This window comes from Paenibacillus sepulcri (assembly GCF_042647105.1).
GTDB classification, from domain to species: Bacteria; Bacillota; Bacilli; order Paenibacillales; family Paenibacillaceae; genus Paenibacillus_Z; species Paenibacillus_Z sepulcri.
Window position 1 is genome coordinate 8032964 of record NZ_JBHRUP010000001.1, and the last position, 90611, is coordinate 8123574.

Here is a 90611-nt window from a genome sequence, read left to right on the forward strand (position 1 = left end):
ACCTTTCCCCTGCTGGTGATGACCGTTCCTTTTTTTCTGCTTGTGCTGTTGTTTTCCTATGTTCCGCTCTGGGGATGGTCCATCGCGTTCGTCGATTACATTCCCGGCAGGAAGCTGGCTGATTCCGCCTTTGCCGGATTCAAGTATTTTCACCGCCTGTTCGACGCGACGTCGGATTTCAGTCTTGTTCTGAGGAATACGCTTGTTCTGAGCTTTCTCGGACTATTGAGCTCGCCGATCCCTGTCGTGCTGGCGATCATGATTACCAATCTGCGGTCAAAATGGTTCGGGAAGTTCGTGCAAACCGTGACCTCATTCCCGAACTTCATATCCTGGATTATCATTTATTCTGTCTTCTTCTCCTTCTTCTCCATTGATGACGGCATGCTAAACAAGCTGCTCTACAGCACGCTTCATTGGATCGGCGAGCCCTCGAATATCTTGGCCGACCCGGACTGGACCTGGTGGTTCATGACCCTCGCTACGATCTGGAAAACGGCTGGCTGGACGGCGATCATCTATATTTCGGCCATAGCAGGCATCGATCAGGAGCAGTACCAGGCAGCCGAAGTGGATGGCGCGAACCGGTGGCAGCAGGCGATTCATATTACGATCCCCGGCATCATGCCGACCTTCACCATTCTGCTGCTCCTCAATATCGGCAACATGCTCAATGTCGGGTTTGACCAGTATTACGTGTTTCATAACGCTCTTATTCACGACAAGATCGAGGTTATCGATACATACACGTACCGTGTCGGTCTGCTCAATATGGACTTCTCGTATTCGACGGCAGCCGGTATTTTCAAATCCCTGGTCAGCGTTATCCTCCTGTTCACCGCCAACTTCACAACCAAGCGGATAACGGGTAAATCGATCTTGTAAGAGAGGGAGAACATCATGAACGATACTGCTGTCTATAGCAGCTGGAAACAACGTATGTGGGATGGACTCAATATTTTGCTGCTTGCCGTGTTCGCGCTACTTGCGCTTTATCCGTTTTATTATATTTTTATCTATTCCATAAGCGTCCCGGAACAGGCTCTGAAGGGCATCTACCTGCTTCCCCAAGGACTTACGCTGCAAAATTACATCCAGGTATTCCAGCAGGACAATATTCTGTGGGCGTTCTTCATCTCGGTCTCAAGGACAGTCGCAGGTACGGCCCTTACCTTGATCTGCTGCACGATTTTCTCTTACGGGATCAGCAAGAAGGAGGTGCCCTTCCGCAAGTTGATGTACAGCGCCGTCATCATCACGATGTATATCTCGCCGGGCCTGATCCCGTGGTATCTCACGATGAAAGCCTATGGACTGCAGAATAATTTTCTGCTCTATATACTGCCCGGGCTGATGGTTGCTTTCTACATCGTATTGATCAAGACGTATATGGAAGAGCTGCCGTCTGCGCTGGAGGAATCCGCGAAGGTGGATGGAGCGACGTACTATCAGATTTTGTTTAAAATTGTTCTGCCGCTGACCATTCCGGTGCTTGCAACCGTAGCCATATTTAATGCCGTTAATCAATGGAACTCCTGGGTGGATAATCTGTATCTGGCCTCGGATCTTAAGCTGCAAACGCTGCAAATGCTGCTGTACACCTATGTCAACCAGCAGACGGCGGCCATGTCCATGCTGAGCAATTCGAATTCCACACAAACGTCTGTTATTCTGACGCCGACATCGATCCAGATGACCATCACGATGATCGCCACGCTGCCCATCCTGGTCGTCTATCCGTTCCTGCAGCGTTATTTCCTCAAAGGCCTCATGCTCGGCGCTGTTAAAGGATAAATCCAGCGGCTTCGATATCCGGGCAAATGCCTTGATATATAATCTTTATAAATAATGGGGAGGGTTTACGAATGGGCGGTATATGGAAAAAAAGCTCGATGGTCATCGTCATCATGGTGCTGATCCTGTCATTGATCGGGTGCAGCTCGAATTCGAACAACGGCACGGCAGATGAAGGCAGCAAAAACAGCAATTCTGAAAGCAGCACCGGCGGAGATGCCGCAGGCGGATCGACGGAGCCTGTTACCCTCAGTATTTTTGGCGTAGTCGGCTCTACCGTGGTCAATAAACCATTTCAGGACGACCAGGTCATGGCGGAATTGGAGAAACGCACAGGCGTCAAGCTCGACTTCACCTCGGAGCTGAACGTGACGGATCGTGCGGAGAAGCTGGCCATCATGCTCGCCGGCAACGATCTGCCGGATATCGTGGTCTACAACTCGCTGACCGACAGCTCCAAGATCCAGAGTGCCAACGCTGCCATGCCGCTCGATGAGCTGGTAGAGAAGTACGGTCCGAATATCAAGAAGAATGCGGGACAAGCGATCGAGCTGATGAAACAAGCATCGCCTGACGGCAAGCTGTATTATCTGCCAGGGGGTATCGGCAATGTGCAGTTTTCCCCGCTTGTCAATGACAACTCGTGGAATATCCGCTGGGATCTGTATAAGCAATTGAATTATCCGAAGCTCGAGACGCTGGACGATCTGCTGAATGTGCTGGAGCAGATGCAGAAGCTTGAGCCGATGAACAAAGACGGCAAGAAGAACTATGGTTTGGGCTTGAACCTGTCAGAGACGTGGGGGCAGCTGATGATCGACAAGGCGATTGCCAATCTGCAGGGGTTCGTACAGGCATTGCCCAACGATGCTTATATCGATATGAACACAGGCAAGCTGGTACCGCGGATTTCCGACCCGGACAATATTTTCTGGAAATCGATGGAATTCTATAACCAAGCCTACCGGCGCGGCATTCTGGATCCCGAATCGGCTACCCTGAAGTACAACACCATTACGGAGAAGTATAAAACAGGCCGTTATTTTGCAAGCACGACACATTGGTCGCTGGGCGGAGCGGATGAGCAATTTATCACCCAGGGCACGCCAGAGAAAGGCTTCCTGCCTTTCATGATCGATTACAACAAGCAGAATATCTATGTCGGCCAGGCGACGTACAACGGTGACCAGTTCCAGATGTTCATCTCCAAAAACTGCAAAAATCCGGAAGCCGCAATGAAGCTCATCGATTATTTATACACGAACGAAGGCACCGAGCTGTTAACAAACGGGATTGAAGGCGTTCATTACGATATGGTGAACGGCGTGCCGATCGTCAAGGATGAGGAAATCAAAGCCGCACTGGCGGACCCGAACCATTTTGTGCAAACGGGCATTCATAAATACGACCATCTGAGACGATATATTCCGCAAAATAATCCGAATGGATATCCAACCGAGTTCAGGGATGTGCCGGAAACAGTGGCCAAGGTCATGACGGCGGCCCAGAAGGATTTCATGGAGCACTACGGCTACAAGACCGTGACGGAAGCCTTTACCAAAGTGCCGACGTATGTATATGACACATCCGTGCTGGGCTCAATAACGACACCCGCCGGATCGGCGCTTCAGGCAAAGGAGCAGCAGCTCGACGCCTACTTGATTGCGAACATCGCGAAAGTTATTTTCCAGAAGAACGATGCGGATTATGCCAAGGCGAAAGACAAGTTCCTGAAGGATTACGAGGCCAAAGGAGCCAAGGAAGTGTTCGATTATTATGTTGAAACGTATGACAAAGCGATGGCGCAAAGCAAAGTGCAATAAATAGCCAAAGCTGCAGGGCTGTCGGATCTCCGGCAGCTCTTTTTTATTTGGCTGTAAATGAAATGACTCAAATCGAAGACAAGAAATTCACTTTGCAGGATTTTTATGTGAATTTCAAGATGATGGAAATATGCAAAATATCAAGTTTGTCCAGTTTATTGTCGGAATGATCCATTGAGATCGCTTACATATTACGGCATAATTAGAGCAGGCAAGAGACCAGACCGGAAAGGGATGATTAATGTGCGTAAAATAAAAGCAGGTGTGATCGGTGCAGGTGTCATCAGCAATATTTATCTCAAAAACCTGACCGGCATGTTCAGCAATATCGTGGAAGTCAAAGCCGTCGCCGATCTGGTGCAGGAGCTTGCGCGCAAGCGCGCGGACGAGTACAACATTCCTCATGTTTACACGGTTGACGAGCTGTTGGCGGATTCCGAAATCGAAATCGTTCTCAATTTGACAGCTCCTGTCGCGCACGCGCCGCTTAATCTCAGAGCGTTGGAAGCCGGAAAGCATGTCTATACGGAAAAGCCTTTTGCACTGAACCGGGAGGATGCCGATCAGGTGCTGGCCCTGGCCCAGCAGAAAGGGCTGCTCGTCGGCTGCGCGCCGGATACCTTTCTTGGAGCAGGCATCCAGACCTGCATCAAGCTGATCGACGACGGTTGGATCGGCACGCCATATTCGGCCAATGGCACCATCATCATGGGGAATTCCTCAGGGGGGATGCATCCGAATTTCCAGAATTTCCTGAAGCTCGGCGGCGATCCCATCATGGATATGGGCCCTTATTATTTGACCGCACTCATTGCACTTCTGGGTCCAGTGCGCCGCGTCACAGGCTCCGCGCAGCAGCTGAACGGGGAAATAACCATCCTCAACCCGCAATCCCATGCGTTCGGCCAGACCTTTCCGCTTGAAGCGCCAACGAATGTACATGCCGTTCTCGACTTCGCAAGCGGCGCTGTGGCAAGCCTGCAGGCAGCCAAAGAAAGCTTCGGCTATTCGCCGCGGCTGGAAGTATTCGGAACCGAAGGCAATCTGATTGTGCCCGATCCCAACTTCTTCGGCGGCGCTGTGTTCATCAAGTTCCCCAGCGGCGAGACGAAGGAAATCCCGCATTCGCATGCCTACGCGGAGGAAGGCCGCGGCATGGGCGTCGCCGATATGGCTTATGCCATCCAGTCCGGCCGCGCCAACCGCGCCAGCGGACAGCTGGCGCGTCATGTTCTGGACATTTCGCTCGGTATTTTCGAGGCTTCTTCGTCAGAGAAGCATGTTCATCTTCAATCGACGGTGGACCGTCCAAAGCCGCTGCCGCTTGGCTTGAAGTACAACACACTCGACGCCTGAGGCCGATTACGGAGAAATACTGCAGATGGCCGATTCCACAGAGCAGAGCAGGGCAAGCAATCCGTAACCATTCAGCAACCATTCGCATTCCGCTGCAAAACTAGAGAGGACAGGTGAATCCCGTTATGAAGAAATTTCCGGTTGCCGTTCAACCGTACACCATTCGCGAGGCGCTGTCGCAGGACTATGCCGGCGCGCTGGAGAAAGTCGCCGAAATCGGCTTCAAGGGCATTGAGCTCGGCCGTCCGCCGGAAGGCATGACCATTGCTCAGCAGAAGGCGCTGCTGGACCGCCTGGGTCTGAAGGTCGTCGGTACCCACGCCGGGTTCGATACGCTGGAATTCGACACCGACCGGATCGCCGACTACCTGGAAGAAGTGGATGGCGGCAAATTCGTCGCGATTTCGATGAAGTTCGATTCCAGGGAAGACCTGCTGGAGAAAGCGAAGAAGATGAACCGGATTGGCGAATTGTTCAAAAAAAGAGGCATTACCTTCCTGTATCACAATCATAACTGGGAATTTGAGAAATTCGACGGCGAATACGCGCTGGATATTCTCCTGCGCGAGACCGATCCGGAGCTTGTGCAGACGGAACTGGATACATTCTGGATCAAGAAGGGCGGAGAGGATCCCGTCACCTATCTCAGCAAGCTCAAGGGCCGTGCGCCAATGCTGCATATTAAGGATGTGGAAGCGGGAGAGGAGCAATTTTTCGCGGAGATCGGCGAGGGCATTCTCGATTTTCCGGCGATTGCCCGCGTTGCCGAAGAGATCGGTGTTCAGTGGATGGTCGTAGAGCAGGACCTGAGCCGCCGCGATCCGTTCGACAGCCTTCGCATCAGCTATGCCAATCTGAAGAAGCTTGGCTTCATGGAGCAATAAGGGAAAGGCGGGGGATCCTTCATGAACCTTCCGGACGTCACTGACAGCCGGCTGCCATATGTTTGTCTGCCTTCGATCCATGTCGCCGGCGATGTTGTCAAGAAAGCCGGAACAGGACTCGGGCCGCGTGAAATTGACGATTACGAGCTGCTGTATTTTCCCGACGGGTCCAAAAGCATGTATCATATCGGGGGAGAAGCCTATATGCTGAAGGAGCCCTGCTTCATCGTCACCCGTCCGGGCGAGCATCATCGTTATGAATACGATCCTTACCAGCATTCGCGGCATATGTTCATTCATTTCGGCTTCGAACGAAATCCCGGTCTGATCCCGCCTCTGGAGATTATGCAGCCGGGCGGTCCTTCCTGCATCCCGATCGACAGCGACCTGCTGGTCGGCATGATGAAGCAGATTCTGTATATTTCCTATTCGTTTCCCGAAAAGCTTCAACAGCGGGGAAGCTCTCTGCTGCTCGCGCTGCTTGAGGAGATCAACGGCCATATCGTCGATAAGCCGCACGCTTCGCAATCAAGCCGCATTCCGCCGCAGATCGTAAAGGCGCTTGATTTCATTGAGAAGCATATGGAACAGCCGCTGTCAGTTGAGAAGATTGCCAATAAAGTGGGCTGGACGCATGAGCATTTTTCCCGTTCGTTCGTCCGCTTTATGGGCCGTACGCCGCGCGAAGCGATTATCCAGCGGCGGATCGAACGCGCCTGTCAGCTGCTGCTCTATGAGGAGCAGAGCGTCAAGCATGTTGCGTACGCGGTCGGCTTCGCCGATGAGAATTATTTCTCCCGCGTATTCAAGACGGTGAAGGGCATTACGGCGACGAAGTACAGAAAGAAATATTACAACCCCATCTATCATGATCTTGTTCCCGTCAACGAGGGCGATTCGCTGTATCCGCCGAACCGGATTCTGTATAATGCGGGAGCAAATTGAAATATGAACGATTGAATTAAGGCAGTTCCAGGCTGTCTGCGCGGTATGCGATGTGTTGGAAGCTCTGACCCCGCGGGGTGTCAGAGCTTCCGATGTTTTGATCACTAATTCAGCAGAAAATAAGGAGGCTTCCACATGTCATTTCCATTCAAAACATCGTTGAATATGTCGACGTTATTCCCATTCAAACTTGATGTCACCCGGCAGATTGACGTTGCCGCCGAAGCTGGCTATGAAGGCATCGAGCTGTGGGTCCGCGATATCGACACTTACCTTGCGGCTGGCGGATCACTGAACAATTTGCGTCAGCGCATCGAACAATCCGGCCTCACTTTCGCCAATGCCATCGCGTTCTGGAAGTGGGTGGACTCTGACGCTTCGGAGCGTGAGAAGGGCTTCGAGCATGCGAAGCGGGAGCTTGAGCTGCTCGCCGAGCTCGGCTGCGTCGCCGCAGCAGCGCCGCCTTTCGGCAATGTCGCGTCCATGACGCTGGGTGGTATCGCGGAACAGTTCGGCAAGCTTGCGGCAATCGCCCGCAGTATAGGGGTAGAGCCTTATCTGGAGTTCTGGGGCCGGGCGCAAAAGCTGTCGCGGCTAAGTGAAGCGGTATACGTCGCAATGGAGAGCGGTGTGCAGAACGCCAAAATCCTTCTTGATCCCTTCCACATGTACACGGGCGGCAGTGCAACAGGGTGGATCGGTTCCCTGAGCGGGGACAGTATCGGCATCGTTCATGTCAACGATTATCCAGTCGAGCCGTCGCGTGACCTGATTGCCGACAGCCATCGCGTATTCCCGGGGGAGGGGATTGCCCCCTCCGCCAATCTTGCGAAGCTGCTGCATGCAGCGGGATACAGCGGATTTCTGTCGCTGGAGCTTTTCATCGAAGACTTCGGCAGCCTGTCTGCGCTGGAAGTCGCGAAGCAGGGACTCGCCAAAGTGAAATCCGTCTATAGCTTGTAACGGCCAGCAACCATCTGGAAGAAGGAGATATATATGGTCACCAAAACCGTTGCCAGGCTGTCTCTGTTCACGATTACGTGGCCGATCTTCGTGGAATCGGCTCTGCAGATGCTGCTGCGGATTTCGGACACCTTTATGCTCAGCAAGGTGTCAGATGACGCTGTGGCATCGGTCGGAGTCGCCAATCAGATCATCATGTTCGCCGTCCTGATGTTCAATGTGATTGCCGTCGGCTCCGCCGTCGTCATCACGCAATATCTGGGGGCCAAACGATATTCAGAGATCGGCAGACTTGTCTCATCCTCGATCGCGATCAACTTCCTGTTCGGTCTTGTGGTCAGTGTGCTGGTTGTCGGCTTTAGCGGCATATTGCTTGATATTTTCGGTCTAACGCCGGATTTGTTCCGGCAGGCGCAGCATTTTCTCTACATTGCCGGCGGCGCTCTGGTCGTGCAAGGGGTGCTGACGGCCGTCATTGCCATCATTCAAGCGCATGGGTTCACGCGGCAGACGATGATGGTTACAATTGGCATGAACATACTCAATGTATGCGGCAACTATCTCGTCATCTACGGGCCGTTCGGCTTCCCCAAGCTGGGCGTGGCAGGCGTGGCGATGTCGACGACGATTGCACAGCTGGTCGGGCTTCTCGTCAACCTGCTTATTCTTCGCAAGGTCGTTGGCGCCCAGATTCAGTGGTCGCATCTGCTGCATTGGAAGCGGGAGCATGTGAACAAAGTGCTGCGGGTCGGTTTGCCTTCATCTGCCGTCAATTGCTCCTATTCCGCAAGCCAGTTTGTGACGACAGCATTCATCTCGTCGCTTGGCGCGACGGCGCTCACAACCCGTGTGTATACCCAGAACATCATGTTCCTTATCATGGTGCTGGCGATATCCATCGGACGGGGCGGGCAGATCATTATCGGCCATCTGATTGGTGCGGGCGAGAGCGAAACGGCTTACCGCCAGGTATTCCGCAATTTGTGGTCAAGCATGCTGATCACACTCGCCGCCGTTGCCCTGATCAGTCCGTTCCGCAAAGAGCTAATGGGGCTGTTCACACATGAAGCATCCATTATTCAGATTGGCGCATCGCTGCTGCTGCTCGGCTTTATTCTGGAGCCGGGCCGCAACTTCAACATTATCATTGAGCGGTCGCTGCAGGCAGCAGGCGATGCGCGCTTTGCTATGGTGGCGTCCATCTCGGTATCGTGGCTGTTCAGCATGCCTGTTATATATTTGCTCGGGATACATATGGGGTACGGTTTGATCGGGATCTGGTCTGCCTTCATCATCGACGAATGGATGCGGGGCATCATCCTCTACCTGCGCTGGCGAAGCAGGGCGTGGCAGAAAAAATCACTGCTGGAGTTGGATGAGAGGGAGCCTGCCGTTCGAGCGGCAGATGCTTAGCCCGTGAGCACGGGCAGCCGGGATTATTTTTTTTTGGTTAAGCAAGAAGAAGCGCCTGTCGCCGTCCTCTGGTGACACGGCAAGATTTTTTGTCTCAGAAATATAAGCACGCATGGGAATTTATACTTTCTATAGTTGAACAAAAACCGCATGGCACCAGGGGTTATTTGGGTTTTTTAAAAATTTCTTGACATATAGAAATACTTTCAATTATCATTGGCTTCAGCAAACCAAACGGATAGAGGGAGTGAGAACGGTATGCGGAACCCATACGGCATAGAACAGCATCAGAACATTCAGCCGAACGGATGCGGGCAATTTGAGCAGTCCTTCTTCCAACATATCGCGATCCCGACCTCCCTATATAAGCGGAAGTTTAACGAGGTGTAGCTGCCTCCGCTTTAACACGCCAGAGGGCTGCCAGGATCGTTCAACAGACGATCCCGGCGGCCCTTTTTATGTTCGGAGACGAACTCGAGAACATAATTATAATATTGAAAAATAAGGGTTGACAGTAAAAAATATCCTGTGATAAGATCGGTCACAAGAAAAGAATGAAGGAGGGGAACAAGCATGAATGCTTACGGGATCAAGATTCATCCGGATAACCGGAACCAGCAGTTTTCTGAGGAAAATATCAATCAGTTCGAGCATGGGTTCAGTATATCTCAATTTTACAGATTTGCCTTTTACGCTGCAATTCGTAGAAATCTTTCGTTTCATGAGGTTGTCCCGCTTCATTTCAGCCGTGGATGATACTCTCGTGACAACAAGATATCTTTAAGCGTAAAGGCTGCTCTCCAAAGTGGCCTTTCTTCATGCCCAAATGAAGAAAGGAGCGTTGAAGGTAGCTTTTTATTATACCCTTATGAACGAACAAATGTTCTTCTATCGGTATAAAGTCATGAGAAGTTTACGCGGAGAGTGAAAGCCCGGAATTAAAGCTTCCATTTTCGGATCCATCGTCCATGGAGACCATGGTGAAATGGCAACACGACGGTTTGTGGCACCGTTAAACGCGGGTTCGATTCCCGCTGGTCTCCCCAATTTTTCATACGGATGGGAAATGATCAGATAGGCTGACGCTTCAAAACGGCGGCTGACAGATTTGCGGGTCATGTCCGCTCCTATCCTCCATCGGGGCCTAGCTCAGTTTGGTAGAGCGCGTATGTTGGGAGTACGCGGCCGCAGGTTCAAGTCCTTCTGCTCCGACCATTCTTTATCCGTCACGAATCATATTGCTCCTTAGCCAAGTGGCAAGGCAACGGTCTTTGACACCGTGATCCTTGGTTCGATTCCAAGAGGGGCAGCCAACTTTCAGTTGGCAAGCGCGGGTTCGAATACTGTTCTCCCGTGCGAAGCGAAGCAGAGTGCAAGTGGACAGACAGTCACCCTGCATCATAGATGGTTAAATTCCATCCCTCTGCACCAATTACATAAACCCGCTTACCCTTGTATCTGTAAAAAAACGCATAGGTTCGGAGGCTTCGTCATACCATATGGGTGTAGCAAAGGCGGTAACGCGGCGTCTTCATCAAACCACGGAAAGGAAGATAGACCCGTTGAGGTATAGGTGATGATATGAAAAGTAACCCGAAAATACCCTGGATTCACAGCATGGAATTTATGAACACCACAGAACGGTGCATGGACTTGAATACGGTCTTCTCGCGAATTGAGTCCTTCATGAAGAAGGAGCCTCATGCCAATTACAATCTTATCATCGGTTCGGACGGCCAAGTGCATCGGGGATTTACAAAACTGATCACGGGGATCATTATCCGCCGTGAAAGCAGGGGAGCATGGGCGTGCTACCGGCAGGTCATTATACCGCGGGAGATCCGATCCGTGCGCAACAAACTTTCCACGGAGACCAGCCTGAGCGAGGAAATTGCATGCTATTTTGATAATCGCAAAAGGAGTCAACTGGAGGATATAATCCTGCCCTATGTCTATCAGGGAGCCTCTTTCGAGGTGTCGATCCATATCGATGCCGGCAGTGACAAATTCATCAGCAAAACTGCGTTCTTTGTTGCCGAAATGGTGGATCGTGTGGAATCCTTGGGCTGGTTGCCCGTCATCAAGCCTGACTCTTTCGGAGCCTCTTCTTATGCAGACCGATACTCGAAAAGCAGCAAGATACCCGCAAGTTCGATCTGATGGCATCAGTCGGATGACAAAAAAGGTTGCGTTAAAGCCCTTGCTTTTCAAGGGCTTTTTGACTGGCCATTTGCACGGCTATCCAGGAAGAAGCACAAACCGGCCTTCACTCACTATACTGAATGTTACTAAGTTTCAAACAATTCAGTCATTTCCACCTGCTTCCATGTGATTTATAATAGGACAGGCAGGGGCAAATCTTGGATGCTTAGTCTGAGCTGCAAAAAACGCATAGAAGATTGAAAGCATTTTCAAGAAACTGTTAACGCGGATTCAAGAGAGGAGAATACGGATCATGGAATATGTCAGATTAGGAAAGTCCGGACTTAAAGTTTCGAGAATCAGCCTTGGCTGCTGGAATTTCGGAAGCCCGAACCCGCCCTGGGGGAAAGCGGGCAAGGTCACTCCCGAGGATTCGATACAAATTATACATGCCGCCATCGACATGGGGATCAATCTGATCGATAACGCCAACCGGTACACGGGCGGAGAAGCCGAGGAAATTCTCGGCAAAGCGATCAAAGGAAAACGGGATGAGGTTATTGTAGCTACGAAGGTTCACGGAGAGGTCGGTCCAGGCCCTAACGATAAAGGCCAGTCCCGGGCCCATATCATGAAGGAAGTCGAAAACAGCCTGCGACGGCTCGGCACCGATTATATCGATTTGTATCAGGCTCATAACGTAGATTGGGATACGCCGCTCGAGGAGTCGCTGCGCGCCTATGATGATTTGATCCGTCAAGGGAAAGTGCGGTATATCGGCTGCTCGAATTTTCCCGCTTGGGTGCTGGCCAAGTCGCTTTGGGTCAGCGATGTGAACAAGCTGGCAAGCTTTGTTTCGGTGCAGCCCAATTACAGCCTGACCAACCGTGCGGTGGAGAAGGAGCTGCAGCCGCTGTGCGTTGACCAGGGGATCGGGATGATCTTATACAGCCCGATGGGTGGAGGCATTCTGTCAGGGAAATATGAGGGCAGCGTTCCGGAAGGTAGCAGAGGCGCTGACGAGCCTGCGGTTGCCGAGAAGGCGCAGAGATTTCAGAATGGGGTTAACCAGTTGAAGGACATAGCGGAGCAGCTGGACAAAACACCGGCGCAGGTCAGTTTGAACTGGATCATCAATCGACCTGCCGTGTCCTCGGCCATTATGGGCGTGAGCCGCCTGGAACAGCTGCAGGAGAATGTCGGTGCGGTTGACTGGAAGCTTTCCGAGGAACATATGAAGCTTCTAAGCGACGCTTTCCCTGCTTAACTACGGCGGAAGAAGACTCGAATTGGGCGCTTTATGCAGGCATTTTCATTATATTTCGGGAGGAATGACAAAATGGCAGGAACGTATAAGGTAGATTTTCGTCAATTAGGCCGTACCGGAGCCAGGGTTTCGAATCTCTGTCTGGGTGCGATGAATTTTGGTTCGCGAACGGAAGAAAAGGAATCTGTCGAGATCATTCACCGCTTTCTGGATGAGGGCTTGAATTTCATCGATACGGCTAACGTCTACTCCAAGGGAGTATCCGAAAGCTTCGTCGGCAAAGCGATCAAGGGCCGCCGCGATGAGGTTTTTCTGGCAACCAAAGTGCATGGCAGGATGGGCGAGAAGCCCAATGACCAAGGGAACAGCCGCGTCCATATTTTGAAGCAGGTGGAAGAAAGCCTGAGCAGATTGCAAACCGATTATATCGATTTGTACTGGATTCATCGTCCCGACTTGAACACGCCTATTGATGAAACGTTGAAAACGCTTGATGATCTGGTGCGTCAGGGAAAAGTCCGCTACATCGGTCTTTCCACGTTTCCGGCCTGGCAGACGATGGAATCTATTATGATCAGCAAGCAAATGAATCTGGAGCAGTTTGTGGCCGAACAGCCGCCATACAACCTGTTTGACCGCAGTGTGGAGGAGGAAGTGGTCCCGGTTTGCCAAAAATACGGACTTGGCATTATGCCATGGGGGCCATTGGCTGAAGGCTGGCTGACAGGCAGATACCGCAAGGATCAGCCTTTCCCGCAGGATACGCGCGTTTCCCGCAAAAATGTAGATTTGAATTCAGGCTACATCGTGGATCGTCTGAACGCGATCGAGGCGTTGATGCCAATTGCGCAAGAGAAGGGAATTACCTTAAGCCAGCTGGCTCTGGCCTGGCTGATTCAACAGCCTGGCGTTACTGCGCCGATTATCGGGCCAAGAACCATGGAGCAATTGGACGATAATCTGGGAGCGCTTAATGTTGAATTGAACCAAGACGATCTCGACCGTATCGATGCGGCGATTCCGCCAAAATCCCGTGTTGGCGGGAAACGTCACTGGGAGTAAGAAGCCGAGCAACGTAAATCCTGGTGCAGCCTTTTCAAAATTGCTCTCTAAGAAAGGACCGCTTCGGGAAATTGAGCAGAGTTCCACGGGTACAAGCGGTTTAAATAAAGTACGGCAGCCGGGCTCGATCGTGAGCGCCGGCTTTTTTTGTGCCCACTTTCATTTGTGGATAAATAACTAATAAAAGAAATAAAAACATAATATTACATATTATTATAGATATAAATATGTTATTTAGAAGTAGTTCCTACATTCAATTACGCTTTCTTCAACGCAGGGCATAGTCTCCTAATAATCTGAATTTCAAATGATAATTACCAAATAGAGATAGTCAATTTAAAGCGTGCGTGATACATTGAACTATAGCATCAAACACCGTTCATTATAATGAACGGCTGCCCGGGAAGGGAGTGATGACATTTAAGATGAATTTGAGACCGTGTTAACATCATACAACTCAGGTCAATGCGATTGTCGATGGCAATCGTTTTTTCAACGCCAATGAGCAGGAGCTGATTCATTGAACATCTATGGCTATTTCGTAAACCTCTATCAATCCATCTTAAATCACCACAGCCAACTCACTTTGAAAAAAAGAATTGTCTTCATTTTTGCCGCCAGTACCTTTATTCCGTTTTTCTGTACGGCAGTTATTTCCTACAATGCAATCAATTCGATTCTGACAAGCAGACTCGAATCCGGTATCGAGAGCAATCTTGATCAAATTGTGCTGTCGCTTGAAAATTCCATTGACAATATCAATCATATCTCCCAGCAGCTTGCTTATCCAGGGAGCATAGCGGTCAAACTGGAAACCTATCTGGATACCGGCAACCCCAATATACGCCGCAATTTGGTCGATCAAATTAAACAGGAAATCAATCATGCTACGTTCACCAATCCCAGTATCGGTTTAACCATGTACTATCGGGAAAATGGCCAGGTGCTTTTCGAAAATTTCCCCCTGAAAGACAGTTTTGACATCGGGAATCTCCCTGCACTGGCGAAGTATTATAAAATTACGTATTTTGGACCGCATATCAGCAATCAACGGTTCACGAATGAATACGTGCTGTCGGCTACGCGGGAGGTAGATATCCCCGGCAAAGAAAGCCTCTATATCTATATCGAATCCGGCTATAAGCTTACCCAGAACATATTGCAGGCCGACCGGAGCGTCAAGAATACCTTTAACCTGATTATGGACAACAACGGAAAAATCGGATACAGCGAGCTGGAATCGGTATTTCCGGTTAGTTCCCGTTTTCAGGGCAGCATGTCCGGGAAGCAATCCGGTATGATTGGCGATTATTATTGGTTCGGCAAAAAAAGCAACCAGGGATGGGAATTCGTGACCCTGATCCCGGTTTCCGAATACAACAAGGAAAAACAACACTGGATCACGCAAATGGTTGTTTTATCTCTTATGTTCGCCATCATCAGTCTGTTGATTGCCTGGATGTTATGGAAGATGGTATATAAGCCGCTCAACCGGTTCAGTCTGGAAATCCGCAGCATGGCTCACAGCGATTTTGATTCCAGGTATGATGAAACCAGGATTCCGGAATTCGACTTTCTGCTCATTCAATTTCAAAAAATGAAAAAACAGATCAGGGAGCTGTTCGTGGAAGTAGAGCTAAAAGAAAAGCGAAGAATGGATCTGGAAATTGAAAAGCTCCGGTATCAAATCAACCCTCATTTTCTTATGAACACATTGGATACGGCCCATTGGCTGGCTGTTATGAACGGTCAGAAAGAAATTGACCGGCTTGTGCTGTCGCTTAATAAATTGCTGCATTATAATCTTGGGAAAATGGGAGTGGTCTCCACGATTTCTCAGGAAATCGAGTCGTTAAAAAATTATTTGATACTGCAGCAAATCCGCTATGATTTTGAATTCGTTGTTAGAATCCATGTGGATGACAAAATATTGAGTGAACCTGTACCAAGATTTATTCTGCAGCCCTTGGTTGAAAACGCTCTCTATCATGGAATAAAGGATAACGGCAGCATTCTGGTGGAGGTCAGATTCGATCAGGGAATCCTGATTTCGGTATTCGACAACGGAATCGGCCTGTCACAAGAAACCATCGACAAGCTGCTGGATCGGGACTGCCCGGCAGAGGAGCAGCTCGGTATGGGAATTGGCATCAATTATGTGAAGCGCATGGTAGATTCGCATTACGAAGGCAGAGCTCGATTAGACATCAACAGCATGCCAGGAGAAGGCACAACGGTTTGTTTGAGTCTTCCGGTGCAGAAAGAGGAGGCGCGAAATGATTAATGTGCTTGTAGTAGATGATGACAAATTGGTCCGCAAGGGTTTGATTTCGTCCATGCCGTGGGACGAGTTCGACATGAAGGTGGTTGGAGAAGCCAATAATGGAGAAAAAGCGCTGGAGCTTCTGGAAACCCACAGGATTCATTTATTGCTGACGGACCTGGCTATGCCCGTTATGAACGGACTCGAGCTGATGCGGGTCGTACGGAATCGGTTTCCAGATATCCATATTGCGGTCCTTACTTTGCACCAGGATTTTGATTACATCCAGGAAGCCCTGCGGCTCGGAGCGATTGATTTTATTGTGAAGGTGCAGCTTGAAGAAGAACGTTTCGAGGAAGTGCTGGGTCGGATTCACAACCGCATTCTCCAGGAGCAAATGAAGAAAACGGTTGTTTCTTCAAGTGCAGCCGGCATGGATCCTTTTGCAACCGATACGGGTTTTGCGCTTTTACCTGTAGGTGAACCTGACGATGTGGAATGGTTATACCAACTCATCGGCATCTCCGATTGGGTACTGAACGGGATTGATCATTATATATGGCTGTGGCTTCCCGGGGATGAGCCGGATAACGGAAAATCTTTTGAGATCATCATAAATCAAGCTCTTGATCGCAGCGGATGGCTGGTCATGCGTCTGGAGGGGCTGGCCGGGAAGTCCAAAAAGGAAGTGTTGAGCCTGCTTAGGAATTACCGGATGGGGGATTTGTTTTATGATTTTGATGACAGTCGGAACGATCTGCTGCACAAAAGCATTCATGAGCTGCCGAGCAAACCAAAGTCGTTGGAGGAAGAGGAATTCACCTCGCTAAAGGCTCGCTGGCTGTCCTTTGACTGGACCCAACAGGAAAGTCTCGAAGGTCTGAAGTCAGAGCTTATCAGGCTGCGGCTGCCCTCTTCCCGGCTCAATCACTTCCTTCATGAAATTGCCATGGATTGGAATCGGGTCTACGGCGAGCTATTGGAGTCCAACATCGAGCTTCCCGCCGTTTTTAAAAGCTGGGGCGAGGCTGCAAGCTGGCTTGCGCTTGTCCGTGAGACGGCATGTTTGCTGCAGGGCACGGAATATTCCTGGGAAGTTGTCAACAGCATCATGACGGCAGTCAAGATTGTGAAAGATGAGCTGGATCAGCAGCTGTATGCCATTGATGTTGCCAAAAGGGTCAATATGAGCCGAAGTTATTTCAATCAATGCTTCAAGGACATTGTCAGTCAATCGTTCAACGAGTACTTGCGGCAGGTGCGAATGAAAAGGGCCGAAGAATATTTGCTCCAGTCAAGAAAACCGGTTCAATGGATCGCTGAGCGGACGGGGTACGTGGATGTTAAATATTTCAGCCGCATATTCCGGGAATCTACCGGCATGACGCCCAGTGAATACCGAAAAAACAAGAGCAAGGCGATGAATGTCTGAGATTGGGTAGAAAGATGACCGGCTGCAGGAGATATTCGTCCAATGTTCACCCATTTTTATGATCATGCTTCAGATATAGAGCGCTTTCAACAGTGATAGAATAATCAATATTCCTACCAGAGACAAGAAGGGAGATTGCAACGATGGCGAAAAAAGGGTTCATCATTCTTATGGTTTTTGCGATCAGTTTGTTAAGCGCTTGCACGTCGGATACGCCAAGCAGCAGCAACACTGCGGCCACGGCCACGCCAGGCAATACGGCAGATACGGGGGAGGCGACCGATCCGTTCGGCAAGTATGAAGAAACCGTCAAGGTTTCGATTGGCCAATGTACCGATCCGACGAACAACAGTCTGCCGGAAGGGGATACGCCGGAGGATAACGTATTCACCAGAAACGTGGAAGAAGTGCTCAATGTAGACATCGAGTATGCATGGAGTGTCGCTTGCGGAGCCAACTGGGATCAAAAATTGGGCATATCCATTGCAAGCGGAGATTTACCCGATGCGATGGTTGTCAATCAATTAGCGCTTCGCGCTATGGTGGAAGCCGGACAGCTTGAGGACATGACAGAGGTATATGAGAAATATGCTGCACCAGGCGTGAAGGACGTCATTGACGCAACGGAAGGCTTTGGCATTAATGCGGCGACGTTTGACGGAAAACTGATGGCGATCCCGGGCTCCAAAGGGGGCGCAGATGGCGTTCACCTGATGTATATGAGAAAAGACTGGCTTGACAAGCTGGGTCTTGAACCGCCGAAAACGATAGATGAGTTCGAAAAAGCCATTCAGGCGATGACGGAGAAGGATCCGGATGGCAACGGTCAGAACGATACGTTCGGGTTATCCGGTCCCCAAAGCGGTGACGGCAAATTGAATGCTACATTCCTTGAATCCGGCAATAATCTCTATGGATTTGATCCGATCTTCTCCGCCTTCGACTCGCATCCGGGTTATTGGCTGGAGGGTGCGGACGGCAAGCCCGTGTACGGCTCCACGCTTCCTGAAACCAAAGAAGCACTGGCCAAGCTGCGCGACTGGTACGCCAAAGGATGGATTGATAAGGAGATGGGCATAAGGAAAGATTCAGCCGAGCCCATTGTTTCGGGCAAAGCAGGCATGTTCTCCGCCCCTTGGTGGATGGGTTACGGTCCAATCGTGGATATGGTTAAAACCAATCCGGATGCCAATATGCTGGCCTATACCCTGCCGCTTGATAAAGACGGGGAGTACAATCCGCATATCAACGCGCCGACAACGGAATTCCTGGTTGTCCGCAAAGGGTTCGGGCATCCTGAAGCGATCGCGAAAATTAATAATGTGGTTTTCCGGGACAGCGACAAATTGGAAAGCGATACGGGTCTGGATCCGGGACTTTCCCCGCTGCGCCTGGTTATGTCCAGATACGATAAATTCGAAGGAAGCGTAAAGCTCCTGCAGGAAGTGCTTGCCGGCGAGAAGCCGAAGGAGGTTTTGGCGGATCAGCCCTATGATCCGAATCTGCCGAACGAGTATGATGCGATTCTGAAAGTCAAGCTGGAACCATATGACAACCCCAGCATCGAATATTGGAATCCCGAGGCTGATTGGGGCGCTTTCGCCCGCGCCTACTGCCGATTGATCGGCGTAGCCCCGCTGATCGACAAGCCGATGAATAAAGTAGGCAGCCTGATTTATTCTCAAACCAAATCAATGGAAAGCAAATGGGCCAATCTGGAGAAGCTCGAATCCGAAACGTTCATGAATATCATTATGGGTTTCACACCTCTTGATTCCTTCGATCAATTCGTTGCGGATTGGAAAAAACAAGGCGGCGACCAAATTACCGCAGAAGTAGAAGAATTCATTAAGGAATAGCAAGCGGACTCCAGGCAGCGGCGCGGGATTGACCTAGCGCCTCTGCCGCACAAGTCCAGGGAAAGGAGAGGGACAGATGAGCACCAAATCATTTATCAAGCACTATTATTTCATGCTGCTTCCCGGATACCTGTGGGTTATCGTCTTCAGCATCATTCCGATGTTCGGAATCGTCATTGCGTTTCAGGATTTCACTCCGGGCAAGGGCATGCTGGGGTCCGAATGGATCGGACTGGATACGTTCCGTTATATGTTTACGCTTAATGATACCAAGACCATTTTTTTTAATACCATCTTTATCGCTGTCCTGAAAATCATCGGCAATTTGGTGGTGCCGCTCATTTTTGCACTAATGCTGAATGAACTGCGTATCGCCGTTATGAAGCGATGGATCCAGACGGTCGTTTATTTACCCCACTTTTTATCCTGGGTCATCCTTGGCGGTATTTTTCTGGACATTTTTTCGTTTCAAGGACCCGTCAATCAGATCTTCGCTGTTTTCGGCGTGGATCCGGTGCTGTTTTTTGCCAGAGCGGATCTGTTTCCTTACCTGGTTGTCGGCAGTGACGTGTGGAAGGATTTCGGCTTTAACACCATTATTTATTTGGCAGCCTTGACCGGTATCAATCCGTCCCAATATGAGGCAGCGGCCATAGACGGGGCGAGCAGGGCGAGACGGCTTTGGCATGTGACCTTGCCTGGCATACGCACAACCACTGTGCTTCTGGCAGTATTGAGTCTCGGAAACGTCATGAACGCCGGATTCGACCAGATTTTCAACCTGTATAATCCTCTTGTTTATACATCCGGGGATATTATCGACACCTGGGTGTACCGAACAGGTTTGTTGAATCTTCAGTATGGCCTGGCTACAGCTGTCGGCTTGCTGAAATCGGTCGCCGGATTCCTTTTGATCTCCGTCTCTTATATTTTGGCTTACCGATTTACGAATTACCGCATTTTCTGAACAGATTGGATGGTGGAGGGATATGGTCAAAGATACGACGGTCAGCTCCAAAGTGTTTGATGTGCTGCTGATTCTGATTTTACTTGCAATTACGATCACATGTATACTGCCGATCTGGTATACATTGGCCCTTTCGCTGAGTTCCAAGACCGCGGCTGCCGCCGGTCAGGTTTGGCTATGGCCCGTTGAATTCAATTTCAATTCCTACAATGAGATTCTGAAAGATAACCAATTTTTTCATTCTTTCTGGATCTCCATACAACGCGTGGCATTGGGCGCGGTATTGAATTTTTTTGTGGTTGCGCTGCTTGCTTATCCCTTGTCGAAGAGCAGCCGGGATTTTGGTCAGCGGAATGTGCTTATGTGGGTGCTGGTTTTCACCATGCTGTTCAACGGCGGATTGATTCCCTTATATTTGACCGTCAAGCAATTGGGCTTGATCAACAGCATTTGGGCGCTTGTGCTGGTGGCAGGTGCGCAGGGGCTCGTGTTCAATGTGATATTGGTGGTGAACTTCTTTCGCAACCTGCCGAAGGAGCTGGAAGAGGCGGGGCTGGTGGATGGGGCGGGTCCGTGGACCTTACTGTTTAAAGTATTTATTCCCTTATCCGTTCCGGTTCTTGCAACGGTGACGCTCTTCAGCATTGTCATGCACTGGAATGAGTTTCTATACGGCCTGGTATTCATGACGCGGGAGCAGTTCTATCCGCTGCAAACCTATATTCAACAGATGGTCGTCATGCTGGATCCGTCCACGATGACGGAGGATCAATACAGAAGGCTTAGTCAAATCTCCAATCGCACCCTGAATGCTTCAAAAATCTTTATCGCCATGATTCCCGTCCTGATCGTCTATCCGTTTTTGCAGCGCTACTTCATTCACGGGATTACACTTGGCTCCGTCAAAGAATAGAAGTGGAAGGAGGGCTCGTCCCATTGACCTGGTGGAAGAACAATAACTTGCGGATGATTCAAAACAACCTGCGGGAATCCGATGCCAACTTGAATGTCGACCGATTAATGGATGATCTGAACCGCTTATCGGCAAATGTGCTCATGCTGAATGCAGGCGGTATCGTGGCTTTCTATCCGACTCAGCTCGAGTATCATTATCGCGCGGCCTGCCAAAACAAGGATTTGCTCCGGGAAGCCATCGAGAAGACCCATGCCAACGGCATGAAATTCATCGCGCGTTTCGATTTCAGCAAAGCACATGAAACGATTTACGAGAAACAGCCGGACTGGTTTTACCGAACGCGGGCAGGCGAGGCCGTGAATTATCACGGTATCGTCCATACCTGTGTGAACGGCTGCTACCAGAGGGAATATTCGCTCAAGATTCTTGACGAGGTTCTTTCCAATTACGAGGTGGACGGCATCTTCTTCAACATGTTCGGCTATCAGACATGGGATTACAGCGGCACGCAGTATGGGGCCTGCTATTGTGACAATTGCCGATCGCGGTTCAAGGATCTATACGGATTGGAGCTGTCAGCACCGGATGATCCGGGAAATCTGAAATATCGGGAATTTCAGGAAATGACGACAAAGTCGATGCTCGACAGCATCTACGATCTGGTCCAAAGCAAGAACAGGGATATTGCCATATCTACCTATCATGAGCATAAGGTCGATATTGTCCGCAAGGAATCGAATACCGAAATTGGCCGACCTTATCCACTGTGGCCGTATTCCGCTTCCGAGAACGTCAAATCTCTCGAGGATTCCTGGGATGACAAGCTGGTCAGCAACTGCTGTATCAATGCTGTCGGGCTGGTGCACAGATTTACGGGCGTATCCGCGCATGAGGTCAATATTCGTCTGAAAGAGAGTCTCGCCAGCGGATCAGGATTGGACTTCTGCATTATCGGCGCGTTCGAGGATTACCCGGACCGCCATAATCTGAATACGGTCGCGGAGATCTTCAAGTATCACCGGGACAACGAGCAGTATTACGGGCGGTTCTTGTCCGTCGCCGATGTTGCTTTGATTAAGCCGGGGAAGCATTCCCCGGAAAACGGAAATGAGTATTTGGGATTATTCAAAATGCTGAAGGAACGCCACATCCTGTTCGATGTGGTCCATCAGCATGCATTAGCGGAAAGAGGAGAGGAGCTGAAGCGTTACAAAGCGGTTGTCATCCCTGGCATTTCCGAAATGTCCGAACTGGAAATGCAGCTGCTGACGAATATGCATCTGCAGGGCGTATGCTTGATTGCAACCGGCGGTTCCTTTACAGAGGGCGATGAAAACCGGGCTTTTTTACGGCGGATATTTGGGGTCATTCCCGAAAGTCTTCAGCTGATCCGGAAAGAATCGGCCTATCTGTTTACGGAGGATAAACAAGTGTTCAAGCGGTTTACGGAACGCGACTGGATTTTTCTGGGGGAGCAATTCTATCGGGTCGAATTGGAACCGGATGTCGGCCGCCAGCTTCCTTATGTGGATTCCTCCACGTTCGGTCCGCCTGAACGCGCATTCGGGCACCAAATTACAGACCAATATTACGGGGCAGGGCTGAAGAAAGAGGAGCTGCGCAAGTCCGCTTATATCCCTTGGCAGCCGGGGCAGCTCTACTATAATCACGGGTTCGCCGATCATAAGCAAATCGTGCTGGATATTCTTGACCATATGACGGAAACGCCTTGGGAACTGGAAACGAACGCTCCGCAGAATGTTGAGGTTTTCTTCAACCGTTTGGATGCGCAAACCTGCATTTTGCATGTATTGAATCTTTCAGGCTTCAATGGCGTCACCTATTTCGATCCATTGCCTGTTTCGGGCATGCATGTGAAGCTTGCCAATATGGGCCCGATCACTGAAACGACCAATCTGGCCGACCAGTCTTCCGTTCGTTTCGACAACGGAGGCGGCGGAGCCACTGTGCATTTACCGACATTGACCGACTTCGCGGCGATACTGATCAGGACTGCTGCTGCTGAGCAGTGAACAAGCCGATCCGTTCTTTTAGGGACTGGCAAATAGCATAGGGGAGGCGCCTTATATGTCGAAGGGAACCGATAACAGCTTGTGGTGGCGCAAGCCTATAAGAGTCATCCAACCCAACCTGCAGGTGAGAGATACGGCGAGGATTGACCCGGGAAAACTGGTCCGTCAATTAAAGGTGCTGGGGGCAAACACCATTGTTTTTAATGTCGGGGGAATATATGCCTGGTATCCCAGCCAGGTTCGTTATCATATAAGGAATGAATATTTGAGTGAGGACCGGGACCTCCTTCAGGAGGTAATCGATGCCTGCCGGGAGCAGGAGTTGAGATTTGTTGCCAGATTTGACTTCGGCAAGGCGGAAGACAGCGTTTATTTGCAAAGACCGGAATGGTTTGCAAGGCAGCAGGACGGAAAACCAAATTATATCGGTGTTTTTCGTCCGGGCGGATGGCCGCTGCTCCTGCACACCTGCATCAATGGCGGGTACAGAGGTAACGAGGTTGCGGTTCAGGTCCTGCAGGAGGTGCTGGATCATTACGCGGTAGACGGGATTTTTCTGAACGCACCGAATTATACGACGTGTTACTGCCATGAGTGCAAGCAAAAATATGCTGCTCTATACGGCGAACAATTGCCTGATGATGTTTCGCGGTTTGCCCAGGATTGGGCTGCCCGTTGTTATCACGATAACCTTTCCTTGCTGCGTGCGGCGATTAAGAGCAAGAACGCGGAAATGCCGCTTATTTTATATTATCAACTATCCCGGGAGGAATCGATTCTCGACCGGTCACCCTTGGCAGACATCATGTGCACCGAACCGCATGATGTATTGTCCCGCGGCAGGAGCAGCCTTCCCGAATGGTGTAATCCTGCGCTTTCGGTAAAGCTGGGCAGGACGATGGAAGGGCTGCCGAGTCCATTCGGGATTATTCATACCTCTCCCGGAATGGATTGGCGTCATACCGGCCTGCCGCCAGCCGAGCACAGGTTCTGGATGTCGCAGGTTCCGGCGAATGGCGGCCATATCTGGCATTCCTTGACGGGAATTCCCGATACCATTGCCGACAAGCGTATTCTTCAATCCGTAGCTGCGATCAATCATGCAGCCGCCGTCATTGAGCCATACATGGAGGATGCCAAACCGCTTTACGAGCTGGCTCTGGTCTGGAATGATGATCCATCGGGAGAGGGATGGTCCGATGCCTTGATGCAGAAGCATTTCTTGTTCGATCTGCTGATTCCCGGCCATATCTCCAAAGCCCGCTTGTCGAAATATGCAGCGGTTATTATTCCGGAAGGCACGAGCCTCTCCGAGCATCAAGTTGCAGACCTGTCCGGCTATGCAGCCGGGGGCGGAAATCTTGTCCTGGAAGGTCATCATCCGGATGAATGGAAGGAAATACTGCGTCTTCAGGGCTCGCAATTGAGCGAAGAGCTTGCAGCAGCCTATATCCGCCTGGACGGACCTGCCAATCCCCTGAGACGGGGTCTGGAAGATACCTCGCTAATCCCGCTTCGAGGCCGGGTAACGTACTGCCGGCCAGGCAGAAATACGCAGGTATTAGCGACGCTGGTCCCCCCTTTCTCTCCTTTGGAGAGTGTAGGCGCTCCGCCGGAGAGAGCTTCCCTGCCCGCGGAGAAAACGGATATTCCCTTGGCGATGCTGAATCCATACGGACAAGGAAACATCATGTACTTTCCATTTTCCCTGGGGCAGCTGTTGAGGCAGTACGGGCTGCCTGACCACCATACCTTGCTGTCAAACACGTTAATCATGCTGCTGAAGGATAAGCCGGTCATTGAAATCCAGGATGCCGAAGGGGTGCAGGCAAGCGTCTTTCAAAAGCATAATGATTACCTGATACATCTGGTGAACGGTACCGGACGGCGGCCGTTGGCTTCTTGCGTTCAGCTTCATGATGTAGCCGTTTCCTTTGCTGTTCCCTTTGATCGGGAGGCCAAGCAAGTTAAGAAGCTTCTGTCTGCAGGCGATGCTGAATGGAGACAAGAGGGGAACAGGGTAAGGATAAAGGTGGATCTTCTGAACACATGGGAATGTATTCATGTTTCCACAATGGAAGCATAAAGCTCCGAAATCTCTTGGCGCAGAGGAGGAATAAACAAAAATGACCACCCGCAGCAAAAAAATGATAGATTGCGACGTACATGTGGCTCCTCAGCATGTGGATGAAATACGAAAGCATCTCGATCCGAAATGGCATTGGCGGCCCCTGACAGGCGGCCGGGATTTGTTCCGCCATCCTACTTACGTGGACCGGACGGACGCAGCGCCTCCAAACGGGCTGCCGACAGGTTCCGATCCGGAGTTTCTGCGCAAGCAGTTAATTGATGAATACGGGATTACCCATGCGATTCTGCTGCATCGTTCTTTCGGCAACCCGATGCCCTTCGTGGAGTTTGCGACCGCCAAGGCAAGCGCCTATAACGATTGGGTTGCGGAAACATGGCTCGGAAGATACAACGCCGACGGCGTATTCAAGGGCTCGATTCAAATATCCCATCAAGATCCGGCCGCATCCGCACGGGAAATTGAGAGATGGGCGGGACATCCCCATATGGTGCAAGTGCTGTCTGATTCAGGAGCGCGGGCTCCATACGGGAATCGGATGTACGATCCCATCTATGAGGCCTGCCAAAAATATGATTTGCCGTTTGCGACGCATGTAGGGACGGATGGCATGGGCATCAATCTTCAGGCATCCGTCGGTTATCCGTCGCATTATATCGAATGGAGCACCGCTCACTCGATCGGTTACCAAACCCATCTGATCAGCATGCTGATTGAGGGCGTGTTCGAACGGTTCCCCCGTCTGCGGGTAGTGCTGGTTGAAGGGGGAGTATCGTGGCTCCCCACCTTGCTTTGGAGACTGGATACGCTGTACAAGCAATACCGCAATGAAGTTCCATGGCTGAAGCGGAAACCAAGCGAGTATATCCGCGATCATGTACGCATCACTTCCCAGCCGCTGGAGAGACCCGATGACGACCGGCATCTTCTTCGAATGCTGGAGCTGGCGGATGCCGAGCATATTCTGATGTTTTCCAGCGATTATCCGCATTGGGATTTCGACAGTCCCCGCCTGGCCTTTCCCAAGCTTCCCGAGGCGCTGCACCGGCGGATCTTCTACGAAAACGCCAAGGAGTTCTACAAATTATAGGACCGAATGGAGGCAGTGCCAATGGAAATCATAGATTGCGATGTTCATGTCTATCCGCGGAATGCGGAGGAAATCAAGCGATATTTGCCACAACCGTGGAAACACCGGTTTCATATATGGAGCAACGCCTACTATGCGGAGAAGGTGGAAACAAACCGAACGGTACCCCCGAATGGTGCAGGACCGGGAACAGATCCGGATTTTCTGATCCGGCAGCTAATCAAGGAGGAAGGTGTTGCACAAGCCATTCTCCTCCCCCGGGCAAATGTATCCATCCATCACGATCCCGATCAGGCCGCCATGGAGGCAAGCGCTTATAATAACTGGCTCAGCGACACCTGGTTGACTTCGCATAATCCGGATGGCGTGTTCAAGGGCTCGATCACGATCGCGCATCAGGATCCCGCTGCTGCAGCGAAAGAGATTGAAAAATGGGCAGACCATCCACATATGGTACAGGTCATCATGGATACGGGAGCGCGCGCTCCGTTCGGCCAAAGACATTATTATCCCATTTATGAAGCATGCGCCCGATATCGTCTGCCGCTTGCGGTCCATCCAGGCACAGACGGCATGGGAGTCAACATTCTGGCATCACAGGGATATCCATCCCACTTTCTGGAGTGGTATGCAGGATTTTCGCTGTCGATGCAGGTGCATCTGCTCAGTTTGCTGACGGAAGGCGTATTCGAGCGTTTTCCTGAATTGAAGATGATATTTGTAGAAGGCGGCATTGCATGGCTTCCGGCATTGATGTGGCGTCTCGATCAGGAGTATAAGGGGCTTCGATCGGAAATTCCCTGGACGAAGCAAATGCCGAGCCTGTATTTGAAGGAGCATGTCCGTTTTACGACGCATCCTCTGGAGCGTCCCGAGAAGGACGGGGATTTGACGGATGTGCTGGCCATGATGAATTGCGAGGACCTGCTCCTCTATGCAAGCAATTATCCGCATCAATACTGCGCATCTCCCCGGGATTTGCATTTTCTGCCCGAGACGTTCAAGCCCAAAATATTTGCCCAAAATGCAAAACAATTGTACCGCTTGTAAGCGGAAAAGAAACAAGCCAGGCTCCATAAGGGGGGAGATCAATGGGAAGACATAAGGTGTGCTTGGTCAAGGAGCTGCCTTCGGGAATGAGCAGAATCGAGAGAATCGAAAACCGCTCGATAGGGTTATACAATATAAAAGGCGAATTTTACGCGATTCGCAACAGCTGCCCTCATCAGGGCGCGGAATTGTGCCAAGGGAAAATCCAGGGCATGATGCTGCCCTCAGATCCCGGCGAGTATCTGCATGGCAGGGAAGGCGAAATCGTCCGCTGTCCTTGGCACGGCTGGGAATTCGATATTAAGAATGGCAAATCCGTATTCGATCCGTTTCGCTGCCTGGTCAAAACCTATGCAGTGGAGGTTGTAGGGGAGGATGACGAGGCAAGTCCCGGCGTGGAAACCTTTCCGGTCGAAGTTGAGTCGGGTTGGATCGTGGTAATCGTATCGTAGCTTGGGGCCAGGGTCGAATGACCTGGTCAGCTTTGGAAAATGAAGGAGATGCAACCAATATGACAGATGAAACGGCCACGGAAACTCCTTGGTATCGGCGGACCTTGCGGTGGGGGCAGACCAATTTTACGGAAATGGACCCCGGCCTCATCGACATGGACATGTGGAAAGAATATTGGCGTGAAACGCGGGTTCAGGGGCTTATTGTCAACGCGGGAGGCATTGTCGCTTATTATCCCAGCTCCTTTGACTTGCAGTACCGGGCTCAAGGTCTGGGCGACCGGGATTTTTTCGGCGAGTTTACAGCTGCAGCCAGAAAAGAAGGATTGACCGTTCTGGCCAGAATGGATGTAAACAGGGCTACTAAAGACTTCTATGATAGGCACCCCGACTGGTTTGTGGTGAACGCCCAGGGGGAACCTCATACTTCCAACGGCCGCTATTTTTCCTGTGTGAACAGCGCTTATTACAAGGAATACATTCCTCAGGTGCTGCGGGAGATTATCCGCCTTTATCAACCTGACGGCTTTGCCGATAACAGCTGGACCGGCGTCAACCGGCAGATTATTTGTTTTTGCGATAATTGCAAACAGAAATTCAAGAAGGAGTATGGACATGATCTTCCGCTGTCGCAAGATTGGGATGATCCTGTTTACCGGAGCTGGGTCAAGTGGAGCTATAGCTGCCGGACGGAAAACTGGGATTTGTTTAATAAAGCCGCTCAGGAAGCGGGAGGCCCTCATTGTTTATGGCTGGGGATGGTTCATGGCAGCCCGATCAACTCTCATTCCTTCTGCGATTTGAAGGTCATCGGGGAACGATCCAGAATTGTCATGTGCGACCATCAGTCGCGGGATGCTCTGAACGGGTTTGAAATGAACGGACTAAGCGGCAACCTTCTTCACACGCTTGCAGGCTGGGATAATGTAGTTACGGAAAGCATGGCCAGTTATCTGCGCGGACCGCATATGTTTCGAAAAGCAAGCAATCCGCCGAAAGAAACCCGAATGTGGATGATCGAGGGAATCTCCGGCGGCATTTCCCCCTGGTATCACCACATCGGCGCTGTCCATGAGGACAAGCGCCAATTTGACAATGCTCCTCCAGTCATGCAATGGCATGAGGCGAATGAAGAATATTTATATAATCGCCTGCCGGCAGCAAATATTGGGCTCGTGTGGAGTCAGGACAATACGGATTTCTACGGCCGGGAAGACGTTAAGGAGAAGATCGCGCTCCCATGGAGCGGATTCGTCAAGTCTCTGACCCGCGCAAGAATTCCTTATGTGCCGGTTAACGCCGACCATATCGCAAGGGACGCGCAAGGCCTGGATGTCCTGATTTTGCCGGATTTAGCGGCAATGACCGACGAGCAGTGCCAGGCGGTCCGGGAATTCGTGGAAGCCGGCGGAAGCCTCGTATTTACCGGGGCCACCGCGACACTGGACCAGTGGGGTGAAACAAGAAGTGAATTTCCGTTGGAATCCATAACCGGGATGAAGCATCTCCATCAGATAGAGGGGAATTCAGCAAACAAGCCTTTTAATCTGGAGGTTTATGACGGTCATAATTATTTGAGATTGCCCGATGACCGGCATCCGGTGATCCAAAGCTTTGAAAATACGGCAATTCTCCCGTTTGGCGGAAAAGTCCATATTGTACAAACAGGCGCGCAAATGGAAAGCGTCGCTGCCTATATCCCGGGTTTCCCCATCTACCCGCCGGAATTCAGCTGGATGAGAGAGTCCGGATCCAATATTCCAGCCATGCTTGCCGGAGAGCATGCCGCGGGAGGACGCCTGTTTTACTTCGCGGGAGATGTGGACCGTTGTTACGGCCGATTGCAAATACCGGATCTGGGCGATCTTTTGTCCAATGCGGTTAAATGGGCCGCAGCCGGTACCATTCCGCTCAAGGTGGAGGGACCCGGTTATCTGGATTGCAAATTATATCGCCAGAATGAAAGATTGATCCTTCATCTGGTCAATCTTAGCGGGACTAATCAGACGCTCGGCTATCTGGAGGAAAACCTCCCTGTAGGTCCGATCTCGGTTTCTATCAAAGTTGATGATATCGTTCCGGGCCGCGCAAGCTTGAAGGTCCGGAATATAAATGTAAAACCCGAAATAAAGGATTCCTGGGTTGCGTTCCAAATCGATTCGATAACCGACCATGAACTTATAATATTGGATTGAGCCTTGGCGCGTATTTCACTGCAAAGAGCTGTCCCCCAGCCATGAAGCGGCTGGGGGACAGCTCTTTTGCTGATTCTTGGCTTATTCCCATACAATTAATTCATGCATATGCAGGGAATCGATTCGGATTTTCGCCCAGCCATTCCGGATTTCAGGCTTTATTATCATGCCGCTCACCCTGAGTGCAGCGCTAACCGGGGTAAAGCCATCCAATTTGATGGAAACCTCTATGGGGCCAACCGGCAGAACTTCTTCCAGATACCCTGGATTCCGGCTGCCGCTGAGATTAACCAGATGGAGCATTCGCCTGCCTTCCTGGCTGTACAGCTTGCAGTCCAGGTAGCCCGGGCCTTCGACTGTGAAGGGAGTTTTGTCTCCGGCTGCCCACTTCACCGCATTGGCGAGCAGATCGCCAAGGTCCGGGAGACGCGATAGACCATAAATGCGATCTACGTCTCCGGCAAAATAGAAAATGCGTCCGCCTGCGGGATGCTCCCCCGCCAGCATGGCCGGAATGTCTGTGCGCGGCTCTCTCATCCAACTGAACTCCGGCGGATAGATGGGATAGGAGGGGATATAAGTCGCAAGCGCCTGCAGCATCCCCTTCGACTCTACGCGCCGGATCGTTCCTCCGAAAGGGAGAATGGCCGTCTTCTCGAAGCCGTTCAGCACTTGATGGCGTTCCTCGGGCAGCCGGAAATAATTATGCGCTTCATGAAACTCCCAGCTGCCGCTCAGGTTTCCCGCGCCGCCCTTGGCCTTATCCAGCAGCGTAACGCCGGTAATCTCCTGCAGCGGGAAGTATTCCCGCAGTTCCCCCCATTCGTCGAGCGTGCCGGCTGCGCCTGTAATGACCAGACTGCCCCCGGCTGCCGCAAAATCCCTGATCGCCTCATACTGCGAATCGGTGATTACCGCCAGATCGGGAAGTATCAACACATCCAGCCCCTCCGCGTCTCTGGGAATATGGTCGGCATGTACAGGCACGAACGGCAGTCTGGCGCGGGTCATCGCCTGGACGAAGCCATGCCAGGGCAGGGCGACCCGTTCCTCGACCTGATCGCGACCGTAGAATTCCGTATTCTCCTGGCTCCAGACAAGGCCGATATTTGCACAAGGACGCCGGTTGTACAGGTATGACTCATTATCCTTATGCCACTGCATGACAGGAGGGGCGTTCTCGAACTGGCGTCTGTCCTCCTGAAGTGCGCCGACGTGATGGTACCAGGGAGAAATGCCCCCTGCAATTCCATCGATCATCCACAAGCGGGATTCCGCCGGCGGGTTGCTGCCCTGACGGAACGTACGGACCCCGCGAACATAATTGGACATGCTCTCGGGAATGACGGTATCCCAGCCTGCAAGGTTATGCAGCAAATGTCCATTGAGGCCGTTCTGCTCGAATCCCGTATTCCCATCCCGGGACTGGTGGTCGCACATGATGATTTTCGAGCGCTTTCCCACCTCCTTCAGATCACAGAAGGCAGTATGAGGGTTGAACGGATCGGCATTGAACATGCCCAGCCACAAGCAATCGGTTCCGCCAAACTCATGTGTGATCCTGTTAAACAAATCCCAGTTCTCGATGCGGCAATTATAACTCCATCTGATCCACTGCCGGTATGCGGGATCGTTGTAGTCGGATGCGGAAGGAAGGTCAAGTCCCGTCTCCGCTTTAAATTTCGTCTTGCAGCTGCCGCAGCGGCAAATGATTTTGCGGGACGCTCCGGTCCAGCTGTTGTCGGTGAAACCGTCGGGACGATAGTTTGCTATAATCTCCTTCAATACCTCGGGGATATAGTCCTTGTAATAACCGCTGTTCACACAGGAGATGTAACGCCCGTTCGATTGCACCGGCTCTCCCTTGTCGTTGACGACAAACCAGTCCGGATGGGCGTCATAGAAATCCTGGGTAGCCCGGTTAATATCCATTCTGGCCAGCACGGCCAGACCGGCTTGTCTGGCCTCCGCGACGAATTCTCCCAATAAATCGCGGTCTCCGAGACCTTGAGCCCGATATTGAAGAGCGAAGGAGCTGGGATAATAAGCGACGATGCCGCCTGCATTGACAATAACGCCCTGTACGCTCGTTTGCTCCCAGTATTCCTTCCACCACTCCTTGTCCCAGTTGAGAGGGTCCATTTCCGTCAGATTCGTTTGTCCCCATCTAAGAGTGCGCTCATACCAAGGCTTTTTTGCATCGGGCATTGTCTGCTTATTGTTTTCCATTGTCATGGTCATCCGTCCTTTCGAGTCCGTTTGTACAAATCAATGATTTGGAATTTGTAGGAATTGATTTGAATTCGCTTTCACCCTTTATTTTAAATCGGAAATAGGGGAATATCTATTAACGATCAAGCTATTTTTTGTATAATTCAATGCTGGCTATGGGGCCGGCATTTTATAGCGGCCGATAAATGATTGCGTTATACTAGATAAAGAGTTTTCAGGAGGCGTTGTTCGTGTTCAAGCTGCATACTTGCTACATTTTTCAGGATAATCAACAAGACTGGCATATGGAGCCTTCCCAGGTCGCGCTGAACGTACTGATTTATATTTCGGAAGGCAGCTTGACCTATTGGGTCAATGGGGACACGATCCATTTGAAGAAAGGCGATGTGTTGTTTATTCCTGCCGGGTCGGTGCGTGGCGGGGAAGCGGCATCCGGTGCAGGCCATCAGCGGTTTGCAACCCATTTCAGCCTGAACGGGGACGACAATAATGAACTGCTGCCTTTGCTCAAAAGCGGGAAGTGGCTAAAGACCAGGGTACATGGAGAGGACTATTTCAAGCAGCGGTTCTCGCTTCTGAACCATCATTCGCTGATGGAGGGAGCCTATCAGGAATTGCTATGTCACGCCATCCTGCTGGAAATGCTGATCATTATGAATCAGGACCACGAGCGCAGGCAGATTCCGGTCAAAAAGCTCATGCTTGTCGAGGAGCTCAAAAAATATATACAGCACAACTATAGGAAGGCCATTACGTTAACCGAGCTTTCGCATGTGATCGACCGCTCTCCGAGCTATATCACCAACTTGTTCAAAGAGGTGACGGGAGCTGCTCCCATTGAATACCTTCATTATATAAGGATCTCGAAGTCAAAGGATTTGATGCTGTCCGATCCGTCCATCCTGATCAGAGAGGTTGCCGAATTGACCGGTTTTTGCGATCAGGCGTATTTCAATCGTATTTTCAAAAAAGTGACGAGTGTGACACCTACCCGGTTTTTGACCGAGCTGAGAATATACAAGGGATAATAGGAGGGCCGTTCCAGATATTCATGGCTCTCAAATTTGACGGAATAAAGGGATCTTGACAATAAGAATTGCCCTGACTATACTCAGAGTGAACGTTCGGTCTTTTATTTTGCAAATGATTTTTTATGGAGGAACGCGATATGTTTGAGAGATATAATAAGGTGCAGAAAGCTGTTCTGGAGACAACCCTGCGAATTATTAATGAAAAAGAACTGCAGGCGACCTCGATGTCTCTGATTGCCAAAGAATCAGGGGTATCGACCGGAAGTATTTATCACTATTTCAGCAGCAAGGAAGATATCATTAATGAATTATTTAAAGGCATCGTCATGTTTAACGGGGAAGCCGTAATGAAGGGTGTCCATGAGCTTGATAGCGTTCAGGAGAAATTTCAACGGGCATGGATAAATTATTTTCGGCTCAGCCTGGAATACCCGCTCGGCTTTCAGTTTATTGAGCAGTATTCTTTCTCGCCATATATTTATCAGTCCTCAAAGGATGAAGCCTATAAGGGCGGCTGGTGCGGGCCCATGACGAAAATTTATGCGGAAGCTGTTCAACAGCAATTGTTTATTGATCTTGAACCCAGGCTGATGGTTCAGATGCATATTGGCACCGCAGTTTACACGATTAAAGGGCATCTGCAAAACTATCTCGAGCTGACAGATGATGATATACACAGGATCATTCAATCCTGCTGGAATTCGGTTCTCAAGTAAAAAGAGCGAAAATCAGGGTTTTCAACCTGATTTTTGTTGCGATGAATCGATAGGACGTTTTGTTCAAGCTCATATATTCCTTCAAAAGCAGAGTAGAACGAACATTCGATTTAGTTCTTCATATCCGGGAAGCATGAGTATGGAATTGGTGTTCCTTCTTCCAGCCTCCTCCATAAGAAATGCTAAAAATATCTTTAGTCTAGACAATGAAATAAATTGTGCTACTATATAAATGTTAGTTAATTACGTTGTGCCCGTAATGTTTCTCATAAGGAGTGATAAAAATGGAGGCAACAACATTTGTCTTGTTTGGAGCCACAGGAGATTTGGCCAAGCGCAAAATTTATCCTGCATTATATAATTTGTTCCTTGATCATAAGTTAAGCAAGTCATTCACCATCATTGGTCTCGGAAGAAGAGAATGGTCTGATGAAGCTTTTCAGGCACAAGTCGAGCAGTCGCTGCATACGTTCTCCAGAAGATCAGCTGACGATTCCGCGTCAATCAAGGCTTTCATAAAAGCTTTCCGCTACAGCGTAATGGATGTGGAACGCATTGAAGATTACCACAAGCTTCTGCAGGTCGTCGAGCAGCGTGAGCAGGAATTGCATTTGCCGGGCAATCGGATGTTCTACTTGTCGGTTGGTCCTGAATTCTTCGGGAAAATAGCAGCAAGCATCCAGGAAAGCGGGCTTGGTTCGGCAAAGGGCTGGAAACGGCTCATCATCGAAAAGCCTTTTGGACATGATTTGAAGTCGGCGCAGGAACTGAATCAGGAATTGGGCAAAGCGTTCAAAGAGGAAGAAATCTTCCGTATTGATCATTACCTCGGCAAGCCTATGGTGCAGAAGCTTGATGTTCTGGAGCAATCCAATCCTGCCCTACAGGACATATGGACAAATCAATATATTGCCAATGTTCAAATAACAGCCAGTGAAACAGTCGGCGTTGAGGAGAGGGCAGGCTATTACGATCATGTCGGAGCGATCCGCGATATGTTTCAGAACCATATGCTGCAGCTATTAATGACGCTAGGAAAGAATGACGGGCGAATCAGCAAACGTCAAGTGATGGAATCCGTAGAACCTTTACTAAAGGAAAACGTTGTTAATGATGTGGTTCGCGGCCAGTACACTGCCGGCAGCATTCAAGGGAAGCCTGCAGCCGGTTATAAGGATGAACCCGGTATTGATCCGTGTTCGACGAATGATACCTTCGTAGCGGTCCGTTTACGAATCGACGATGTTTTCTGGCGGGATATTCCCATTTATATTCGTACGGGAAAAAGAATGAAGGAAAAATCAACGCGTATTGTGATTGAATTCAAACAGCCATTCAAGCGCAGCTATTCAGCGCAGGAGCGGACGGCACCGAATCTGCTGATTTTTGAAATTAGCCCGAACGAAGGCGTTACTTTGCAAATAAACCATAAAGATCTGCCAAATAAAGGTGTGACCTCCACCATCCCAGTGGATCTTCATTTCAATCAGAGCGGCGAGCCTGAAGCTTATGAGAATCTGATTTATGACGCTCTGCAGGGAGACCCGACGTTCTTTGCCCACTGGGATGAGGTCGAATTAGCCTGGAAATGGGTTCAGCCCATCCTGGAAGCATTTGAAGAGGATCTTGTTCCTCTTCATCACTATCCGGCAGGCACTTACGGGCCGGACGCTTCCGATCTTCTGCTCGCGGAGGACGGCAATCATTGGTGGTTTGACAGCAAGCCCGTTCCCCTCGCTCAGAGGATACCAAGAGAAGCGTATGCCTGACACTCGGACAAACACAACTGTAATTAGAACTATGGCAGAATTGCAATGATTTTATGCGGGGATGTATGATTCGGGCAGCATTCCTGCAAAATATCAAGGATGGTTACGTCTGGACCGGAATATCAATGGATGGACTAATAAGAATCCAGGAAACTTTACAGGAGGCGATGAAGTGGAACGTGAATTAGCGTTGGAGGTTGTTCGTGTGACGGAGTTAGCAGCGCTGGCATCCGCACCCTGGATGGGCCGGGGGGATAAGATGAACGCAGATGACGCGGCAACTTCAGCGATGCGGCTTATGTTTGATTCTGTATCCATGGCAGGAACCGTTGTAATCGGAGAAGGCGAAATGGATGAGGCGCCGATGCTGTACATCGGCGAGAAGCTGGGCAACGGGCATGGGCCGGAGGTAGATGTCGCAGTCGATCCCCTGGAAGGCACGACACTTGTGGCCAATGGCTTGAACAATGCCCTGGCTGTCATTGCGATCGCAAATAAAGGGAATTTGCTGCACGCTCCGGATATGTATATGGAGAAGCTTGCCGTCGGACCAGCATTGGCCGGGCAGCTCAGTCTGCTCGACCCCGCAGAGGCCACTTTAAGAAAAGCGGCTGACATACTGAATAAACAGGTTTGCGATTTGAGCGTTATGATATTGGACCGCGAACGGCATCAAGATCTGATTCACACCTTGCGGGATATCGGAGTGCGGATCAAATTCCTGTCGGATGGCGATGTGGCAGGGGCTATTGCGCCTGCATTCGAGGAGACTGGGATCGATATTTATCTGGGCTCTGGCGGCGCGCCCGAGGGTGTGCTGGCCGCAGCAGCATTGAAATGCTTAGGCGGTGAATTCCAGGGCAGATTGATGCCCGAGAATCAAGCACAATACGACCGCTGCATCGAGATGGGGATTATGGATCCGCTCAAAGTCCTGTCTATGGAGGATTTGGTCGGGGACGATGATGTGATTTTCTCGGCCACCGGCGTGATGGATGGCGAGTTTCTCAAGGGTGTACGATACCTCCCTGATCAACACGCGGAAACTCATTCGATGGTTATGCGCGCCAAAACGAGAACCATTCGTTTTATCAAGGCGATCCATTATTTGCCGAACAAAAACCTGCAGCAAATAGGAAGCTCTGCAAACATATCAGGTCAGACACCGTAATTAATCCATACAGTTTGGATGAACCGCAATCTCCGTGCGGGGGGCTTGCAGACATAAAAGCGAAAAGCGGCTGAGCAGGGTTACATCCTCCTCAACCGCTTTTTTTCCATAAAGCAGCTGCTTTCATCTCATGGATGGGCCGCGATCCAATCGGCAATTGCCCGGTATTTTGGCGCATTCGCTGCCGGTTGCCCCGTAAATTGCTTGGCGCCCCAAGCTCCGCCCGTCGACCAGGTTCCAGCATTCGTGTAGTGGCTGAAGAGAGTGAAATAAGGTGCGAATTTATTCAGCATGTAGGTGTACTCGTTATAAATGTCCGGATTGCCGCTCCATTGGTCGGCATTGACCAGCAGATGCTGTCCGCCCTCATAGGTGCCAAGCGGGACATTATATTTTTGAGCGATCGTCACGGCAGGCAGTACCCGGTCGTTGAACGTTGCATCAATATCCTGATGGAACGCGCTTTGAATATTCGGGCTTGCCCCGTCAAGACCGCTGCCGACATATGGCGCAATGGCAAATAAATCCGCTTTTTGACTAGTCGGGTTCCAGGCGGTGCTGTTGATGACGCTGTTGTAGCTCTGATCGAAAATATCATAGTTGCCGCTGAACGAGGCTACTCTCACGACTCTTGAAGACAATTGGCTGCCGAAGACATTGGCGAACTGCTGCCAGATATGAACTGAGCGGTACAGACTGAATGCGCCGCCTTGATACCATTGATTGGAGCCCGGCAGACCATTGATGACGCCTTGGTCGAGGGTATACTGGAACTGCGTGAATCCCCCGTTCCAGGTCTCATTGGAATATTCGACATACACTTTCAAATTGGCGTTGAGCTTCTGCTTGATGAGCGTTGCGAGCTGCTGTGCATACGAATCGTCTGACAGATGGGGCAAATTGATCCACATATCCTTATTCGTCCTGTTGCATAGATCAATCATCCATTCGTAGGCGAGACCCGCTTTCATCGGATCACCCGACCCGATATAACCGATATCGCTGTTTCCGGGATCTGTCGGCAGCCTCCGCTGCGACCAGGTCTGGATTTTGGAGTTATTCGTTCCGCCCCAATCCATGAACCGGAGGGTCGAATACGGAGCCAGCTCGCTGATAAAGACAGGATTCCAAATATCCGTCCCGCTTGCATACGCGGTCGACCAGTTCACGCTGGTTTTGAAGGGTGTTTCTCCACTCCATGAAGCAAGAAACCAGAAGTTGGTGCCGATCTTCATCGTGCCACTACCGCCGCCGCCATTATTGTCTGTTGTGATGACAAGCTGCGGCGTATTCCCGCTTTCCCGGGACTGGTATTGTTCCCACGTTCCGATATTGGTGCCGAAGCCCAGCGTCAAGGAAGATTGCGATGCGCTGAGCTTGTTTTGAACGGCAGAGGTGACATCGAATTCATAGTAGCCGGTGCCTGTAACCGATTGACTGGCGATTTGCGTTCCGAGGCTTGGCTTCGCTCCGCCTTCGTTCCAGCTTTCCGTCGACGCGCCGCTGACGATCAGGGTATGGTTGAGGACATGTGAGGAATGATAAATTCGGACCTTCGCATTCGTTACCGTTCCGGATAAGCCAGTCAAACTGAATTTTGTGAAAATGCTGTTCCATTGACTGGCGTACAAATTCGCATTTGTGCCTTCAGTACCGTCACTTTGTGTATCCGTATCGGCAGAAGGAGTGATGGTTGTGATCGCAGCCGCCTCCGCGACTGGACCGCCTTGATATAGCGTCATTGTAAAAAGCATGAAGACTATCAGCAAGACCATGTAACTTTTGCGCATTAATAAAATTCCTCCTTATTGAGCGGATTTGTATTCAATAAGCGCCTTCACCCCCTTCACCCATTAAGGTATCAAAGTTGGGTATGGAGCGTACCGCGAAAACGGTCTTCTGCACAGTGCAAAATTGTCGCCAATATATCCGATTCAAACAGATTATGACATTAAATGCCCTGTATAACATTCAGATCCCAGCGGCAAAATATTACATAAAGTGGGTGTATGGTCATGCTGAAAAAAGAGAACCGAATCGTACTGGCGATCCTGATGCTGCTCTTGATGATCGGATGCCGCAACCCGAAGCAGGAAGAACAGGATTTGATGCGGATCAAATCCGCAGACAAAGACAATCCGAAAAAGGTCATTTTGCTGCTGGTGGATTCCTTGATGCCTGAAGCGATCGACCGGGGAATCCGTCAGCACAAGCTTCCGGCTATTGAATTTCTAATCGAACATGGTCAATATTACAGAGAGCTTGTAAGCTCGTTTCCCACGATGTCCGTCACGATCGACAGCTCGCTCATTACCGGAAAATACCCCGATGATCATCATGTGCCGGGTCTCACCTGGTACTCAGCCGGCCTCAAGAAGCTGATCAATTACGGGACCGGGCCGATGGAAGTGGCCAGACAGGGAATCAATCCGGTACTGGCCGATGCGTTGATCCATTTAAACGGGAGTCACTTAAACAGCAAGCTGCCCACGATCTATGAGGATTTGGCCGGGCAGGGGCTGACATCCGGGTCAATCAACGGGCTGATCTATCGGGGAATGTCCAATCATACAATATCAATTCCGGCATGGGTGCAGGGCCCAACCTCTTTGCCCAGGGAAATTAAGGTGAAGGGACCGGATTTATTGGCCCTGGGTTCATTGTCCAATCCCTTTGAAGGCTCCATCGATCTGCCCGATGGCCTGTTCAATAAAATGGGGTTCAATAATGACTTTGCTGTAGAAGCCGTCAAATATTTGATTACATCCAATAAACTGCCGGATTTTTTGTATGTATACCTGCCTGACTTGGACCGCAAGCTTCACCGCAACGGTCCTTCCGAGCAGAATGGGGTCATTAAGGTGGATCAGCAGCTTCAATCCTTGCTTCAGGCATTCGGCTCGCCGGAACAAGCCTTGAAGGACGCGGTCATTATCATTGCCGGCGACAGCGGAATGACCCAGATCCTGCCGGATGCGCAGAATCCGGTAATCAATATCCACAATATGTTTGAAGACGCGAGTGTGTTAAATCCCGGAGAAACCGTGGACAAGGGGATCGACATTGTCCTCGCCGTCAATGAAACAATGGCTTATGTGTATGCCGTACATGCAGACCGTCCGATAAGAGACGTGGCCAAGGGATTACAAAAAGATCCGCGCATCGATCTGATTGCATGGAAGGAAGAGGGCTGGATATACGCGCAGCAAGGGGCAACCGCCAAACAGCTCCGATTCAAAGCAGACGGAGATCTAACCGATCCCTATCATCAATCGTGGAAGGTCGAACAGGACAATGAGGTACTGGATCTGAAGGTGAATGCTGCCGATCATTCCCTCGCTTACGGTGAATACCCCGATGTGCTGAAACGGCTGTCAGGCGCGCTGAATTCCCATCAAGGCGAGTTTCTGGTTGTCACGACCAAGCCCGGTTACGAACTGGCGGACAGAAGCTCTCCGACGCATATCGGTGGCGGGGGGCACGGCTCTATCCGCAAAAGGGAATCGCTAGTCCCCCTGATCATCAGCGGAACAAAGAAGCAGCCGCAATATTTGCGAATGGTTGATTTAAAGGCCTATTTGCTTGAGCTGTTAAAGAAAAAAACGCAAATTAACCATTAGCCCGGGAGGGATTCCCGGGCTTTTGACATTCATTCCCCGGAATTCCCGGGGCAAATCGAAGCATTTGCGGTTGCAATTTCTCAGGAGAGATGCTATATTGCTAATTTCGATAATGATGGAACGATTAAACCTGATTTTTGAAAGGATGGAATCCATGTCTTCCGATATCCTGCAGCATGTTTCTCATATAACCGCGCTCTTCCCGAGCTTAGCCGATATATCCATTCAGGATTGGAGCGAAGAGGGGATCGCCATCATGGAGATTCAGCCCAATTATGTCATTGACGAAGGCCAGTTTCTGGAGTATGCGGTACTCATTCTCGAAGGCACGGTAAGAATGTATAAAATCAGCAGCAGCGGAAGAGAGATCACCCTCTACAGAATCAACGGCGGCGAGTGCTGCCCCCTTATGATGGCCAGCATCCTGGGCGAGAGCGAATATGAAGCCTCGGCCTCCGTGGAGAGCCCGAGCGTTGTGCTCGCCATTCCGGTACATATATTCAGGGATTGGATGGACCGGTACAAAAGCTTCAGACAGTTTATTTTCAAAATGTTCGCCAAGCGGTTATTCATTATGTCCAATCTTCTGGACAGCATCAATTTCAAATCCATCCGCGGACGGGTTGCCGAATACCTTGTCCTGATGACAGAGGATGGGAGCGACAGTCTTGCCATAACCCATGATACCTTGTCCGTAGAGCTGGGAACGGCCAGGGAAGTGATCAGCCGGACCTTGAAATCCTTGCAGAAGGAAGGTCTCCTTAACGTGTCCCGGGGAAGAATTTCCGATATCAGACGGGAAGGGCTTAAAGTGTATGTAGAATAATTGGCTCGTTATGTGACATTGTTACGGATGGCTCTTGTTCAATTTGCTATTATCGTCTTGTGGAAGCGAGATAAACAAATATGAAATGAGAGGAGCCGCTGGTCATGAAAAATGTTGGAGGAGCAGATCGTTTTATTCGCATCGTGCTGGGTATCGCATTATTGTCGCTGTTTTATTTTATGCCCGGTTACTGGAAGCTGACCGGGTTGGTTTCGCTGCCGTTCCTGTTCACGGGACTCACGCAAAGATGCGCCATCAATCAGCTGCTTGGACGCAATACCTGCAGGATTCGTTAAATCATATCAGGTGAGTGATGTGGCATTTGGGATGGGCGCACATTCTGGCTTTAAGAGGAAGTATGACAGTCTGTTGTCATACTTCTTCTTATATCATGTTCTCAGAAATGATTCACATACATTGCCTTGTCAATAGGAGAGCGACCTGGAAAGGAGCATGTTATGTTATCGATGGAAATTGAAAAGCTGATTACAGTAAAATCGAGAGAAGATTTGAGGTATTGGTTACAGGAGAATTGTAAGACTGAAAAATTTTGTTGGGTAGTCGTCAGTATGACGCCCCACCCCGATACTTTGTTATATCTGGACGCGGTCGAAGAATCTTTGTGCTTTGGATGGATCGATGGAGTCAAAAAGAAAATATCTGAAACGGGGCTGGCGCAGAGACTGTCCCCCAGAAGTAAAAAGAGTTCATGGACCGAATTGAATAAAGAACGTGTCCGCCGCCTCGAAAAGCTGGGGTTAATGCAGGACGAAGGAAGAAAGGTGCTTCCTGACATGGGCTGCGATTCTTTTAAAATAGACAGGGTTATAGAGCAAAGGCTAAAAGAGGATAAGCAAGTGTATGAGAATTTTATGGCATTCTCTGCGCTTTATACAAGAGTTCGGATTGACACGATACAAAGCAATAAAAATCAGCCGGTATTATTTGAGAGCAGACTAGATAAATTCATAACCAACACTAAAGAAAACAAAATGTACGGTCAATGGCATGATAATGGACGTCTTCTGGATTACTAAGAAAAAAATATTTATTTATCTTAAGGTACATAAATGATATAATAGTTTTGAATAATGGTAAATTAACCCAGAAAAAAGTCATCGGGAGGAGTGATTCATTTTGCAAACTCTGGCAATCATCGGAGCAGGTCCAGGTCTTGGACTTTCATTAGCCAAGAAATTCGGCAATCATGGTTTTCAAGTTGCGCTGGAGTCTGTAAAATAGTTTGTGTAAACTCTCAAACCCATTACAATGGAAGAATAAGAGAGGTTGGGGAGAACACATGGGATTATGGACGAAACAGCAGCTCCGGCAGTTCATCAAGGAAAATAAGTTGGTCTCGGCACAAGATGCACAGAATGCATTGAAAGAGCTGTTTGCCGAAACGCTGCAGGAGATGCTGGAAGCCGAGATGGATGAACATCTGGGCTATGAGAAACACGACATGCAGAACAAACAAACGACCAACAGTCGTAATGGCAAGAGTAAGAAGAACATCGTCAGCGAGTATGGGGATCAGGAGATTGCTGTTCCTCGTGACCGGCAAGCGGAATTCGAGCCGCTTGTCGTCAAGAAGCACCAGTCCAATGTAACGGGGATTGAGGATCAAATTATCGCCCTCTACGCCAAAGGTGTCAGCACGCGAGACATTCAGGATCACCTGCAGAATCTGTATGGCATCGAGATCTCGCCCACCTTCATTTCCAACGTTACGAACAAGATCATTCCCCTAATCAAAGAGTGGCAGAACCGGCCCCTGCAAGGCGTGTACGCGGTTGTTTTTCTGGATGCCATTCACTTCAAGGTGAAGCAGGATGGGGCCATCGTGAACAAAGCAGCGTACATGGTTATCGGCATCGATTTGGACGGCAACAAGGATGTGCTGGGCATGTGGATTGGCGAGAATGAGTCGGCCAAGTTCTGGCTCAGTGTTCTCAATGATCTCAAGAACCGGGGTGTGCAGGATATTCTCATCATCTGTGTCGACAATCTGACGGGTTTCAGCCAAGCGATCCAAGCCTGCTACACGAAGACGGACATCCAGAAATGTATCATCCACCAGATCCGCAACTCCACTCGTTACGTCTCGTACAAGGATCTGAAGAAGGTAACAGCTGACCTGAAGCCGATTTACAAGGCCGCGACGGAGGAAATGGCGCTGCTGGAACTCGATCGCTTTGAAGAAACCTGGGGGAGTAAGTACCCGCTTATTATCCGTTCATGGCGCACGAACTGGGACGAGCTCGCCACCTTCTTCAAGTACCCACCCGAAATCCGCAAGCTCATCTATACCACGAATATCATTGAGAGTTACCATCGTCAGCTTCGCAAAGTGACGAAGGGAAAAAGCATCTTTCAGGGCGGATGAGTCGTTACTAAAAATGCTATATCTGGCCACCATGGATGTCACCCGTAAATGGACAGGCCGTGTTCAAAACTGGGGTCAAATGCTCCTGCAGCTCTCGGTCTTCTATCCGGATCGCATCGGGCAGCATTTACGATAAATCCCCCTCGGGGGGAGCCTTCAAAAAAGAGTTTACACAAAAGATTTGACAGACCCTTGCGCTGGTGTCGCGAACACAGGAGAAGCTGGATCAATACTGTGAGCAGTTAAAGGAAATGGGAATTGAGGCAGCAGGATTCGCAGCCGATATAACCAATAAGAATCAGCTCCTTCAAGCTTTTCAGCGTATTCATCATACATATGGTTCCATTGATGTCCTGGAATACAGCCCTCACAGCGGTAATATGCCGGTCACCTCGATCCTGGACACGACAGACGAGTCGGTTATTCAAGCTTACAACAATCTGGTTCTCGGGGCTGTCAACAGTGCAAGACAAGTCATACCCGGAATGCTTGAGAGAGGAAGCGGGGCTTTATTGTTCACAACCGACCTGTCGGCGATGAATCCCAGTCCTATCTTCGGCAATGTGGGGATCGCGATGGCGGGCCTGCGGAATTATGTTCTGAATCTTCACGACAAGCTGTCGCCGAAGGGGATTTATGTAGGCCATCTCTCCATCAGCCCGTTAATAAGACGAGGAACCAATTTTGACCCTGATTACGTAGCTGAAGCCTGGTACAATCTCTACGATCAGAAGACGGTAAATGAAGAAACTTATCCTCAAGGCGTCATGCAGCACTTGAATTAATGATCAGATATATGGCAAAAAAGAACATCCTCTGCGGCAGCAAACGTGAGGATGTTCTTTTTCTTGTTTTACTGCCAATAAAACATCCAGGCGATCAATTTATTCAAATCGAACGGATGACGGACGATGATGCTTCCCCAGAGAGCGGCGCCAAGCGTCGTAATGCTGACAAAAAGCGCTTTATCCTTCTTGCCTGATTGATTGGACCACATCCTCCACATACCGACTGCCAGAAACAAGATGAATAAAAAAATCATCAGGCTCATGTCGGCGTTTCACTTCCCTGCGAATGATTTGTCTTCCTCAGCCAAGAGCATACAATGAGAATGGCGGGGAACGCGATCGCATATAGCGTGTAGTAATTGAATAAGTATTTCTGGATCCAATCGACGTTCTCGACAATGTTTTTGAACAACAGGGAATAGGCGGAAATGATCCATACCAGTGGATAGGCTACAACGGCTCGCTCTTTAATCTGGAACAGCTGGCATATGGCAAGTACCGCGCAGTAAAACAGTAGGCTTAATTTAAGGCAGACGATAAGAAGGATGTTCACGGAAATAATCGATTCCAAATGCTCGACGAAATTCGTAAACTGCATTTCGCGGAAGATGATAAATACGGGATAGATAAGGTGAGAACTCCGCTCTACTCCAAGAATGCCAATCGTAAAAAAAACACACATGCTGAGAAGGAGTCCCGCACCCCCGATTCCCGACAGGAATATAGCTTTTAACCGGCGCTGGGCAAATGGAAATATCATCATAAAAATGACAGTCTCCATAAAGGGAAAAGCAAGCGCATAGCGGGTATGGATGAGCGTGTCCCAAGGATGAAAGACGCCAGGAACGTTGAAATTCTGCCAATCCCATTCTCTGATCATCACCGAGAAGGGAATCCAGAATGCCAGATTAACAATTGGGGCCAAAAACTCGCTCACCATAGCGATGGTTTCGATTCCTTTCACAACCGCATACGCACATACGAGCAGGATCATGATATTGAAGATCGACAGCGGTGTCCGGGGCATCAGATTGATATGCATGAAATCACTGAGGTTGCGCGTTACCCAGGATGCGACTTGGATGAAGAAAAGGATGTACAGGAGGGAAACCAATCCCCCGGCCCATTTGCCCAGCACCTGCACTGCGATTTGTACAATGCTCATCCCGGGAAACCGGCTGGACAAATACAGCCAGAAGCAGGACAATATCAGGCCGTACAGAGCAGCCCAGACAATTATAAGCCAGCCGTACTGTTTGCCACTCGCAATAAGGCTCCCCGGCAGCAGGATAAACGAGGTGCCGATGATGTATACAAAGGTCAGATTAAATAACTGCCACCCACTCAATTGAGCGTTCTCCATCTATTGGCTCCCTCTATTCTTCAAGATATGGTGTACTGGTGTTCCCGGTCGTTGTCATCCTGGAGCTGACCTTAATCGTGACCTTGGTCTGACGCCATGTCTTTTCGTTACCGCCATTATCCTGGATGCCGAGCATATCCCAGCCTTTTGTTTTGCCCATCTGATCCAATGCGAGCACCCTTTCTTCCAGCTTCCGGTTAAATGCCTCCTCGATTAAATGCAGATTCTGTACGGTCATCTTGCTCGTTTGCTGGTTGTTCAATATTTTCAGGTCGCCAGTAATTTGGAAAGAAAGCTCCGATGCGGGCTTGATCCATTTGCGTTTAACATTTAAATTCTTCGCCGTGACATCTACGTGCTTGCCCTTGATTTCCACAGTTTCTGTCAGTTCTCTGTACTTTTTATTCATGATGAAGAACAGGATCTTCGATTGCTCGTCGATACGGCCAACCATACGGGAATGGATGAGCACGGCTCCTACTTTGAAGCTGATTCCGTCTTCGCTTGCATCGATTTCTTCCACTCTGTCGCTATTGGAGGAAGGCTTCTCTCCATGATAATGAATGATGGGCAGGATCGTTGGCGTATGAAGATTGATATCCTTGGCCAAGTCTTTAAACCGGATTGGATAAACACTCATACTAAAGTTGGGTTTATATTGATTCGACAAGGCGCGGATAAACCGGCCCGGTACTCTGTCCAAAGGCGTGAAGCTGTTCATGACCGTGTGCATTGGACTATCCGTAATAAAAACAATCAGACTTGACCGGCGTTCGGGGTTAAGCTCGATAAAATTGATCAGATCCAATATCCCTTCCCGGGCATAGCGTTCGGATATCAGGTAGCTCTGCAGATGGGCCGTAAAAAACCGCCTTGGCATAGAGGTGCCTGTCTGCTCCGTGAATCTTCCGTGGCTAAAATCCCTAAAGTGAAAGGTATACACAGCAGCTTTCGTCGCAGCGCTTTGTCTGGTTGACAGACCGGTCGGATTAATGACCTGGTAATAGGCGAGAAGGTCACCAGACTCCGGATCCTTATCGACTCCAGCCAGGCTTATAATCGCAAGTGAATTGATTTCTTTCAAATCCCAGCAGCCGGTACACAACACCAGCATGAGCACAGCGATGAATATAACTCTCATATCAAGGCACCTTCTTATTTATCGACCATCCGTTTTTTGGGAAATCGCTTCATCATAAACCGTGGAACCCGAACCAGCGTATCTTTCCAGTCAGAGAAGACGACGGGGGCCAGCGGGGTGAGATATCTCACGCCAAACGACCGCAATGAAGCGAGATGCACCAGGAGAAAAAAAACGCCGCACATTAAACCGAATAAACCCATTAATCCGGCCAGAATCATAAATGCGAACTGTACAAGTCTCTGGGAAATCCCGAAGCTGTAGTTGGGTGAGACGAAATTGGAGATGGCCGTCAGAGAAACGACAATAACCATTGCAGCAGAGACAAGTCCCGCTTCCACCGCAGCCTGGCCCAGCACAAGCGCTCCCACGATCGATATGGATTGTCCGGCAATCCGCGGCATGCGCAGTCCCGCTTCGCGTAAAATCTCGAAGGTAATGATCATGATCGTAGCTTCGGCAAAAGCTGGGAAGGGCACTTCCTCGCGCTGCGCGGCCAAGCTGATTAGCAGCGAAGTAGGAAGGAGCTCCTGATGATAGCTTACCACCGCGATGTAGAGAGCAGGCACGAATATGGAGAGCAGGAAGGCAAGCATCCGCAGCCAGCGCGACAGCGTAGCGATATCCGCCCGCTGATAATAGTCTTCGGGTGAAGTAAAGAGCTGAAAAAAGGTAATCGGTCCGATAAGCACAATCGGCGTGCCATCCGTAACGACTCCGATCTGGCCCTCCAGCAGCTTGGCTGTGAGCGAATCCGGACGCTCCGTGCTGATGAGCTGGGGAAACGGCGACAACGCCGTGTCTTGAATCCATTCTTCGATATAAGAACTCTCCAGAATACTGTCCGTATGAATGGACTTGAGCCGTCTGCGGAATTCATCCACGGTTTGCACCGAAGCGATGTTGTCGATGTAGGTCAGATAGACCTGGGTATGGGTTTCAGTTCCGATCACCAATTGCTCAAACACCAGATGCTCGGATTTCAATCTTTTACGGATTAATGCGACATTCCGCTCGATATCTTCGACGAAGCCTTCCCGCGGACCGCGAATGGAGGCCTCTGTTGCAGGTTCGGATACGCTTCGCGCCTGTGCCTGGGCTACATCGTAGCTAAGATAGTACTCGTCGAAGGCAGGAATAAGCAGGCAGTGTCCTTCAAGAAGATTGCGGATGCCTTCAGAGGCTCCCGAGCATTCTCTCGATTGCACCCTGGGTATGAACGACTTCAACCACTCGATGGGGTCATGCGGTGGTTCCGCCCCCTGACTTCGTACCATTACAGGCTTTAAGATGAATTCGTCAATCTGTTCCGAGGATACGATTGTTGAGATATAGAGGCAGGATAAGCTCAAACCGGAAATCAGCTCGAATTCATGGCTGACAAAATCAGGCGATTGTCCGAGCCGTTCCTTAATTTGATCGACGACCTGTCTGCCCGTGTCTTTGAGAATCAGGATGATGCCCTCCTAACCAGCCAGCTTGCGGTTTTGTTTATCATTATCCAATTCAGGAAATATTATGCGGCGGGCAGTTGCACTGGAGCGGCTGTGCCACTTATGATATAGAAAAAAGCGCACTACCGCTTTCGACTGGAGGAGCCCTCTTCATGCTGGAGCTTCATAATAACAAAGATATTCCAATCGGCCTCATAGGCGCTCCCGAGCTGATGGAACCCATTCTCCGCGTTCTGCGGTCTTTTCCATCGTTCCGGCCCATTGTTCGTCAGACAGAGCATGTCGAGGATATGATCCGCAGCGCAGCCGGGCTGCTTGGCGAAGTGGAGGTGCTTTTCATGACCGACCCGGATACTTTCAGGCTTGTGAAGGAGAGACTGCCATCGGCCGTACCGATGCATTATTTGCCGTTATCGGGCGCGGGCTTCTTCAAGGCGCTGTGCCGGCTGCTGATGCAGGCTGCGCAAGGATCGGCCGCGCTTGAAGGCGTGACGGTCGATACCTTTCCGGAGGACATGATCAGGCACATGATCAATGGGACCGAGCCTGGTTCGATGCGAATGATAAGCATTCGCCAGACAGACGGGTCCTCGGCAGATGAGATGTACCAGTTCCACCTCCGGCATTATCAGGATGGGAAAAGCTCGGCGGCATTGACGGCGAACCGCCGCGTTGCCGAGCGTCTGGAGACGATCGGTATTCCCTGTGCCTATATGGAGCCGGCCGACAACGATATCGTCGTTGCCCTGGAGCGTGCCCTGTTGTCCACGGAAACCAGGAGAAGCAAGGAATCGCAAATCGTTGTCGGCATGGTTGTCATCGACAACTTCGACGCTGTCATACGCAGCTGCAGCTCCGAGCACGAGGTACAGAAGCTGCGGCTCGACGTGGAGCGGACCATGCTCGATTTTATCGAACAGCTGGACGGCTGCCTGACGCCGCTTGGTCCCAATGAATTCCTGTTCTTCACGACCCGCGGACTGTTCGAACGGGAAACAGGCGGGTACAAATATATCTCGCTTGCTTCGAAAGCCCAGAAACGGTTCGGACTGTCGCTTAGCGTCGGCATCGGCTTCGGCGTATCCGCCAATGCGGCAGGAACGAACGCCCGGGCCGCTCTGCGCAGCACGAAAGATGCGGGTGGAGGCACCTGTTTCATCGTCCGTGAGGATCAAACCTTCATCGGGCCGCTCGAAATGTCCGAGCCGATTCAGTACGATCTCAGCTTTGGCGACTCGTCATTATTGAAGACGGCGGAGGAGGCGGGACTGACGACAGCGTACTTAAGCCGCCTGTTCGCCTCCGCATCGCGGCATGGCAAGCTTGACTATACCGCCGGCGAGCTGGCGGGACTGCTGGATTTGACGACACGCAGCGCGAACCGTCTGCTGGTGCAATGGGCGGACGCCGGTCTGGCAGAGCAGGCGGAATTGCGCAAAGCGGGGAGAGGACGCCCTACCCAGGTATTCGTCTTCTCCTTTTTGCGCACGCATTTGTCTGAGCATGGAATCAGCCTGAGGTCATAAGCAGCAAGAAACGATCAGCGAGAGGAAAGGTGAGGGCGATGACATTTGCAGAATCTCCGGCAGGCAACATCGGCTGGCTGGAGCGCCGGGCCGACGAGATCAGCCATATGCTGCAATGCCCGGTTACAATCGAGGATGCGGAGCACCGCGTGCTGGCATACAGCATGCACAGCGGAAGCACGGATGCGATCCGGATCGCGACGATTATGAGCCGGAGGGTGCCCGAGCATGTCATCCGCAGCTTCCATGAGGGCGGAGTCATCCGGAGATTACAGAAGGAAGAAGGTCCGCAGCGTATCGAGGCGAATGAAGAGATTGGCCTGGGTTCCCGCGTGGCCATCGCCGTTAGAAGCGGCAAACGCGTCATCGGCTATATTTGGGCGGCTGAGACAGACCAGCCTCTGTCAGAGTCAGATATGGAGAAGCTGCGCCGGGCAGCCGGGTCTATCGCGGGCGAGCTGCAGCGTCAGACGGAATCGCGCTGGCGCTCCGATCTGAGCCAGGATATGTTCCTGAGCCGGCTCGTTGAAGGGTATTTTGCTACGGAGGCCGAGATCCGGCACCAATCCGGCTGCCTGAAGCGACCGCTGCCCGAATATTACCGCATTGTTGCAGTCGACTTCAATCTCGACGCTTCGGCCGTATGGCCGCTCCTTAATCAGGCCGGCGGAGTGATTGAGGAGGAGACAGGCCTCTACAGTCTGGCCCATGCAGCAGTCGGGGAGCGCGTATTGTTCCTTGCCGGTGATGCGAAGATGCTCAGCAGCCCGGGAGAATGGAAGGCATCGCTGGAACATTTGGCCGACCGGCTTGCCAGGGCGTTTCCGGATGTGCAGGCAACGGTCGGAGCCGGCGGATTGACGGCAAGGGAGTACAGCCTGGCCCCGCGCAGCTATGCGGAAGCGCTCAAGGTGATCGGCATCCGCAGAAGGTTTCCACGGGCTTCAGTCCAGGAGCTCGTCTATGAAGAGCTGGGCTACCGGCATTACCTGCCCGCTGTAGCGGAGACGATTGAGGCGGAAGCTATCGTGAATTCCCACGTCAGGCTTCTGCGTGAATATGACCGCGAGCATCAGGCGGATTTGACCCATACGCTCTCCGTGCTGCTTGACTGCGACTGCGGCGTCCGCGAAGCGGCCGAGAGGCTGCATATCCATCCGAATACGCTGGGCTACCGGATGGTGCGGATGAATGAAATCAGCGGCATCAATCTGAAAAGCATGTCGGACAAGGTCGCCGCTTTCCTGTATTTGCAGAGCGGCGGCTGAAGAGCACCCAACCAGACAGATATGCCGGACGAAGGTTTGTGGAATTTCACAAAAACCGTCCGGCATTTTCTATGCGCGCCACGATGTGGAAAAATTTCTTCTCCTATATACTGGGTTCAAATCAATATAACTTACCAGTTGGAGGATGATTCAAATGATAATTGGCGTGCCGAGAGAGATCAAGAATAACGAGAACAGGGTAGCTTTAACGCCCGCAGGTGTGAGTGCATTGACCCGGCAAGGACATGAGGTGCTGCTGGAAAGTTCGGCCGGTACCGGCAGCGGCTTTGCCGATGCGGAATACATAACCCGGGGAGCGAGGATTCTGGACAAGGCTGCAGAGGTATGGGGCCACGCGGATATGATCATGAAGGTCAAGGAACCGCTGCCGGAGGAATACGGTTATTTTCGGAAAAATTTGATTCTCTTCGCTTATCTGCACCTGGCTCCGGAACCGGAATTGACCCGTGCGTTGCTGGATCGGGAAGTATGGGGCGTCGCATTCGAGACGGTTCAGCTGGACAACCGCTCGCTGCCTCTTCTTTCGCCAATGAGCGAAGTGGCGGGACGCATGGCGGTGCAGATCGGCGCGCAATTTCTGGAGAAGACGCATGGAGGCAAGGGGATCCTGCTGGGAAGCGTACCCGGAGTTCAGCCGGGCGAAGTCGTGATCGTGGGAGGAGGTATGGTCGGAATGAATGCCGCCAAACGGGCATTGGGAGCGGGAGCCCGCGTTACGGTGCTGGATGTGAGCGCGGAACGGCTGCGGATAATCGACGATCTGTTCACAGGCCAGGTCACGACGCTGATGTCAAATCCATACGAGCTGGAACGGGCGGTTCGCAAGGCTGACCTGCTGATCGGAGCGGTTCTCATTCCAGGCGCAAGGGCTCCGAGGCTGGTCAGCGAGGAAATGGTCAAGAGGATGGCGCCCGGTTCAGTTATCGTCGATGTGGCTATCGATCAAGGCGGCTCCATCGAGACCGTCGACCGGATTACGACCCACTCCGATCCTACCTATGTGAAGCACGGAGTCGTTCATTATGCCGTGGCGAACATGCCGGGGGCCGTTCCGCGCACCTCGGCGCTCGCGTTGGAGAATGCGACGCTGCCTTACGCGCTGAAGATAGCCGGTCAGGGAATCGCTGCAGCCGCGGCGTCTGACGAATCGCTGGCCCGCGGCATCAATACCGCCTGCGGCTCCATTACCCACGAAGCGGTCGCCCGCGAGATGAAGCTCCGGTACGTTCCGGTCACGGAAGTGGCCGCAGCCCGCCCGACAGCCTGACCGCTGTATGATTTACAGTCAGGACCGCTGACCTTCCTGGTTGGCGGTCCTTATATATTGCCAAGAACCGCTTTATCGAATAGAACTGCCAGCTCCGCGTTATACGACTCCAGGTCGACTTTGCCGGCAATGCCCGAATGCGCCGTATATTCTCCAATGGCCCCCTGAATAGCGCTCGCCATGACATGAACATTGAATTCACGAAATTCCCCGCTCGATTGCCCATCATACAAGATCTGATGAAGCTCATGAAGAAGCGGCTCCTCTTCATCGTCGCTCAGCTTATAGTAGGGAATATTATCAGGCGTCCGGGCATGAAAAACAATCTCGATCAACGCGGTGTTGTGCTTGGGACGCGTAGCCTGATAAGCGAGACTTGCGGCGATAAAGCTGTGCAGCTTTTCCCGGGCGGTTGCTGCAGCCCGGGTTCTTTCCAATACATAAGCTGCGGCATCGGTGACCAGCATGATCAGCGTCTGGTCCATCAGATCGTTTTTGTCTTTAAAATGGTAAGAGATCAAAGCGGTGCTGATTCCGGCTCTTTTGGCGATTTGGGCGAGACTTGCATGGACGTAGCCGATCTCATCCAGCGTGGTGATTGCTGCATCGACAATTTGTGTGCGTCTCGCCTCGGTGATGAATGATTGTTTTTCGTCCGCTTTTTTGGTCATGCTATTTCTCCTTGGTTGTCTGTTTGGCTTTAGAGGCGGCCTTACCCCAGAGGACAAACAGGATAACGACCGCCACTACAGCAATGTTAATGCCAATTTTGACGGGATTCAAATCACTTATACCGCTCAACCAGTCATTAACCGTCCCGTCGGAAAGCTTGCTGACAAGCTTCACGAGGAAGAGAATGCCGACAATCAGCAATCTTATAGCGAGTATAGCCGGAATAATGACAACGGCCATACGAAGTAGATCCCGGCCGGAATCCCTGCGCATCAGCAATAATGGCGCCGCAATAAGGCACATAACGCCGCCAAGCACCATCAGGACCGGCTGTATCCAACGATACCAGGGAAATCCGGGATCGTCCAGCGCATTATTGTAGAAAAACCAGGTCGCCCACAAGACGACAATACCGGCCAACGCACTAATGAGCGGCAGCAGCTTTGCATTCCAGTCCGGCTCTCCGGTTCCCCGCTGTTCCCCGTTTTTCTCATTCATGGTGAGCACCATCCATTCTTCGATAAATTATTTGATTGATAAAATAAAAATTTGATTGATTAATCAGAATATAACTTGTGAAGCTTCCGGTGTCAATAGGCGTCTCAAAGGAAGGATATAAGAAAATATTCGCGAAGACATTAGAATCAGGAAAAGTAAGGGTAAATGGCTGACCGTAATCAATTTGATTGTAAGGGGATGCGACATGGACAATTTGGAATTGGTGTTGGATGCCAGGGCGACGCTTGGCGAAGGTCCCAGCTGGGATGCCGGCAAAGGGCTGCTCTACTGGGTGGACATTATGGAATCGCAAATCCATATCTTCGATCCCGGGTCGGGAACGGACCTGAAATACGAGATTGGCCAGTATGTCGGGGCGGTCGTGCCCGACCGGAATAACGGATTTGTTATTGCCGCCAGGGACGGATTCTTCCGGTTCGATCCCGCAAGCGGCCTGCTGCATCCGATTGGCGACCCGGAGGCGGGGATAGCGGCCAACCGGTTTAACGATGGAAAATGCGATGCAAAAGGAAGGTTCTGGGCGGGTACGATGGAGCTGACCGAGCGGAGTCCCGGCGGCGCCTTATACTGCCTATATCCGAATGGTGAGATCGAGAAGAAGGTGTCTGGCATTACATGCTCCAACGGAATCACGTGGAGCCCTGATCACACGACGATGTATTATATCGATTCACCGACGAAGCAGGTCAAGGCCTATCCGTTTGACCACGATACCGGGCGGCTTGGAGAAGGGCGCGTCATCATCACGATTCCGGAGGGCGAGGGATCGCCGGACGGCATGACAACGGACATGGAGGGCATGCTCTGGATCGCGCAGTGGGACGGTTACTGCGTATCCCGCTTCAATCCGGAAACCGGAGAGCGGCTGCTTAAAGTGGAGGTGCCTGCCGCGCGGGTAACCTCTTGCGTTTTCGGCGGAGACCTGCTTGATGAGCTCTACATTACGACGGCAAGGACGGGGCTGCCCGAAGAGGAGCTTCGACAGCGGCCGCTGTCAGGCGGAATTTTCCGCTTGAAGCCAGGGGTACAAGGGCTGCCGAGCTATTCGTTCGGCTCATGACCATGAAATGATGATCCTAAATTCCAAGGAGGCAATCAAATGCAGTTAATGTATGAGCAGAAGAAGCAGCTTCTGGAGCAGGGCTATGTCAAGGTACCGGGTGTGGTGCCCAGGATCATGGTAGAGCAGGCCATGAAGGCGATTAATCATTCGATCGGCAAAGGCATTCCGGCTGATCACCGCGGGGCCAACTACTGCAGAGAACTGGAGACGGAGCAGATCATTACGGATTTGTTTAACAAAACACCAGCCAAAGCGCTTGTCGATTCACTTGTCGGGGAAGACAGCTATCATCCTGTTCAGCTCGGACAGATTGCGCTTCGCTTCCCTGATTATCCGGATCATCCTGTGGATGATCATCATGGTGCGCATCTGGACGGCGTTCTTCGCGTCAAAGACGGCGTTGCGCAGAACTTCACTGCCCTTGTCGGACTTATCCTCAGCGATAAAACCGGGCAGCACCAAGGGAATTTTACTGTGTATCCGGGAACCCATCGGGCCTATGAGGCCTATTTTCGCGAGCATGGCCCCGAGATTTTATTCCAGGATGAAGGGTTTCAGACGATCCACCGGTCAACCAATGTGCCTCTACCCAAGCCGGTGCAGATTACGGGGGAGCCCGGGGATTTGATCCTAACGCATTATCAGCTTATCCACGCGGGGGGCATGAACGTATCCGAGCGCATCCGCTATTCCCTGTACTTCCGGGTCGATCATATCGACCGCAAGAATGACTGGAAGGCGCCGCTTATCGATATGTGGCGGCACTGGCCGGGCATGCAGCCGATGCTGCTATCCACAAGCAGCTGACAAGCCGCGGATTAACAAAATAGAGCGGAAGGACCGGGCCTTCTCAAACCAGGAAAAATCCCCTCAAGGCGGACAATGCTTCAAGGAGTCTATAATAAGACTCCCGGCATCGTCAGTCTGGGGGGATTTTAATTAGAGCGGCAGATCCCGTTTGCTGAATGCAGCGATACCGGCGGCGAAGCCGGCTATGCCGATCACAAGCAGAATAATCGAGGCCAACAGCGGGTCGCCGCCGCCATTTACAATTTCGCCTGGCTTGTATAGAGAAAAGACTGAAACGAACCTGAGCCATTCGACGCTGTCGCTTATTTTGCCGAGCATATCCAGGCCGAACATGCCGAAGGTGAGAACACCGGAAATTCCCAATGCTTTCTTCTCATCGTTGGCAAGCGAGGAGACGAGGAAGGAGATCCCGCTGACCGCAATAAACAGCGTCCAAGCGACCGCATTCATCAGTATGAAACGGGAGCCGTCAAATTCGAACTGATCGCCGATAAACCAGGCATATCCAAGAAAGCCCGCCGCTGTAGCAACGACCATAATCAGCAGAAGTCCCGCAGCCAGCACGCCTGCCTGGGTCGCGGCAATGCGCTGCCGGGTCGTCGGGGTTGACAGCAGATACGCCATGGAGCCTTGATCAACCAGCCTTGCCATAAGCTGTGTCGAAAGCATAACGCTGAATATCGCAAGCAGGAGGGGGAGGATGAGCCCGTAATACTCCCCGGAGATGAAAGCTTCCATGCTTCCGAAACCGCCCTGAATGCCGAACGCGTTCACCAGACCATCGGGCATCGCTTCCATCAGGTCATTGAGAGCACCTGTATTATCAGCGATTCCGGGATAAAGCCAGAACATGAGCAGAATATAGAATGCCGAGCCGAAGGCGTAATTGCTGATGCCTTTGAGATTGATTTTCATCATTTGCTTGAAAAGAGGGAGGTTCATCGAACGCACTCCTTCCGGTCATAATAATGCATAAAAACATCCTCAAGATTTTGCGCTTTGACATCAAGGCTGCGAACCGGGTATTTGGCTGTTTCCTGGATCAGATCGTTATAATTGCCTTGCACGGCGACGGTGATTCGGCGGCCGTCATGCGATTCGACCGGCATATTGCCCGCTGACGCAAACTTCCCGGCATCCTCCTCATGCTCAAACACGATCTCGACCAGCTTGCGCTGCATGGATTGAAGCTCATGAATGTTTTTAACCGCTATGATCCTGCCATCCTTGATTATGGCGGCGCGGTCGCAGGTTCGCTCAACCTCGGGGAAGCTGTGGGAGGACATGAGGAACGTGGTCCCTTGCGCTTTCTCTTCAAGCACAAGCTCAATGAATATTTGCTGCATCAGCGGATCGAGGCCGGAAGTCGGTTCGTCCAGAATGATCAATTCGGGATCATGCATGAACGCCGCCACGATACCGACCTTTTGTTTCATTCCTTTGGACATCTTGCGGATTGGCGTATTGACGTCGAATTGCAGTCTTTCGATCAGACGGCTCCGCTTGGCCGAGTTATTGACTCTTTGCATCCTGGACATGAATTCAAGAAAATCCTTTCCTGTCATGCCTTCGATAAAAGCGATCTCTCCCGGCAGGTATCCGACCAGCTTCTGTACAACTCCCTGCTTCGTCCAGGTGTCGAGCCCCTTGATGGACACTTTTCCCCGTTCCGGCTTCATGAATCCCATAATATGACGGATAGTTGTCGATTTGCCCGCACCGTTAGGCCCGAGAAATCCGAATACTTCGCCTCTGTTCACCGTGAATGATACATCCGCTATTCCTTTGCCATTGGCAAAAACCTTGGTCAGTCCCTCCACAATCAACATTCATCGCTCACCTCGAACTAAATTATGAAATTATTTTACTTTATTATTACATAAATTATGATAGATCTGCAGGATAAAGAAGTCAATGGGTTGTGAAATATATTTAATTTATATTTCATCAATTAGAGGTAATGCAGGGCATTCTTCGGCTGGTGAATCGAGTATTGAAGATTCGAAGGGGAGGATGGACTTGGCAGGATGAAGGCGCAGGGGTATCGGGGATGGTCTTGCCCTTACTAACGCAGCCCGAATCAGACCGCTCTCTCCAAAGGGCGGTCTTCGATATGATTTTTCAATGATAGGATCCTTATCCCTGGGATATGGGTAATAAGTCAGGAAGGAATTAATTCAAGAGGAGGCCCGAAACATGCGAACTCAAACGGTAACACAGTTCTTCCGCGCGTATGAGCAGCGTATTAATGATGCCCTTGCAGACCCCGAAAGCATAGAAGTGCCGGCCATGACTGCCGCTTATACAGAAAGCTTCCTGGAGGCCAATCCCAAAGGGGTTCAAGTTTTCCAGAATGATGAACAATATGCGGAAGCACTGAAGCCCGCGTTCGAGAATCAACGGCGTATCGGGACAAAGTCAATGAGCATCACGTCAATCCATACCTTCAAGATGGATGATTTGCATGCGGCCGCTGCTATCCACTGGAGAGCCGTCTATTGCCGTCAAAAGGATGGGAAGGAGATCAGCATCGATTTTGATGAGACCTACCTGCTTCAATTTATCGGGGATACCCCCAGAATCTTTGCTTACATCGCAGGTGATGAGGAGGCGGCGTTGAAGGAGCATGATTTGATTGATTAACTTCTACGGAAGATTATGTTATCAATGGGCATACAGGTACGACTTTACGCCATTTCCGACAAAGGCTTTCCAGATGACCAGGTTATAGGGATAGGTCCAATCCATTTCATAGCCCCCAAACATCCCGTAAATCCGGTTGCTGTTGAAGAGAAGAGAGCCTTTCTGGTCAAAAGCAACCCCGTCCACCCACAGCATGCGGTCATCGGACACAAAATCCTGGAAGGTATTGCTGAAAGGGCTGTAGGCGCCTGCTCCCTTGCCTTCCAGCATGCTGTAGAACACATTACCTCTATTATCCGCGTGAATTCCTCCGGAGGTTGTTCGCTTGCTGCCGATGGCCCGCACAGCCTGGCTGATTTCCGCCAAGGGCGTATTGTAATTTCTTAATCGCGAGGTATCAATCGCATACAGATTGCGACCTGTGAGCGGGCAGTAATACAAGGTGGAGCGGTCCGCGGATAAAGCGATGCCGTCTGCACCGATTCGCACAGGCTGATTTTTGTATATCGGTTTGTCGTCAATTTGAAATTGAAAACCGGGAAAATCCTGTGTGCTGTAATGCCGGTCAAGCACCCGTCTGAGCGTTCTCGTCCTCATGTTGTACACAATGATTCCCCCGTCCAGCGGGTGATCGGGCCACCCGCTGCCGGAATCGGTTATATAGACAAAGCCGTTCTTGTTATCCACGACCAGATCATTCAGGAACGAAGTCCGGTAAGATGCGATCTCATCCGGGATGTTAATGGAATCGATCATCCGATTGGTATTCAAATCCCAGACGACCAGCTTTTGCGACCCATCGGGAGACGGCTCGTAGGCGATCTTTCCTTGATCCAGCAGCCAAATCCGGTTAAACTCATCAATCTCGTAACCCAGTACGGATTGAAGAGCATGGACATTCCCCGCCTGATTCCACTCCCAGCTTGGAAAAGCGTCGAGGAGCGGTTTTCCGTCCTTAATCACGATTCGGTTCATCGTGGCGGGAATACCCGCGGCCCAGCGCGGCACCGAGACATAATAGCGCCCTTGCTGATCCACCTTTACTCCGCAAGCCGGCGCTTTTTTCCAATATTGATTGGCTTCAAAATCCAGCTTCATCGCAGGGTCGGGAAAATTCCAATCCAATCGGCTCCAATGAAAGATCATTCGATATTGTCCTATAGGACTGAGATGGGATTGCATCAATATAACCTCCCGCAAGTGGTCAACGATAATAGTCTGGTCTTATATTATATATGTCTATTGCGGAAGAAGATGCTGGCTCCGGTTATTCAAACGATCTTGTTGATGACCAAAGAGCCCTGCAGCTGGTATACCTGCAAGACCTGGCCGATATGATACGCTTCGGGCAAGCTCCATCATTGTCCAAGGCTGCCCGTGACATGTAACATAGGAGAGTGTGGAAGCCGCCATAATACTTGATGTCTTTACTGGATCATTGTAAATGAGAAATGCCGATCAAGCGCATAATTGATTGCGCCGAGCGCGCCGCCGACCTCTGTCAATATGGCGGTGTCCACCGCGATTCCGGCAGAGAGAGCCGTCATGGACCGCTGCTTCATAACTTTTGTGGCGGTTTGGACATAAGTGCTGCACATGCTGGGTATGGAGCCCCCAAGAATGATAGCTTCAGGATTCAGCAAATTGACCAGATTAGCCAGTGCAATGCCCAGATAGGTGGCGGCATGATTCACGACTCTCATCGCCAATTCATCGCCCTGGTCGGCGGCCAGGCAAACGTCCTTTGCCTGAAGCAGCTGGAGGTCGTAACCTGGAATGACGCCGTTCAGCAAGCTTTCATACTGACCGGAGCGAAGCTGTTTGCGGGCTTCCTGTTCGATTGCGGAAGCCGTAGAATAGAGGTGCAGACAACCGTTATTCCCGCACGGACATACGGGTCCATCAGGTTCAACCGTAATATGTCCGAGCTCACCGGCTCCGCCGAAGGAACCCGATACCAGCTGCCGGTCATTAAAGATTCCGGCAGCTATGCCGGAGCCGACCCCGACATAAATCATATGCTTGTAGCTGCTTCCAGAGCCGAACCGGCATTCGGAAAGCCCGCGGGCATGATGCCTGTTTATGGCCACGGTAGGCCAACCAAGCTTTTTATTTACCATTTCCTCAATGTCCACGTTAGACCAGCCCAAATCCGATGCGCTCCTGATAATACCTCGTCTTGTATCAACAAGGCCCGGCACACCCAGACCGAACAATTTAATGACCTCTTTGTCGAATTCCTTCACAAACTTTGAAGTTTGATCCGTCAATTCATCAATCGCTGCTTCCGGTTGAGACGAGCTGACCGGTATTTTCGTCGTATGCAGGACATTTCCGAGTAAATCGAATACGCCAAGCGTCCATACCTGATCATTTAAATCGGCGCCCATAATAGCATGGGACCCCGGGACGAGCTCCAGTGAAATGGCTGGGCGTCCCCCTGTGGAGGGGGCTTTTTCCGTTTCTTTTACAAGATTCCAATCCATAAGCTCGGAAATCGTAGAAGAGATGGTGGCTCTGCTCAGTTCAGTTACTTTGGTCAATTTAATCCGGGGCATGGATCCGTGCATTCGCAAGGCCTGGATGATGCTGGTCTTGCTGCCTTTTTGATCGCTTTTGTTAGGAATTATCATGAACGTCACCATCGCTATATCATTATGTGGTTAAATTGAAGCTAATATTTAGTTTAATAAAAAACAGAACAAAGATCAAGGCGGAAATACCTTTACTCGCCATATCAGTCTCAATATTTCACTCAAAACCAAAACTTAATTTATATCTTGACATAAGTATCTTTCATAAATTATGATACCTTCAGAAATGTAAGCGCTATTACGGAGGGGATAGGATGAAAGCGATGATCGTATTGGGCGGTAATATGTATGATGATTCCACTATCGAACATTTTTTGAAGGATGCCGCTGCGATTGGCTATGAAGGCGTCGAGATTCGCGGTGTAGGCGAGCTGGCAGACGGTCATATCCCGCAAGAGCGGGCAGAGCAGATTAAAGAGCTGCTTGAGGGCAATCATCTCAAACCTGTCAATCTGTCTTTATTTGCAGGTAATTTCGCCTGTAACACAGAGGAGGAGAATCATGCGGAGGTTCAGAAATGGGAACGCTACCTCAATTTTGCATCAACGATTGGCTGCGGCATGATGAGATTGAATCCGGGATTTCAGCATTCCAGTGAGGTTTCCAGGGATGATTATGCAAAAGCGGTGAAGTGGTTTCAACGATGCGCCGATGCCGCAAGCCAGCGGAATATCCGGACGGTTATTGAAATGCACCATGGAACATTATGTGATCATGCGGATTCATCGATCGCCTTTATTGAAGCGGTGGGGCGCAGCAATGTGGGGCTGATATTGGACCCGGTCAACCTGTATCAGGTGCCGGCCGATTACGGAACAGGAACGATCAAACGTCTGAAGCCATACCTCTTTAATGTTCATATCAAAGATATCGTGTTGTTGAAAGGAAGGCAGTATCCCTGGGCATTCGAATATAGCGATTATGTTCCGCATATCGGCCGATATCACAGAGTTATACCGAGAGAAGGCGAGCATGAAGAACAATATTTTTGTCACCGGCTCATTAATCAGGGCGGCATCGACTGGTACGAAGTGTTCCATGGTCTGGAGCAGATCGGATACAGCGGTTATCTGACGGTTGAAAGTGTCAGCAAACCTGGCTCCGATCTCCCCGTACACGCTGTGCTGGCGCAGCTTTGCTACAATGATGTGCAGCATTTGCTAAGTATTGCCAAATCAAATGTCGGCGTTTAAAAAATCGGCAGAAGGAGGTGCAGCACTACTGTGGAAAATCCGGAAAATCCATTCTCATTCTCGCTCTTTGTCAAGCATTGGAAAGACAAACCGCCTGAAGAGCTGGCCCGTTTCGTGAGCGGTACCGGCTTTGACGGCATCGAGCTTCCCGTGCGAGCCGGGTTTCAGGTTGAGCCTGAAACCGTCCAGAGAACGCTGCCGGAGATTGCGAGGCTGCTCGGTGGATACGACGTCAAAATATTCAGCGTTGCCGCTTCAACCGATGAATCTGTCTTTGCCGCATGTGCGGAGGCTGGAGTGCCGGTCATCCGGATAATGGTCAATATCGAACAGGACGGGTATAAGGCAGCGGAGGAGCGAACCCGGCGAAAGCTGGAGCAGCTTGTCCCGCTATGCGGCAAGTATGGTGTGAAGGTTGGCGTCCAGCAGCATTACGGAAACTTTGTGATCGATTCCAACGGTATTATGCGGCTGATGGATGGGCTTAGCTCCGACCATGTCGGCGTCGTCTGGGATGCGGCTCACGACGCGTTCGCAGGCCAGCAGCCTGAATATGGATTGGAGATTGTTTGGCCGCATCTGGCGATGGTGAACCTGAAAAACGGTTATTATTACCGCAGCAACGGACCTGAAGCCGAAACAGCAGAGTGGAAGCGTCATTTCACTACCGGCCGGCATGGTATGGCGCATTGGCCGCGAATTGCGAGCTATGTGAAACAGCGAAACTACAAGGGTGTTGTCTGCCTGACTGCGGAGTACACGGATCTGGAGAACAAGGACCGTTATATCGCGGAAGATCTTGCTTACGCGAAGTCGCTTTTTGAGTCATAAATCAATATATTCCCAAAGTTCCAGAGTCTCTCAAAAAGGAGGTTAAGTACCGTGGCAGCCCAAAATGAATGGCAATTAGGCACTACTGCCAAATCCGTGCCGGTCAGCAGATGGAAGCATAGGAGAAACGGATTTAAACGAGACAAATTTCTTTATTTGCTGATTGCTCCCGGAGTCTTGTTTTTTGTGATATTCAAATACATTCCCATGTGGGGAGTAGTCATCGCCTTTCAGAATTATTCCCCTTTCATGGGTGTTATGGATAGCCCATGGGTCGGGTTTGATCATTTTGTCCGCTTTTTTTCCAACCAGGATTTTTATCTGCTGTTCCGAAACACGATGGCGATCAGCTTGCTGAACCTGGTGTTCTTTTTCCCGCTGCCGATCTTACTTTCACTTTTGCTCAACGAACTGCGCAGTGAGGTCTACAAAAAGTGGATTCAATCGGTCGTGTATATGCCTCACTTTCTTTCGTGGGTCATTATCGCGGGAATAACATTCCTGCTCCTGTCGCAATCGTCGGGCATTATCAATAAGATGTTTGTCAGCTTAGGGTTTGCCAAGTATGACTTTCTCACCAATGAAAACAATTTCTGGCTGCTGCTCACCATTCAGAATATTTGGAAAGAAGCGGGATGGGGGACGATCATTTTTCTTGCCGCCATCGCCGGCGTGGATCCCCAGCAGTATGAAGCGGCCAAAATGGACGGGGCCAACCGGCTGCGTCAGGCTTGGCACGTAACCCTGCCGGCTATTCGCAGTGTCATCATCATTTTGTTCATATTGAAGCTTGGGCACATCATGGATGTCGGATTCGAGCAAGTATTTCTGATGATGAACGGCGCGGTGTCCGATGTCGCGGATGTGTTTGAAACCTATGTTTATCGTACGGGCATCCAGCAAGGACAGTTCAGCTTCAGTACCGCTGTCGGCTTATTCAAATCCCTGGTTGGACTGCTTCTGGTTATAGGAGCCAATAAGATAGCCAAACGCTTCGGTGAAGAAGGCGTTTATTAATCGCTAAACAGCGGGGGTGAGATTATGAAACGAAGCATAGGAGATCGTTTATTCGATTCAGCCAATATTTTGGTGCTGGCTGTCATCTCCATCATCATGCTTTTTCCGCTTTATTATGTATTTGCCGTATCTTTTACGGATCCGGCGGAGTACATCCGGAAGCAAGGATATGTCCTGTTTCCGGAAAAATGGACATTGGATTCTTACCAATACTTGTTGTCCACCTCCTCTTTCCAGAACGCGACTTTAGTCAGCGGGTTTCTGGCTGTTGTCGGTACCGCGCTCAGTCTGGTAGTGACAGCTGCGCTGGCCTACGGCTTGTCGCGCAAGCGGCTGCAGGGCAGAAGAGTCATTTTGCTGATGATTCTCATTACGCTTTTGTTCAGTCCGGGCATAATCCCTCCTTACCTGCTGGTCCGCGATTTGGGACTGATCAACAGCATTTGGTCATTAATTTTGCCGGTGCTTACCAGCGGCTGGTATGTCATCCTGATGAAAAGCTTTTTCGACAGCATTCCGGTGGAGCTGGAGGAATCCGCTGTTATCGACGGTTCCACCGATATCGGCGTTTTTTTTTCGGATCGTGCTTCCGCTGTCGCTTCCCGCGCTTGCCGCTTTTGGATTATTTTACGCGGTGGCTTACTGGAACACGTTCTTCAACGCGATCTTATACATTAACGACTACACCAAGTGGCCGCTTCAGCTCGTCCTGCGCAATATGCTGATCGATTCCTCTACCCAGGCCGGCGGAGCCTCTGCGGCGGAAATGATGGCTGAACAAAATATCCCTACGGAAACATTGAAAATGGCTGCGGTCGTCATCGCGACGATTCCGATCATGTGTGTTTATCCGTTCCTGCAAAAGCATTTTGCCAAAGGTGTAATGCTGGGTTCGGTGAAGGGATAATCTATGAATATTTAATAGGAGGGTTTGGTATGAATGGAAAAGGGAAATTCATTAAGCGTAAAGCGGTGCCTGCAGCGCTGGCATTCATCATGATTGCGTCGTTCCTGTCAGGCTGCAGTGGCGGTACCGCCAACCCGGATTCCGGAGCAAATGCTCCCGCAGACAAAGAAAAACCGACGGAGATCAGTATTTTTACCGAGTTCAATACGCCTGAGCCTCCGGCGGCAGACAACCCGGTCACGAGGGAATTCGAGAAACGCACGAACACCAAGCTCAATATTACCTGGGCATCGCCAAACGCATGGGAAGAGAAGCAGAACGTGATGCTGGCCTCGGGCGATATGCCCGATCTGATGAAGCTCAAGGACATGAAGCAAACGCAGGCGATCACCATGATCAAGCAGGGCGCATTTTGGGATTTGACGCCATATTTGAAGGATTACAAAAACCTGTCGGAATACCCGCAGGAAATAATGGACCGCGTAAAAGTCGATGGCAAGCAGTATATCCTGCCGTCCGTGCGTCCGCTTCAGGGAAGCAGCTTCTTCAATATCCGCCAGGATTGGCTGGATAATGTAGGGTTGAAAATGCCCCATACCATGGATGAGTTCTATACGGCCTTAAAGGCATTTGTTGAGCAAGACCCCGACAAGAACGGCAAAGCCGACACATACGGATATAACGGCAAGGGCTGGGAGGAAGTCATCGATATTTTCAACAACAGCAACGGGAAGTGGAAAGAATCAGGGGGCAAGCTGATTGACACCGATCTGGAGCAGGGGACGAGAGACGGACTTATTTATCTCAACAAAATGTACAAGGAAAAAATAATTCCTGAAGACTTCGCTGTTCTGAAAACGACCGATTTTGAGAATATGGCCAAAGCGGGCAAGGCCGGCGTCCAAATGGACACGACAGAAGGCGTTTACCGTGCTACGGAAGGGGCGCGAGAGCTTGATCCGAAGGCTGATTTTGTGGCGATGACTTATCTTGAAAGCCCGGCAGGTAAAATGGTTTCTACAGGCAGCGGATATGCCGGTCTTTATGTGATCCCGAAAACGGTCCCTGAATCTAAAATGAAAAAAATACTGGCTTTAATGGATTATGGAGCATCCGAGGAAGGCTTTGAATTGGCCTGCTACGGTCTTAAGGATATTCACTTCACGATCGTCGACGGCTTCAAAACGGCAACCGAACAAGCGGTTAAAGACAGCGCATCGCAAAGCTCGTTCGGTAAAATCTTCACAAGATACGATCCGTACCTGTGGGCTTACCGCGTGGGCATGCCGAAGGAGATGTTCGAGCGCAACAAAAAAATCATTGACGATCGCGCGAACTACGGAATAGCGGATGTATCAATTGGTCTGTTGTCCGACATCGATTTGACATTAGGTCCGGATTTTAAGAAGAAGATGGACGATATGAAAATTAAAGTGATCATGGGCAAAGAGCCGATCGAATCATGGGATGCTCTGGTTAATTCGTTCAAAGCGGATGCGAATTACATGAAGATGATCGATGAGTTCAACGGGGCTTTCCAGAATAGGAAAAACGGCAAATAAACAAATCTGAAGGAGTCGAAAGACATATGCTGCAAAAACTGCGATTGGCCGTTGTCGGATTGGGGCGTGTATCAAAATCCCATCTTCCGGCGGTCAGGGAGCTGGCTGACATAATGGATTTGGCTGCGCTGGTAACCCGTGATGAAGGTAAACTGCGGCAGGAAGCGAATCAGTGGGAGGGAGTAAAAACGTACACGTCCTATGACGATGCGATAAGCGATCCGGATATCGATGCGTTCCTTCTGCTTCTGCCGCATGATATGCACGCGGAGTATTCAATTAAGGCGCTCCAGGCTGGCAAGCATGTGCTGGTCGAGAAGCCGATGGCGATGAATGTGCAGGAAGCCAAGGAGATGGTTGAGGCCGCAAAAGCCAATAACGTCACCTTAATGATCGGGCAAAGCCGCCGTTTTTATAAACCGGTAATGGAGTCGATCCGCCAGGTGAGAGAGAAAGCAATAGGTGATCTGATCAATATCAATGCGCTGCTTCTGGCACATATGGATAAGCCTGCAGCCGATTGGTGGAAGGATGAATCGAAAATCGGCGGCTTTATCATCCCGCTTTGGGGAAGCCATATTCTTGATTACATTCAATGGGCTTATGGCAGAGCTCCGCAATCCGTCTATGCTCAGGGGCATTCCAACAACCCGAATTGGACGGGGGAGGATGAGGTTGCCATTTCCCTGAATTTTGGCGAAGGCCGGATGGCGAATGTGCTGATGTCATTCAATGCGGGCAGCCGGCCTACCGATGAAGCCGGTTTGACAGGACAGCGTATCTGGTCTACGCAGAACAGCATCTATGACCGATATTTAATCGGCTCGAACGGCCTCTTGCACCTGAAGGACGAATATGAGCTGCGTTTGAACGGAGAACTGCTGGAAGCCTGTGAGAGCACCTTCTCTAATTTCAGATGGCAGCTGGAGGAATTTGCCGATGCCATACGAGAGGAACGTGAGCCGCTGGCTTCAGGCCGGGAAATGATCCAGGTCATGAAGATCATGGATGGCTGCTTTGAATCGATGCGGACCGGTCAGGTCGTGCAGCTTTAATCCTTGAGGGGAAAATGAAGGAGGACTATTGCCATGAAGTTGAAAACATTGGTGCTTTCACCGCAATCACGTCTCGATGAAGTCTGCTCGGAGGATTGCCGTGCGAGACTGTATGAATATTTCGAACCGGTATGGAATGAGACAGGACGCGATTATATACAGGAAGAGCTATCAGCGCTGGTTGCCGATGCGGAAGCGATTATTACCAGTTGGGGCTCCCCCGGTCTTACAGACGAAATGCTGGAGAAGGCCGTCAAGCTCCGCGTCATTGGCCATGCGGCCGGAACGGTGAAGAATCTTGTCCCGAAGCAGATTTTCTCCCGGGGGATCAAAGTCTTCTCGGCGGCTCCAAGGATCGCGCAAAGCGTGGGGGAATACTGTCTGGCGGCGCTGCTTGCATCACTGCGGTTTTTGCCGGCCTTCGATTCTTCGATGCGGGAAGGGAAATGGAAGATCGCCGGTATGAAGGGAAGCGAGCTTACAGGCAGTACCGTCGGGATTATTTCCGCCAGTTCTACGGCTCGCGCCTTCATCAAGCTGCTTGCACCGTTTCAGGTCAATGTTCTTATCTATGATCCCTATTTGACGGAAGAAGGGGCTGCCCGGTTGAACGCCAGAAAGGCAGCGTTGGAGGAGGTCATGAGCTGTCCGATTATTTCAGTGCATGCACCGAAGCTGCCCGCCACGGAAAGAATGCTTACCCGGGACTTATTGGCGCTTATTCCGGATGGCGCGGTCTTCATTAACTCGTCAAGAGGTCCTGTGGTGGATGAGCAAGCTTTTATGGAAGAGCTGCAGAGCGGGCGTTTCTTTGCCGCACTGGATGTGTTTGAGAAGGAGCCTCTCGCTGCGGAGCATCCGATCCGGTCGCTGCCGAATGTACTGCTGACTCCCCATATTGCCGGAGCCTCGGTTCAAGGACATCTGGCTTTGATGGGGGAAGTGGTCGAGGATATCATCAGAAGCCAGCGCGGAGAAAAGACGGCTTATGAAGTAACCGAAAAAATGTGGGAAGTGATGGCCTGATTGGCCGCAGAAGCCGGAGAAGTGGTTGAAGTTCCTGAATGACAGCATTCTGTCCTATCGGAAGGAGACATATACAGATGGTAACGAAAATGGCCGTTCCTCCCATGGAACTGGTAGAATACGAGGGTCCCGGAACTCAGATGTGCGCTGTTATGGACGCGATCGGAGAGATTAGCATCAAGCGGGCCTTGATCCCGGAACCCAAGGAAGGCGAAGTGCGCATCAAGGTCAAGTGGGTCGGGATTTGCGGAAGCGATGTTGAAGTATTCCGCGGAGCGCGCGAGCCCGAATTTATTTCATACCCTACCAGGCTGGGACATGAAGTTGCAGGGATTGTAGATAAGGTCGGACCCCATGTCATTGGTGTCAAGGAAGGAGATCATGCTGCTTTGCGGTATGTCTGGGGGGCCTTTGCCGAATATGTATGCTGCAGCCCTTTTTCCCTTAAGGTTCTGCCCGCAGACATGCCCTTGATCGAAGGCTCGCTGATCGAGGTGCTTCCCGGTATTATCCATGCGGCAGAACTCGGGGACATTTCCCCCAATAAGAATGTGCTGATAACAGGGCAGGGCGTGAGCGGATTGGTGATGACGCAGGTGATCCATATGTTTAGCCCGAGGAATTTGGTCGTGACGGATCTGTTTGAGGAGAAATTGGCGCTTGCACGCAAATACGGCGCCACTCATACGTATAAAATCCCTCATGAACATGCGGATACAATGGATATCGTGGGGGCAGATTTTCCGGACGGCTTTGACGTGGTCATTCCTTGCCTGCTGGAAGGAGCAGGGATGGTTGATGCGGTTAACGCAGCCGCGCAGAACGGACGTATTGTGATGTACGGCTGCATCGGCACCTGTCATAAACCGGTGGATTTCTTCAAGGTCCACAAAAAACGGCTGGATATTCTGTCTACGGAACCTAAGCGCGACATAGACAACAGGCGCTACTTCGATGAAGGACTGCGGCTGGTCCGTAACGGACTCGTCAACACGGGGGAAATGATTACCCACATCGTTCCGCTTGCCGAGATCGCCCGGGCATTCCAACTGAGGAATGAGCATAAAGGAGATACCATTCACGTCATGGTTGACTGCGAAGTGATATAATCCCATGACAGAGGCTGGTTGACCGGATCGGCTGGCATACCGCCGAATAAACGAATATAATTCGATTAAAGGCCGCTGAATCAGCGGCTTTTTTTCTTGCTATCGTGGTCCTATTGACTTAGAGCTCGCCCTAAGAGCTACAATGAAGCTATGGATCCAGCATTGGGAATACTATTCATGCCAGAGCAAAAGGAAGCGAAGTGAACTTCATGATGAATATTGGAATTGATGCCGGCGGCACGCTGATCAAGGTCGCCTGGATGAAAAATGGCTCGCCCGAATTCAAAAAATTCCCCGTTGCCCGGATGGAAGTGGCAGCCGCATGGATCAATGAGCTGGGGAACGCCAGGATATGCATGACCGGAGGCAAAGCAGCGTTATTACAATCCAAAATAAATCAAAAAGCAGCAGAGATGGTCGAGTTCGAGGCAACTTGCAGCGGGGTGCGTTTTCTTCTCGCCAGGAACGCGATATCCGAGGAATCCTACATCCTGACCAACGTGGGTACCGGCACATCGATTCACCATGTGGAAGGCGACAAGCAGCAGCGGATCGGCGGAACGGGGGTCGGGGGCGGATCCATATTGGGATTATCGAGGCTGTTAACCGGTTTATCAGACTATGAAGCAATTGTACAACTGGCAGCCAAGGGCGCCCGAGATCGGATAGATCTGAAGGTGAGTCATATTTACGAGGGGGCTGAGCCTCCAATTCCGGGTGATTTGACAGCAAGTAATTTCGGTCATGTTCTGCAGTTGGCATCCATAGATGATTTGACGGAGGAAGAACGGCTGGCTTCTGTAATGGGTCTGGTGGGGGAAACGGCAGCGACAGTCAGCGTTCTTGCTGCCGGCCAATGCAGAGTTTCATCTGTTATTTTCATCGGCTCCACCTTCATCGGGAATGACCTTCTTCAGGATGTTGTAAAACGGTATACGAAGCTGAGAGGGGCCACACCCTTGTTTATTGAGAATGGCGAGTATTGTGGAGCCATTGGAGCATTATTGTCTCTTATATGACCAACCGGTCAAGCTGTTTCTGCAAATGAAAGCAAAGCTTAACAATCATTTAAAAATTTGTTCACATAGGGGTTATGATCGGGGATTAAAGTAGGGATATGAAGTCTGATTATCCCGAGAGGAAGCTGATCCCATGAAAAAAGATCCGTGCATCTTAATTCTTTATTCTTCTTTCGGCGAAGGGCATATTCAGGCGTCCCTTGCGATCAAGAACCGGCTGGCATCCATGGGAGTCCACAAGGTTCATCTGGTTGATCCGCTCGCGGAGGCCCACCCTGTATGGAACGCTTTCTCCCGGTTTTGTTATATAAAAAGCATGTCCTGGCTTCCCGGCGCTTACGGCTATATGTACAGCAGGACGAACCGGGTCAAGGCGGATGAGACTCATAACAAACTGATTCACCAGATCGGCAAGGGCAAGCTCAAGGAGATCATCAAGCGGATCAAGCCGGATGCGGTTGTCCACACTTTTCCATTCCTCGGGACGGAGATCTTAAAGGATGAGGGAGAATTCACCATTCCGACGTTTACCGTCATTACCGATTTCGTACTCCATACAAGATGGCTGCATGAGCATACCGACCGTTATTTCGTCGCGACTGAAGCGTTGAAGCAGGAGCTGCTCGCAGCTGGAATCGGAGGCAGCCGCATTATCGTGTCCGGCATCCCTGTCCGGGAGGCTTTCGAGAAGCCTCTGTCCAAAGAAAATTTGATCCGAAAGCATGGTCTGAATCCGCGTTCGAAGTTTGCGTTAGTCAGTGCGGGGGCTTTTGGCGTTTTGGCGGATGTCGAGCGGGTAACCAAAGAGGCGCTCAGGAGCACGGACTTTCATTTAATCATCGTTTGCGGGCGCAACCAGAAGCTGCATGACCATTTGATGGCCATCTTCGGAGAGGATCCCCGGGTGATCATTCTGGGATACGTTAGTTATATGGAAGAATTGATGGCCGTTTCCACCTGCCTGCTGACCAAGGCCGGAGGACTCACGTTGTCTGAAGCCCTGAGTTTGTCCCTGCCCGTAATCGTCTACCGCCCGCTGCCCGGGCAGGAGCAGGGCAATGCGGAGACGCTATACGCAAGGGGAGCCGTTCGGATTGCGAATAGCCCCGGCGAGTTGACAAAAGAACTCCTGCTGATGCAGAAATTGCCGAATTGGTACCGGATCCGCGCAGCGATGCAAGCTCTCTACCGCCCTGAGGCCACCCGCACGATTGCGGACGAGGTCATCCGGGTAACGCAGCAGACTGATCTCCCTATTCCTGCAGTTACGGTTCGGGCGAGCCGAAAGGCGGTCCGGGTCCATGGATATCGTTAACGGGCAGGCAAGACTGGGCGCGGGCATGAAAAACCTGTTCCACAGGTTCGTATTGGCGCTGTTTCTCGTGGAGCTCATCCGGGGAGCTTTACTTGTGGTATTGCTTCCGTCTTACGGCTCGTCCCGCCTCGGTTTCTCTCTTTCCGTCATCGGAATGGCCGTATCCTTGCAGTATTTAATCGATTCTCTGCTAAAAGGCTTCGTCGGATATTTGCTCGATAAGCTGCCGCCGCGGATGGTCCTGAATGTCGGGTTCTTAATGTCCTTATTGGGCATTGGACTCCTGATGACGGCACCGGGCGTCTGGGCGTTCCTGGCCGGGGCGTGTTTGATCGGCGCAGGCTTCTCGCCTCTATGGCTCATCTGCCTTGGCCAGATTGAGGAAGAGAACCGCGCGGCGCAGATGGGAAAGCTCTATATCTATTGGCTGGCAGGGCTGGGGCTGGGACCCGTCCTGATCGGATATGTGATGGATATCGGCTATGGCACGGCCTTCGCAGTTATATTCTGCATTTGTATCGCGGGCTGGGCGCTGGTCGGGACAGCAGCGATAGAGATCAATGCAGCTGCTCAGGACAAAGCTCCGCTCCGTCAGCAATTGACAGGTCTTTGGCGTAAAATGAGAACGGGCGGGTTCCTGCTGCCCGGAATGCTGCTGCAAACGCTGGCCGGAGGCATGCTTGTACCCGTTATATCTTCTTTTGCCGTTGATCATCTGGCGTTCTCCCATACCCAATTTTCGATCCTGTTAATGACCGGCGGCGCAAGCGTGATTGTTTTGCTCATTCCGCTGGGCAGGGTATACGACAAGCTCGGAGGCAAATGGTTCCTGTCGGGCAGCTTCGGAGCCTTCGCCCTTGCTCTCTATGGCTTGACTCAAGTGAAGACATTCCTGGCCGCAGAATTGGTTGCACTCGGGCTTGGAATTGCCTATGCCGCGCTGCTTCCGGCCTGGAATTCATTGCTGGCGGGCTACGTGCCGGAGAACTCCAAAGGAATGGGTTGGGGGATTTTCTCGTCCGTGGAAGGACTTGGGATCGTCTTTGGACCGCTGCTGGGAAGCTGGCTCGCAGGCGGCGGTCATCTCACTCTTCCTTTCGTGGTCAGCGCTTTTCTGTTCGCCGTGATCGGCCTCATTTATGCCTTCTCGCCATCCCGGTTATTCCGATGCGCAGCGGTGCGGACGTTAACCGGAAACGGAAGTTGAATGATTAAACATAAAGAAGAGCAGCGGAGATGCTGCTCTTCTTGCCCTCTCATTTGAGAGGGTTATTTGTCCATTTACCAGCCAAAATCAAGGGTCTTCCCCGTTTCGGCGTATGTCTTGATATTGCTGAGAATCATCGCCCAGCTGCCCTTCGTGCTTTCATAGGAAGGATGGTTGTCCGGCCACAGGTCGTTAATCAGCGTCATCTTTGTGCAATTGCCCACTGTCTCGAGCGTCAGCGTAACCCTCGTCTCAAGCTCGGCGTGGTTCTCGCGGTAAGACGGGCCGGGATGCTCGGTATAGCTCATTATCCGGTTCTGCTCGAACTCCAGCACCTTGCCGTACACATGCACCGTATTCTCCCCGTCGTTGCCAGGTCCAACATATTCATAGGGAGCCCCGATTTCGAAGGTTGAGTTCAGAATACAGCCGAAAAATATGGCTTTGGTGCCTTCCGGCGAAACGAAAATCTGCCAGACGTCCTCGGGCTTAGCCCCGACATAGAATTCGTATTTGAGCGGTTCCATAGGTATAACACTCTCCATTTCAGTATTGTCGCATTGCGGAAACAACGGTTAACTGCTACTTTATAATAGGATGACTGCATCAGACTGTATTGTAAAAACGCGACAATGGCCAGAGGGGTGAGCGATAATGTTGAAACCGGATACAGCGCCGTCAAACAAGGGCATTCTGAATGCCGAATCGGGCATGCGCAGCTTTTCGCTGTCGCGGCTGCTGCCTGGGCAGGACCTGGCTCCTTACATTGAGCATCTCTGGATCCTCCGCTGGGATCTGCGGGGACAAGCCCCGCACAGCCAGACGGTTTTATCATTCCCCAGTATCCAGCTGGCGTTCGAGAGGACCGGTCAACGAATCGAAACATTCTTATATGGTGTTCCGGACACTACCTTTACCAGAGTGCTGGAAGGAGAAGGGCAGGTGCTCGGCGTCAAATTCCGGATAGGAGGATTTTATCCGTTCTGGAACCAGCCTGTATCTTCTCTTACCAATCAGGTCATACCCTTCCGCGAAATTTTCGGGTCCGGCCCCGGGATGTTGGAGGAACGGCTATTCAGCGAGGCGAAGGAGGAAGAGCAAGCCTGGATCGCTTGGGAGTTTCTGCGCGAACGGCTCCCGGAACCGGACGGTAATGTTGAGCTTGTGAACCGGATTGTCGCCGCTATCATAGGGGATCGAGAGATGGTGCGGGTCGAGGATATCGTGTCTTTATTCGGGATTAACAAGCGAACGCTGCAGCGTCTGTTCAGCCGTTATGTCGGCGTCAGCCCGAAGTGGGTGATTCAGCGCTACCGGCTCCAGGAAGCGGCGGAGCTTATGGAGAAGGGCAGCGTCACAGACTGGACCAGGCTATCGCAGGATTTGGGGTATTACGACCAGGCCCATTTCATCAAGGACTTCAAAACGATGATAGGCCAGCCGCCGGAGGAATATGTCAGGAACGTCAGACATCGATAGATTGTTATAGCAGGTTCGGGAGGCATCCATATCATTGAGAATAAACAGGCTGAATTTGAACGAGGAAGGGCTGCTGCGGTTTTTTGGTTCCCTCGAGGCTAAAATCATGAATACCATGTGGGAAAAAGAAAAACTGACGATCAAGCAGGCACATGAGCTGATCCGCGTTGAGCAGCCGATTTCGTTCAATGCGGTTATGACCGTTATGATCCGCTTATCCGAAAAAGGGCATCTGCGCAAGGAGACGAGCGGCGGCGGCCGCAGCAGGCTTACCTTTTTTTATCCGGTGCAAAGCAGGGAACTATTCATCATGGAGCAGACGAAGTATGTTACGGATGGTCTGCTGGATGATTTCGGCTCCTTGGTCGCCAATCACTTTATTGACCGGCTCGATAAAGCGGACCCGGAATGGATTGAGAAACTTCAACAAAGACTGGATGAATTGAAACGAAATGAAGGGAATTAAGATGCCAAGGCAACCCAAGATGGCGTTAGCTGCGATTTTTCTCACGGCAGGCTGGCTTATATTGCAGATGGGCTACAGTCTGATCCATCAGCTCCGGGATGTCGCATACAGCTCTGAATTTACGCAATGGATTGCAAACGCGGTAAGAGATGTTCTTCATAATCATGTGTTCTATGAGAGGCTGTACAACGGCTTCATCATTTACTCCATGGCCGTTATCCTATACCTTGGCATGAGCCAGATGGTGGTTTATGTTCGTCTGCGGAGACATATCCGGAAGCATGTCCATCGGGATTTGACGCTTATATGGAACCGGAACTACCGGCAGGAAAATATGCGGATCTATGTTATTCATTCGCCTGCTTTTGCGGCAATGTCCTTTGGAGTGTTGAGGCCGGCAATTCTGCTGTCCTCGGGCGCCATCGAAAAACTCACAACGGCGGAAATGGAAGCCATCCTGTTTCATGAGATTTACCATTGCAAGCAGCGCCACCCTCTGCAAATGCTGGTTTTAACGATAGCCAGCCGGGGTTTTGCGTATGTGCCCCTGATTAAGGGTCTGACCCGTTATTATACCGTCTGGATGGAGCTTATGGCAGACAGGTACGCGATCAGCCGGATGAACGGGATCGCTCCTCTGGGAAGCGCTTTGATGTCCTTGCTGAAGCTCAAACGCGAGCCAATGCCCCGGATCGGCGTCCAGTTTGCAGATGGGGCTGTCAACTACCGTATTCAACAAATTCTAAACCCGGAGGGAGATCTTGTTATCCCCGTCGTCCACAAAAGGGCAGTATCGATTTCCATCGTGATCATGGTGCTGATGCTGGCAATGTTAGGGGCCGGACCATGTATCTGAAGGCACCCAAGCCGGGCCGTTCACCGCATTGATTTAAATAATGACAGATTATTGGATTTTATTCATAGGCAAAAGGAAAAAGGTAAACCGTCTCGAATTAAACTACAGTTCGTAGAATAATAGGAAAGGAACCGGTACCAATCAAGTTTTTGCACTTTATATTCAAGGAGAGGAATGTTTATATGGCTCAAGCCAAGAAAGGACCAAAAAATCTGGTTCTGTTTACACTAGTCGTTGTAGTTTTATGTGTTCTGCTGGTTATGCTCAATCAAGCCTCCAAGAAGGCTGAAGTGACGGAATCTTTGGCTTCCGCTCCGGATATAGCCAATCAACCCGTTGAAGGCAGCGTGGATGCCAAGGTTGCCATCATGGAATTCGGAGATTATAAATGTCCATCCTGCAAAGCATGGTCGGATCAAATCTATCCGAAGCTGAAAAAAGACTATATCGATACGGGAATCGTGAAATTCTCCTATATCAATGTCCTGTTCCATGGAGAGGAATCGCAATTGGGAGCCATGGCGGGCGAGTCGGTATGGTCCGAAAATCCGGAAAGCTTCTGGCCGTTTCACAAAGCCCTGTTTCAGGCGCAGCCGACCGACAATCATGACGCGCCCTGGATAACGCCGGACAAAATATTGGAGATCGCAAATAAGATTGAGCCGCCGATCGATGTCGCCAAGCTGCAGCAAGATTTGGACATGCAGGCGACATTGCCGCAGGTGGGCAGGGACCAGGAGCTCGTGCAAGACTTTCAGATCGAGCAGACCCCGACCATTATCGTGAATAATGTGAAGCTGCAGAATCCGTTTGATTATGATACTTTGGTCAAGCTTATAGAGGACGGGCAATAAGGATAAAAAGCAGCGATCATCATTTTGGCCGCCGGCGATACCATTCACTCCTTGTACCAGCAAGGAGTTTTTTGTTGTTTCGCCAAAGGACCGGCAAAGCCGGTTCTTCCTGGACAAGGAGATGTAAAAAATGATTTACAACGCTCGAAAGATGCCCTATAGTTAAATCAATAATGTTTCCCGGAGGAAACTTATTGTCTCGAACGAAAAATATATTTTTTTGTCCATAAATTTTCCTTTGGGAAATATATTTTCCCCTACACAAAAAATATGGGAGGGTTCCGATGTTGAATCCGAAGACTAAAATTTCCCGGCGCAGCTTATTGAAGGCTGGAGCTGCCGGCATATTGGGCGTGCTGGGAAGCTCGCTTCTGAACAAGGCTGCTGTATTCTCGAATTCAGTGGACGCCGCCGCCAAGCACGATGCCCATAACAAGCTCCAGAATCAGAAGCATAACAGCATGTCTCACGGCTACGATCCCGGGACCGGGTCGTCTGACGGTCTTGAAAATGCGGTCAAAGCACTGACGCAGTTCGATTATGGCAAAGTAAGCACGCGCACGGACGGCAGAACGGTACGCGATTACGAGATGATTGCGGCAGATTGGGATCTGGAGATCGCCAAAGGCATCAAGTTTCCCGGATGGGCCTACAACGGCACGATACCGGGGCCGACGCTGCGCTGTACGGAAGGGGATATCGTCCGCGTTACCTTTCGCAACGCCTCCGCACATCCGCACTCGATCCATTTCCATGGGATTCACCCGACGAATATGGATGGGCTTGAGCCTGTTGCGTTGGGAGAGACGTTCATTTATGAATTTGAAGCCAAACCGGCCGGCATGCAGGTCTATCATTGCCATGTCCAGCCGTTCACGCGGCATATTCACAAAGGGTTATACGGAAATTTCATTATTGATCCGAAGGTGCCAAGGAAACCGGCCAAGGAATTCAGCATGGTGATGAACGCGTTTGATCTGGATCTCGACGGAGAGAACGAGGTATATACGGTGAACGGATTTGCTTTTGCTTATATGGCCCGTCCCATTAAGGTAAAAGCGGGGGAGCTTATTCGAATTTACATCAGCAACATGACGGAATTTGATTTAATTAACTCCTTTCACCTGCATGCCAGTTACTTTCATTATTATGCGACCGGAGCGGATCCGGAGGCGCGTCCTTATTTTACGGATACGGTTATGCAGTGCCAGGGAGAACGCGGACTCGTGGAAATCGTATTCCCGGCCCCGGGAAGGTACATGTTCCATGCTCATCAAAGCGAATTTACAGAGCTTGGATGGATGGGTTTCTTCGAAGCCGAATAGAAAGGAGGATAACCGATGCTTCCAAAGACGATGAATAAGAAGATGTTGTGGCTGTGGGGAGCTGCCCCGCTGATCTTGCTGGCGATCATTCTCACGATTATTTTAAAAGTCGGAACAGGAGTGGAAGAGCAGCAGGCAGCGCCCATCGAGGTTCTTAATATCGAGCGGATCGTGCTTGACGATGACGGCTTCCAGGTGACTGTTCTCAACTCAGGTCCCAAGGAGTTGACCATTGCCCAGGTTGTCGTCGACGACGCATTCTGGAATGCTGAATTCACGCCGGGTCGTGCCTGTCGGCCTTGGTCTGTTGTGGTTCCCCTTTATGCGCCGGTTCTCAACAAAGGGAATCCAGGCAGTTATGGCTTTTACAGTGGGGTTGCTGTTCTTCCTTATCGTGGATACGATTCAGGAGGGGCTGGAGCTTGGGGTCGAGGCACCGGGAGTATTTCAAGGAACCGGACTTGTCTGGTTCGGAGCGCTGCTCAGCTTCTTGTTCCTGGTGGCAGTCGATCAGTCGGGCAAACGTAAAACAAATCTCGGCGCGGAGGATGGGGGCAAACAGGTCGCCTATAAAATAGCCGGAGGGATCGGCCTTCATAACTTTGGCGAAGGGCTGGCGATCGGCGCTTCCTTCGCAGCAGGAGAGTCGGCGCTTGGAACGTTTCTTGTCATCGGATTTACGCTTCACAACATAACCGAGGGAATAGGGATTGCAGCGCCCCTGCTGAAAGCCCGGCCAACCTGGAAGACGTTTGTGAGTTTAGCCTGCATCGCCGGCGCGCCAGCCATTCTCGGGACGTGGACCGGCGGGTTCGTCTTCAATGATACGCTGGCTGCGCTGTTCTTCGGCATAGGCGCAGGGGCCATTGCGCAGGTCATCTACGTCATCGGCAAAATGATCGTTCGGGATGCCAAGCGCTTCGAAATGCCGTCTGTCAGCTGGCTGAATTTCGGAGGTCTGGCACTCGGCATTCTGCTGATGTATGCAACGGCGCTGATGGTGAATTTTTAATCGGTGATATGAAATGGAGGTCATGATATGCCTTTTGGTATTGGCGTTACGGGATTTCTGCTGATTATCGTAGTCGGAATCCTGCTGTTCGGACCCAAAAAACTGCCGCAGCTCGGCAGAGCGATCGGCTCCACCTTCTCCGAGTTCCGCAAAGGGACAAAAGAATTAATGGACGATATAGAAGAGAAGAAAGAAGAGAAGAAAGAAAAGTCCGATTGATTGCATGTAAGCTCCCGCTATGGATTCAGATCCAATTCAAGTCCGCCTAAATGGCGGGCTTATTTGTTTTGTGCTGCGTCTTGGCAATATGGTACGATAATAAGTATATTAACTCTATAAAAGAAATGAGGAATTATAAAATGAAAGCATGGCAAAAGCAAGGCATCGGTTTGGAAAATCTTAAGCTGGTGGATATCGGCACCCCTAAGCCGGGCCCAAAACAGCTGCTGGTGCGGGTGAAAGCCGTATCGCTCAACTTCAGAGATAAAGCCATTATCGACGGTATTTATTTGCCGGATATGATGAGCAAGAAATTTGTGCCCGTGTCCGACGCGGCCGGGGTTATTGAGGAGATCGGCTCGGAGGTGACGCGGTTTCAGGCAGGCGACCGGGTCATATCCCATCTGTACACCAAATGGATCGAAGGGGCTCCGAACGATAATGATGCCCCCTATGCGATTGGCGGACCGAATGATGGCGGTCTCGCGGAATATATGATTTTGGAAGAGGACGCCGCCGTATTTACGCCTTCCAACCTGACAGACGAAGAAGCGTCGACGCTGCCGATTGCCGCGCTCACCGCCTGGTTTTCTTTGGTGGAGTACGGCAATTTGCAGGCGGACGAAACCGTGCTGATACAAGGCACTGGCGGCGTATCGATTTTTGGCGTGCAAATCGCCGCGGCTTTGGGTGCGCGGGTTATTGCCACCACCAGCAGCGATGCGAAGGGGGAGCGGGTAAAAGCTTTGGGCGCATCAGATATTATCAACTATGTGACGACGCCGGATTGGGAAAAGGAAGTGCTGAAGCTAACGGATGGCAAAGGCGCTCAGCATATCCTCGAGGTCGTGGGCGGCGACAGCATCAATCGTTCGATCGACGCTCTTACTCCGCAGGGATATATCTATATCATCGGATTTCTGAAAAGCATGATGGCCGAGGTCAACCTGTTCTCGCTGCTGTCCAAGCAGGCCAAGGTGCAGGGCATTCTGGTCGGACATCGTCAAGCGCTGGAGAAGATGAATCTGGCATTCGATGAGTACAAAATCAAGCCGGTGATTGACACCGTTTATCCATTTGAGCAAGCGATTGAGGCTTACAAGCATTTGAGCAGCGGAGCTTTCGGTAAAATCGTCATCCGCATTTCCTGATCGCTTTGCCATTTATGCCTTCTAAGACAAGCTAAAACAATAGGATCAAAAAAGGGGTCAGCAGGACCCCTTTTTTGCGTTGGAGCGGTTGTCCTGAATAAAGCAGCCCGTGAATCCTAGTAAAATTGGGACAGCGCCTTCTCCAGCCGCTGCGACACCTGCTGCAGCTTGACGGACTGTGACGACAAGCTTTCGCTCACAACGCTCTGACCCGTACTGGCAGATGCGACCTGCTCCGTTGCTGCTGATGATTGTTCGGCTACCGCGCTTACATTACCCACAGTTTCTGTTAATTGAGACTGGGTCAGATCCAGGGATTCAATGTAAGAGGTTACCTTGTGGAGCTGCTGGGACAGCTCCCCGATCAGCGTTCGAACCTCCAGAAATCTGCGGGCGGCCTCTTTCACTGAATCGACCTGCTCGGTGAACAGGGGGTAGATGTCCGCGAACAGTCTGACCGTTTGAAGTATTTCCTGTTCGATCCCGTCTGTCGTTTCGTTCGCCTGCTCAATAAATCGCTTTGAGCTCTCCGCAAGCTTACCCACTTCGCCCGCTACAACCCGAAATGCGTTTCCTGAAGCTCCGGCACGGGATGCCTCGATTGACGCATTAAGGGCCAATATCGTGGTTTGACTCGTGATCTGATTCAGAAATGTGAGAATGCTGCGAATAGTGAGGGTGCTTTTTTCCAGTTGAGTCACTTTGTCAGCCATAATGCGGATTTTATTCTCCGAGATATCTGTATTTGCCATCAAGGCGATCATGAAGGAGGAGCCTTGCTCGCTTTTTGCCGACACATCCGAAGCGGCTGCTTCCATCTGTGTTTTGGATTCCAGAAGAAGCGTCATCTGCTTCTGAAGATTTTGGGCCAGATTGCTGCCGAACTCCGCTTCGGAGGCAAGGTTAACTGAACCGGCGGCTATCTCTCCCGTCAGTACCGCAATTTCATTAGCGGAATGGGATGTTCTGTCCGCCACCTCCACAAGAGAAGCGGAGGAATCGAATACTTCCTGTGCGGAGACTTTCATTTCTCCTACGAGGCCGCCGATTTGGGACATCATATCGTTGAAGCTTTGGGCAAGCTGACCGATTTCATCACGGGAGCGAATCGTGGAGTGCACGCTTAAGTTGCCTTTCTTCCCTTCAATCATCAGATCGCGAAGCTTGGCGAGAGGCGCCGCGATAAGCCTGACGGCCATCCAGCTCATTCCGACTGCAAGAAGAGCGGCCAATCCCGCAATCCCCCAGGTTAACCAGGCAATCTGATCGGCTCCTTTCATCAATTCCTTATAGGGAACGGTTCCGATTAAACGCCAGTTGTTCAGCTTGATCAATCCGGAATAGGTGACCAGCTTCCGGCCATCTTCTGTATGAAACGTTACTCCTGTTTGATTATTGCCGGTTCCGATATCGGATGGTTGTCCAATTAACTGGTCAGCGGGAGAGTACACATAATGATTGTCCGCATCCACAATCATCATTTTGCCGCCGCTGCCAATCGAAACCGATTCAAACCACTTTATGATGTCGCTGAGCCTGAGCTCGATCAGCAGGATGAAGGTGTCCTTCTTGCTCGCCGAGCTTTGCAGCAGAATAGCGACGCCAATCGTATGTCCTGCTTGCGAGGAATTTGATATATTTTCGGGTACGCTTGGGGTAACGGGAATCCACACCGGATTTCCTTTTGCCTCAATGACAGATTGGTACCAGGGCTGCTCCTTGATGTGATCCAGCAGGATAGAGGAGGTACCGATGATCGGAGAGGAGGTTGCTGCCAGATTGCCGGTAATCGTATCGTTGACGGGTATCAGGTAGCTGTCCGTAATGGCTGTATTGTTCATGGCATAGGTTTGCAGGCGTTCAATAAGCGAGGTGAAGACCTGGAACACGGCATAGGAGCTTTGCCGGTCCTTAAGAAGGACATCCATCTGCTGCTGAACGACCTGATCGATGGCCAGCTGCTGGGCCAATGCCTCGAATTGGCCAAGGACGACATTCAGTTTATCGGAGGTTTGTTCAAGGGTCTGTTGTCCGGCGGAGTATACCTGGGATTCAATGATCCCTTTGGAAATATCATAAGCCACGAGTCCTACAGACAGAACGCTTATAATTATGCCGGAGAACAGAAAAAGGAACAGCTTGGCGCCAACCGATCTGAATACGTTATATTGCAATTGGGATTGCATAGAGCGAACAGCCTCACTTTCATCTGCTTATGTAGTTCCTATTTCCTAGATTAACGCCGAATTATATGAGAGGTGTTAAATATTTTGGTTGTTTGTGTAAAAAGAAATCTAATTTTATAGATATAATTATAGATAATATCTATATTCAGGACTTTGGATAGCTCCGGAATGCTCACGGAATCCCTCATATAGAAGGGTAGAAATATTGCAATTTCATAGGATAAGATGATAGGGAGAGAATCGGGTTATGTAAAAAACCGCAAAATATCAGATTCGGCCAAGCTGCCGGTTAATTGGCAAGCAGGCACATTAGAAGGAGGCCGTTATGAATCAATCCGATGTCACAGCTACCGGTTCCCAAATGCAAATCCCTTTCATCGCCACAGGCTCTTATCCTTTACGGAATGGCAATATGATCCGACCGCTTGTGGACAGCGGACCTGCCTTCCGGCGGATTTGCGAGGCGGTTGAAGCCGCGCGGCACAGTGTATGGCTTACGGTCACCTTTATGGCACCGGACTTCCAGATGCCGGATGGCCGCGGCAGCCTGTTCGACGTACTGGATCGTGCGGCGGCACGGGGGCTGGATGTTCGCGTCATTTTCTGGCGCCCTAATCCGGAGAGCAGCGGGTACGGGCAAGCGTTCTGGGGATCTCAAGCTGAACGCGAAGGGCTTGGTGCGCGTGGTTCGCGTTTTCGCATCCGCTGGGATCGTGCTCACGGGTACTACTGCCAGCATCAAAAAAGCTGGCTGATTGATGCCGGCCAACCTGACGAGACGGCATTTGTCGGCGGGATTAATCCCACTTTCAGGTCCGTTGAACCCGGCCATGCAGGGGAGGGTCAGCGTCATGACGTCTATGTCGAAGTGGCGGGACCATCCGCGACCGATGTGCATCACAATTTTGTCCAGCGATGGAATGAAGCCAGCGAGCGTGCGGAAGAAGATGGTGTATGGGGCCACAGCGGCGACGAGAAGATGCCCTTCCCGACGAGCGTATCCAATTCGCGGGGCGGCAGTTTGCTGCAAATCCAGCGGAATGTGCATGCAGGCCGCTACAGCGATGGCTGCCCGACCCCCGGAGGCAGTCTCTACGATATAGCCAGCGGCGAGCGGACCATTTTCGACCAGTACGTTCAGGCCATTAACGCCGCTCGCCGCACGATTTACATCGAGAATCAAGCTATCCCGGTACCGGAAATAGCCGCGAGGCTGGAAGAGGCTCTGAAGCGGGGCGTAGATATCGTTCTGCTTGTTCCGGCCGAGCCGGAGGAACATGTGCGCAAATACCGCCAGCGTCCCGACAGCGAAAGCTTCTTCGAGCAGATCGCTGCACTGGGCCGATACGAGAATTTCGCGCTTGCCGGGATTGCCGGACCCAATGGGCGTGGCGGCCGCAGCAGCATCTACGTACATGCCAAAATCATGCTGGTCGACGATGAATGGGCGACAATCGGATCCTGCAATCTTCACTCGAATTCACTATTCGGCCATACGGAGATGAATGCTTCATTCCATGATCCGCACGTGGTGCGCGAGCTTCGCTGCCAGCTTCTGTCCGAGCATCTGGGTCAGGATACCGGGCAATTGGACGACCGCGCCGCGCTTCGGCGTTATCGGGATATTGCTCACGCAAACCGCCTCGGAAGAGATCGCGGGGATTTCAATTGGCAGGGTCTTGCATTCAGCATGGATCCGGCGGCCTACGGACAATAGCAGTATTGCCGCTGCTGCGCTTACAGTTGCCCTTTATCGTAAAGATAATTTATCTCGTTATTTTGGAAGCAGAGGAAATGAAGGAGGGCTGGCTGTGCATGCTCCAACAACGTATTCAGAGGTCAATCAAGTGATCGGACAACTCCTGTCTGAAATGCAGCGCGTCTTAGGCAGTAAGCTCGTCGGTTTGTATTTGTACGGCTCTCTGGTCAGCGGGGATTTTGATGCCGAGATTAGCGATATTGATTTGCTGGCCGTTATTTCCACAGGGCTCGAGAATGCTGAAGCGGACAAAGTAAGCCGGATGCATCAGGACTTTGCCCGCAGCCACGGCCGCTGGGATGACCGGATTGAGGTCGCTTACCTTAGTTTAGCCGCGCTGCAAACCTTCCGCACCCGCTCCAGCATGATTGGCATCATCAGTCCGGGTGAGCCTTTTCACCTCAAAGAGGCTGGAGCGGCATGGCTTGTAAACTGGTACCTGGTGCGTGAATATGGGCGTGTCATCATCGGACCTCCGGCAGAAGCCATCATCGGACCGGTTTCCAGGGAAGAATTTCTGTCCAACATCTACATGAACGCAATGGCTTGGCGGAGCAGGATCATGGATCTGGAGTCCCGCCGCGGGGCACAAGTCTATGCAATCATGACCATGTGCCGCTCCTGCTATACGCTGCAGACAGGAGAGCACGCTTCCAAGAAACAGGCGGCGTTATGGGCGCAGGAGGAATGGCCGCAGTGGAAACCGTTTGTCGAGCAAGCTCTTGTATGGCGGGAATCCCCTGAGGCGGAAGAGGGGGCAGCACTGCTGCAAACACGGGAATTCGTAGAATTTGCGGTCGATCAATGCAGGCTGCTGTTTGACGGGGAAGGGAATCTCTAGGCCATTGGATTGACGGGGACGGACATGTCCAATCTGTTGTTGTCCGGGGGACTGCTGCTGCCTTCGCCCGCTTGATGCATCGTAAGCTTACCAGTGCGCGGGATGTGTGAGCAGCGGCGGCAGCTTGGTATTAGGGTCGCCCTTCGCCGCATTAAGCTGGGCCTGGGTGAGAAAGATACTCCCGGTGAGGTTGGCTCCCCTCAGGTCAGCGTCCCGGAAGTCAGCGCCGATCAGGTCGGCAGCCCTCAGGTCAGCTTCTCGTAGATCAGCGGCAATCAGGTAGGCGCCGCGCAGGTTGGCTGCTCTGAGATCGGCTCCTCTAAGCTTCGCCCCAATCAGGTCGGCGCCCCGTCCATAGGCCTTCTGGCGTTTTGGCGGGTTCTTCTGCTGGCGGCGGGCTTCTGTGCGCACCAGCTCGCTGGTCTGCAGGAGCAGAGCATTCACGTCTGCCCGGTGTGCCGCCACATTCAGCTCCAGAAGCGAGTCGGGACTAAGATGCGTGAGGCGTTCGGTCTCGCCGAGCGCGGAGCTGAGTTCGCCGCGGATCGAGCGGGCCGGCTGCAGCGTCAGCGCTTCGGTCAGATACCAGAGCAGCTCATGGAGATGCCGCATAATCGGCAGCACTTCGAACATTTGCTGCGCGGATTCCGGTGCTTGCCGCCAGTCACGTCCGCGGTAGGTGACTTGGGAAACCTTTTGCCCCGCGCCGAAGCAGTCATAAACCGTACAGCCGCGAAAGCCCAGCTGCCTGAGGTTCTTGTGAACGCCGCAGCGGAAGTCGCTTTGCAGATTCGGGCAGGGCTGCCCGGCGTCTTTGTCTATCGCAAAATCTACGGAAGCTGCGAAGGGCAGCGCCGCGCAGCATAAGCCAAAGCAGTTCTCGCAGTCCGCTTGCAGATGAAGACGGTTACCGCCTTGCAGCGGTCCTGGATATTCAAGGTTCTCTGACAAGATACGGACTCCTTCGTTTCATAATTTTTTCTCAATTCTTTTATACTAGTACTGAATATTTTTCCCGTCAATGCTTGTACCCCGGGAGATTCCGGCAGAAGCAGTGCTTGATGGACAAGCATTCCGGGCGGCGGCATAAATCTGTTATAATAAGTGGCGGGGAAAGTCCCCGCATAACTTGACAGGAGAGTAACCTTTATGATTATCCAATTCATTCGTTACCGGTAATGTGAGGTGCAGATCAGTGAATCTCAGCCATTTTTAAGGAAAATGGTTTGGGTTTGTTTGACTGTACCTTTTTTCATTCACCGACTACGAATGAACGGGGTGCTTTTTTGTGTCCAAAAACAGTATACATGCAGGTCTTATTTCAGCCTGTGAAGGCATTTTCAGATGCCCGATTTGTTACAATCCGATGAGAATGGTTCAATCCAGGAGCTTGATATGCGCCAAACAGCATTGTTTTGATCTATCGAAGCAGGGATATATAAATTTGGCTCTCCAGGGCTACAAAACAAAATACAATAAGCGCCTGTTTGAATCCAGAAGGACGATTTGCAGAAGCGGCTTTTTCGAGCCATTGAATGAACGGATAAGCAGCAGGATCGGAGCCGTGCTCAATACGGCAAACAAAGAGGTTCGTGTATTGGACGCCGGATGCGGAGAAGGCTCTCATCTGCACAGCATTCAGGGGAAGCTGGCACGAAATATCCCAGTTGATCTATTGGGCGTAGGCATGGATCTTTCCAAAGAGGGAATCTCCAGCGCTTCGAGAGAATATCCGGATCTGATCTGGTGCGTAGCGGATATCGCGAAATGTCCATTTGCCAATGAACAATTCAATTTTATCCTGAACCTCTTGTCGCCATCCAATTACGCCGAATTTAAGAGAATGCTGTCGGACGACGGATTTGTCATCAAGGTAATCCCGGAACGGGAATATCTTCAAGAATTGAGAGACTTCTTGTCCCATAAGCCGGAGAAACAGTCGTATTCAAACAACAGCACGATTGAGCGTTTCAGGGAGCATTTTGCGCGTATGGACATGGAGCGGGTCCGGTATCGGTTCCCCCTGGATCATACTCTTATTGAGCCGCTGCTCCATATGACCCCGCTGTCATGGGGAACTGCCGCGGAACGATTGAAGCAAATTCCTGAAATGAATATGACTGAGATCACGATTGACTTGACCATCCTGATTGGAAAGAAATAGTTCCGGAGGGCTTGATGAATTCTATTTTGGAAGGGGATCATTATTCATCAATCGGCTTATCTCAAGACAGTCCGCACGTTCGCTCTTGCACTGCCTGGAGTGGAGGAGGGTTCAGCCTACGGGACTCCGGCATTCCGGGTGCGTGGAAAATTGCTTGCCCGGCTGCTTGAAGACGGGGAAACGCTGGTTCTGAGAACGGACTTTGAAGCCAGGGATATTCTGATGCAGGTAAATCCAGATGTTTTTCACATTACGGATCATTACCGCAGCTATCCATACGTTCTTGTTAACCTTCCGGTTGTCGGGCCGGCGGAGCTGCAAGAGCTTCTCGAACAGGCATGGAGGAGCTGTGCGCCGAAAAAACTTCAGGACGGATACAGATCTGACGACTGGAACCGGGAAATTCCATGAACATCCTGATGGACTGCAATCCTTAAACCTGTGTGGTCTTCCGGACAGCAAACGCGTATAATTGATTATTATTTTCATGAGGGTGGGGGAGCTATGGGCAGTACCGACTTTCATCATAATTTCAATCATTTCTTCGACGGATTTGAATTGTACAGGCAGACGGATAACCGGACGGAGCGGATGAAGCTCCATCCGCAGATGGGAGAGGGCTCCGTTCATCGCTTGGTGCCGCGCAACGACCTGGGGGTGGCTATCGCGGAGTTCAGGCTGAACCGCAATCATACCGTGGATCTTCATACGGAAACAGCAATGGTGGAGTTGAGCTACTGCCTGCAGGGGGCCAGAGAAATCCGGGTCTCCGGCGCGGAGTTTGAGGTAGCCCCCGGCAGCTACACTCTGCAGTTTGTCAATCCTGCGAAGGCCAGCATGCATTTTGGCGGGGATCAAGCATTTCAAATGTTAAGCATCGGGATCCCTGTTTCAACCTTTCATCACTTTATGGAAGAGGCTGGCGGTGTGCGGTCATTCGAATTTGACCGGATCATCGGGGATAAGCCGTACCGTATGTTCCAGCAGACCATAGATCCGGCGACGATTATCCTACTGAGGCATATGCTGCAAGCCGCCAGAGGTCAGGCAGTACGCAATATTGAGCTGGAGTGCAGAATGCTTGAGCTGATGTCTTCGGCGTTCAGCTCTTTCTTACTGGACGGCAAACCGCCTTCAACCAAACTGTCCAAGACCGACAGGTCAAAGATTGAACATGCCCGGGAGATCATTCTGGAGCGGATGGCGGAGCCTCCCTCGCTGATGGAGCTGTCGCGGCTGATCGGCCTGAATGATTATAAATTAAAAACCGGTTTCAAAGAAATGTACGGCAGAACGGTGTTCGGTTACCTGCGGGATCAACGACTGGAGAAAGCGTACCGGCTGCTCCGCAGTGGCAGCACCAGCGTGATTGAGGTGTCTTGCGAGGTGGGGTATTCGAATCCCAGCTATTTTGCGGAAGCATTTCGGGAAAAATATGGCGTCAACCCCGGCGAATTCGTTCGGCGTTCATAAACCGCTTTTCTCCAACCACTCTTCGGAGTGGTTTTTTTTCGTATGGGCTGCGGATAATCCCGCTAACCAGCACCGGGCTCCGTCCAGCGGTAGAGGCTTGATTGGGAGGACTGGTACGCTTGAAAGCATACTAAGTGGATTGGAGAGATGAACAATGACGAACCAACAGGAGCAGAAATTGCAAAATGAGCTGGAAGCCATGGCCAGACATGGCATCGAGGTTCTTCCGAAGGAGGTCGTGGAGGCTTTCGAGCAATCGGTCCGGGAGCTCAGGGAATCGGGCATCGCCAAGGGCTTGGCGGTGGGGTCGGTGGCCCCTGACTTCACCTTGGGCAATCAGACAGGCATCGGCGTCACCTTATCTGATGAAATCGCGAAGGGTCCTGTTATTCTTACCTTTTACCGTGGAGAATGGTGCCCGTTCTGCAATCTGGAGCTCAGGGCATACCAGCGAATCATGGACAGCATTCGTGAAGCCGGCGCCCGGCTGCTGGCGGTCAGTCCGCAAACTCCGGATCATTCGTTAAGCACGCAGGAAAAGAACGAATTAAGCTTTCACATATTGAGTGATTTGCGCAATCAGGTGGCAGAGAAGTACCAGCTTAAATTCAAGCTTGCGGAGGAGCTGCGCGGCATTTATCGGTCACTCGGGTTTTCTCCGGATGCCTTTAACGGAGACGATTCCTGGGAGCTTCCCGTTCCCGCAACCTACTTGATCGACCAACAGGGCATAATCCGCATGGCGAGCGTAAACCCGGATTACCGGTCGCGGATGGAGCCTCGTGAGGTATTGGACCTTCTGCGCTCCTTATAGGAGAGGGGAATCGCCAACGGATCAGCGCGACCGCCATGAATTGTGCTGAATCGGATTTTCCTTTATACTGGTATCAACTTCAGGAGATGGGGGTTGGTATGGATGGCAATTAGAGATTGCCGGATTGGCTCCACTCATGCAAAGCCTGTTACAGGGCGATACTTTGCTTGAGGCGCGATAACGAATAACAACATCGCCCAAACCAGCATATATCGTTTCTAATAATGGGCTTTGCTACCTTATTTTCAATCCCTATAAAATAAGGAGTTGAGCATCAATGCGTGTACCATTTATTAGAAACCATCAATATAACGTGATCAAGAAGCAAGCCGGACTGCTGAAGCAGGCTCTGCGAACCGTTTCTGATCTGAAAGTGCTGGAATCGGTACGGGACAGTACAGAAGCCAAAATATTCGGGCTGTTTCCCGACCTGACCGACACCCAGAGACAGCTGCTGGAGAAATTCCCGACACTAGCAACAGCGGAGGATTTTCAGAATTTTCTGGGTTCATTGGAACCGTATATAGTAGAATTTCCGCAAATTACGAACAAGCAGATTCAGAAGCTGTTTCCCAAGAACAAGAAATTAAAGCTTCCTGATTTGTCGCTGATTGATTTCCGGTATTTGACCTATCTGAGCTGGACGGACATTTCGACGGATAAATTGTTCATTGTTTATCATGCAGATGGACAATTCATTGGTGTCGAAGGCAGATTCACGCCCACCAATAAGAAGAGTTACTGCTTCTTATGCAACAATTATGAAGAACTTGCCTTTTATTCAGTCAAAACAAGACCGGCGAAATCATCTCCGGATTATTACAAGGCGTTCGGCAATTATTTGTGCCTGAACAATCATCACTGCAATACCAGCATTACGGATGTTGCATTTCTGG

77 protein-coding genes, 3 tRNA genes and 2 pseudogenes (1 of these 82 cut by a window edge) are annotated in these 90611 nt (G+C 50.9%); 67 read left to right on the top strand and 15 right to left on the bottom strand.

Features of this window, described 5'->3' with window-relative positions; translation table 11 throughout:
- The 25 genes from ACFOLF_RS34825 to ACFOLF_RS34945 all read left to right on the top strand — a co-directional run.
- Positions 1 to 885 carry the 3' portion of an ABC transporter permease gene (locus ACFOLF_RS34825; protein WP_210045327.1) on the top strand. Its footprint begins 63 nt before the window's first position, so only the last 885 of its 948 coding nucleotides appear in the window; the start codon falls outside the window, past its left edge; the stop codon is at positions 883 to 885.
- Positions 886 to 900: 15 nt separating this feature from the next.
- Positions 901 to 1794: a carbohydrate ABC transporter permease gene (locus tag ACFOLF_RS34830; protein WP_379113449.1), complete on the top strand. Its 894-nt coding sequence runs from the start codon at positions 901 to 903 to the stop codon at positions 1792 to 1794.
- Positions 1795 to 1865: 71 nt separating this feature from the next.
- Positions 1866 to 3617 carry an extracellular solute-binding protein gene (locus ACFOLF_RS34835; RefSeq protein ID WP_210045326.1) on the top strand — a complete coding sequence of 584 codons (1752 nt, stop codon included), beginning with the start codon at positions 1866 to 1868 and terminating at the stop codon, positions 3615 to 3617.
- 243 nt (positions 3618 to 3860) lie between these two features.
- A complete protein-coding gene (locus tag ACFOLF_RS34840) occupies positions 3861 to 4973 on the top strand; it encodes a Gfo/Idh/MocA family protein (protein WP_210045325.1) in 1113 nt (370 codons plus the stop codon).
- A gap of 125 nt (positions 4974 to 5098) precedes the next feature.
- Positions 5099 to 5857: a sugar phosphate isomerase/epimerase family protein gene (locus tag ACFOLF_RS34845; protein ID WP_210045324.1), complete on the top strand. Its 759-nt coding sequence runs from the start codon at positions 5099 to 5101 to the stop codon at positions 5855 to 5857.
- A 21-nt stretch (positions 5858 to 5878) separates the two neighbouring features.
- On the top strand, positions 5879 to 6802 hold the full coding sequence (locus tag ACFOLF_RS34850) for an AraC family transcriptional regulator (protein WP_210045323.1): 924 nt from the start codon (positions 5879 to 5881) through the stop codon (positions 6800 to 6802).
- Between the two features lie 135 nt (positions 6803 to 6937).
- Positions 6938 to 7765 (top strand): sugar phosphate isomerase/epimerase family protein, encoded by an 828-nt coding sequence (locus tag ACFOLF_RS34855; protein WP_210045322.1) that lies wholly within the window; start codon positions 6938 to 6940, stop codon positions 7763 to 7765.
- 33 nt (positions 7766 to 7798) lie between these two features.
- Positions 7799 to 9178, top strand: coding sequence for an MATE family efflux transporter (locus ACFOLF_RS34860; protein WP_210045321.1), 1380 nt, complete (start codon positions 7799 to 7801; stop codon positions 9176 to 9178).
- Positions 9179 to 10149: 971 nt separating this feature from the next.
- Positions 10150 to 10224, top strand: a tRNA-His gene (locus ACFOLF_RS34865).
- A gap of 92 nt (positions 10225 to 10316) precedes the next feature.
- Positions 10317 to 10393 (top strand) — tRNA-Pro (locus tag ACFOLF_RS34870).
- A 24-nt stretch (positions 10394 to 10417) separates the two neighbouring features.
- Positions 10418 to 10491 (top strand) — tRNA-Gln (locus tag ACFOLF_RS34875).
- 268 nt (positions 10492 to 10759) lie between these two features.
- Entirely contained in the window at positions 10760 to 11338 is a 579-nt protein-coding gene (locus tag ACFOLF_RS34880) for a ribonuclease H-like YkuK family protein (protein ID WP_210045320.1), read from the top strand.
- A gap of 295 nt (positions 11339 to 11633) precedes the next feature.
- Positions 11634 to 12587, top strand: a complete 954-nt coding sequence (locus ACFOLF_RS34885; RefSeq protein WP_210045319.1) for an aldo/keto reductase — start codon at positions 11634 to 11636, stop codon at positions 12585 to 12587.
- A gap of 72 nt (positions 12588 to 12659) precedes the next feature.
- Positions 12660 to 13649, top strand: a complete 990-nt coding sequence (locus ACFOLF_RS34890; protein WP_210045318.1) for an aldo/keto reductase — start codon at positions 12660 to 12662, stop codon at positions 13647 to 13649.
- Between the two features lie 520 nt (positions 13650 to 14169).
- Entirely contained in the window at positions 14170 to 15933 is a 1764-nt protein-coding gene (locus ACFOLF_RS34895) for a sensor histidine kinase (RefSeq protein ID WP_379113451.1), read from the top strand.
- Complete coding sequence (locus tag ACFOLF_RS34900) at positions 15926 to 17344, top strand: response regulator transcription factor (protein ID WP_210045317.1); 1419 nt, start codon at positions 15926 to 15928, stop codon at positions 17342 to 17344. Before ACFOLF_RS34895 ends, ACFOLF_RS34900 begins: the two co-directional genes overlap by 8 nt.
- 143 nt (positions 17345 to 17487) lie before the next feature.
- A complete protein-coding gene (locus ACFOLF_RS34905; RefSeq protein ID WP_210045316.1) occupies positions 17488 to 19203 on the top strand; it encodes an extracellular solute-binding protein in 1716 nt (571 codons plus the stop codon).
- A 76-nt stretch (positions 19204 to 19279) separates the two neighbouring features.
- Entirely contained in the window at positions 19280 to 20170 is an 891-nt protein-coding gene (locus tag ACFOLF_RS34910) for an ABC transporter permease (protein ID WP_210045315.1), read from the top strand.
- A 22-nt stretch (positions 20171 to 20192) separates the two neighbouring features.
- Entirely contained in the window at positions 20193 to 21083 is an 891-nt protein-coding gene (locus ACFOLF_RS34915) for a carbohydrate ABC transporter permease (protein WP_210045314.1), read from the top strand.
- 23 nt (positions 21084 to 21106) lie between these two features.
- A complete protein-coding gene (locus ACFOLF_RS34920) occupies positions 21107 to 23119 on the top strand; it encodes an alpha-amylase family protein (protein WP_210045313.1) in 2013 nt (670 codons plus the stop codon).
- A 55-nt stretch (positions 23120 to 23174) separates the two neighbouring features.
- Positions 23175 to 25205 carry a family 10 glycosylhydrolase gene (locus tag ACFOLF_RS34925; protein WP_210045312.1) on the top strand — a complete coding sequence of 677 codons (2031 nt, stop codon included), beginning with the start codon at positions 23175 to 23177 and terminating at the stop codon, positions 25203 to 25205.
- 40 nt (positions 25206 to 25245) lie between these two features.
- A complete protein-coding gene (locus tag ACFOLF_RS34930) occupies positions 25246 to 26298 on the top strand; it encodes an amidohydrolase family protein (protein ID WP_210045311.1) in 1053 nt (350 codons plus the stop codon).
- Between the two features lie 21 nt (positions 26299 to 26319).
- Positions 26320 to 27348 (top strand): amidohydrolase family protein, encoded by a 1029-nt coding sequence (locus ACFOLF_RS34935; RefSeq protein WP_210045310.1) that lies wholly within the window; start codon positions 26320 to 26322, stop codon positions 27346 to 27348.
- Between the two features lie 41 nt (positions 27349 to 27389).
- Positions 27390 to 27800: a Rieske (2Fe-2S) protein gene (locus ACFOLF_RS34940; RefSeq protein ID WP_210045309.1), complete on the top strand. Its 411-nt coding sequence runs from the start codon at positions 27390 to 27392 to the stop codon at positions 27798 to 27800.
- A gap of 59 nt (positions 27801 to 27859) precedes the next feature.
- The gene (locus tag ACFOLF_RS34945) at positions 27860 to 29995 is read left to right on the top strand and encodes an alpha-amylase family protein (RefSeq protein WP_210045308.1); all 2136 of its coding nucleotides are present in this window, start codon (positions 27860 to 27862) and stop codon (positions 29993 to 29995) included.
- An 81-nt stretch (positions 29996 to 30076) separates the two neighbouring features.
- On the opposite strand, the gene ACFOLF_RS34950 is transcribed toward ACFOLF_RS34945, so the two are convergent.
- On the bottom strand, positions 30077 to 32230 hold the full coding sequence (locus ACFOLF_RS34950; RefSeq protein WP_210045307.1) for an alpha-amylase family protein: 2154 nt from the start codon (positions 32228 to 32230) through the stop codon (positions 30077 to 30079).
- A gap of 227 nt (positions 32231 to 32457) precedes the next feature.
- On the opposite strand from ACFOLF_RS34950, the gene ACFOLF_RS34955 reads away from it, so the two are divergent.
- The 4 genes from ACFOLF_RS34955 to glpX all read left to right on the top strand — a co-directional run bounded on the left by ACFOLF_RS34955 (position 32458) and on the right by glpX (position 36914).
- Positions 32458 to 33255 (top strand): helix-turn-helix domain-containing protein, encoded by a 798-nt coding sequence (locus tag ACFOLF_RS34955; RefSeq protein ID WP_210045306.1) that lies wholly within the window; start codon positions 32458 to 32460, stop codon positions 33253 to 33255.
- 140 nt (positions 33256 to 33395) lie between these two features.
- The gene (locus ACFOLF_RS34960; protein WP_210045305.1) at positions 33396 to 33974 is read left to right on the top strand and encodes a TetR/AcrR family transcriptional regulator; all 579 of its coding nucleotides are present in this window, start codon (positions 33396 to 33398) and stop codon (positions 33972 to 33974) included.
- A gap of 284 nt (positions 33975 to 34258) precedes the next feature.
- Positions 34259 to 35743 (top strand): glucose-6-phosphate dehydrogenase, encoded by a 1485-nt coding sequence (gene zwf / locus ACFOLF_RS34965; RefSeq protein WP_210045304.1) that lies wholly within the window; start codon positions 34259 to 34261, stop codon positions 35741 to 35743.
- Positions 35744 to 35915: 172 nt separating this feature from the next.
- Positions 35916 to 36914: a class II fructose-bisphosphatase gene (gene glpX, locus ACFOLF_RS34970; protein ID WP_210045303.1), complete on the top strand. Its 999-nt coding sequence runs from the start codon at positions 35916 to 35918 to the stop codon at positions 36912 to 36914.
- Positions 36915 to 37042: 128 nt separating this feature from the next.
- Here the strand turns inward: glpX and ACFOLF_RS34975 are convergent, their stop codons facing one another.
- Positions 37043 to 38704, bottom strand: coding sequence for a CBM96 family carbohydrate-binding protein (locus ACFOLF_RS34975; RefSeq protein ID WP_210045302.1), 1662 nt, complete (start codon positions 38702 to 38704; stop codon positions 37043 to 37045).
- 225 nt (positions 38705 to 38929) lie between these two features.
- On the opposite strand from ACFOLF_RS34975, the gene ACFOLF_RS34980 reads away from it, so the two are divergent.
- The 6 genes and pseudogenes from ACFOLF_RS34980 to ACFOLF_RS35005 all read left to right on the top strand — a co-directional run bounded on the left by ACFOLF_RS34980 (position 38930) and on the right by ACFOLF_RS35005 (position 44531).
- Entirely contained in the window at positions 38930 to 40534 is a 1605-nt protein-coding gene (locus tag ACFOLF_RS34980; protein ID WP_379113453.1) for an alkaline phosphatase family protein, read from the top strand.
- A 97-nt stretch (positions 40535 to 40631) separates the two neighbouring features.
- Positions 40632 to 41360 carry a Crp/Fnr family transcriptional regulator gene (locus ACFOLF_RS34985; protein WP_379113455.1) on the top strand — a complete coding sequence of 243 codons (729 nt, stop codon included), beginning with the start codon at positions 40632 to 40634 and terminating at the stop codon, positions 41358 to 41360.
- Between the two features lie 104 nt (positions 41361 to 41464).
- Positions 41465 to 41656 (top strand): YgaP family membrane protein, encoded by a 192-nt coding sequence (locus ACFOLF_RS34990; RefSeq protein ID WP_210045300.1) that lies wholly within the window; start codon positions 41465 to 41467, stop codon positions 41654 to 41656.
- Between the two features lie 171 nt (positions 41657 to 41827).
- The gene (locus tag ACFOLF_RS34995) at positions 41828 to 42397 is read left to right on the top strand and encodes a YdeI/OmpD-associated family protein (RefSeq protein ID WP_210045299.1); all 570 of its coding nucleotides are present in this window, start codon (positions 41828 to 41830) and stop codon (positions 42395 to 42397) included.
- Between the two features lie 263 nt (positions 42398 to 42660).
- A pseudogene (locus tag ACFOLF_RS35000) lies at positions 42661 to 43882 on the top strand (IS256 family transposase).
- A gap of 64 nt (positions 43883 to 43946) precedes the next feature.
- Entirely contained in the window at positions 43947 to 44531 is a 585-nt protein-coding gene (locus ACFOLF_RS35005; protein ID WP_379113255.1) for an SDR family NAD(P)-dependent oxidoreductase, read from the top strand.
- 68 nt (positions 44532 to 44599) lie between these two features.
- On the opposite strand, the gene ACFOLF_RS35010 is transcribed toward ACFOLF_RS35005, so the two are convergent.
- Genes ACFOLF_RS35010 through ACFOLF_RS35025 form a run of 4 tightly spaced genes read right to left on the bottom strand, consistent with a single transcriptional unit; the run spans position 44600 to position 48498 of the window.
- Positions 44600 to 44797, bottom strand: coding sequence for a hypothetical protein (locus ACFOLF_RS35010; RefSeq protein WP_210046027.1), 198 nt, complete (start codon positions 44795 to 44797; stop codon positions 44600 to 44602).
- Entirely contained in the window at positions 44794 to 45882 is a 1089-nt protein-coding gene (locus tag ACFOLF_RS35015; RefSeq protein WP_210046026.1) for a GerAB/ArcD/ProY family transporter, read from the bottom strand. The genes ACFOLF_RS35010 and ACFOLF_RS35015 overlap by 4 nt, the downstream gene beginning before the upstream one ends.
- A 28-nt stretch (positions 45883 to 45910) precedes the next feature.
- The gene (locus ACFOLF_RS35020; protein WP_210046025.1) at positions 45911 to 47038 is read right to left on the bottom strand and encodes a Ger(x)C family spore germination protein; all 1128 of its coding nucleotides are present in this window, start codon (positions 47036 to 47038) and stop codon (positions 45911 to 45913) included.
- Between the two features lie 14 nt (positions 47039 to 47052).
- Positions 47053 to 48498, bottom strand: coding sequence for a spore germination protein (locus tag ACFOLF_RS35025; RefSeq protein WP_210046043.1), 1446 nt, complete (start codon positions 48496 to 48498; stop codon positions 47053 to 47055).
- Positions 48499 to 48644: 146 nt separating this feature from the next.
- On the opposite strand from ACFOLF_RS35025, the gene ACFOLF_RS35030 reads away from it, so the two are divergent.
- From ACFOLF_RS35030 to ald, 3 genes are all read left to right on the top strand, one after another.
- Complete coding sequence (locus ACFOLF_RS35030) at positions 48645 to 50018, top strand: hypothetical protein (protein WP_210046024.1); 1374 nt, start codon at positions 48645 to 48647, stop codon at positions 50016 to 50018.
- 38 nt (positions 50019 to 50056) lie between these two features.
- Positions 50057 to 51286, top strand: coding sequence for a PucR family transcriptional regulator (locus ACFOLF_RS35035; RefSeq protein ID WP_210046023.1), 1230 nt, complete (start codon positions 50057 to 50059; stop codon positions 51284 to 51286).
- Between the two features lie 154 nt (positions 51287 to 51440).
- Positions 51441 to 52574: an alanine dehydrogenase gene (gene ald, locus ACFOLF_RS35040; RefSeq protein WP_210046022.1), complete on the top strand. Its 1134-nt coding sequence runs from the start codon at positions 51441 to 51443 to the stop codon at positions 52572 to 52574.
- 50 nt (positions 52575 to 52624) lie between these two features.
- Here the strand turns inward: ald and ACFOLF_RS35045 are convergent, their stop codons facing one another.
- Together ACFOLF_RS35045 and ACFOLF_RS35050 are read right to left on the bottom strand one after the other, a co-directional pair.
- Positions 52625 to 53245, bottom strand: a complete 621-nt coding sequence (locus ACFOLF_RS35045; RefSeq protein WP_210046021.1) for a TetR family transcriptional regulator — start codon at positions 53243 to 53245, stop codon at positions 52625 to 52627.
- 1 nt (position 53246) lies between these two features.
- Positions 53247 to 53744 carry a hypothetical protein gene (locus tag ACFOLF_RS35050; RefSeq protein ID WP_210046020.1) on the bottom strand — a complete coding sequence of 166 codons (498 nt, stop codon included), beginning with the start codon at positions 53742 to 53744 and terminating at the stop codon, positions 53247 to 53249.
- A 205-nt stretch (positions 53745 to 53949) separates the two neighbouring features.
- Between ACFOLF_RS35050 and ACFOLF_RS35055 the strand changes: the two genes are divergently transcribed.
- Together ACFOLF_RS35055 and ACFOLF_RS35060 are read left to right on the top strand one after the other, a co-directional pair.
- Entirely contained in the window at positions 53950 to 54825 is an 876-nt protein-coding gene (locus tag ACFOLF_RS35055) for an SMP-30/gluconolactonase/LRE family protein (protein ID WP_210046019.1), read from the top strand.
- Between the two features lie 39 nt (positions 54826 to 54864).
- Positions 54865 to 55635 carry a phytanoyl-CoA dioxygenase family protein gene (locus tag ACFOLF_RS35060; RefSeq protein ID WP_210046018.1) on the top strand — a complete coding sequence of 257 codons (771 nt, stop codon included), beginning with the start codon at positions 54865 to 54867 and terminating at the stop codon, positions 55633 to 55635.
- Between the two features lie 132 nt (positions 55636 to 55767).
- Here the strand turns inward: ACFOLF_RS35060 and ACFOLF_RS35065 are convergent, their stop codons facing one another.
- Positions 55768 to 56580, bottom strand: coding sequence for an ABC transporter permease subunit (locus tag ACFOLF_RS35065; RefSeq protein ID WP_210046017.1), 813 nt, complete (start codon positions 56578 to 56580; stop codon positions 55768 to 55770).
- Positions 56577 to 57467 (bottom strand): ABC transporter ATP-binding protein, encoded by an 891-nt coding sequence (locus tag ACFOLF_RS35070; RefSeq protein ID WP_210046016.1) that lies wholly within the window; start codon positions 57465 to 57467, stop codon positions 56577 to 56579. Before ACFOLF_RS35070 ends, ACFOLF_RS35065 begins: the two co-directional genes overlap by 4 nt.
- Positions 57468 to 57834: 367 nt before the next feature.
- On the opposite strand from ACFOLF_RS35070, the gene ACFOLF_RS35075 reads away from it, so the two are divergent.
- Positions 57835 to 58281, top strand: a complete 447-nt coding sequence (locus ACFOLF_RS35075) for a hypothetical protein (RefSeq protein ID WP_210046015.1) — start codon at positions 57835 to 57837, stop codon at positions 58279 to 58281.
- 21 nt (positions 58282 to 58302) lie between these two features.
- Here ACFOLF_RS35075 and ACFOLF_RS35080 read toward each other — a convergent pair whose 3' ends face one another.
- Positions 58303 to 59463, bottom strand: coding sequence for an L-dopachrome tautomerase-related protein (locus tag ACFOLF_RS35080; RefSeq protein ID WP_379113253.1), 1161 nt, complete (start codon positions 59461 to 59463; stop codon positions 58303 to 58305).
- 245 nt (positions 59464 to 59708) lie between these two features.
- Positions 59709 to 60914 (bottom strand): ROK family protein, encoded by a 1206-nt coding sequence (locus ACFOLF_RS35085; RefSeq protein ID WP_210046013.1) that lies wholly within the window; start codon positions 60912 to 60914, stop codon positions 59709 to 59711.
- Between the two features lie 215 nt (positions 60915 to 61129).
- Here ACFOLF_RS35085 and ACFOLF_RS35090 point away from each other — a divergent pair, with 215 nt between their 5' ends.
- From ACFOLF_RS35090 to ACFOLF_RS35140, 11 genes and pseudogenes are all read left to right on the top strand, one after another.
- On the top strand, positions 61130 to 62068 hold the full coding sequence (locus tag ACFOLF_RS35090; protein ID WP_210046012.1) for a sugar phosphate isomerase/epimerase family protein: 939 nt from the start codon (positions 61130 to 61132) through the stop codon (positions 62066 to 62068).
- Positions 62069 to 62098: 30 nt separating this feature from the next.
- Positions 62099 to 62899: a sugar phosphate isomerase/epimerase family protein gene (locus tag ACFOLF_RS35095; protein ID WP_210046011.1), complete on the top strand. Its 801-nt coding sequence runs from the start codon at positions 62099 to 62101 to the stop codon at positions 62897 to 62899.
- 96 nt (positions 62900 to 62995) lie between these two features.
- Entirely contained in the window at positions 62996 to 63916 is a 921-nt protein-coding gene (locus ACFOLF_RS35100; RefSeq protein WP_379113277.1) for an ABC transporter permease, read from the top strand.
- Positions 63917 to 63940: 24 nt separating this feature from the next.
- A pseudogene (locus ACFOLF_RS35105) lies at positions 63941 to 64823 on the top strand (carbohydrate ABC transporter permease).
- 29 nt (positions 64824 to 64852) lie between these two features.
- Complete coding sequence (locus ACFOLF_RS35110) at positions 64853 to 66385, top strand: extracellular solute-binding protein (protein WP_210046009.1); 1533 nt, start codon at positions 64853 to 64855, stop codon at positions 66383 to 66385.
- Positions 66386 to 66411: 26 nt separating this feature from the next.
- A complete protein-coding gene (locus ACFOLF_RS35115; RefSeq protein ID WP_210046008.1) occupies positions 66412 to 67440 on the top strand; it encodes a Gfo/Idh/MocA family protein in 1029 nt (342 codons plus the stop codon).
- 33 nt (positions 67441 to 67473) lie between these two features.
- Complete coding sequence (locus ACFOLF_RS35120) at positions 67474 to 68466, top strand: hydroxyacid dehydrogenase (protein ID WP_210046007.1); 993 nt, start codon at positions 67474 to 67476, stop codon at positions 68464 to 68466.
- A 77-nt stretch (positions 68467 to 68543) separates the two neighbouring features.
- Positions 68544 to 69575, top strand: a complete 1032-nt coding sequence (locus ACFOLF_RS35125) for a zinc-dependent alcohol dehydrogenase (protein ID WP_210046006.1) — start codon at positions 68544 to 68546, stop codon at positions 69573 to 69575.
- Positions 69576 to 69784: 209 nt separating this feature from the next.
- The gene (gene coaW, locus ACFOLF_RS35130; protein ID WP_379113251.1) at positions 69785 to 70594 is read left to right on the top strand and encodes a type II pantothenate kinase; all 810 of its coding nucleotides are present in this window, start codon (positions 69785 to 69787) and stop codon (positions 70592 to 70594) included.
- Positions 70595 to 70727: 133 nt separating this feature from the next.
- A complete protein-coding gene (locus ACFOLF_RS35135; protein ID WP_210046005.1) occupies positions 70728 to 71909 on the top strand; it encodes an MGDG synthase family glycosyltransferase in 1182 nt (393 codons plus the stop codon).
- Entirely contained in the window at positions 71896 to 73116 is a 1221-nt protein-coding gene (locus ACFOLF_RS35140) for an MFS transporter (protein ID WP_379113249.1), read from the top strand. The genes ACFOLF_RS35135 and ACFOLF_RS35140 overlap by 14 nt, the downstream gene beginning before the upstream one ends.
- Positions 73117 to 73190: 74 nt before the next feature.
- Here ACFOLF_RS35140 and ACFOLF_RS35145 read toward each other — a convergent pair whose 3' ends face one another.
- Positions 73191 to 73643 carry an SRPBCC family protein gene (locus ACFOLF_RS35145; protein ID WP_210046004.1) on the bottom strand — a complete coding sequence of 151 codons (453 nt, stop codon included), beginning with the start codon at positions 73641 to 73643 and terminating at the stop codon, positions 73191 to 73193.
- 127 nt (positions 73644 to 73770) lie between these two features.
- Here ACFOLF_RS35145 and ACFOLF_RS35150 point away from each other — a divergent pair, with 127 nt between their 5' ends.
- From ACFOLF_RS35150 to ACFOLF_RS35185, 8 genes are all read left to right on the top strand, one after another.
- Complete coding sequence (locus ACFOLF_RS35150; protein WP_379113247.1) at positions 73771 to 74595, top strand: DUF6597 domain-containing transcriptional factor; 825 nt, start codon at positions 73771 to 73773, stop codon at positions 74593 to 74595.
- Between the two features lie 34 nt (positions 74596 to 74629).
- Positions 74630 to 75061 carry a BlaI/MecI/CopY family transcriptional regulator gene (locus ACFOLF_RS35155; RefSeq protein WP_210046003.1) on the top strand — a complete coding sequence of 144 codons (432 nt, stop codon included), beginning with the start codon at positions 74630 to 74632 and terminating at the stop codon, positions 75059 to 75061.
- 1 nt (position 75062) lies between these two features.
- Complete coding sequence (locus ACFOLF_RS35160; protein WP_210046002.1) at positions 75063 to 75917, top strand: M56 family metallopeptidase; 855 nt, start codon at positions 75063 to 75065, stop codon at positions 75915 to 75917.
- Positions 75918 to 76099: 182 nt separating this feature from the next.
- Positions 76100 to 76771 carry a thioredoxin domain-containing protein gene (locus ACFOLF_RS35165; RefSeq protein WP_210046001.1) on the top strand — a complete coding sequence of 224 codons (672 nt, stop codon included), beginning with the start codon at positions 76100 to 76102 and terminating at the stop codon, positions 76769 to 76771.
- A 284-nt stretch (positions 76772 to 77055) separates the two neighbouring features.
- Complete coding sequence (locus ACFOLF_RS35170; RefSeq protein ID WP_210046000.1) at positions 77056 to 78096, top strand: multicopper oxidase domain-containing protein; 1041 nt, start codon at positions 77056 to 77058, stop codon at positions 78094 to 78096.
- Positions 78097 to 78328: 232 nt separating this feature from the next.
- A complete protein-coding gene (locus ACFOLF_RS35175) occupies positions 78329 to 79108 on the top strand; it encodes a ZIP family metal transporter (protein WP_379113245.1) in 780 nt (259 codons plus the stop codon).
- A gap of 27 nt (positions 79109 to 79135) precedes the next feature.
- Positions 79136 to 79327 (top strand): twin-arginine translocase TatA/TatE family subunit, encoded by a 192-nt coding sequence (locus tag ACFOLF_RS35180; RefSeq protein ID WP_210045999.1) that lies wholly within the window; start codon positions 79136 to 79138, stop codon positions 79325 to 79327.
- 140 nt (positions 79328 to 79467) lie between these two features.
- A complete protein-coding gene (locus tag ACFOLF_RS35185) occupies positions 79468 to 80478 on the top strand; it encodes a zinc-dependent alcohol dehydrogenase family protein (RefSeq protein WP_210045998.1) in 1011 nt (336 codons plus the stop codon).
- Between the two features lie 116 nt (positions 80479 to 80594).
- Here ACFOLF_RS35185 and ACFOLF_RS35190 read toward each other — a convergent pair whose 3' ends face one another.
- Positions 80595 to 82664 carry a methyl-accepting chemotaxis protein gene (locus tag ACFOLF_RS35190; RefSeq protein ID WP_210045997.1) on the bottom strand — a complete coding sequence of 690 codons (2070 nt, stop codon included), beginning with the start codon at positions 82662 to 82664 and terminating at the stop codon, positions 80595 to 80597.
- A 325-nt stretch (positions 82665 to 82989) separates the two neighbouring features.
- Here ACFOLF_RS35190 and ACFOLF_RS35195 point away from each other — a divergent pair, with 325 nt between their 5' ends.
- Positions 82990 to 84381, top strand: a complete 1392-nt coding sequence (locus ACFOLF_RS35195; protein WP_210045996.1) for a phospholipase D-like domain-containing protein — start codon at positions 82990 to 82992, stop codon at positions 84379 to 84381.
- Between the two features lie 94 nt (positions 84382 to 84475).
- Positions 84476 to 85264, top strand: coding sequence for an aminoglycoside adenylyltransferase domain-containing protein (locus ACFOLF_RS35200; RefSeq protein WP_210045995.1), 789 nt, complete (start codon positions 84476 to 84478; stop codon positions 85262 to 85264).
- 87 nt (positions 85265 to 85351) lie between these two features.
- Here ACFOLF_RS35200 and ACFOLF_RS35205 read toward each other — a convergent pair whose 3' ends face one another.
- Positions 85352 to 86215 carry a pentapeptide repeat-containing protein gene (locus tag ACFOLF_RS35205; protein WP_210045994.1) on the bottom strand — a complete coding sequence of 288 codons (864 nt, stop codon included), beginning with the start codon at positions 86213 to 86215 and terminating at the stop codon, positions 85352 to 85354.
- Positions 86216 to 86552: 337 nt separating this feature from the next.
- On the opposite strand from ACFOLF_RS35205, the gene ACFOLF_RS35210 reads away from it, so the two are divergent.
- From ACFOLF_RS35210 to ACFOLF_RS35230, 5 genes are all read left to right on the top strand, one after another.
- A complete protein-coding gene (locus ACFOLF_RS35210; RefSeq protein ID WP_379113243.1) occupies positions 86553 to 87428 on the top strand; it encodes a putative RNA methyltransferase in 876 nt (291 codons plus the stop codon).
- A 90-nt stretch (positions 87429 to 87518) separates the two neighbouring features.
- Positions 87519 to 87839: an MmcQ/YjbR family DNA-binding protein gene (locus ACFOLF_RS35215; RefSeq protein ID WP_379219651.1), complete on the top strand. Its 321-nt coding sequence runs from the start codon at positions 87519 to 87521 to the stop codon at positions 87837 to 87839.
- Between the two features lie 93 nt (positions 87840 to 87932).
- On the top strand, positions 87933 to 88901 hold the full coding sequence (locus ACFOLF_RS35220; protein WP_210045992.1) for a helix-turn-helix domain-containing protein: 969 nt from the start codon (positions 87933 to 87935) through the stop codon (positions 88899 to 88901).
- Positions 88902 to 89055: 154 nt separating this feature from the next.
- Entirely contained in the window at positions 89056 to 89715 is a 660-nt protein-coding gene (locus tag ACFOLF_RS35225; protein WP_210045991.1) for a peroxiredoxin-like family protein, read from the top strand.
- Positions 89716 to 89992: 277 nt separating this feature from the next.
- On the top strand, positions 89993 to 90611 hold a 619-nt coding region (locus tag ACFOLF_RS35230), incomplete at its 3' end, for a FusB/FusC family EF-G-binding protein (protein WP_379219598.1).

What these genes read in the sequence shown, in the direction of transcription:
- ACFOLF_RS34830 (WP_379113449.1), top strand. Translation starts at nt 901, where the DNA reads ATGAACGATACTGCTGTCTATAGCAGCTGGAAACAACGTATGTGGGAT.
- ACFOLF_RS34835 (WP_210045326.1), top strand. Translation starts at nt 1,866, where the DNA reads ATGGGCGGTATATGGAAAAAAAGCTCGATGGTCATCGTCATCATGGTG.
- ACFOLF_RS34845 (WP_210045324.1), top strand. Translation starts at nt 5,099, where the DNA reads ATGAAGAAATTTCCGGTTGCCGTTCAACCGTACACCATTCGCGAGGCG.
- ACFOLF_RS34850 (WP_210045323.1), top strand. Translation starts at nt 5,879, where the DNA reads ATGAACCTTCCGGACGTCACTGACAGCCGGCTGCCATATGTTTGTCTG.
- ACFOLF_RS34855 (WP_210045322.1), top strand. Translation starts at nt 6,938, where the DNA reads ATGTCATTTCCATTCAAAACATCGTTGAATATGTCGACGTTATTCCCA.
- ACFOLF_RS34860 (WP_210045321.1), top strand. Translation starts at nt 7,799, where the DNA reads ATGGTCACCAAAACCGTTGCCAGGCTGTCTCTGTTCACGATTACGTGG.
- ACFOLF_RS34880 (WP_210045320.1), top strand. Translation starts at nt 10,760, where the DNA reads ATGAAAAGTAACCCGAAAATACCCTGGATTCACAGCATGGAATTTATG.
- ACFOLF_RS34885 (WP_210045319.1), top strand. Translation starts at nt 11,634, where the DNA reads ATGGAATATGTCAGATTAGGAAAGTCCGGACTTAAAGTTTCGAGAATC.
- ACFOLF_RS34890 (WP_210045318.1), top strand. Translation starts at nt 12,660, where the DNA reads ATGGCAGGAACGTATAAGGTAGATTTTCGTCAATTAGGCCGTACCGGA.
- ACFOLF_RS34900 (WP_210045317.1), top strand. Translation starts at nt 15,926, where the DNA reads ATGATTAATGTGCTTGTAGTAGATGATGACAAATTGGTCCGCAAGGGT.
- ACFOLF_RS34905 (WP_210045316.1), top strand. Translation starts at nt 17,488, where the DNA reads ATGGCGAAAAAAGGGTTCATCATTCTTATGGTTTTTGCGATCAGTTTG.
- ACFOLF_RS34910 (WP_210045315.1), top strand. Translation starts at nt 19,280, where the DNA reads ATGAGCACCAAATCATTTATCAAGCACTATTATTTCATGCTGCTTCCC.
- ACFOLF_RS34915 (WP_210045314.1), top strand. Translation starts at nt 20,193, where the DNA reads ATGGTCAAAGATACGACGGTCAGCTCCAAAGTGTTTGATGTGCTGCTG.
- ACFOLF_RS34925 (WP_210045312.1), top strand. Translation starts at nt 23,175, where the DNA reads ATGTCGAAGGGAACCGATAACAGCTTGTGGTGGCGCAAGCCTATAAGA.
- ACFOLF_RS34930 (WP_210045311.1), top strand. Translation starts at nt 25,246, where the DNA reads ATGACCACCCGCAGCAAAAAAATGATAGATTGCGACGTACATGTGGCT.
- ACFOLF_RS34935 (WP_210045310.1), top strand. Translation starts at nt 26,320, where the DNA reads ATGGAAATCATAGATTGCGATGTTCATGTCTATCCGCGGAATGCGGAG.
- ACFOLF_RS34940 (WP_210045309.1), top strand. Translation starts at nt 27,390, where the DNA reads ATGGGAAGACATAAGGTGTGCTTGGTCAAGGAGCTGCCTTCGGGAATG.
- ACFOLF_RS34945 (WP_210045308.1), top strand. Translation starts at nt 27,860, where the DNA reads ATGACAGATGAAACGGCCACGGAAACTCCTTGGTATCGGCGGACCTTG.
- ACFOLF_RS34950 (WP_210045307.1), bottom strand. Translation starts at nt 32,230, where the DNA reads ATGACAATGGAAAACAATAAGCAGACAATGCCCGATGCAAAAAAGCCT.
- ACFOLF_RS34960 (WP_210045305.1), top strand. Translation starts at nt 33,396, where the DNA reads ATGTTTGAGAGATATAATAAGGTGCAGAAAGCTGTTCTGGAGACAACC.
- zwf (WP_210045304.1), top strand. Translation starts at nt 34,259, where the DNA reads ATGGAGGCAACAACATTTGTCTTGTTTGGAGCCACAGGAGATTTGGCC.
- ACFOLF_RS34975 (WP_210045302.1), bottom strand. Translation starts at nt 38,704, where the DNA reads ATGCGCAAAAGTTACATGGTCTTGCTGATAGTCTTCATGCTTTTTACA.
- ACFOLF_RS34980 (WP_379113453.1), top strand. Translation starts at nt 38,930, where the DNA reads ATGCTGAAAAAAGAGAACCGAATCGTACTGGCGATCCTGATGCTGCTC.
- ACFOLF_RS34990 (WP_210045300.1), top strand. Translation starts at nt 41,465, where the DNA reads ATGAAAAATGTTGGAGGAGCAGATCGTTTTATTCGCATCGTGCTGGGT.
- ACFOLF_RS34995 (WP_210045299.1), top strand. Translation starts at nt 41,828, where the DNA reads ATGGAAATTGAAAAGCTGATTACAGTAAAATCGAGAGAAGATTTGAGG.
- ACFOLF_RS35010 (WP_210046027.1), bottom strand. Translation starts at nt 44,797, where the DNA reads ATGAGCCTGATGATTTTTTTATTCATCTTGTTTCTGGCAGTCGGTATG.
- ACFOLF_RS35020 (WP_210046025.1), bottom strand. Translation starts at nt 47,038, where the DNA reads ATGAGAGTTATATTCATCGCTGTGCTCATGCTGGTGTTGTGTACCGGC.
- ACFOLF_RS35030 (WP_210046024.1), top strand. Translation starts at nt 48,645, where the DNA reads ATGCTGGAGCTTCATAATAACAAAGATATTCCAATCGGCCTCATAGGC.
- ACFOLF_RS35035 (WP_210046023.1), top strand. Translation starts at nt 50,057, where the DNA reads ATGACATTTGCAGAATCTCCGGCAGGCAACATCGGCTGGCTGGAGCGC.
- ald (WP_210046022.1), top strand. Translation starts at nt 51,441, where the DNA reads ATGATAATTGGCGTGCCGAGAGAGATCAAGAATAACGAGAACAGGGTA.
- ACFOLF_RS35045 (WP_210046021.1), bottom strand. Translation starts at nt 53,245, where the DNA reads ATGACCAAAAAAGCGGACGAAAAACAATCATTCATCACCGAGGCGAGA.
- ACFOLF_RS35050 (WP_210046020.1), bottom strand. Translation starts at nt 53,744, where the DNA reads ATGAATGAGAAAAACGGGGAACAGCGGGGAACCGGAGAGCCGGACTGG.
- ACFOLF_RS35055 (WP_210046019.1), top strand. Translation starts at nt 53,950, where the DNA reads ATGGACAATTTGGAATTGGTGTTGGATGCCAGGGCGACGCTTGGCGAA.
- ACFOLF_RS35060 (WP_210046018.1), top strand. Translation starts at nt 54,865, where the DNA reads ATGCAGTTAATGTATGAGCAGAAGAAGCAGCTTCTGGAGCAGGGCTAT.
- ACFOLF_RS35065 (WP_210046017.1), bottom strand. Translation starts at nt 56,580, where the DNA reads ATGAACCTCCCTCTTTTCAAGCAAATGATGAAAATCAATCTCAAAGGC.
- ACFOLF_RS35070 (WP_210046016.1), bottom strand. Translation starts at nt 57,467, where the DNA reads ATGTTGATTGTGGAGGGACTGACCAAGGTTTTTGCCAATGGCAAAGGA.
- ACFOLF_RS35075 (WP_210046015.1), top strand. Translation starts at nt 57,835, where the DNA reads ATGCGAACTCAAACGGTAACACAGTTCTTCCGCGCGTATGAGCAGCGT.
- ACFOLF_RS35080 (WP_379113253.1), bottom strand. Translation starts at nt 59,463, where the DNA reads ATGCAATCCCATCTCAGTCCTATAGGACAATATCGAATGATCTTTCAT.
- ACFOLF_RS35085 (WP_210046013.1), bottom strand. Translation starts at nt 60,914, where the DNA reads ATGATAATTCCTAACAAAAGCGATCAAAAAGGCAGCAAGACCAGCATC.
- ACFOLF_RS35090 (WP_210046012.1), top strand. Translation starts at nt 61,130, where the DNA reads ATGAAAGCGATGATCGTATTGGGCGGTAATATGTATGATGATTCCACT.
- ACFOLF_RS35110 (WP_210046009.1), top strand. Translation starts at nt 64,853, where the DNA reads ATGAATGGAAAAGGGAAATTCATTAAGCGTAAAGCGGTGCCTGCAGCG.
- ACFOLF_RS35115 (WP_210046008.1), top strand. Translation starts at nt 66,412, where the DNA reads ATGCTGCAAAAACTGCGATTGGCCGTTGTCGGATTGGGGCGTGTATCA.
- ACFOLF_RS35120 (WP_210046007.1), top strand. Translation starts at nt 67,474, where the DNA reads ATGAAGTTGAAAACATTGGTGCTTTCACCGCAATCACGTCTCGATGAA.
- ACFOLF_RS35125 (WP_210046006.1), top strand. Translation starts at nt 68,544, where the DNA reads ATGGTAACGAAAATGGCCGTTCCTCCCATGGAACTGGTAGAATACGAG.
- coaW (WP_379113251.1), top strand. Translation starts at nt 69,785, where the DNA reads ATGATGAATATTGGAATTGATGCCGGCGGCACGCTGATCAAGGTCGCC.
- ACFOLF_RS35135 (WP_210046005.1), top strand. Translation starts at nt 70,728, where the DNA reads ATGAAAAAAGATCCGTGCATCTTAATTCTTTATTCTTCTTTCGGCGAA.
- ACFOLF_RS35140 (WP_379113249.1), top strand. Translation starts at nt 71,896, where the DNA reads ATGGATATCGTTAACGGGCAGGCAAGACTGGGCGCGGGCATGAAAAAC.
- ACFOLF_RS35145 (WP_210046004.1), bottom strand. Translation starts at nt 73,643, where the DNA reads ATGGAACCGCTCAAATACGAATTCTATGTCGGGGCTAAGCCCGAGGAC.
- ACFOLF_RS35150 (WP_379113247.1), top strand. Translation starts at nt 73,771, where the DNA reads ATGTTGAAACCGGATACAGCGCCGTCAAACAAGGGCATTCTGAATGCC.
- ACFOLF_RS35160 (WP_210046002.1), top strand. Translation starts at nt 75,063, where the DNA reads ATGCCAAGGCAACCCAAGATGGCGTTAGCTGCGATTTTTCTCACGGCA.
- ACFOLF_RS35165 (WP_210046001.1), top strand. Translation starts at nt 76,100, where the DNA reads ATGGCTCAAGCCAAGAAAGGACCAAAAAATCTGGTTCTGTTTACACTA.
- ACFOLF_RS35170 (WP_210046000.1), top strand. Translation starts at nt 77,056, where the DNA reads ATGTTGAATCCGAAGACTAAAATTTCCCGGCGCAGCTTATTGAAGGCT.
- ACFOLF_RS35180 (WP_210045999.1), top strand. Translation starts at nt 79,136, where the DNA reads ATGCCTTTTGGTATTGGCGTTACGGGATTTCTGCTGATTATCGTAGTC.
- ACFOLF_RS35185 (WP_210045998.1), top strand. Translation starts at nt 79,468, where the DNA reads ATGAAAGCATGGCAAAAGCAAGGCATCGGTTTGGAAAATCTTAAGCTG.
- ACFOLF_RS35190 (WP_210045997.1), bottom strand. Translation starts at nt 82,664, where the DNA reads ATGCAATCCCAATTGCAATATAACGTATTCAGATCGGTTGGCGCCAAG.
- ACFOLF_RS35195 (WP_210045996.1), top strand. Translation starts at nt 82,990, where the DNA reads ATGAATCAATCCGATGTCACAGCTACCGGTTCCCAAATGCAAATCCCT.
- ACFOLF_RS35220 (WP_210045992.1), top strand. Translation starts at nt 87,933, where the DNA reads ATGGGCAGTACCGACTTTCATCATAATTTCAATCATTTCTTCGACGGA.
- ACFOLF_RS35225 (WP_210045991.1), top strand. Translation starts at nt 89,056, where the DNA reads ATGACGAACCAACAGGAGCAGAAATTGCAAAATGAGCTGGAAGCCATG.